Below are 115,343 nucleotides of genomic sequence, written 5' to 3'. Positions count from 1 at the left end.
GATGTCCACTACTGATTTGAAATGATAAATAATTCCAATCTGCTTCTAAAATACCTTCTTCCACTTCATCAGGTGACCATAAAAACCCTTGTCCAACTCTTCTTTGCAGATAAGGAATATCATTATCTCCTTCTACAGGAATCCATAAAACTCGTTTTAATTTGGCATAACACTGCGATGATTTCCATTGCTGTTGATGAATTGTAAGCAAAGGAATAGAGGTAATAAATGTCGATTCGGCGGGTCTTCCTGATTTATTTATAGGAAGTGTTTTTAGCTCTATACCTAAGTTCTGGAAATCAGGTAATGACTTATTCTGAGCATCAGTGCCTAAAGCAAGTTCAATTGCTTGACCAACCCATCCTTTTCGTTGGTTAGGATGAGATGGAATGAATAAACCCAGGTTCAGACCTAATTGTGCAAAACTTAGGCCTGCAAGACTGATACAACTCTCGAGCAGTTCAGCTTCAGTTTTCGGTGGTGGTCTGTTTTTTAATCGTGAAATCACCTTCTCCCTCTTTAAATTCAATTGCAAGTGGTTCAATAGGTGGCTTAATATTTGCTGCTTTAAACTGAGCCATAATAGCAAACAATACTTTAGACCGTACTTCAAAACGGGTATGTACTTGAACGTTAATAAAATATCGAGCCTCAAACTCAAGTAACGCTTCATCAATCTTCTTAAGGAAAACTTGAGCAGGTGGATCTGTAACGATTTCAGGAGTTGTAGCCAGGATATCCTGTATAAGTTGCTGAACCATAACAGCATCATCAGAGCGACTAACCTTTATAGGAATAACTGTTCTAACAATACCATCTTGATGTGTCCAGTTAGTAAATGGTTTATTAAAAGTTTCTGCATTGGGGATCAAAACTTCCATATTGTCCCAGGAAGAAACTCTCATAGAACGAATGCCAATATGAGCAACTCGTCCTTCATGCTCACCAATGGTCACTAAATCACCTTCACGCACGGGTCTTTCAACAAGTAGCGTCAAACCACCTACAATATTACTGGCAAAATCACGCAAACCAAATCCCATACCTACAGCAAGCCCTCCAATAATCATTGACATACCGCTAAAATCAAATCCAAGTATATGGAGAGAAACAAAACCACCTAAAAGAACAATCGCATATTGACTAAAAACTGAAAGACTATTACGAATCCCTACATCTTTAGCATTTTTAAATACCTAGCGATAACAAAATTCCCGTGTCCATTTAGAAGCCCAAACAAAAACTGCAAGCAGAATAAAAAATTCTATAGTACTTGTAACAGTAATATGGATTCCTGGGATATTTACAACAGTATATTGTGCGAACTTACCCAAACTGACCATTACTAATGAATCAGAATACCAACCAAACAATTGGAAAAGAACATGAAAACTTGCTAAAAGCAGCAGGACTCTTAAAATCTTATCTAATGGCTTTAAAAAGACCTCTATCCATAACCATCCATTTCGCAATGAAGAAATCATTAATTCAGAAAATAATTCCAGGGCATCAAACAATAAACCTCTGGCAAAAATATATCCTACAAGTACGAGTAATACATAAGCCTGATATTGGCTCATGCTCCATGCCAAACTAATAAATCCTAATAACCCAATTACGGCCGTCGTAAACAATGTTGTAGGAATTAGAATAACCAACAAGGAAATAGCGTTTTTGACGTATCCTTTTTGACTCTTTAGCATAGGACCTAGAAGATAAGGAATAACATCTTTACTTTTCCATGCCACCAAAGAAATTGTTAAAATAAAGAGCATAAATAAGCGATTAAATATATCTTGAAGAAGTATCGATAAAGGGAGTAAATGACCAACATTCATTAAGGCAGTAGTCCAGCCACCGAATAGTAATAGCCATTTTAAACGGTAATAAAGTTTGACGTCCTTACCCGATGAGTCAGAGATGCGCTCTAGCAATACCAAGCGTGCTATTAAAATTAAAATTCTAAAAATAAACCATACCACAATTAATTTAAAGAATAACTGATAATTGGAAAAAGAAATATGAGTTATGTAAAGCAATGCCCATAACATAGTCGCGATACATAAATAAGGTAAATTTCTTTGTACTAAAACGAGAACTCCATCATATAGGTAACCTGTTAATCGTGATCGCTCTTTGTCGCGTCGTAATATCTTTAATATACGACTTATCATAAAGAAAAAAATTGCAATAAAAGCAAATCCTCCCCATAAGATTACCATGGATAAAGGACTTAGCCATAAATAGCTGTCATAAACCTTTACGCTTAATGTCTTTATGTATTTATAGAACAAACTTGGAATAGCTGCTATTTTCTTGAGAATAATTGGCCAGCTACTGATATTGTAATCGGCAAGGGTTTGTCGGGAGGATATCAATTTTTTGAGCTGGGCTTGATAATCAGACAAACTTTTGACTAGAAGTTGTTTTTGTATACTCGCTTCTTTAAGTTGTTGTGCCAATGTTTTTTGTAAAGAGCTTATTTCTCTCTTTAAACTTGGTGCTACAACAAGTTTAGTTTCATTGGCTAAAAAATTTTCAATTTGCCGAATATTCTTTTCAACCTTAGCGTATTGACTTAATGCATCTTTATAAATATCCGTAATGAGCTGTAAATTTTTTGTATCTGGATTTTTAAGATAAATAATATCTGCTTTAACCACAGTTTTTTGTATATTTAAAGCGTTTAAATGGTTTTGAATTGCCGCAATATTTTGATTATTAATCAATAACATCGCTTCATGATCTGCTGCTGTAAGCTGTATTAATGACTTGGACTTTTTCAGCGGTTGTTGAGTCGTACCATTGCTTTCATAAAGTATATTTAAGCGTTTATTGAGCTGCTCTTTTAATGATTTAATCTGTACGAGTTTTTGTTCCAGTACAAAGTTTGAATGCCACAATTCCAAATGTTTTATTTCGTCATTGATAGCATCTTGGTATTCCTTGGCAAGCTTTAGATTTTCAATTACGAGTTCCGTCGTTTGTTTGTTAATAGTCAGCAAATTCTCCACTTTTTCTACTCGCTCAGGAATGGTTGTATTTTCCTTGACGATAGGCATCTGTTGAAGCAGCTTTAAACGTTGATTTAAAATGTTTTGTTCTTTACTTTGATGATCGAGAAAGTTTTCTAAACTGGCAATTTTAACACTTGTCATTGAAAGTATCGCTGACACTTGCTTCATTTTGGCACTAAACTCTTTCTCGCTTTTAAGCTGTATTGGCTGTTTTGCATCCTGAATGGCAGTCGTTAAATGTATTTTTTCTTGAGTTAAATATTCAGTAAATGTAGCCTGTTTTTTTACAGAAGCAGGAGCAGGAGCAGCTGTAGCAAAAGTAGAACAAAAAAATATAAAAAATAAAAGCGCCCAATATCTTCGATTTACAATCAATGTGCTTATTTTCTCTAAGAAGGAAGCATTCCTGCGAATGCACAGATCCTTTTCCAAATTGGCTTTAGTACCAAGTGGAAAGAAAATCCTTGACTTCGCAGGGGAAAACGATTTTTTTATAAGGTTAGCAAGATTTCTACCAAGCTTTAATATGTTATTTGGTCTGAGTAGTTGGAGCAAGTCTTATTCCCAATTCAGTTAATTGTGCGCTGCCCGTAGGCGATGGCGCACTCGTTAAAAGACATGATGCTGTTTGAGTTTTAGGAAAAGCAATCACATCTCTAATTGACGTTGAATCTGTAAGTAACATAGCTAAACGATCAATACCCAGGGCAATACCACCATGCGGAGGTGCCCCATATTGTAAGGCATCCAACAAGAAACCAAACTTTTCTTGGGCTTCTTGCGCATTAATTCCGAGCAACTCAAAAACTGCTTTTTGTAAATCTGATTGGTGAATACGTATAGACCCTCCACCAATTTCATAACCATTAATTACTATATCATAAGCCTTCGCCAATGTGTGTGTTGGATAAGCACGTAAATTCTCTGGTGACAGATCTTTTGGAGAAGTAAAAGGATGATGCATTGGATTTAATTTGTTGCTCTCATGGTCCATTTCAAACATTGGCCAATCAACAATCCATAATAACTCCCAGCCCTCTTTCAGTAGTTTTCTATCATGTCCCAATTTTATTCTTAAGGCACCCATCGATTCGTTAACGATATGATTTTTATCGGAGCCAAAGAAAATTACATCTCCCGATTGAGCCTTTGTACGTTGTAAAATTGCATGTACAGCTTCTGCAGAAAGAAACTTTAAAATAGGTGATTGTAAACCATCTATTCCTTCATCAAGATTATTTACCTTAATGTAGGCAAGACCTTTAGCACCATAAATACCTGCAAAACGACCGTAATCATCCAAATCTTTTCTGCTGAGATCACAACCACCAGGCAGGCACAAGGCGATCACTCGGGACTCTGAATCATTAGCGGCAGCAGAAAATACTTTAAAATCACATTCCTTAACTAAGTCTGCAACATCAATCAGCTCTAAAGGATTACGTAAATCAGGTTTATCACTACCAAATCGTCGCATTGCTTCAGCATAAGACATTCTATGTAACTTTTCAGGCAAATCCACATTAAGAATTTGCTTAAACACTACTTTTAACAAACCTTCAATAAGATTTAAAATATTTTCTTCATCAATAAAAGCCATTTCAATATCAAGTTGCGTAAACTCTGGCTGCCTGTCAGCACGTAAATCTTCATCACGAAAACAACGAACAATCTGATAATACTTGTCAAAACCCGAAATCATTAATAGTTGTTTAAACAGCTGCGGCGATTGAGGCAAGGCATAAAATGATCCAGGATGAACCCTAGAGGGTACCAAGTAATCACGAGCTCCCTCTGGAGTTGCCTTAGTAAGCATTGGTGTCTCAATATCAAGAAAGTTATGTTGATTGAGATAACTTCGAATACAGTGATTCAACTGATGTCTTACAACTAATTTATGCTTCATTGAAGGACGTCGTAAATCGATATAACGATACTTATAACGTAGGTCTTCATTTACGACTTGGAAATCGTCGGGTAAGAATGGCGGCGTAGGTGATTGATTAAGAATCTCCAATTTGGAACCGACCACTTCGACTTTGCCTGTAGCCATGGTTTCATTAATCATTCCATCAGGTCTTTTACGTACAATTCCAGTAATTCGAACAACAAACTCAGAGCGTAGTTTTTCTGCATCTGCAAAAGATATTTTATTTTCCGGTTCATATACTACTTGTAATAGACCTGAACTATCACGAATATCGAGAAATATTACACCACCATGATCGCGACGATGATGTACCCAACCACATACAGTAACCTCTTTGCCTAAACTTGACTCATCCACGCCCAAACAGTAGTGTGTACGCATATAAAAACCGCCTATTTAAATTTTACAGATTATTTGCTAATGCTGCCTCTGATGGTGGCGGCATTACTCCTAAAGAAATTATAAGTTTTAGTGCCTCATCAATACTCATATCTAACTCCATTACATCACTTCTAGGAAGCATAATAAGAAAACCTGATGTGGGGTTAGGAGTGGTCGGCATAAATAAAGATATCATGTCATCCTTTACTTTATTATTTATTACAGCATTTGCTGAACCTGTCTGAAAGGCGATACTCCATAACCCTTTACGGGGATACTCTATTAAAACCACTTTACGGAAGGCTTCACTGTTTGTGGATAATACTGTATTAATTACTTGTTTTACTGTTTTATAAATTGTGCGAACCAGAGGAATTCTGCTAAGAATAGACTCCCCCCACGCTACTAACCGTTGTCCTAAATAATTGGTAGCAATTATGCCAGTAGTGAGTAGAATGATAAGTGATAAGATAACTCCCAGACCTGGAATATAATGTCCAATGAGTTGTTCAGGCTGATATGCTTTAGGAATTAAAGCCAAGGTATTGTCGAGTAATTCAATAATAAAGCGTAGCACACCTATGGTTATAAGTATAGGTAACCATACTACCAAGCCAGTGAGTAAGTAGCTTCTTAATGACATTGTTTTCACTTGGTATCACCATCTTGTGTAGTTTTTGATGAGGAAGTATCTTTTGTTTTATCCGTTGAAGCGGAATCGTCATTTTTTGCTGTTTCCTGGGGTTTGCTGTTTTTATTTTTAAAATCAGTAGCATACCAACCGCTGCCCTTAAGTTGAAAGCCAGCCGCAGAAATAAGCTTAATTACAGTATTTTGATAACATACAGGGCACTGCTTTACAGGCTCGTCACTGATTTTTTGCATTAAATCAAAATGATGATTGCAACTTGTACATTGGTATTCATAAATTGGCATCGAAAACGACTCCATTGACTTCAGATAGTTTAATCTAACCTATTATTATAGCTAACTCATGAAAAATGAACAATATGTAAGCTCCGACAAAGATCGGCTCATGCCTCTGAGTTCAGATAATCAATTGCTTAAATTTTAATAAATATTTTTCGTCGGTATAAAAATGCAGCCACTAAAAAATTTAAGAAAAGGAAAAGTAATGAATAAAATAGTCCTATGTTTTGTGGACTAAAACCTCCAAATAAATACTCTGCAATTGCAACTCGCAAGACATCTTGTGATCCATTAGGTAAAGAGACAACAAACAAGGATTGAATTTTCAGTAAAATAACATGAAAAATAAAAATAAATAATGCATTCATACCCAAAATCTTGAATGGTAATGACCATTTTTTATAACCTAATACGTCAATAACAAAAAAACACATGCTAAAAACAATAAGTGAAAAACCACTACTCCATAAGACGAAGGTGCTTGTCCATAAATTTTTATTAATTGGAAAGTTATAACTCCATATCCATGCTATTAAGAGAGATAATATCCCTATTGAAATCATGATGATACTTTTCTTTTGCTTACTGAATGATGTCAGCAAAAAATGTCCGGATAAAAGTCCAAATAGTGTAGTGGCGCTCGCTGGGATAGTACTTAATAGGCCTTCAGGGTCAAATGTTTTCGATAATAAACGTGTAGGAGAAAGCAGCATCTGATCAACATAGCCAGGCCAGTTTCTTATCATGCTTAATTGATCAGCGCCAGGCACAGGGATTGGAATCTGAGTCAGAAAATACCAATAGCCTATAAGAATACCAAAAAAAATAATAATTTGTGTTTTAACTGATGTATGAAGATAGAGAAGTGCACAAATGAAATAACAGGCAGCGATACGCTGTAGAATGCCATAAATCCGTAAGGTTGATAACTCAAAATGAATTGGAAACATATTGAGAAAAATTCCAAAGAAAAATAAAAGAAGCGTGCGAGTAAAAATACTTCTATAAAGTAGAGCCTTGCTCTCCTCTTTTATATGTCTTTTCAGGCTAATAGCTGTAGTGATTCCTACTATAAATAAAAATGCAGGGAATACTAAATCGGCTAAAGTACATCCATCCCATTCAGCATGTGTCAGTATAGGGTAGGAAATTCGAGTCCCCTGACTGTTGACCAAAACCATTAATGCCATGGTCAATCCACGAAAAACATCTAAAGATAAGATACGGCTGGCTTCAGTTGAGTTACTGCTCATAGGGTCTTCTTTAAAAAACAAAGATCATATCAGGATACTAACTCGTCTTCAAACCACACACAGAGACATCCATATGATACACATAGTGCTTGATAATTTGTTCTGCTTGTTCGCAAGTTAATGGCTTACTAATTGCTCCCTCCATAAAGTAATGTTGACAATCATATTTTACAACATCAGCTTCAAAACCAGTTAAAGCAATTATAGGAACATGGTATTGAGTATTTTTTTCTTTTTGGCGCAACTGCTTTGCAACAACATAACCTGAAGAGTCTTCCAATCCAATATCCATCAAAACTAAATCATATTTTCCTGGATGAAATAATTTTATTGCGCTATCAGCTGAGTCTGCTATATCAACTTGGCAATGTAATGCAGTCAATAGAGCTTTCTCAACGTTTTGCGCGATGACATTATCCTCTACCATAAGCACTGTGGGTAAGTAACCGTCTTTTTTTAATAAATGCTCAGTCTTTTGATTATTTTCATCTAAAACATCAAAATGGGTTTCAAGTTTCTGATTTAAGATTACATCGTTTAAAATAACGATTAAACCAATTATTTCATTGTTGCGATTGTGCATAGGTATGCGAGATGCGAGGAAGTAAAAAGTCTTACCTGAGCTATCCTCAATCGGTTTTTCTGTTACGTTATGTTGCGGAGTGTCTGAAAAAATTACTGTCATATCATCTAACTTCAACTCTTCTATTCGCTTCTTATTCCAATGAGCAAGACGCTCCATTTGCTGATAAGGAGTGCCTTTTAAATCCTTGAGTGTATTTACCCCTAATAATTTGATGAAATTGTTATTACATCCTTTTAGATTGCATTCAGTATCCACCCAATAAACAATATTGGGAATTGAATTGATAATTTCCATGTAATATTGATGTATGGAATCAATATCTTCTTGAGTCCTATTTTTAGTATGAGAAGACATACAAATGCTCCCAGAATTTATATTTTGCATGTAAATTATAGTACAGATTAATTATTTTTAATTTTTAAGGTAATCTACAACGATTTACTCTACTAATAAAAAGAGAAAGTTTTTTGTGAATTTCATGTACAGTGAGAGCTCATCACATAACCAAGCGACGCATCTGAATGAAGCAATCTGGTTAGCTCTTACAATTAGTTTTTACTTAATGGCATAATTATTAAATTTAGTTTTTGTCTTCAATAGTTCCAGCTTGCAGTAGGCAATAATAGAATCATAAATATGATTACACTGATAGGTGACTTGGTTAAACTTGCATTTTGCTTAATTGATTTGTGATACTCTTTAATCCGCCACCTTTTCTGGCACACTTCATAATGACGTTCGGCACTACTTAGCATATCATTTGAAACAAGATAGATAATTCTTGTTGAACCGTTTTCGTTTTTTGAAAATCTTTTTCGGAGCCTACTGGGAAGTCTAAGCCTTTAAGCCAGACTGTGTGGGCTACATCCTCTTCAATCTCTAAATTTTTTATTTGTTGGTAGTCCGTTTTCGGCATCGTTTTCAGATAAAGCTAACGTACGGTTAGACTTGTTTCCAATGATAAACGATTTTTGAAAGCCTTTATGGATGTGAACCATATTGGCCTTCAAGCCAAACAAGTTGTCCGCTAGAACCTAACCGACTTTTTACATAGTGCCAAAGTGATTTTGAACCAAAATCCTCAAGACGAAGAAATCGTGTTACTTTGTCATAAGTATAAAGATCCATCAACCAAATCAGATACCCCTGTTGCTGTGACATATTTGCTTTGGAAAATCAAATAATCACTATAAAAATCAAGAATATTCATTGAATTCCCTCTCTAAAATTAAGGGAGGAATTCTAATGCTTTATATTCAAACTGCAATTTCATGTGTGTAACATGAATTATACATCAAAATTAATCCCTACTGTGCCCATGTTGTAATATTGATGATCTATTTTCACCAGCCAAGGAGCAGTAGCCGCATGTCCTGGGGCCATAGTGGAGCCAAAAGTATAATTAGTTTCAGAGAGGTATAAAAATCTATATTCAGCAAAAAGACTTGTATTAGGACTGAAATCAAAACGTAAACCAACTTTAGGTTGAACGGCAAGTGCTACGTCTTTATCGTTGGGATCCGCATTGTAATGGTTAAGTCCAGGTTCTGCAGGACTAAGCTGAACTGCACTAGCTTTAGAAATAGATACCAAAGCCGAGCCTATACCAACCCCCGCGTAGGGTTTAAAGTAACCAAATAGGGAATTGTTAGCATTCAAGATAGCATTCACAAGAAAGACACCTGTCTTTACGGGATAGTGAACAAGAAAATCATGTTCTTCGATTCTGGTCGTATCATTACTGAAATCGTGACCTTCTATATCAGCGCCTCCCATGTAGTAACCTTCTAGCTCTATAGCTGGTGTTACAGGTATATGCATCCCTATAGTATTAGGCCATGCAAACCCAATATGACCTCCTACCATTCCCATGGAGCTGCTATCCGATTTACCAAAGGCATTAATGGCTAGAGGACCGCCATCGGCTTCAAACAAAAAAGCTGTTCCAAATTGGCTGATATTAGTACTTGTTAACCCACCGGCACCGCCAAAAGCTCCTAGGTAGATTTTGCCAGCTGGTTCAACCGCAGCAGGACCCATCGCCCCACTGTAAGCGATTGTGGCTGACAATGCCAATAAACATCCGTGAAAAACTTTACTCAATAGTTTTCTGTTTAGTTTATCCATCTATATTCTCCTTGATGACTCTATCCACTCCATATGCCAATAAATTACCCTTTCGTTATGGAAAAGAGAGAGTAGCACATTAACCCTCTGATTTTCCACTGAAAAAATTAGAAATTAATATAAAACCATTGAAAAAAAAGTTAGAAATAATCGAAAAAATTTTGAAAAATTTCAAGATATGATGGAAAAGGAGTGATTTAATAAAGCTATCAATTTAAAGTTGCCTGAGAATAACAAAGCATTGCTCGAACTGAGGAAATCTTTTCAAGAAAAGATGTGTCTTCCACATATACAATATGATTCTGCAGCCGATTTATCTTGATACATATTTACACTAACTAATAACCCATTCAATTTGCTGTTTTAAATCAATCGAAATCTCTGACAATTCTTCAAGACCATAATCCATATAGGGATTTTCAATGGCACTATTATCTGCTTGATGCTGTATAATTTTTTTATCACGCTCTTGGTGTAACCATAAAATCTGTGGTTTAAATAAATGAATAATTCCTTCGACCCATCGGTCAAGCACTTGCCAATAAGGATCATCGTTCAAAGTCATTTTATAATGTTTTAGTAGACGGGCACTATTCTCTGCATTATACCAAATTTCAGAAGTTACCCAGCGATTGACAGTGAATAAACGTATGGGCTGCCCTATTTGATTCATTCCAATAGCTATTAAATGAGTCATAGGGTTATCAATATATTTATCCCAATCGGCTAAAGGCGCTGGTTTTATATATTTAGGTATATATTTATAACGTAAAAAACAATGGAAATGACCATGCTCCGTATTTTCATAATTTTCTCGATGGCAATGATAAAAATATTGAGCGCCTGTTTTATGATCAATGCGATCCCCGTGAGGATAGTGGCTCATTCGTTCAAAACGTCGTTTCTTTTTTAAAGTGTAATGAAGGATGCTTTTATCCTTCTTTGTCATCATTAATTGCTGTGACTCTAAAACTTGTTTGGCATAATTCAAATAAATCTTTTTATGCCAATTGCTCAGCTGGGGTAATGAAAATTCTAAATGCGTCATCATGTCTTTTACTTCATAAAGGAAAGCAAAAAAAGAAGAGGTAGTAAAAAACTACCTCTTTCTAGAATCAAAAGCTACAGATTAGCTGCCAGAGCAACCGCCACAGCCTTTGCAACCTTGACAACCTTGACAGCCTTTACAACCTTTACAACCTTTGCATCCATTGCAAGTACTTGTTGTAGTAGATGCATCATCTGCATAAGCAACAGATGCTACGGGAGCTGCCAATACAGTTAGTAAAGCAGCTACAGCTATTGTTGATTTTTTCATAATTTTACTTCCTTGATAGTTAATGATTTTTTAACCCATTTAGATATTAGCAAAGAAATTTAGGTTTTTCTTCTTTTTTAAAAAAAAGTTTGTTTTTTTATGCATTGTTTATATGACAAATAACATCATCAATAATCCTTAATGCAGGAGAATTATGACAGCTCTTTTTTTGAAACCAGTAGAAAAAACTTATCCAGCATTTTAGTGCTTAAAATCCATTTTAAAAAGAGCATGAAATAAGCTGGAAAAGTTACAGGATACTTAGCCTTAGGTCTTTGAGATTCGATTGCATGAATCAATCTATGAGTTACTGCATCCGTTTTTTGAGTAAAAATCGAGTCAGTTTTTTTCTGCTTAAACGTTTTTAGCATGCGTTCATACTGCTTGCTGAAATAGCTATTTCGTATATCGATGTTATTTAAAGAATTATCAACACAATTATCTCGAAAACGACTTTCTATAGGACCGGGCTCTATAGTGATAACATCGATACCTGATGATTTTAATTCAAGTCTTAGAGTATCACTTACACCTTCTACTGCATACTTTGATGCATTATAGGCACCCCGGAAAGGCATACTGATAACGCCCAAAATAGAGCTTACATTAATAATTCGTCCATATCCTTGCTTACGCATGACTGGAATTACTAGATTAGTGAGCTCAACCAACCCGAAAACATTCGTTTCAAATTGGGCACGTAATACATCCCGAGAGATATCTTCCAAAGCCCCCGCTTGACCATATCCTGCGTTATTAATTAAAACATCTAATCGCCCTTCTGTTTTAGCCAATACTTCAACAAACGATTTTTGAATAGAAAATGAATCCGAAACATCCAGTTGAACTGCCTCTATTCCCTTATCTAATAATTTTTGGACGTCCTCAACTTTCCTGCATGATCCAATGACTTTATGTCCTCTTTCCTTTAAAGAAAAAACAGCATCGAAGCCAATTCCACTGGAACATCCGGTAATTAAAATGACTTTTTCCTTCATAAATCTTATCCAAATTGCTCAGAAAAACTATTTATAATCTATAATTCTTAATGTAACAACATAATATGGGGTTGCATCATGGAAAAAATTAGCATCCGAAGCTATAAAATATTCTCAATTACCATCCTATCATCTGCACTATTGATAGGTTTTTTATACAGTAGTCTTGCTAAAGCCAATTCAGAATCATTACGGCCTCCGCCTCAGCAACTTGCCTATTTTATTGGATATCATTCAGGTAGCTATTATGGAGCTCCCCGCTACCACCATCGTCATTACAGAAATACTTATTGGACAGGCTGGAGATATATAGGTCGTGGTTGCCGTAGCAACTGTCTCATTGATCGTTGGAGTGGCCGTGCAATTAAGTGTAAAAGAATTTGCCGCTAATAAAAAAGTAACCAGAGTTCTTACATAGCCTGTAATTTTTCTTGGGTATAAGGCGAAGGTTATGCAAGAACTCTATTATATTCTGACTAAGAAAGCTTAATCAAAGATACAATTACCATTATAAACATAATATTAGGCAAAATAATCAACCAGACCTTTAAGTACTTTTTTATTTTTTACGGGTGTTATGCCTGTTTCGTCTTCTAACACAAGAGCTGCTTCATCCTGATGGCCACTACTTTGTTGGGGACTTTGGTGTGCACTGGAATCAGAGTCAATGTGTACTTCAGATAAATTTAAACCTTGTTCGGCCATCATTGCCTGTAATTTTGGCAGCGATTGATCAATGATATCTCGTATTTGATGTGTATGGGTGATTATATTTACTGAAGCCGAATCATTTTTTACCTTAATACAGATTTCTAACGGTCCTAAATCTTCAGGATTTATCTTAATTATTGCACTTTTAACTTCTTGCTGACCAAGCCAGATAATATGATCTGAAAATTGTTTTGACCATTCAGGTTTATCAATTTCTATTGCCATAACCAGCGGTATTACCGAAGCTTTAGGTGCTGTACCTATATTAGGCGTATGATTTTCCATGGGTATATTAATGTGCATCTCATGAGTTAATATATTATCCAATGTATTATCCACTGACAGCGGTTTTACACCATCAGTATTTTCACTTATAACAGTAGATAAAGGAAAAGTTGATGGATTATCTTTTTGATTCCCTATTTCAATAGGCAAAGGTTGTAATAAAAGAGTCGGACTTATCTCTTTCACTCCTTCTTTATTTTCTGAATAGCTGAGTTTAGCTACAAATAATTCTTTTGATTCTATACCTACTTTGGGGGATGTAGGACTTCTTTTATTATTTTTAGCGGTTTCGAAAGAATTTAACAATGTGTTTTTTATAGTTTGTTGTGAGCCAGAGTTGTGAACAAATGCAGCGTCTTGTAGCAAATTATTTTTATCTTTAATTTCAGACTCAGGTTGTTGTTCATCTCGAGTCAAAATATTTTCCAGAATATTTTGATCTTCATTAGCTTGTACTTGAGTTTCGTTCATTGGTGCTGTCTTAAATGCAGTTTTTCCTTCATTTTGTTCCACAGCAACATCTCTATTTACTGCGTCAATCGAATTGCATTCTTGCTTAGTATTTGTCTGATTCATTTTGATTTCGTGCTGATAATATTGAGAGTTAATCCAAGAGACAGCAACATTGCTTTCCATTTCATTTGTTGGTTGTTCTTCACTCTTTTTTTCTATGGCAGCCTCAGATTCTAAATCAATTATTAGATTAATAGAGTCTTCACTAGGTTGTTGATTTTCATCTATGAGTTGAGCTGAGCCCTGCTCTGCTTCTTGCAGATTAGTCTTCTTGGTCACGACATGAGTTAATAAAGAAATAAAAGCATTTGGATCCTTGAGCTCAACAGTTGGCAAAGCATTTTGTATCTCATTTTGTAATTTTTCTACAGAATCCGTCAAAATTTCGCCGTCTAGGGTATTAGAGAAAAGGTCAACAACTCCTAATGAATTCGATATTGCTTTACTCAAGTCGGTCATTCCAATTCTCCTTAATTTTACTTAATTAAAAAGCAATATCCATACCAATTGATAATTTTATGCTAAAACAATTAAGTTTTTGTTAATAAACTTTACTTGAGTGTAAAGCTACACAAGGAGTCTATTTTCCACCCTTATGAATAATGCTAACCTCTCTTCACGTAAATTTTAAGAGCAATTCCCATGCCTTTATTTCAAAAAAAATATACGCACAAATCAGCCTTAGATAAAATCAAAGAAGCTAAAAATTTATTGACTCACATAGAGCAAGAAAAGAAATTTGTGTTTTTTGCAATGCTGCAGATTCGTATCGATGAGTTTGAATTAGCACTTAAAGACGATATAAATCTCAGTGAAAAGCAACAATTGTTAGAACAATATAATCAATTTGCCAAAACAGTATATTTATGTTTATCACATCCTAGTCTTACAGGTTTTTATATAAGCATTTATCATAATCAAAAATATTATCCGGTAGGAATTAGCGAAGTAATCGAAGAGCCCTTTCGGTATAAAATATCACTTACTGCCGCTATTTTAGGATCAGCACTTATTTTGGGGTCTTTTGCCGCGTTTGCGTTTAATCCATTGATAGGTGCCATTTTGCTTCCAATTGGCATTGCGCTATTAGCCCCCGCTGTGGCTTCTTTGTTAACTCCAGATCCTTTTAATACAGTACCAAAAAAACTCGAAGAGAAAATGCTTTTTCAAACTGGCGCCAAGTTAATTGATCCTTCTTTATCTTTTGATGAAGCCCAAGGGTATGAAGGACAGCTCCAATCCAACTCAATCTAAAAAGTTATGACCTAATTTGATAAGAACTCATGGAATTTTCTTAAAATTGAGCTATCATTCAGTTTTTGATTTTCAGGAGCTCCTTATGAAAGTGGGTCGTGACAGCTTATCAACAAAATCTCAATTACAGGTGGATGGGAAAACTTATCATTATTTCAGTCTTAAAGAAGCCGAGCAAAAAAATTTTAAAGGAATCAGTCGCCTTCCTTACTCGCTTAAAGTTCTTCTTGAAAATTTACTACGTTTTGAAGATGACAATACGGTTACTACTAAAGACATTAAAGCAATTGCAGACTGGGTGCATAATAAAACATCACAACATGAAATTGCGTTTAGACCCGCACGCGTCCTGATGCAAGACTTCACTGGAGTTCCTGCTGTAGTTGATTTAGCAGCAATGCGTGCAGCGATTGTTAAGATGGGCGGTAATCCTGATAAAATTTCGCCGTTATCTCCAGTCGATCTGGTCATTGACCATTCAGTTATGGTTGATAAATTTGGCAGTAAAGATGCTTTAGCTGTAAATACAGAAATTGAAATGAAGCGGAACAATGAGCGCTATGAATTTTTACGCTGGGGACAAAAAGCATTTGATAATTTCCAGGTTGTTCCTCCTGGAACAGGTATTTGCCATCAAGTAAATCTTGAATACTTAGGAAAAACAGTATGGAGTAGTACTGATGATGGCAATTTATATGCATATCCCGATACTCTAGTAGGTACAGACTCTCATACAACCATGATTAATGGCTTAGGCGTATTAGGATGGGGCGTTGGTGGTATCGAAGCAGAAGCAGCTATGCTCGGACAACCTGTATCGATGTTGATTCCAGAGGTTATTGGATTCAAATTGCATGGAAAAATGAAGGAAGGTATTACTGCAACCGATCTGGTACTTACCGTAACACAGATGCTCAGAAAGAAAGGCGTAGTCGGCAAATTTGTTGAGTTTTACGGCCCTGGTTTGAGTGACTTACCCCTGGCTGATCGCGCCACAATTTCTAATATGGCTCCGGAATATGGTGCTACCTGCGGCTTTTTCCCAGTAGACAAAGAAACCATCCGCTATCTGGAGTTAACTGGACGTGACAAGCATACTATTGCATTGGTTGAAGCTTACGCTAAAGCGCAAGGCATGTGGTATGATAAAGACAGTAAAGACCCAGTATTTACTGATACTCTAGAACTTGATTTGAGTACCATTGTCCCCTCATTAGCAGGACCTAAAAGACCACAAGATAAAGTAACGTTAAATACGTTGCCCGTAGAATTTGATTCGTTCCTTAAAGAGTCTGGAAAAGATCAGGAAAAAAATACCTCTTTCCCAGTTAAAGATCACAATTTCCAAATGAAACACGGCCATGTAGTTATTGCCGCCATTACCAGTTGTACAAATACATCAAACCCAAGTGTACTTATGGCAGCAGGCTTGGTGGCTAAAAAAGCAATTGAAAAAGGACTGCAGCGTAAACCATGGGTTAAATCTTCTTTAGCCCCTGGCTCTAAAGTAGTAACAGATTATCTCAAACAAGCGGGATTACAGTCTTATTTAGACCAATTGGGTTTTAATTTAGTTGGCTATGGCTGCACTACCTGTATTGGTAACTCTGGTCCGTTGCCTGATACCATTTCTCACTGCGTCAGTGATAATGATCTTGTTGTTTCAGCCGTTTTATCAGGAAATCGTAATTTTGAAGGTCGTGTACATCCGCAAGTCAGAGCGAACTGGTTGGCGTCTCCTCCTTTAGTTGTTGCCTATTCTTTATGCGGTACCACCACCATTGATTTAAGCAAGGATCCTCTAGGAAAGGACGAGAAAGGTAATGATGTATACCTGAAAGACATTTGGCCTTCCAATGCTGAAATTGCTGCTGAAGTATCTAAAGTAACTGGAGGCATGTTCCGTAAAGAGTATTCTGAGGTTTTTCTTGGTGATAAGTACTGGCAAGCAATTAAAACAAGCAGTGGAAAAACCTATGAATGGGATGCTCATTCAACATACATTCAGCACCCACCATTTTTTGATAATTTACAAGCAAAACCTGACTCAATTAAACCAATCAAACACGCTTACATTTTGGCTTTATTTGGTGACTCAATTACCACAGATCATATCTCTCCGGCGGGCTCAATCAAGGCTAACTCTCCAGCGGGTTTGTATTTAAAATCTAAAGGAGTTGATGAAAAAGAATTTAACTCTTATGGTTCTCGCCGAGGTAATCATGAAGTGATGATGAGGGGAACTTTTGCTAATATTCGTATTCGTAATGAAATGACTCCCGGTCAAGAAGGTGGCATCACACGTTACATTCCTTCAGGGGAAGTAATGCCTATTTATGACGCAGCGATGCTTTATCAAAAAAATAATCATGATCTCGTAGTGATTGCAGGTAAAGAATATGGCACAGGTTCTTCAAGAGATTGGGCGGCAAAAGGAACAAACTTACTTGGCATCAAATCAGTACTTACTGAAAGTTTTGAGCGCATTCACCGGTCTAATTTAATCGGTATGGGTGTTTTACCTTTACAGTTCTGTGATGGCATGAGCCGTAAGACCTTGAATCTGAAGGGGGATGAACGTGTCAGTATTGAAATATCTGATTCCTTAAAACCCGGCGCAATGGTGCCAGTAACAATTGAGCGTGCTGATGGTAAAGTAGAGCAGATTAAAGCATTATGCCGTATCGATACTGCTGACGAATTAGAATATTATAGAAATGGCGGTATTCTACAATACGTTCTCAGAAACCTGTGTGCTTGATATGATAATGATACGCTCTCAGTTGGACATTTTGTCCAACTGCAGTGTCAGACTATTAAATCATACCTATAATCATCGTTTTGTTTGGGCCAAAAGCCCAATCTACTTTTTATTTAATTTCCATAAATGAAAATAGTACTCCGCACCCAAAGTTTTTGGCGGCTTTCTGATACCGCATTTGTTAAGGATTTATCATGAATCAACCAAAAAAGGTTCTAAGTGTATTTTCTTTAGTAATGATTAATGTCATTGCTGTTGATAGCTTACGTACCCTTCCTATTAGCGCCAAACTCGGCCTTACCTTAATTTCTTATTATATTGTAGCAGCGTTTGCTTTTTTTATTCCTGTATCTTTAGTGGCAGCTGAATTAGCAACAGCTTATCCCGAAACAGGGGGGATTTACGTGTGGGTTCGTGAGGCATTTGGTAAGCGTGCCGCTTTCATCACTATTTGGCTTCAGTGGATATATAATGTAGTTTGGTATCCTACAATACTTGCTTTTATCACAGCCACCCTATCGTATTTAATTACCCCGGAATTAGGAAATAATAAGTATTATTTGTTAGGTACAGTGCTCATTCTGTTTTGGGTGTTTACGCTACTTAATTGCTTCGGAATGAAAATATCAAGCATAGTCAGTACTATTGGAGCAACAATAGGTACAATATTTCCCATGCTTTTTATTATTGTCCTCGCCGCGCTTTGGATTATTCAGGGAAAGCCTATGATGGTTGGTTATTCCTCTACATGGTTACCTGATTTCAGCTCTTTAGGTAATTTGTCGCTTTTTGCAGTGGTATTATTTGGTCTACTCGGCATGGAAATGTCTGCAGTTCATGCCGAAGAGGTTAAAAACCCTAAACATGATTATCCCAAGGCCTTGTTTTATTCGACTATTTTAGTTATATCTACACTTTCTTTAGGCTCATTAGCTATTGTAGTTGTAGTACCTAATGAAAGTTTGAGTGTTGTCTCTGGACTTATTGATGCCTATGCTGTTTTTTTTAAATCATATAACATGCCCTGGATGACTTCAATCATCGCGCTTCTAATTATTCTTGGGGGATTAAGCGGTGTTTCTGCATGGATTATCGGCCCTACAAAAGGATTGATGGTTTCAGCCCGCGATGGCTCCTTACCTGAAAAATTTGCATATACCAATAAATTCGGAGCCCCAACAACCATTCTTTTTTCCCAAGCCATTATTTTTACTGTATTAAGTTCTGCCTTTATTTTATTCGATTCCATTAATGCAGCCTATTGGATGCTTAGTGATTTATGCGCTCAAATGGCCTTATTAGTTTATGTTTTTATGTTCGCTGCGGCCATTAAATTAAGATACAGTAAACCAGATCAACCACGGGGTTACACAGTTCCAGGTGGAAATATAGTGATGTGGTTCTTATGTGTAATTGGCATTGTCTGTTGTCTTAGCGCAATTATTATTGGTTTTGTACCTCCAACACAAATACCCATAGGGAATGTATTTATTTTTGAATCATTTTTAATTGGCGGATTAATTTTATTTGTATTAATTCCTTGGTTCCTTGCTAAAAAGCATTAAAGGATGAAACACTGATTCAAATTACATTACCTAATCACAATCTAGAAATATAGGCGTAGCAGAAATAAAGTTCCTGATTGATGTTACGCCTTTTACTCAATTAATCAGGTAAAGACATTAAGCTTGCATTTCCCCCTGCCGCAGTGGTATCCACAGTATAAGTTCGCTCGTGACACAGTCGAACCAGATAGTTAGGACCACCCGCCTTAGGACCTGTACCTGACAATCCCTCTCCACCAAAAGGTTGTAAACCAACAACAGCACCTATCATGTTACGGTTTACATAACAGTTACCCGCATGAATATTTTTCCTGATATATTCCACTGTTTCATTAATACGACTATGAATACCCAGAGTTAAGCCATAACCTGTCGCGTTAATTTGTTCAATAACTTTATCCAGATCTTTTCTTTTAAATTGAACCACATGCAATACCGGACCAAAGACCTCTTTTTCTAATGCACTAATATGATTAATTGCAATCGCAGTTGGAGGCATAAAATATCCAGATTCCAACGACTCCTCTAATGGGCATTGATAAATAATCTCAAAACGCTTTTTCAGATTATCCACATGATTTTTTAGTGTGGATAAAGCCCCCTTGTCAATTACAGGCCCTACATCAGTCACAAGCCAGCGCGGATCACCTACGACCAGTTCAGCCATAGCTCCTTTTAAAAGTGCAATGGCTCTTGGATAAACTTCTTCTTGGACAAATAATACACGTAATGCAGAGCATCTTTGACCAGCGCTACCGAAGGCTGAGTTAACCACATCTACTACAACCTGCTCCAATAAAGCTGAGGAATCAACGAGCATCGCATTTTGACCACCAGTTTCAGCAATCAAGGGGATAATTTCTCCGCCACGTGTTGCTAGTGTACGATTAATAAGATTCGCCGTATCAGTTGAACCAGTAAATAAAACCGCTTTGATTCTTTTGTCAGCAACTAATGCGGCCCCGATTGTTTCACCTGGACCAGGAAGTAATTGTATGGCCCCGACAGGAATTCCTGCCTGGTGCATTAATTTAACAGCATAAGCAGCAATAAGTGGAGTTTGTTCTGCGGGTTTTGCAATAACACAGTTACCCGTTACCAACGCAGCAACAACCTGTCCTGTAAAAATTGCCAAGGGAAAATTCCAAGGACTTATGCAAAGCACTGTGCCTCGTGGATGCAAACTCAGTTCATTTAACTCTCCAGTATAACCTGTTAAACGTAGCGGAGCAGCCAAAATTTGCTGTGCTTGCACGGCATAATAACGACAAAAATCAATTGCTTCACGCACTTCTGCAATGCAGTCATTCATGGTTTTACCCGCCTCAAGACAGGCTATGGTCATGAGTTCTACTTGATTTTCCTGTAATGAATCGGCAAAGCGATTAAGGCATGCGGCTCTTTCTTTAACGGACATGCCTGACCATATCGGGAACGTTTGCTCCGCTTGTACCAAAGCGTGTTCGACATCGTCCAGTGATGCATTTTGGACTGATCCCACAATATTTTCAGTTTGCTGTGGCGAATTAATCTGTTGCTTTTCACCTTTAAGTATTCGATTTCCTGCAATTATTGGTCCTGAAGCCCACTTCTGCAATTTGATTTTTCCCATTTTTTCTTGTAAAAATGCACGCTCAGTGCGATCAGTAAAATCAAACCCCTTAGAGTTTTTTCTATTTGGTTGAAAGATATCTTCGGGTAATGGAATATTTTGATTCATCTTATGTAATAAAGATTGGGCTTTTTCCACAGGATCTTCAACTAATGTACTAATTGGTGCATTATCATCAACGATACGGTTTACAAATGAAGAATTTGCTCCATTTTCCAACAAACGACGTACTAAATAAGGAAGTAGATCCTCATGACTACCCACCGGAGCATAGATACGGCAAGGAATCCCATGACGTGCTGCAGGAACTATCTGTTGATACAACTCATTGCCCATTCCATGCAAACATTGAAACTCAAAATCGCGATAATCGCCTGTAATATTTAAAATCATTGCTACAGAATAGGCATTATGAGTAGCAAATTGAGGATAAATTGCATCAGTCATAGTTAATATTTTTTTCGCGCAAGCCTGAAAAGAAACATCTGTAAAAACTTTTCGGGTAAATACAGGATATTCTTTAAAGCCCTGCATCTGTGTTTTTTTAATTTCACTATCCCAATAAGCACCTTTAATCAAGCGCACCATGATTCGACGTTGTTTTTTTCTTGCCAGGGCAGCGACCCAATCCAAAACATAAAAAGCTCTTTTTTGATAGGACTGAACTGCTAAACCAAAACCATTCCATCCATCCAAACTTGCATCATTAAAAACTCGCTCCATCACATCAAGTGATAACTCCAAGCGCTCGGATTCCTCAGCATCGACCGTTAAGGCAATTCCATAATCCTTTGCTAAACGTGCAAGGGCAAGGAGCTTAGGCGGTAACTCTTCCATAACTCGCTCATGCTGGTTTTCATTATAACGTGGGTGCAAGGCAGAGAGTTTTATAGATATACCCGCACGTTTGTATACATCTGAATTTTTATCAGATTGTTTTCCTATTGATTCAATTGCTTCTTTATATGCCTCAAAATATCGTGATGCATCGACCGAAGTTAATGCAGCTTCACCCAACATATCATAAGAAAAGCGATAACCTTGAGCTTCTTTCTTTTTGGCTCGGTTTAACGCTTCATCTATAGTTCTTCCTTTGACAAATTGCTTGCTCATAATTCGCATTGCTTTATCAACAGCTGTTCTTACCACAACTTCGCTGCTTCGATTAACGAGTTTCATTAAAGATTTAGCTAATGTTGTTTGAGCTTTTTCCGGAGTCAGTATTTTACCTGTGAGCATCAGCGCCCAAGTCGTTGCATTTACAAAAAATGAATCGCTTTGACCTATATGAGATTTCCAATCACCACCAGATAATTTATCTTTGATTAAATTGTCTATTGTTGCGCTGTCAGGAACACGTAGTAACGCTTCGGCCAAACACATAAGCGCAATCCCTTCATCACTGGATAATGCATATTCTGTCAAAAATGAATCGATACCTGTGTTTTTTTTTCGTTCAGCTCGCACGGATTCAACTAACTTTGTTGCGCTACTCTTGATGTCTGTTAATTGCTGTTGCCCTAATGCCGCTTTTTCACAAAGTTCTGATATCAACGATAACTCATCAACATGATAAGCATGGTTAATAGCAGCTCGTATGCCTTCAGGTAATTGTATGATCTGCTTTTCCAGCATAGCATTCTCCGAAATCAAATCTATAATATTCTTTTTCCCCTTTCTCTCTTGAACACAAAGGAGCACAAGTCAATGCTGGGTTTAAAAGAGTTTAAAAACTAACAGCCAAGTATAATTTAGCGTCATATAAAATGGAATGCGTCATCCATTATTTTGCTATAGCAACATGCCATAAATCATCCATAATTGTAGTGATTATACCTAATTTCAAGTAATTTTTGCTTTTTATTTAATTTATTTAATTTTTTTTTAATCTAGTTGAGTAGTTATTGATGCATAGAATAGATCCAAATATAAACAATCAGGTTGATGATTTAACTATATTTTTTCTAATATTCATACAAGCCTCTGAATTGAATAATATTTCCCCCTGTTGATCAAATAAACAACTTCTAATTTTACAATTACATGAATTGTCAATATAATAACCATTTTTTTGACGAACTATAACGGCGATTTACACGAAGAAAGGAGAGGTATGAATACTCTATTAACTCTAATCTCAACCGTAATTTTAACCAGTAATATAACTTCCAGTGCACCTTCTTTTGCAGCGAGAACGGAAGGGGATATCAGTACTAAATTACAACATCTGAGTAATAAGGCACCGCAGTTAAATAAGAATGTTTTAAGGCTCGCTTTAACTGCATATAACAATGCGAGTAAAAACGGGGCTGTTAAAAAGCCAGTCCTTACAGTAATTGACTATTCTTTACCATCAAACAAACAACGTATGTGGGTATTTGATCTTCGTAGAGAGCGTCTTCTCTATAATACCTATGTTGCCCATGGTAAGAATTCTGGTGTGAATAGAGCAAGTCATTTTTCTAACACTCCTTCCAGTAAACAATCAAGTTTGGGAACCTACATTACAAAAGATACCTATATAGGTCATAAAGGATATTCACTCAATTTGCAGGGTTTAGATAAAGGTTTTAATGACAATGCATTAAATCGACGCGTTGTAATACATGGCGCATGGTATGTAGAACCCAATTTTATCAAACAAGCTGGCCGTGCCGGTCTGTCTTGGGGTTGTCCTGCTATTGCTCAAACTTTGGCAAAACCTGTAATTAATACGATTAAAAATGGCTCTGTAATTTTTGCCTATTTTCCCGATAAAAAGTTTTTATCTAAATCAAATTATTTAGTAGCATAAAAAAGCCAGGGTTTAAACCCTGGCTTCGCAGTCATCCGCATAAGAACTTCCCGTTCTTATGATCATCCATGACAAATCATATCCGTATGATTACAATTCCGTTTGTTTGACTTATATCCATACAAGTCATTGTTAAAATGTAGCAATAGAAAATAAGAAGTGCAAGAATATTTCAGGGCTCTTTCCTAATTTACTTTAGAGTAAGCCTAAAAGCACATCATAAAATATTAATTAAAAACAATAAGTTAATTTAATCCAATGAAATTGACGTCAAAAAAACAGCTATTGTCTTTAACTGAATTGAGAAATATCTTACAAGAGATCGAGTAAAAAAATAGATAAGACCTCGCTTATATACAAAACCCAATCGATTAAGTGATTTTACCAGCGTGTTATCACAAGCAGACACACCTTGTTTTTTAAACCAATCCCGCAATAGGTTAATCTGCCAACCTGCTTCCTGATAACCATAATCCTGAGGTGATTTTCTGAGTAACTCCTCAAGTTGAGATTCAATAATAGGTGCCTTCCTAGCCGGTCGACCCGCTTGACTACGACTCTTAAGTCCTGTAATACCATACGTTATATAGCGCTTGAGCCATAATCTGATGGTATGTTCATTGCGACCAGAAATCTTAGCCGTTTCCGATACCGATTTTCCTTCTCCGCATAATAATACGTAATAGGCCCGTTCCCCTATATTGGATTTTTGACTGCGCCTTAATCGTATTAAATCTGCTTTTGCTTCTTCGTTGAGGTATATCCTTAGCATTTTTCAAAACTAATCTATAAAAATCGGAAGATTACACTAAAAAAAGGGTCACGATCATTAATACGAACCACCACTGTTTGCCCATTTTTACATTCTTAACTCGTAGTCGGGTATTAAATGGAAGCGTAGGATGTGCAGCCGTCATAGAATACATGTTGTATCGCTATCTTATGATGATGGAGGCGTTTACTATAAAACGAAGCTAGACCTCGTGCTATATCCTTTTGCAGATCTAAGAGGTGTATATACATTACCCTTAACTTTATAAGAAACTATTTCATGTCCTAGAGGCTTTGTTTCGTTCTTCCACCTTTAGTCCACTGACTACACTGTGAGGCTCTTTTTCGGATATCAAAAACATCCAGAGCCCGGGCAAAACCATCCTCATATTTTTTTAAAAACCAGTATCCTCACCCTTTATTTTGAATAAATCCCAATGTCCACCAAGTTTTTTTGCATGCAAAATAAAGCGTAAGTGTCCTTCTTTGTAGTAAGAGAAAATACAGTACTTTCAACCAAAGGATCATCCGAGTGTTGCTGAATATAACTGAAGCATACTTTAACTTTTTATTGATAGTAAATCGTCAATTATTTACACTGACAGTATAAAATTTTATTTGAATGAGAATTATAATAATGAAACAATGCCGCTCGATCATTAAGCAGATGACTGCCCTCTCAGAGCATATTATTCCGATTTGCGATCCTCTTAATACTCTAGGCATTCATACATTCACCGCATTAATCAATTATAATGATGGAAATCAAGTTAATCTTTCTAATAGACCCTCCTGGATTGATGATTATTACGCATTAGAACTTTATAATAGTAGTTCTTACGATAATGCCCCCGATTTATTCCACTCTGGCTATAATTTATGGTCAGCGAACTCAACCTTGCCTGTCTTTCAATATGGCTTACAGCGTTATGATAGTGGACAAGGATTAACTATTATCCATCGACAACCTGACAATACATCATTTTATTTCTTCTCAGGATCAGGCCAAAATACACAGTTGTATAATTTTATTATTAATAATCTTGTGTTTTTTGAACGATTCATACAGTATTTTTTAAAACAAGAAGAGAATATCCTCAAAAAAGCATACTCATTAAATTTGAAAAGACAGATTAATAAAAAGAAGCTAATTGATATAAAAACGGTGAAACATTCATTAGATGAATATCAAAAGCTATGCCATATAAAACATAATATTGAAAATAAATTCGATTTTATCTCTAGAACAGATTTATCCCCTGAAATATCCTTAAGTCCTCGTCAAAAACAAGTGATGTATTGGAGCATACACGGAAAGAGTGCTAAAGAAACAGCCAAAATATTAGGAATATCTCATAGAACCGTAGAGAGGCATTTTGAAATTTTAAGAAAAAAAACGGGTACTTCGAACAAACAGGAATTAACTTTTAAAACCGCTGTAGAAACCACAGAAGAAGATTGGTACATATAAAAAATGCTTTTATTTAATCCGCGGAGAACTTATAATGACCAAAATAATTAATTTTTAAATAAAATGGCTAAGCTTTCGCTTCTTCTTGATAAAATAGAAATAAATTTAAATCAGTTGAACTTGTTGATGCAAGCATTCAAAACTTCAAACCCTGATTCACAATATTTATTTGAGGTAATTGAAAGTCTCATCAGAGCCCATAAAAGACTTGTAGAACAAAAATTCCCAACTTTAAATATTAAATTAATAACTCGTGATATTGAGTTTTCTTTACGCCAATGCGATTTATTATATACATACCTTTCAGATAGAAATCAGCATTTTTTTTCAAATATGCGTTCTCGTGATCAAGCCATTACATGGCTCACTGCTCTAGAAAAAAAATACAATAAAATCTTTCAGGTATTAAAGGTGGATAAACCTAATTCATTACAACCCCAAAAATCAACTGCCTGGGTAACTCAAGGCGCACTAAGTGATGAAGATTTATACCCACTTTTTCAACAAACTTTATATAACGTTCGAAAAGAATCTTTAAAGGCAGAATGTTTACCTCCAAAAGTATTTATTAGTTACGCATGGCCTTTGCCAGAGCATACAAATGAATATTGGGTTAAAGAATATATCATCCAGTTAGCAAAAGATTTAAAATCTGCCGGTGTCATTGTTTATTTGGATGAAATGGATAGTAGGTATGGTTATTCTCTCCAAGATCACATTAATCATCTTAAAGAAAGTGATGCAGTTCTTCTCATTGGTACCCCCTCTTTAAAAACAAAATATGAAACTCCTGCAAATCTGCATATGATAAATGATGAATTTACCGAAATAATTCACCAATCCAAACGATTAAAAATTATTCCGCTGCTTTTGGAGGGAAGATATGAACTATCTTTTCCTAGAGCAATTACACGTAATCGCTCTATTGAAGATTGGACAAATGGTGATTATATTAATCACTTTATGGCACTTCTACAGCATCTTACTGGGTTACCGAATCATCTCTATGAACCGTTATGGAGGTCTGTGTTAAAAGCTTACATAAGAAACATGGAGGGTTGTTTGGCACTTCAAACACAGCCGACGGTTACTGATGATAGTTCAACGTCTAAACAGTCAGACAACTTAAATCGTTGGAGCTTATTTAATATCTTTGCTAGCACTTCAATAACGGAAGACCAAGCACCATATTTGAATTATACTGGTTAGAATTTTTATATGCCCTTCATAAAGAAGGGTACTCTCAAATTTGTTTAGGTAATATAACCTTAAAAACCACCTTTGTTGAGAGGTTCTTCTCTTCTATATCAATATCCAATCTAAAATTTACTGAACAGAGGGGTAAAACAAATTTACATACTGAAACTGGGTTTGGATGCTTGTTCCTCAATCAATTCATTGAAACCGGCTCTTATTAAATTTTCGAGAACTATTTTAGCAAGGCCAGTCGTTTTAGCAACATTAACAAAATCGTTAAATTCTTTATGATTTAATAAGAATTGTACAGCCCTTCTTTCTTGATCATTTTGGCAAGATCTATCATATTTATCAACTTCAATCACACCTTTATAAAGAAGATAATCATCCGTAGCCATGGTAAAACGTTTTACAATAGACCAAATGGCCTCGTATAACTCAGATTCTTTAGGTATCGATTTAAATAATAAATAAGCTTTTTTTCTGTATTCACTTTCTATTGGAGTACCTAGCGTAAAAATCATACTTTTAGCATTGAGAGCACTTATAGAATTCGAAGTTCTTTCATATGGTAGTTGAAAACTATTGTCAATGATTTCTAACTCTCCGTTTGCTTTAGTGTTAATGATTTTATTTTCCAGAGTCGATTCTTTTATAGACTTGATTGAAAATTGATTCGGTTTATACTTATTAATAAGATGACATATAATTTTACTGATTTCCCTTGTTAATTTTTCAGCTTCTAAAATATTAGAATCACTGTCTTCATATAAATGAATTTCATGCCTCTTATAATTAAGGTCGTGGTTATTTTTTAGATAATCCAGAATATGCATTATTTGCGTGTTTTTACCTTCAGTCATTAACACTTCAATTGAGGAATTATAGTTTTCGGGAGGTATCGTTGAAATCAATACCGGAATTTTTTCATTGGCACAAGTATAAACAGATAATCTATCATTTTTATAATCAATGGTATTTTGTAACGTCAATTTTTTGTTTAATATTTTTTCGATATAGGATTTCACATACTCTGGGTTATCATGGTAAGTAGCAACTACTGATACATTCTCTTTGTCGTGCAAAAAAAACTCACCAATACCGGTTTTAATATTGTTGTCTGAATTAAATAATTCTGGTCTTTGAAAAGTATGATGTTTAGTTATTGTCTGGTCGAAATCAAAAATTCTTATATACATTAATAATGCTCTCTCTATTTAAACTGAAATATTCATCAAACATCGTGCTATTTGTTAGGCTCAAAATAGAATGTTTTACCCAAGATTGATAAATTAACAATCTTGCTGCACCAATAATGTATTAACCCTATCTTAAAACCAATTCAGTAAAATTACCCAGTATGCTAAGGAGAATGTCAGTACAAGCGTTTATTATTTTAGAGTTATCAGATTTGTTTCTTGTAAAAAAATACTAATTGTCAAGTTTTCTATTCATTGATTTTATTGATAAAAGCGGTTTGGAGAGCGCTTAATTGATGTGGAATTAAGAAAGTAAATGAAAAAGTTTATACCTTAATCTATGGTTACCCCAAAAAAATTTACTAAATATCTTTAAATAACATCATTATGTTTGGTTATAAATGCTTGATTATGTTTCAAGATATGGTAGTTTATTCAGCATCTAGATCACGCTTTAGAGCAATATGATGGACAAACAACCGATAGCTGCAGCAAAAAAAGAAAAGTTACACGTTATAGATTGGCTTATTGAACATTTCCCAAATGCTTTTTTTAAAAAAGGAAATCAGATCAAGCCCCTAAAAATTGGGATATTTGATGATATTATCGATTTTTACGAACGACTGGACTCCCCTCCTTTCAGCAAAAAATCACTGCGAGAAGCGTTAAGCTATTACAGTGCATCACCAGCGTATCTAATTTGTCAAAAAGAAAATGCAGCACGAATCGATATCTACGGTAATGAAGTGGATACAGTAACTCAAGAACAAGCTAAATATGCTCATCAACGTTACTTAGAGCGTTATAATAAGAAAAAAATTTCGGAAAAAAATAGTGGCAGCCAGGGTGACGCATAGCGAAAGCCCGTGTCCTCGCGCCGAGCCCAATCGTAACACCATAGCAGTGGCATACGGCCTTTCGGGTTGAACTAACCTTACTGTAAAGCCATTAAATAATTAACTCTAACGTCAGATCCTAACGAAGCATTCCTCAAAAAAGGATTATAATCCATTCCTTGCAAATCAATTAAGTTGAGATCCCAAGGACGAGCCATGGCAAGCAGCTCACTGGGTTTAATAAACTTTTTATAGTCATGTGTTTGTTTGGGTAATAAATTCAGTACATACTCTGCAGCAATAATCGCAGTGGCATATGCTTTCATCGTTCGACTGATTGTTGATACAAATAAAAACCCTTGTGGTTTAAGTAATCGTCTGCAATGCTCAAAAACCAACTCAGGATTTTCTACATGCTCCAACATTTCCATACAGGTAATTACATCAAAACTTCTATCTTTATATGCTTCAATCGAAGTACATATATATTCAATCTTTAGATGATTAATATTTGCATGTTGCTGAGCTACAGAAATTGCTTCGGACTCTGCGTCTATTCCGGCAACTTTTGCCCCTGACCTTGCCATAGATTCACAAAGAATGCCGCCACCACAGCCAACATCCAAAACATCTAGATCAGCTAAGTCAACATGCTGCTTAATAAAATCTAGTCGCGTTTCATTAATATCATGAAGAGTTTTCAAAGGCCCTTCAGTGTCCCACCATAAATTAGCGTACTGTGCAAATTTATTAATTTCTTGAGGATTAATAGTTGATTCAATATTACTCATCTTGTAATAAATCCATAGGTTTAAAAAAATCGATAACGTGTTGATTTGAGATAAAGCTTACATTATAAGGATGTTCCGCAATAAGTCCTATAGGTAATTTATCTTGCGCAACAGTTTCTGCAATTTTACCTAATAAAATGAGCTGGATAGTAGGTTTTATTACAGTCAATTGTTCCAAAAGACTTTGCATAAAAGGTTTCCATTGACGTGCATGATAAGGAACTTCACCCTCGCTATAAACTAAAGAAGCATTGAGGAGTAAAATACCTTTATTCATCATCCCTTCAAATAATTGTCGTGCTGTTTGTACTAAAGTGCTTTTATCCACTAATGCAATATTGGCTTGTGACACATCAGAGTCCAAATCACCACGTGCAACGAGTAACATTTTAATCCAATTTCGTAAGGAAGTCGCTCTATTAACTTCCTTGCTTAATCCATTTGAACTCCATAAATTACCCACTGAGTTATCCCAGAAAGCATATCCATTTGCTGAGTCCTTGCGTGGATAAGGCGATTCACCTAATAGAATATATTGGGTTTTTGTTAATGGTAAACTAAAAGCTGCAAATAACCGCTCCTCTCCTGGCAACCAATATCTGTCATTCATTAACTGATATAAATAGTTTTGATCTATAGCATTTAGTGCTTTGATTAGAATTTCTTTCCAATCAGAATGACAATTATTTAAAAAAGAATGATACTCCATTTTTATGCTCGGTAAAGAAAACTCTAATGACACTTCCACTCTGCCCCCTTTTTTCTTATAATGCACTTAATTTACACAAATATATAGGAATTGATGAGCACTAGTGTAAATAACGAAGATAACTTGACCAGTGATGCAATACATAATCGTAACTGCTATGTTTATTTTCTTCAATTAAAACCTGTAATTCAATTTCTCACGAAACTCCCGCCGGAATTTGCCAGATTATATGCTGTAATGGGATTTTAAATAACTCCATAGGAACAAATTTTTTACTTGCTTATTGATGGTTTTGTGGTTAAAAATAGAATTTACAGGGAGATTCTTACACACAAGGAGCAGGTGTCATGTCTACTAATGAACAAGAACTTGATGTAATTATAAAGAATGAAGCAAATCCTCCTACTACAAATAGAGTGATTGTGGAAAAAGCTTTATCACAGATGAATTTTTCTGATGCAGCAAAACAATTATTATTAGATCCAAACTCATCCGAAACTGATCTTGATAGTTTGCAAAGCATTGCATTAACTCAAGAGCATTTGTCACAAGTCAAGAAAAGTTTAGGCGCCATAGTTGATAGTTTACAAGATAATCCAAGTCTCATCTCACGTGCTGCAGCTTTCTGGGGTGAGTTGCCTCTTTGGCAAAGAATCATAGGTGGTGTTGCCATATCAGGACCAACTCTCATCATAGGAGCTGCAGCTCATATTGGGTTTCTGGTAACGATTAGTGGCGTAAGCGTTTTAGCATATACTACAAGTGGTATTGTTCTGGATGATCATCATTACCATACCAAAAACATTGCTCAAAAATTAAAAGAAGGAATTTTTGGGGTTGCAGAAATCCTTGAGCTGACTATTGGAGCATTAGACTCGATTCGTAAAAAATTAGCTGCTGAAATAGATAAGTTTAAAGAAGAAAATGAAAAGCTCGCTAGAAATATTACACGGCTTAATGAGGAAGTTGAAACCTTGAGTGCCCAGGTAGAAGTTTATATTGAAACTGAAAAATTACTTCGAAAAAATAAAGAAAATCTTGAAAAAATTGCCTCATCATTTAAGCTTGATCTGGAAAAACAGAGTGTGCAATTTAACGCCAATCAAAAAGAACTTGAAAAAGTTCGAGAATTACATTCGAGAAGCTTATTGTTATTGTCCCAAAAAACCACTGAGTTAGCAGAAGTTAGAAAATCTATGGGAGCTGAAGTGGAGAAAGCGAAACACATCGCCAGCACTTTGGAAAGCACGGTAAAAGTTCTCACTAGCGCGTCTATAAGCGACTCCAATCAACGACACGCTTTTCATGAGAAATTAGATGCTTTTTTAATGGATAAAACAACCAGTTTTGACCAAGTAGCAGAGCGTATTAGTAAAGCAGAGTCTGACCTTTCGGATGTTAACTCTGAATTAAAAGCCAGTACAGAACGATTTAATAAACTATTAGAACTCCAGGAAAAACAGCTTCAACGTTTGCAAAGTCTTGATCGACGCGTTGATATCAGTGTCCATCCAGAGTTACATCCAACTAAAAGCGAGGATTCGGTAAAACAAGAAGGATTGCTTAGTAAATTCGGTATAATGGCCCTTCCTCAAATATGGCCATTAAATAATTCAACACCCAAACAAAGTACACCAATACCTTAATAATAGATTTTTTCATTCTCCGAGTTTAAACACTCGGAGGATAAGATTTGCTATCTTAGTATAAATTCCAATCTATTTTCTTCTTAGTACCACTTAGATTATGCATTGTGAAGTACCTTAATTTCAGCTATTCTGTATTTTTAGTTATAAGTCCATAGCCAGCCGTGATTAAACCATACAATAAACTGATAAATATAATAAAAAACAATCAGAAAACAATGGTGAAGCAACTTCACCAGTTGTGTGAGATTAATTCTGGAACAAACAATTTAGCAGGGTTAGCACAAATTACTAATCTATTGCAAACCGTCTATAAGCCGATAGCTGACACGATTCAGAGAAAAAAACTAAATCCTTTATCTGTTATTGATATGTCCGGTAATACAATAGTGCAAAACTGCGGAGATGCTCTATTCATTAGAAAACGACCTCACATAAAACGACGAGTTTTACTTTGCGGGCATATGGACACTGTTTATGCTGCAGATAATCCGTTTCAAAAATTAAAGTACGTTAATGATAATTGTATTAATGGACCTGGCGTTACTGACATGAAAGGCGGACTTATAGTGATGTTGCAAGCCTTATCTGTTTTTGAGGAAAGTGAATTTGCAGCTGAACTGGGTTGGGATGTTTTAATTAATGCCGATGAAGAAATTGGTTCACCTGCATCCAGCATACTTTTCGATGAATTGGCAGCTAATTATCAAGCAGCTTTGGTTTATGAGCCTGCAATGACACCAAGCGGTACTTTAGCTAAAAACCGCAGAGGAAGTGGCAAATTGACGCTTATTGCTACAGGAAAAGCAGCTCATGCAGGACGAGATTTTTCAGAGGGACGAAATGCAATTTCCTACTTGGCTGAAGCTGTATGTGCTGTACATGTCCTTAATGGGAAACGTGATGGAGTTACAATTAATGTGGGAAAAATTGCAGGCGGTGAAGCGCTCAACGTAGTTCCAGACAGAGCAGTAGCACAGCTTGATATCCGAATTAGTCTGCCTGAAGATGAATTTTGGGTGCGGAAAGAACTCGATAAAATCATTTGCCAATTAAGACGCCAGGACTACTCATTGAATGTCCATGGTATTTTTGGCAGGCCAGTAAAGCGTGTGTGTTTAGGCACAGAGCGTCTATTTCATCGTATTCAACATTTGGGACAAGAGCTTGGTTTATCAATAGATTGGAAAGATAGTGGCGGCTGCTGCGATGGAAATAATTTGGCCCAACATGGTTTACCAGTTATAGACACACTTGGAGTCAGGGGTGGTAATATTCATAGTGCCGAGGAATATATATTACTTGATAGTTTGTCTGAACGTGCATCACTCAGTACCCTACTTTTGCTTGACCTAGCCCAAGGCGGCCTAGAGGATCTAAAAAATGATGTTATTTCGTAGTGCTCGCAATACAGATTTAGATGCTATTCATCATTTGGCTGAAGAAAGTGGCGTAGGAATAACAACGCTTTCTAAAGATAAAAAAATATTAGCAAAACGTCTCCATTGGTCCACTGACTCATTTCATAAAAATGTGGAGAAAGCCAATAATGAATATTATTTATTTGTCTTAGAAAATCCCAAGAATAAAAAAATAATAGGTGTTTCAGGAATTGAGTCATGTACTGGGCATGAGACCCCTTTTTATTCTTACAAAATCTCCAAACGTACCCGAATTTGTCGTTCATTAAATATTCGTAGTGATTATGAGGTTTTAAGTCTTGTAAATGATAATCAGGGACGAAGTGAAATCTGTACTCTTTTTTTAGAGCCTAAGTATAGAAAACATAAAAATGGTTTATTACTTTCTAAAGCCCGTTTCCTTTTTATCGCCCAGCATCCTAAGCGCTTTGCGTCAACATTAATTGCTGAAATGCGCGGAATCTCAGATGAAAATGGTACATCACCTTTTTGGGAAAATGTAGGGAGTCATTTTTTTCATATGTCTTTCGCAGAAGCTGATCGACTGACCCTGGCAACTGACAAACAGTTTATAGCAGACCTAATGCCTCGTAACCCTATATACATTAAATTACTGTCCCCTCAAGCCCAAGCAGCAATTGGCCAACCTCATCCTTCTACACAAGCAGCCATGCACATTTTATTAAAAGAAGGATTTCGTTATAATAAGTATATTGATATTTTTGATGCTGGTCCTACACTTGAAGTCCCCCGATTAGAAATTAAAACCATAGAATTAAGTCACGTTGTAACGATTAAAAATATTAGCGATGAAGTAAGCAGTACTAATTACTTATTAGCTAATACTCAATTGGATTTTCGAGCAACTATTAATAGTGCTTTAGTTAATAAGGAAAAATGTACCTGTATTATCAGTAAAAATACAGCCAATCTTTTGCAAGTCACATGTGGAGATCAACTGCGTGTTGCTCCTTTACAACTTGATGAAGGAGAGTTGAATGACTAAGTCACCTGTAATTCATGGTAAAGGACAATATATTAATGGCGAATGGCTAAAAGGAAATGGGACTACTCTAGAATCCATAAATCCAGGTTATGGCACGTTACTTTGGCGGGGTACAAATGCCACAGAACAGGAAGTTTCTGCTGCATACCATGCAACGCGACAAGCATTTTTCTCTTGGTCCTCTCTTGATTTTGAGCAACGTGCAAATTATACCCAAAGATTTGCCCAGCAAATTGAAAAGAATCGTGACCAATTGGCGCATTTAATTGCTTTAGAAACAGGCAAACCTTTATGGGAAGCACATACGGAAGTCAATGCAGTTATAGGGAAAATTAATTTATCAATTAAAGCTTATCATGAAAGAACTTGGACTAAAATAACCCAGGCTACTGAAGCAAATACCTGTCTTCGCTTTAAACCTCAAGGTGTTATAGTCGTTCTTGGTGCATTTAATTTTCCGGCTCATTTAAGCAATGGACATATAGTTCCTGCTCTGCTGGCAGGAAACACAGTTCTTTATAAACCAAGTGAACATGCGCCTGCAGTGGCGGAATTGGTCATGCAGTGTTGGCATGAGAGTGGAATACCCTCTGGAGTAATTAATTGTTTGCAAGGCGATGCCACATGTGGGACGGCCTTACTGACACAAGACATTCAGGGTGTATATTTCACAGGAAGCTATGCGACTGGCTTGCGCATTCACCAACATTTTAGTAATAGACCTGAAGTAATTTTAGCTCTTGAAATGGGAGGAAATAATCCTTTAGTCATTGATGAAGTTACTGATCTTAACGCGGCGGTTTATCATACCCTACTGTCTACTTTGATTACTTCAGGTCAACGCTGTACGTGTGCACGACGTGTCATTATTCCTGATTCACAGCAGGGTGATGAATTCTTAAATCGTTTCATCCAAACATGTTCATCAATCAGGGTCGCCCCTTTTGATCAAAAACCAGAACCATTCATGGGACCAGTTATAAGCCATTTACAAGCCCATAAGCATATTCATAGTCAAAAAAAACTGGTTGAATTGGGCGGCGTTTCCTTATTATCCATGAACTCACTTGCTGATCATACAGGCTTGCTGTCACCAGGTGTTATAGAGATGACACACGTTGAAAATCCTCCTGATGAGGAAATTTTTGCACCTTTAGTACAAATATATCGTTACACTCACTTTGAGCAAGCAATCAATCTGGCCAACCAAACTCGCTATGGTTTGGTTGCTGGTTTACTAAGTAATAATGAGCAACATTATCGTCAATTTTATCAACATGTTCGTGCTGGATTAATTAACTGGAATAGACCTACTACAGGTGCAGCCAGTAACCTTCCTTTTGGTGGAGTCGGATTAAGTGGAAATCATAGGCCGAGCGCTTATTTCGCTGCGGATTATTGCGCCTATCCAGTAGCTAGTATGGAGAACCCTTTTTTAACGATACCTGAACAAATTTTGCCAGGTATTGTATTAAAGTAATTATTGAGGTTATGACTGAAGAATAAAATAGGGCGCCTCTCACTGGATGTGACTTATAACGCCCACACATATGAGGGCAAAATATATAAAATGAACGTTTATGAATTAAACATGGATGGCCTAATTGGCCCTACTCATAATTATGCAGGACTTGCACCTGGTAATATTGCATCTTCCTATAATGCGTTAGCAATTTCTAACCCCCAAGCGGCTGCCTTGCAAGGATTAGAAAAAATGAGCTTGCTTCATAAAATGGGGCTAAAACAGGGGTTACTTCCACCCCACCAACGCCCTAACCTTAAATTACTTCATCAACTAGGTTTTTGTGGCACACCTAAAGAGCAAATTAATAAAGCTTTTAAAACAGCTCCAGAACTTCTTGGTGCCTGCTATTCAGCATCCAGTATGTGGTCAGCCAATGCTGCTACAGTTTCCCCAAGCACTGATACTCAAGATCATAAAGTACACTTTACTGCCGCAAATCTTGTAAGTAATTTGCACCGACACCATGAAGCTGACTTTTCAAAAAGAATACTGGAATTTATATTCGCAAATCCAGCTTATTTTCATCATCACCCTATTTTGCCTCGGTCAATTATTACAGGAGATGAAGGCGCTGCAAATCATAATCGTTTCTGTCAAAGACATAACCAGCCTGGAGTTCATCTTTTTGTTTATGGAAAAAAAGCACTAGGAACAAATCAAACTAATTTTGGACCGATCAAGTATCCGGCGAGACAGACTCTAGAAGCATCTGAAGGAATAGTTCGTCAACATCGATTATCGGAAAATCAAGTTGTCTTTGCTTGCCAAAACCCACTTGCTATTGATCAAGGGGTTTTTCATAATGATGTGATATCTGTGGGTAATGAATCAGTTTTTTTAGTTCATGAACACGCCTTTCACCAACAAAGCACTGTTCTTAAAGAGTTAAGCGAAAAAGCCCCTTTTTCTTTAAATATTATTCAGATTTCACAAAAAGAGCTTAGTGTAGTTGATGCAGTTGAAACTTATCTTTTTAATTCACAAGTTATCAGTTTAACGAGTCAAAATTCTATGATCCTCGTTGCTCCTGTCGAGTGTCAAAATAACCCTCGTGTTCATACGTGTATTGAGCGAATACTTTCTGATGAATCAAATCTAATTAACTCGGTTTACTTCCTTGACCTGAAACAAAGTATGCGTAATGGCGGTGGTCCTGCATGCTTGAGATTACGTATCCCTTTAAATGACGAAGAATTGAGGGCTATGCATCAAGGCGTATTAATAGATGATGAACTGCTAAGTACTTTAGAAAAGTGGATATTAAAGCACTACCGCACTGAGCTCGCTGCAAAAGACTTGGCTGATCCTCAGTTAATTGAAGAAAGTTTTTCTGCTTTAGATGAGTTAACTCAAATTTTAAAGCTTGGATCAATTTATCCCTTCCAATTGGAGATGACACACTAAAATGTGGAAAACAAAGTTAGGAACATGCATCTATACTTCGCCCTCAGGTTACAAAGTATATCAAAATGCGTGTTATCGTTGGTTAACCTTGGGTAGTAAAGCACTACAGACTGTTATTAACCGTCATAAGCCCCATAAACCTGTTTTATACTATCTTCCTGCACTCACATTAATGGCCCGTCAATATCCAGGAACTATTTGTATGTTAGGATTAGGTGGTGCAGGAATTGCATTAATGCTAAATGATTCTCCTTTAGTTGCTGTAGACAATAGCGAAGAGGTCATTGAAATAGCCAAACGTTTTTTTATAATAGACCACTTAAAAAATTTAACAATTATCCATGAAAATGCAATGGATTATGTACAAAAATGTGAGACGAATTTCACTCATCTAATTGTTGATCTCTATAACGCGAATCATTTTCCACCGGAATGTGCTAATGCTCATTTTTTTATTTTATGCGATAGGATAGTAACTGAAGATGGATTTTTGGCTATCAATTTAGCCAATATAAAAGAGCAATATCCAATTTTTCAATTAGTAAAAAATCAATTTAACCATACCTTGGTTATTCCTATAAGAAACAGTGCGAACATAATTATTCTTGCCGCAAAAAGTAAAAGCAAAGAACTATTCATGAATAAAATAAAGGAAACAGGAGCATTTAAGCGAATTATTTGGGTTGATTCCTGGGGTTATGTAGGGGATTATAAACAAGGTATTTGGCAGCGGTTGACAACATATTTTAGCAAAAAATAAAGATATTAAATATCAACCAGCAAAAATAGATTGTGCGATCTTTTTCAAATCCTAAAATATTAGAGGGGGTGGTTAAGGTTTCCAAATCAAATATTGATTTTTGTAACACCCTTCTAATATGAGTTCTTTAGACGAAAAATAAAAGTGTTTTTAAAATCATCGACCTACCTTGAATTCTTCTGTCTGTGTTATGAATAACGTAAAAAATAAAAGTAAAATATTCTTCTATTTGTAGTACAACTTTTATTACCTACCAACAACCACCCAAACAGATTGAGTGTTATATCCACTGGCAACTCCACTCGTCCTAATTAAGCTCATTCTGATTAATATATAGTCTATACTGATCATATATAGCACGATATGAACATCAAATCGATTTCAGAAACTTGGATGTCTTGGTGTATTCGACAAGTTACAACTATCGATGGAGAATGACATGCCAAAAATTAAGGTAACGGAATTAGAAGATTTAGAAAGAGTCTTTAAAAACAAATTAGGGGAACTTAACACAGCTCCATTAAATAGTCATGCCGAAATGAACAAGTGCATTATTAAAAAGCTTGTTCATGATTTAGGTAACCTTGTTATCATTGCAAAAGCCAGTAGTCTTTCGGAGATGCCTATGCTAGATTCGGCCGCAGGAAATATGTATCAAAATGTAAAATCTCTCAGTGAGAAATTAGAACTTAATGATCCAGAAATACTAAAATTTTTAAATAATACAGAGTTCTCACAAATTCCCCCTCTCTCTTCGGAAGAGTTTGATGATGAAGTTGAGTTTTCAGATGATGAGGGGTTTTGTTTGAAAGCAAGGGCATTGTGCTTAAATAGTAAAAAAGAGGATCCGAAAAAGTCGGGTGAAAAGGATATTTTTGAGTGGGATGAAGGGGATAGCGAAGAGGAGAAAAATCCATTTAACCCCTGATGACTAGACTACAAAATAATTCCTGGATTCAAAGATGATACTTCTGCAGCGAATTCATTAAGAGCATTCATTTCTTTGGAAGATTTAAATAAACCATACGCTGTGAGACCACCAGCTACGATGCCTAATCCCGTACTTGTTGAAGCAACAGCAACTGCAGCGGCATGGGCACTTAGAAGTCCGGCAAAAAATGCACCTGGACCTGTCCACCAGCTACATGCAACCCCAATTGCAAAACCAATTAAGGCTGTTACAGTGAGTACAATTGCTGCTGCGCCAACCGAAAGTACTGCATTAAGAACATTAGGATGTTGCTCATCCAAAATAGTTTTACAATTCGTTGTAAAGTCCTCAATTGCATTAGCCTTTTGCAAAGGAGTAACGCTGAGATTATCAGCTTTCACTAATAAGATATCTGATAGCTTAGTCAACTCCTTCTCAATTAATTGCTTTTTTTCTTTTGGCAGTTCTTTTAAACTTTCCATAAGTCTAGCTTTCGCTTCGCTCCAAAGAGAATTTTGTTTGTCTTTGCAAAGTTTAGTAATTATTGAAAAAAGTTCATCAACATTATCTCCTTGTTTTGCTGAAGTAGTAATGAAGTGAACAAATAAATCTTTTGATTTAAGTATGTCCAGTTTACTCGGGTCTGCCTTAGGCAAATCCGATTTCGTTCCAACGCAAACAATAGGAGACTTTGGGACATATTGACGAAACTCTTGAATACTTTTAATAATTTCCTGCTCATTAATTTCTTCAGTCAGATCAATACAAAATACCCCTACTGCAGCTCCAAGATAAAATACCTGACTTAACGCCTGGTATCGTACAGCCCCTGCTGTATCCCATAAGGTTGCAATATTATCGGAATCAATTCCTCGAGTTAAAAAATCAGCACCTACAGTGGAAGATGATTTTTCGTCAAATTCAAAACCATTTTTTAGAGCGATTCGACGATTAAGCTGGGTTTTACCACTTCTATGTTTACCAAAAAAAACAACCTTGTATCGCATGGGAAACCTCAAAATTATTTGTATGGTGCTTAAATCTAATGAAAATCTTCAACAAATTCTCCTATTTGGCTTTATAAATAAGCTGGAAAACTTAATGACTATTTATTACTTTGAAGAATAAAAATTACAAAAGGATGATTTTTGCCCGAGGCTATTTTGCCTCAGACATTAATTTGACTTAAATTTCCATTAAATCTTTTTCTTTTTCGGCCAATAATGAATCTATTTCTTGGATATATTTATCAGTCAGCTTTTGAATGACTTCAGTTGCTCTACGCTCATCATCTTCAGAAATAGTTTTATCTTTAACCAAATCTTTTAATTGATTATTTGCATCCCTTCTAATATTACGAATGGAAACTTTTCCCTGCTCGCCTTCATTACGAACGACTTTGATTAACTCCTTTCTGCGTTCCTCAGTTAATGGAGGCATAGGAACACGAATAGCAGTGCCTGCTGTAGCAGGATTTAAACCCAAATCAGAATTCAAGATCGCTTTTTCTATGGCGGGTACTAGAGATTTCTCCCAAGGAGTCACTAAAATGGTTCGTGAATCACTGGCAGAAACATTCGCAACTTGATTTAAAGGGGTCATAGTTCCATAATAATCCACTTGCACATGATCCAGTAAGCCAACATTCGCTCTTCCGGTGCGAATTTTGGTTAAATCCGTCTGTAATGCTTCAATGGTCTTTTTCATTCGCTTTTCTGAATCTTGCTTAATCTCATTAATCATGATTAGCTCCGACTATAGTTCCTACGCGTTCTCCAGATACAATTCTTCTCAATGCATTAGGGGCTGTCATATCAAAAACTTGCAAAGGCATACCCTGATCTTGACAAAGACATATTGCAGTTGAGTCCATCACTTCCAAACCTTGAGTTAATACTTCAATATAAGTTAAATAATCATAACGTTTGGCATTAGGATTCTTAAAGGGATCTTCCGAATAAACACCATCTACTTTAGTTGCTTTTAAAACTACATCAGCGCCTATTTCAATAGCTCTTAAACAAGCGGCCGTATCGGTAGTGAAAAACGGATTCCCCGTTCCTGCTGCAAAAATTACAACCTGCCCCGCTCGCAAATGTGTGATTGCTTTACGTCGATGATAAGGATCAACTACACCAAGCATAGGAATAGCTGACATAATACGTGCAGGCATATCAATGCGTTCTAAAGCATCTCGTACCGCCAAAGCATTCATGACTGTAGCCAGCATCCCCATATGATCACCAGTTACACGACCCACTCCAGCTTGAGAAAGTGCTTTACCACGAAATAAATTACCACCACCTAAAACGAGCCCAACCTCAACGCCCATCTTGATTAATTCGGCGATATCCCTAGCTAATGTATCTAAGACCGAGGGATCAATACCAAATTGTGACTTTCCCATAAGGGCTTCGCCACTATATTTTAATAAAATACGTTTATATTTTAAAGGGTGACTTTCATTCATCATGTACGAACCTGAGCCATCACTTCTTCAACAAAGTTATCTTCTTTTTTCTCTATGCCTTCACCAACTTCATAACGAATAAAAGACAGAACTTCAGTGCTCTTTTCTTTTAAAAGCTGCCCTACTTTGATATCAGGATTTTTAACAAAGGGTTGGCCTAACAAGCTCACTTCATCAATAAATTTATTGATTCGACCTTCAATCATTTTATCGATAATTTCTTGCGGTTTGCCACTTTCTTTTGCCTGAGCAGTAAAAATTTCACGCTCATTTTCAATTGCTTCTGCAGATACTTGATCTTTGCTTACTACAATTGGTTTACTTGCTGCAATATGCATTGCGATGTCTTTAGCAAGCTCTTCATCACCAGTTTTAAGTGCAACCATAACACCAATTCGTGAACCATGTAAGTAACAACCAATTACTCCAGTATCACAATGCATGCGCTCTAGACGTCTTAGTTTAATGTTTTCACCAATTTTCGCTACTAATTCTTGACGTGCTTGTTCTACAGTGCTTCCAGAAGAAAGAGTAGTGACCGACAACGCCTCAATTGTAGTAGCCGAACTGTTTAGTGCAGTTTCTGCAACTGTATTAGCGAAGTTAGTAAAGTTCTCATCTCGAGCAACAAAATCTGTTTCACTATTAATTTCAAGCATCACCGCACTACGTCCATCGATAGAACGTGCAATGACGATTACGCCCTCAGCAGCAACACGATCTGCTTTTTTATCTGCTTTTGCCTGACCTGCTTTACGCATTTCAATGATTGCAGCCTCTATATCACCGTTGGTTGCTATTAGAAACTTTTTACATTCCATCATGCCAGCCCCGGTACGCTCACGTAACTGCATGACTAAACTTGCACTAATTGACATTTAATTTCTCCGTATAGCAAAAAGGGGGCAAATTTAGGTGTTCAGACACCTGGCCCCCTGTATTTTAAATTTTAATTATTTCCCTGATTTTTCTGCATCACCAGTTTGTTCAACTACTTCTACAAATTCGGCATCAGATGAACCTACTCCAACTGTGTTACTGCCTTTAGCATCTAAAATTGCATCAGCAACACAACGAACATAAATATCAACTGCTCTCATGGAGTCATCATTACCAGGAATAATGTAATCAATGTTTCTTGGACTATTGTTGGTATCGACAATACCAATAACAGGAATTCTTAATCGATGAGCTTCTTCAACAGCAATGTGCTCGAAGCCAACATCAACAACAAATAGAGCATCAGGTAAACCACCCATGTTTTCGATACCGCCTAAACCTCTTTCTAATTTCTCTAGTTCACGCGTCAGCATCAGTGCTTCTTTTTTAATCATACCATTGAACAGTCCCTTTTCTTGCATTTCTTTCAATTCTTTTAAGCGAAAAATGGACTGACGTACTGTTTTATAGTTGGTTAACATACCACCTAACCAACGATGATCAACATAAGGCATGCCACAACGTTTCGCATGTTCACGAATACTGTCTTGTGCTGCCCTTTTGGTACCTACAAATAGAATTTTTGCTTTGTTTGATGCCAATCTGCCAACATAGTTCATTACGTCATTTAGCATCACCATCGTTTTTTCAAGATTGATAATATGGATTTTGTTACGAGATCCAAAAATATACTCACCCATTTCAGGATTCCAAAACCGTGTTCTGTGTCCGAAATGAGCACCTGCTTCGAGTAACTCACGCATACTTATATTCATTATTTGTCTCCAGGGTTATTCCTCCACGCCTCCCATACGAAACCCCTTCAGGGACCCTATCGTATGTGTCGAAACGTGTGTGTATTTAAAGCGCGACCTTTATACCATATTAGAAGAATTTCATCAATCGAATTTAACACTAAATCATTTTTTTTATATTGTGCTAAGCTTTTCTTAAGTGCCCCAAATTATCTGTTCAGGAGCATACAAGAGCTAGTTTTTTATATGCAGTAATTTATTGGAACCAAAATAAAGAAAAAAAATGTATCAATATAATCCAAAGTTACATGTAAAAATCTGGTTAAGCAATAATCCAAATGTATTTATGAATTTGGAAAATCAAATTCGTCTTATTGAAATGCGGGAAAAAAATCCTAATGACACGATTCATTTGGTATATGACTCTAAATTACTTGCAAAGTACTCAGTAAATATGCTTCATGAATTTTGTAAAGAACATCAAATTATTTCCATTGATGCACACACAATAGATGCATTACTCCAATCAGATAATGAAAGAAAATTATATAAATTTTATAAAGAAGAAATTTGCAATTTAAAAATGGGTGGGAATTTGGCTGTTGCAAGTGATATTTTAAGATGGCTCTCACCCGTATTTAAAAAAGGTACTTATACAGACTTTGATTTTCCAATTGATACATCCACTCTTCCCCAATTCATTACGACTGAAATGCCTATATTACTTAATATTGGCAGTTTAAAAATGGGTAGAAAAGAATTCATATTGGCAAATAATGATTTCGTAGCGATTATAGATGCAATCGCTGCAAAAAAGGAAATCGAGCGGGTGCAAAGCGGTCTTATTTCCAGATTAACTCATTATGATACCGATTTTATTGAACGAACTGAAACTGAGTTAAATGAAGACAGCTTTATAAATCGTCATCTTTTAAAAGTTATGAAAAATCGTTCTGAATCACTTTATATAGCAAAATCCAAAAAAATTACTCCACCTGATACATCCGATTCCTCCTTAAAAATTAGAGCATATATTATTGATGTAATGACTGATAAAAACAAATTTTTAAATTTTAACAAAATCACTCCTCAAGAAACTCATGAAGAGGTAATAAAGAGATTGAGAAAAGGGCTTCAGGCACATCTAAACCTGGTAAAATATCTTTTTTTTAGCAAAGAATATTCTTTAATTAAACGTATTCTAGAAAAAAATGATGATAAATTTTTAACTTATTTAATGAAAAAAGAACGTGATCTTTATCTTAAATCAATTGTTATATGTACTACCGGTCCAATACAAATATCGAATGCATTATTCAATGGTTATGTGGTAGATACGGATAAATTTATTAGAGAAATACAGCCGCTCTCATTTAGTCATTATGGATTACAAAATGCTTTTCGCTCACAAAATTCTATTCCTTTACATGAGAATGTTTTGGGAATGCTGAAATTTCTTGGCGTTAATGAAGGTGAATTAAATGACTCTTCATGGTTGGATTCTGGAAAAAAATTGCAGGCTTCACGGACAAAACTACTTGCTGCACGTCAAAAGGAACTTGCAATGAGCTTACCTCTTTCTTTTTCAACAATAAAAAATGATGTGAAAAAATACATCCAAAAAATGACACCAACTTCTTGTCATACTTTTCTAAAAGAAGAAGAGCAGACAAAAATCGAAGATATTAAGCTCATATTAAGTTGTTTTAATCAAGAAAATGAATTTAATATTCTCCAGTTTAAAAAAATTTTAGCCAATATTCATCAGCATCAACAAGACGTATATGTGCAAAAATTGATTGAAGATCTGGAAAATCTCTGTCATGACGCAATTATCTTTAATCTTGCAAAAGATAAAAAAATAAAACTAAGTCTTCCTTCCTATCATTAACTCAATCCCATCACCCCATTTAGGCGACGCAAGAATCAGATCAATCGCTCAATATTGATCAATTTAATTGCATGGAAAAAATAAGTTGGGACCATAAATTTTGCAGCAATACAATGGAAAATTGTAACGGAGCACAACGGCTCCCGTTTTTTATCATATAATGCGAGTTGACCCTTTCAGCATTAAAGTTATTGCATAAATAGTTACCCAAGTTTAAATTATCTAAACTGAGATTGCATAGAATAATACTCCTGATTATTTTCTCTTTTTATACTCTTTTCAATGATACCATCTAATGTAACAGCTAATTTTAAATATTTGTCAGTGATTTTTTCCATTTCGACATAAGCTTTTTCTGCCGGTATTAAAAAATCATTATAGATGTCTTTGAGCGAGCTATTTTTCACGATTAACTGAGTAGACAGTTGACTAAATTTATCATTTGCCTCAGCAAGCAGTTTTTCAACTCTTATCATTTGAACATCAAGATTATAAGTCGTATTTATCTTTGCTACAGCAATTTCATGCTGCACGTTCTCCATCAAAGGATCGTACTGCTCAGCCGCTTGAGGATGATTTTTTTCTTTCAGCACCGCAATAGTAGCATTAATTTCTTTTAACATGCCTTCTAATTCCCTCATCATAGCTAGAGATGAGTTAACATTAGTAATTAATGGTGATTCCAATTGGTCTTTATCCGACTTATCAGGAAAAAAGCTTGAATGAAATTCTTCTTTGTTTATTACATGAGGCATTAACTCTTTTAATTTTGCAAGTAAACCTTGAGTCTGTTCTGCTTGATTAGATAAGCTATGTAAAACATGTGGCACGGTTTCCAAGTAATGTTTAATTGCTTTCTCTTTTTGAATTTGTCGCAGCTGCATCCTCTGATATTCTGATTGTGAAAACAGACCAGGTTTTTGTTCTTTTTTCTCAATAGATTTTTCTTGTACTTTTTCTTGTTTGTTTTCGTTTGGCCAGAGCCTCCATTGAAGCACTAAATAATCTAAATACTCATCAGTTAAAACTGGCTCATCGAATTCCATATCAAAATTCATCTGTAGCGCTAATAACTTATATAAACTTTCATATAGTTCATCTCTATCTTTTAAATTGTTTTCATCTAACTTCATTTCTTTAAGAGCGAAACGAAAATCATTCATAAGATTTATTAAATGATCTACTGCCTTAACATCACTCATATTAGTTCTATGAATTAAATCGCGACAAATCATTGTTTTCATTTCGACTGAAGCACTTGACGATTGAAGTAAAGACTCCAGTTCTTTAGTGTCCATGAGCTCGATTAAAGGATGATAAATTTTTGAAATCATTAAATATTTTTCTTTGATATCCGCTTGATACCATAATGTATCAGCTTGCATAGCTAAGTTTTTCAGTATCGTCTTTTTTTCTTCATGTGTTAGTTTCAACCCATCCAAAAGATTGCATTTAATTTCCAGAGGTATATTTTTTGCATTGAAAAACAAATTAGCCAATGGTATTGATTGAGAGTTTTTAATCTGATACGCAACTTCTTGACATAATTGCTCTAATTTGGCTGATTCGTTTAGAAACTCAAAGCAAACTTGCTTGAATTCGTTTTTATAAACCTCTTTCATTTTATCTAAAAAAACATCCCGAAAAATACTCGCTGCCTCTAAAACTTTAATGCATTCAACTGTATCCATATTTTTCTCTTTTTTAGCCAACAAATTCATTGTTGCTAACATTGGAGATACAATGTATGCCAAATGTGTACTTATATTACCGCGCGCAAAATAAAATTTATTAAATGAAAAAACCGCTTTAGCAAAAAACTGTTTTGCTTCATTATATTCCTTGTCGCTTACATTTTCTTGAGTAAGCAAATAGTTAGCTATTTCGAGATTTCCATATGCGGAAAGAAGGTTTTCATTCTCTTTATCAGCATTTTCTTCATAAATTTTATAAAACGGTACGAAATTGGAATGGATAAAAAAATGACCATTAAAAATAGTTTCAAATCCGCTTTGATTATATTTTGTTAAAAAGCTCTCTCGAAATTCCGGGGTATTATCCTCTTCTTCTTGATAAGGAGAATATATTTGTGGTGTAACTATTTTTTCAATCATCTTCCCAAAAAAACTTATATTTTCAATTTTAAATTTAGAATTTCTTTTGTTTGGACATTGGACTGATAACACATAGTGAGTTGATATATCGGCATCAGTACTTAAAACTTTTTCAATCCGTATGTTCTTAACATCATTAATAATTTCTTTTAACTCATCTAAATCTTTTTCATTTAATATATGATAAGCTTCCAAGCGGTTTACTAAGTTGGAGCGGCTAAATTCCCTATCAAAACTTATATCATATTTATACAAAGTAAGCTTATAGAAATCTCCAAGAAGCACTGCCTCAAATAAAAAATTTGCTCTTAAAATCAGCTCATCTTTACTATCAAATGCTCTGCTAACATCCTCTAATAATTTTTGCCGCTCTACTTTTTTTGCCCCTTCTCGTATGGTTGCTGGTTGAGTAGATGAGGGGACGTATCCAGAATTTGAATTGACGGTATTTTTTATAAAATCAATTTCGAAAAATTGATTAACTGGTGATGAGCTTGCTTCTTTCTTTTTTCTTTCTTCTCGTTTATTGTACATAGTTTATATCTTCTTTGTTATTAAAAATGGTTGAATTATAACATAACTGAATAAAAAAGACACTAATTGATAGCGTCACTGCGTATATTTATTCCTTAGCCTATACTAGATGTATTCATTAACGATGACATGTGACAAAAACAGGAAAGTTAGTTTAATATTATAAGGAATGGATAATGAATAAAAAATTCATCTTATTATCAACAATCGTATTGGGACTGCTCTTTGGCCAACTAAGCTTTGCTTGTATTGGAGATTTAAAACATTGTAACTCCCATCATCGATTTGATAGGTTAGCACAAGAGCTCAATCTCAATGCGGTTCAAAAAGCCAAACTTAAAGCCTATCGAGAAAAAGCCAGAGCTACTCTCAAAGAAAACCATGCTCAACTTAGATTACTGCGCAGTCGAATAAATTCTTTAGTGAAAGCAGAGAAAATTGATGAAGCAAAACTTGATGATTTAATAGAAAAAATAAATCGAATAAGAGGCTCTATGCTAAAAACGAGAATCATAAGGCAACATCAGATGTTCGCGCTTTTAAACGATAAGCAAAAAGCTAAGTTTCTTGAGTTAAAAGAAAAATGGTTTCTAGACCATAAATAATTTAGACTTCAATGTCTGATTTTAGTGATTTCTTTATTAGCGTGTAACATTGTAGTCTGGGGTACAAAACACCAGACTATAATTAGTTTTCATTAACACATTGAATACTCTTATTATTTACGTGTGGCAACTGCTTTAAAATTTATAGTTACCTCATCTTTTATTTCACTCGTACTCGACCAATCACCTTGTCCAATACCAAAATCCAAACGTTTTACTGTAGTTTTTCCTTCAACAACCAAATGATTTTTAGGTGACTCTACCGCGGTGAAACTGAGTGTTATGGGTACTGATTTATTTTTTATAGTTAGTGTTCCAGCAGCTTCATAATTTTTATCATCCTTTTTAGTAAATTTAGTTGACTTAAACTCAGCTTTTGGAAACTCCTTAGCATTAAACCAGTCTGGACCAAGTAATATTGAACTTATTTCTGCATATGAAGTCGTAAGTGAATTCATGTTCACTACTACATCAACAGAACTGTCTTGATAATGTTCAGGATCTGCAGCTATTGTGGCGGTAAATTCTTTAAAAGATCCCGTAACAGGTGCGTTATTTTGTGTTGCCGTAAAACTTAAACTGCTTTCACTTGGAACAAGTGTCCATTCAGGTAAGGAGGCAGCATTTACATAAATGCCATTTAAGAAAAATAGAAAGAAAAAATACTTTATTATTTTCATGGGAAAATTCTCCTTAATATATCGTCCTTATTAATAAAATGATGTTTTAGAGCAGCAGCTACATGCAAACAGATTGCTGCAATAAGAGCGTAACCTAACCATTTATGGATCCATTCAAATAAAACCCTATTACTTTCATCTGGAGCGATAAGATCAGGTAAGGTAAATAATCCAAAAAATGATGCAGGCAATCCTGCAGCTGATGTAATTAGCCAACCCGTAATTGGCATGGCAAACATAAATAAATAAAATGCCCAGTGCATACTGCGTGCAGCAATTTTTTCCAGCCAAGGCAAATTCAGCTCAGGATTTTCATTGGCTATTCGCCAAATGATCCTTAAAATAGCTAAAAAAAGAACCAGGAAACCATACTCTTTATGCCAGCCATAGTATTTTAGCCTTTGAGCATTCCAGGGTATAGAAACCATATACAAACCAAGAACCAATAATCCTATAATTAATAAAGCGATCACCCAATGAAATACTATAGTGACGATACCAAAATGAGTTGAGCTATTTTTGATTTGCATAAGACATCCTATTGTTTACCTTTTCCCTGCTCCTTATCTTGGTCTTGTTTTTTATTCTGCTCTAGATACGCTTCAGCTCCAATAGAAAGGTTTACTTTATCGCTTATAGAAGGTAAGAATGCATTGATTTCGAAATCAGAGCGATTTATAGATCCTGTAGCTGTAAATCCAACTGACATTTTATTACTAATCAAATTCATTCCCATCTTATTCAAGGTAACTTGCAACACCACTGGCTTACTTACTCCGCGTAGCGTTAAGATACCCTCAACTGTCGCTTTATTATCACCTTGCGAAGTTACCTTATTGCTAACAAAGGATGCTGTAGGGTAACGTTCGGCATCAAAAAACAAGTTACTTTTTAGATGCTTATCCAGTTCAGGAATACCTGTAATCATATCCTTAATATCAATTGTCACATTGACTTTACTTTGACTCGGATTGTCTTTATCAAGAACCAATTGTCCCGTTGCATACCATTTTCCATATTGTGTTGTAAAACCCAAATGGTCAGCACTCCATAATACATAAGTATGATTTTTATCCAAAGTATACGTTTCAGGTGCAGCATATATTGGAGCAGAAAAAGTAATTGCTATAAGCAATGACGAGAGCCAGCTTCCTAGAGTTTGCTTCATGATTCATTCCTTATTTTTAATATCAGTTTATATCAAATGAATTGTTCTTTAAAATACAATAGCGTTACTAAAACAACAAGAAAGATTAAAGGCCAATATTTAATGCTTTCTTAGTTCAAGAAAAAATCAATTGCTGAAAGATCACTTGCAAATGGCACTTTTGCTAAAAAAGGAGAAGTAAGTTTCTGGCTTAATGTAGTAATATTAGCTGATAATTCCTGCATGTTTGGATCAATACAATTGGCAATCCATCCAGCACACTGAATATTTTTTGCATGCAAAACAGTTTCTGTCAGCAAAGCATGATTAATACAACCTAATTTCATTCCAACCACTAGGATAACAGGTATCTTGGTAATCTGAAGAAAATCAATCCAAGTTTCATTGTCATTCAATGGAACCATTAATCCACCAGCGCCTTCAATAAACAATTTTTCTATGCCATCTAATTGTAAGTTGAGGCAATAATCTGCAATTTCGGTAATGGATAAGCAGGCCCCTTCCCTATCCGCAGCAATATGAGGTGATACAGGCAACTTAAATCGCCAAGGATTTATTACATCCAAACTAATATTATTTTTTTGCAAATTTTGCGCATCACTGCTAACTAGCTTATTTTCTATTTCCATGCATCCACTTGCTACAGGTTTAATTGCAACTGCCGATGAAAAGTAATTTATTAAGCATGATGTTATATACGTTTTACCACAATCAGTATCAGTACCCGTAACAAAAAAACGTTTCATCTGATAAATCCTCGTAATTCTTCAACAAATAAATCCACATGAGATAAAAAGGGCATGTGTGCAGCTCTTTTAAATAATACATAATTAAACTCAGGATAGGATAGTTGCATGGAATTCATCGTTTTAATCGGAACAACGGGATCAAGCCGGCCAAACATAAAACATGAAGGTTTATCAAACTGTTTTAATTTCTCTCGAAAATCCCAGGTTTCTAAAATTTTAAGACCTAATTCCAAGCCTTCTTGCGATGGGGGTTTATCAGGAAGATGGTAAAGCTTATCATTACTGATCAATCCATTAAGTTCCAAAAATTCTTTTAAAGTTGCATGTGGCTCCTCCGATAGATTTTTATAAAACCTTTTAAAAACATCCTGAGAAACACCTGGCCACAGATCAGAATTTAAAAATCGAGGCGATGAAGTTACATTAATAAGATAATCTACTCTGTGAGGTTCTTCTACTACCAAACGCATGGCATATAACCCACCCATAGACCAACCGACTAGCGCAAATTGATTAGGTAATTGAGCCATTAAAAGTTCTTTAAATGAGTACCAATCCATCATTGGACTGTGGCCGAATCCCGGCAAATCTACCAATATCAGCTGATAATCTATAGAAAGTTTAGGTATTAGCGGCAACCAGATCTGACTATCAAATCCCCATCCATGAAAGAAAACAAGAGGGAACCCTTTGCCATAACTATGGATGTTTATATTCATAAATTACACTTAACTTATCAAATAACTCACGAATTTGTTCGGGAGTATGATTATAATTCAAAATGACCCGCAACCCCGATGCTTTAATACTTACTGTAGGCTTTCTTATCGCGCAACAACTAAAACCGTATCTCTTTAACTCGCGAGCATAATATAAAGCCAAATGCGGACATCCTAATTGAAGTTGCTGAATTGGACTAATAGAGTCAGTCCAATTTAGCGGAGATTGTTTAATATAAGACCTAAATAAAGCAATCAATTGCGTTAATTTCAATCGCCGCTCTTCTGCATTAACCACAAAGTCCAAAGTATTCAATAAACCATAACTTAATGCCGGACTTACAGCAGTTGAATAAATAATAGAACGTCCTGCTTGTAATAATGCATAGATCCATTCTGCTTTTCCTGCAACAAGTGCACCTTGAGCTGCATAAGCTTTTCCTAATGGAATAATTCGTAATGGCACTTCATTTTGAGTTAATCCATGATAGGCCGTTGCTCCTTTCCCCTGGCTGCCTAAAACCCCAAAAGAATGAGCCTCGTCCACGATTAGCGCACTTTCATTCATATTACAAAGAGAAGAGAGTTCTGCCAATGGGGCCAATTGGCCACTCATACTAAAAATACCTTCGGTGATTAAAGCTGAGTTTTCAAAATTCGTGGTTAGTTTACGATTTAAATCATCTAAATTATTATGCAAATAACGTGTATAATTTACCTGTGACAAAGCCAGACCATCATAAATTGAAGCATGTATTTCTTTATCAATAAAACAGTGGACTTTCAATTTGCCAAATAACGCTGTAACTGCAAGATTTGCTGCGTAGCCTGAAGAAAATAAAATACAATCATCAACACTTAATAAATTGGCAAACGCTTCTTCAACATCACGATGATTGGAGTGATAACCACTCAGTAACATAGATGCTCCGCTTCCACTAGGGTACAAAGCATATCCACGCTGATACCCTTCAGAAATACGTTTATTCCGAGATAAAGATAAATAATCATTGCTGTCAAAATGAATTAAAGATGAATTTTCAACCGTCACGACTCTATTTCTTAATAAGCCCTCTTGTGACAGCTGACTCGTATAATCTCTAATTTTATTGCTTAGAGGCATTTAGGCCATCTCAGTTAAACCAAGTTTGTCAAAAAGAACCTTATCCTTAGTTCGCTGTGGATTCTCTTCCGTTAAAAGTTTATCACCTAACCATGCAGAGTTTGCTCCAGCATAGAAACATAAAGCTTGTAGTTCATCACTCATTCCGACTCTTCCAGCTGATAGTCGAATCATACTCTGTGGCATTAATATTCGTGCAGTTGCAATGGTTCTAACTAATTCAATCCCTTCAACTTCTGCTGCTTTTGCAAGAGGGGTTCCTTCAACTGGGATTAGACGATTAATAGGGACACTTTCTGGAGGGGACTCCATATTGCTCAAAGTATATAAAAACTCAATACGATCTTCCCTTGTTTCACCAAGGCCTAATATACCACCACAGCAGACGCTAATTCCCGCACTTCTTACATGTTCTATCGTGTCAAGACGATCGCTGAATTTGCGTGTTGTAACTACTTTTTCATAATAAGAAGGCGATGTGTCTATATTATGATTATAATAATCCAAACCAGCTTCTTTTAAAGAAACGGCTTGCTCTTGATTCAGCATCCCTAAAGTCATACAGGTTTCTAATCCTAATGACTTAACTCCTTGGATCATTTCTTTCAACTCATCCATGACCTTATCGGGTGGGCAACGCCACGCAGCTCCCATACAAAATCGCTGTGCCCCACCCTCTTTGGCTTCCTTCGCACGTTTTATGACATCTTCTACAGACATCAATTTTTCTTTTTCAACATGAGTCTTATAATGACCGCTTTGCGAACAATAACCACAATCTTCAGGACAAGCCCCCGTTTTAATACTTAGTAAAGAAGCGAATTGCAAAGAATTTGGTTGATGATTTGCTCTATGCACCGTAGAGGCTTGATGCAATAAGTCATTAAAAGGTTGTTCATAAATTGCTGTAATTTCAGAAACAGACCAATGTTTCTTAACTTGAGTCACAACAGTACCTCCTAATTTAAGGTGTTAAAAAGTAGCCTAATTGTTCTAAAGAAAATTAGATACATTTTATAAATCGACGTTTTATTTAATTAACGGACATGATAAAGTGCCCTTCCATCTTGTCAACCAAAATTTTTTAAATGGTCAACATACACCAATTAATCAGTCGGGATTTAAAACATTTTTGGCATCCCTGTACACAAATGAAAGACTTTGAAACATGCCCTCCCTTGATTATTGAAAAAGCTCAAGGAAGTTATCTTTATACCAATAAAGGTTCCTTAATTGATGCCATTTCCAGCTGGTGGTGTAAATCATTAGGCCATGGCCATCCTGCAGTTATTGCAGCGATAAAAGATCAGTTGGATTGCTTTGAACATGTCATTACAGCAAATACTACACACCCAGCTCTTGTTGAGTTAGCAGAAGAGTTAGCCAAAATTACTAAGAAACAACATGTTTTTTTTGCCAGCGATGGTTCCAGTGCTGTTGAAATCGCAATGAAATTAGCAATCCATGCTAATCAAATCAAGGGCTTTACAGAGAGAAACCAGTTTATTGCTCTTAAGAATGGATATCATGGAGAAACACTGGGTACAATGAGTATCAGCGATTTGGGCCTTTATAAAGCTCCATACAAATCATTTGGTTTAACCTGCCATTACATTGAAACTATTCCTTATATTTCCGGAAAAGAAGATTCTTTATGGCATAATTGTGACTCATATTGGTCCACTGTTGAAAAAGAATTAGAAGCAATTAGTGATAAAGTCTGTGCTATTATTGTTGAGCCCTTGCTTCAAGGAGCAGGAGGAATGTTGTGTTACAGTCCTGATTTTCTTAAAAGGCTATCATTTTGGGCTCAAAGTAAAAATATTTACCTTATTGCCGATGAAATAATGACAGGAATGGGTCGAACGGGTAAATGGTTGGCTTCAAATCATGCAGAAATTGAACCTGATCTTATTTGTTTATCCAAGGGATTAACCTCTGGCTCTATTCCTCTAAGTTGCGTGATGATCGACAACTCTATTTTTGATCTTTTTTATGCAGATTATGCAACAGGTAAATCTTTCTTACATTCACATACATATAGCGGCAACCCGCTGGCAGTTAGCGCTGCGTTAGCAACCATTCGTGTTATGCAGCAAGAAAAAATAATTGAACGAGCACAAAATCTAGGTGAATACATGCTTTCTGCTTTAACCGAAATTGCTCAACTTTCAGGTAAATTAAGTAATATTCGAGGAATTGGAGCTGTTGTAGCGGCGAATCTAGAGGATACAGGACAACACCGAATAGGTAATAAGGTTTATCAGCAGGCCTTAAACCATGGCGCTTTAATTAGACCTATAGGGAATACGCTTTATTGGCTTCCCCCATTAAATACGGATTATGAGGTAATTGGGAAATTAGCGGAAATAACACTACACTCTATAAAGAGAGCCTATGTAATGCCTTAAATCATGCGAAAAATATTTGGTAACATGACATTTTTTGTCTACAAACAATTCAAATTATTCTGGATATTTTTCACCATTTTTTTACTTATTATCCTTTCTTACATCAATTGGAATAATAATGTTAAAAACTCTTTAACTTCGGTGACTGAGGTAAGTCATAAACTCACGTATAACATTGATCGCTTTATTAATGATATTCTACAAAATTTGTACCTAATTCCTTCCTACCAGAAGGAAAACCTGACATGTGAAAATAATTTTCTTCCTTTTCTGCAATATATGGCTATTAATCATGCACAAATTTCTGGATTGGCCATTCGCGATAAAAAGCATCAGATTATATGCTCTACCCTGCCTCATAATCAGACTTTTCTCTTAAGTCAAAATGTACATCAGACAACTATAGGACCATTAAAAATACCTATGTTTCATCATCCAATTTTTGCAATCCAAAAAAAAATTGGTGATTATCAGGTAGAAATAATTCTTATGACATCAATACTTGAAAATATGCTGAATACCCCAGAAAGTAGTCAGCACATAATCACTTTATATGACGTCAATCAAAAAAAAGAAATTATCCGCATAGGAACAGTAAAAGGAGCCTCTTGGATAGATAAATTGTTTCTTGATTCCTCCTTCCCCTTTAAAAAAATATTTGCTACAACAAAATTAAACAGCCTTAATGGTGTTTTACTTACAGTTACAGAAGCTGATCAAACCATAATTAATACTTTTTGGCATAACCAAATCTTAGTTATTCTTGATGTGTTAGTACTTTCAGTTTTATTATATTTTTTAATTAGGAATATATTTAATAGGTATTATTCTTTGCATGGAGCAATGAAGCAAGCGATTAGAAGCGGACAATTTTACCCCGTTTATCAACCGTTATTTGATTCAAAAAGTAACGCTTATTCAGGTGCTGAGGTTCTCCTAAGATGGCAGGATAATCAAGATGAAATCATTATGCCTGCTCTTTTTATAGAAGAAGCGGAAAACACCGGCTTAATTGTTCCAATAACATTGCAAATTATTGAAACAGCATTTAAAGAAACTAAGACCATCTTTAGGACGAAACCTACCTTCCATTTATCATTTAATATTTGTGCGCTACATTTTACTGATGATAATTTTTTTCCCCAGTTATATAAACTCATGCGACACTATTCTATTTCACCCAAACAAATATTGTTAGAAATAACGGAACGCTATCTACTCGATATGAATAATGAAATCTATATAAACAGAATGCAAGAGCTCAGAGATGCGGGGTATTCATTGGCTATAGACGATTATGGAACGGGACATGCGAGTATCAGCTACTTACAATACTATCCTTTTAACTACCTTAAAATTGATAAAATATTCATTCATGCTATAGGGACTAAAGCCATCACAGAAACATTAAATGACGCAATCATCCATTTAGCAAAAAAAATTAATTTAACTATTATTGCAGAAGGTGTAGAAACGAAAGAGCAACTAAATTATTTGCTACAAAACGAAGTTCAATTTTTTCAAGGCTGGTATTTTTCAAAAGCCTTACATATTGAACAACTAATTGAACTGCTAAAGGGGAAAGGAAATGAATAAATACATAGGATATTGTTTTTTGCTTGTTCTAGGTATTTCGGCTTCAAGTTTTGCTCAGCCAACAAATATAGAAAATAATTATTGGCAATGTTCAACACGTGACGTAACTCATACAAAATGGACTGCACAAAGTGCGTATCAAAAAATAGCTTTAAATCTTTCTTTTGCTGAATGTAAAAAAAACAGTAAGGCTCCAGCCACCTGCAAAGTATCCAAAGCAAGTTGTATTAAATTCGTTAATGGTATAAATATTATGCCCATGTGGCGATGTACTGCTTTCGATAGAGAAGCATTAGCCTGGAGAAGTAATCTCTATCCAAATCGTGAAGATGCAGCATTGGCCGCCCTAGCATATTGTAAACACAAAAGCCCTGTTCCTTATACGTGCACCATTAATGTAGTAACATGCATTAATAAAAATGAGATTTAAAAGCATGGTTTATTGCGTTGGATTAACAGGTGATATCGCGAGTGGGAAAACTACAGTTGCTGAACTTTTTTCAGAACTGGGTGTTGAAGTAATTCATGCCGATAAAATATCAAGAGAAATCACCCAAAAAAATAAAGCCACATATAAAAAAATTGTAGCGCATTATGGTTTTAAAGTTCTTAAAGAAGATGGAGAGCTGAATCGTAACAAATTAAGAGAAATAATATTTTCGGACCATGAAGAGCGAAACTGGCTTGAACGCCTCTTACATCCACTTATCCGTAAAGAGATTAAAAAACGAGTTAATACAAGTATAACTCCTTATTGCATAGTAGAAATACCTTTGCTAATTACAAAACAAGCCTACCCTTATATCAATCAAATTTTGCTTGTCTGTGCGCCAAAGGAAATACAAATATCACGATTAATGCAGCGGGATCAATGCAGTAAAGAACAAGCCCAGGCTATTTTATCTATTCAACCTGATACTCATCTGCGTTTAGAAAATGCAGATGACGTAGTTGTTAATAATATGGAAATTGTTGAATTAGCCAGGAGAGTAAATGATTTACATTATAAATATCTTCAAGAATCAAAAAATTTATAATAGATTTTTTTTCTCATAACAGTCAAGCAGGGACCTTTGGCTTTTCTACAGTGAAATTAATAACCAGTCACAGCGTATCCATCATTTTATGGAGGACACCATCTTAAAACTGATACTTCTGTGCTACAAAGTTAGAAACAACCCTCAATACACGCATGACATAATTAGTATTATGAAAATAATAGCATCGTGTACTATATTTATGATTATGTAAATTAGAATCATGGCTAACAATGAGTCAAGTTCTTTTAAAAAATGCCAGCGTCATTTTTGAGGATTGTAGTGAACTTCACAAAAATTTTGATATTCTCATTCATGACAACTTAATTTCTAAAATCTCGCAGACGCCACTCCCCTCTCTTGAAGAAGGAATAATTATTGATGTTAAAGGAAAAACATTAATGCCTGGCTTAATTGATGCTCACGCTCATATTACTGGATTAAACTTAAGTCCTAAAAATATCTTTTATCCGGAGGTCGAGATATTTATTGCTGCAGCTAACTATCTAAAAAATAGTTTGTTTTATGGATTTACAACAATACGTGAGGCTGGAGGTGCCGATTTTCGAATAGCACAGTTAGTAGATAATCAAAATATGCCCGCACCTAGATTATTTTATTCAGGAAAAGCATTAACTCAAACAGGTGGTGGGGCTGATTTTAGAAAACCAAATGAACTTGTTGATCCTTGTGGACATATAAGTTCTTTTTCCGTTATGTCCGTTATTGCAGACGGTGTGGATGAGGTACGAAAGGCTGCTCGAGAAGAATTAAGGAAGGGAGCATCTCAACTGAAAGTATTCGTTTCCGGTGGGGTTGTTTTTCCTTCTCTAGCTTGTCCTACTCTTTATGAGTATTCAGAGGAGGAATTATCCGCTATCGTCGAGGAAGCATGCGCAAGAAAAACTTATGTAATGGCTCATGCATACAGTGATGAAGCAGTAAAAAAATGCATTAAAGCAGGAGTTCGTTCCATTGAACATGCTAATTTTATAAGCGAATCAACAGTGAAGTTAATGTCAGAGAATAATATATTTTATGATCCAACATTTATTTCATTACTTCAAAGAGTTGAAAGTGCTGAGCAGACCAATTTAACAAGCTCTATAGTTGCTAATCTAAAAAAAACCATTGAAGAAGGTAAAAAAGTTTACGCCTATGCTCTGAAACATAAAATTCCAATTGCTTTTGGTACCGATCTTTGGGGACCTGTGGCACAGAAAGAACAATTAAGAGAGTTTGAAATACGCTCCGAATTTGACTCCCCTGCCCATATTATTCATTCCGCTACTTCTGTAAATGCAGAATTATTAATGCAAAAAGGAAAACTTGGAACGATAACTGAAGGAGCTTATGCTGATCTAATAGTAGTGGATGGGAACCCTTTAATCAATTTAAGTCTTTTACTACATCCTAAAGATAATTTAAAATTAATTATGAAAAATGGTGTTATTTATAAAAATGAATTATAAGATTTTCCTAGCATATATCACCGTAAGAAGTATCAGCTTTATCCATATTTTCTTTCATGGAGTTATATCCGAAAAAGTATTAACTCTTGTGGCGTGAGTTATTTAATATAAATTTACATTCTCAGGGAGTGACGATGTCAGCTGAATTATTAAGTCGAGAGTTTATTACTATTACCGGAAAAATATCTTTTATTTTTGTTTTATGGATTCTTGTTATAACTTATGTTTTCGCCTCTGATGCTACTCAAGTAATTGCTGCCACCAAAACAGGGACCAATGCAGGAGCATATGTCATTAACCCTATGAATACACATGTTTTAACGGATGGAAAGTTACATCTTTATTTGTGTGGAACTGGTGATCCTGAAGTCACGATGCAGGAAATTCGTAAGCCTGCTTGTGTGGCGATGATTGCAGAACAAGAATTTATGCTGTTTGATGCAGGAGAAGGTACCATACAAACATTAGGAGCTATGGGTTTACCCTATACTCATTTAAGACATATCTTTATGACTCATTGGCATTCAGACCATTTTGGTGGCTTAGGACAGGTCATAAACGCTTCATGGGTAGCTGGCAATGCAAAAAATATTTTGCTATATGGTCCTTATGGAACAAAGCAAGTTTTAAATGCTCTCGAGAAAGCTTATAGACTCGACGTTATCTTTCGCGCAATAAATCGCCAAGGAATAGAAGATCCTACTTTAGCATTTGCAAAAACTAAAGAATTCAAAACCAATCCAGAAGGAAAACTCGTTTATCAGAAGAATAATCTTCAAATTCATGCGTTCCAAGTTCATCATGAGCCTGCATTCCCTGCTGTTGGTTATCGTATTCATTATAAGAATTGTAAGGTGGTTATAAGTGGAGATACGAGAGTAGTTAAATCCCTTAGACAAAATGCAACAAATGCTGATATTTTAATAAATGAGGCATTAAGTCATCACTTATATGAGCAAATTATTTCTAAAGCACAGGCGAGAGCTGATTATAGAACATTAGCTTTTGCCAAAGAAAATAAACGCTATCACTCTGACACTTTATTGCTTGCACAAATGGCAAATAAAGCCAATGTAAAGAAACTGGTGTTGACTCATTTGGTCCCAGCTATTCCCACCACAGATGAAGCTAAGGAATCTTTTATTCAAGGCATGAATCAATTTTATTCAGGCCCAATTACAGTAGCAGATGATCAAGATGAAATCATTTTAGATTCAGAAGATTCTAATTGTCATGTAGAGTACAAAAAGAGCGCCTTGCATTTTATGCCGGCACAAAAAATCAATTAATTTATTTATAATCCATTAGAAATATACTCTGAAAGTTCACACGAGCATTAATCACCCCGGGTAACCTAAGTTTGTTTCAAAATTTTTTTGTTACTACGCCTAGCAAGACTTATGAATGATTTGCACAGCTGAAAATTGAAGTATTTTATTTAAACTCGTGTCTCTCAGATTTATTACAGAGTAAATAATCATATACCATGTCTATTACTTCACGATTTGCTTCTGGGAAATGCTCAGGATTTAGTTCATACGGATAAACCCATTTCATAGCCAATTGTCCTTCTAGACATAAAGGTTCTCCGACATATTGACTGACAAGAAAAATAATTAATTTTACTGATTTATCAGGATATTGATGTTTTACTTCACCGAGCAAAGTATAATGACGAACTTCTATGCCAATTTCTTCTTTGATTTCGCGAATCAATGCAGATTCTGAAGGTTCATTTACTTCCAATTTACCGCCAGGAAATTCCCAACATCCTCCATGAGGAAGATAAAAAGGACGTTGGGTAATTAAAATGCGTTGTTGCTCATCGATAATAACTGCTACAGCTACGGAGATGTTCACGCCAAGCTTCCATGGCACGCTTTATACTTCTTACCTGAACCACATGGACAAGGATCATTTCGACCAATTTTTTTCTCTTGTCGTCTGTATGTTTGAGACGAGGAAGCCTCCTCATCATTTTCATCAGCATAATTGCCATGTTGCAAGCTCATCTTACTAACCTGTTCAGCACGTCGTTGCTCTTCAACCGCATTAACATCTTCTTCAGTTTGAATTTCTACTGAAGAAACTAAACGAACAACATCATACTTTAAACTATCAAGCATGGTGGTAAACAAAGTGAAAGCTTCTTTTTTATACTCTTGTTTTGGATCTTTTTGCGCATAACCACGCAAATGGATACCTTGGCGCAATTGATCCATTGCCGCCAAATGTTCACGCCATTGATTGTCCAAAGTTTGCAAAACCACTGATTTTTCAAACTGCGACATCGTCGTTCTACCCGTTTGTTTTACTTTTTCATCATATTTCCGTGCAGCAAGATCAAGAATTTTTCCTTTAATTTGTTCGGGCTGAATATGATGATCTTCTTCAATCCACTCGAGTACAGGAGCTTTGAGTTTGAATTCATCAGCCAAAATATCACTTAAAGATTTTGGATCCCATTGATCTTCCAAACTTTGGGGAGGGATATAAGTATTAACAAGATTCGATATCACTTCCTCTCGCATCATATTTAACATTTCCTCAGTATCCGTCATTTCCATGATCGAAGCGCGTTGAGTATAAATGACTTGTCTTTGATCATTAGCTACGTTGTCATAATCCAAAAGCTGCTTTCTCACATCAAAATGGTGTCCTTCAAGCTTTCGTTGAGCATTCTCAATTGCTTTGGTTACCAAACTATGCTCAATAGGCTCTCCAGGTTTCATTCCCAAACGACGCATCATTGATGCAACACGCTCAGAAGCAAATATACGCATTAAATTATCTTCAAGAGATAAGTAGAAGCGGCTGCTTCCCACATCACCCTGACGACCTGAGCGTCCTCGCAACTGATTATCAATTCGACGGGATTCATGACGTTCCGAACCTATAATTCTCAACCCCCCGGCTGTAATGACTTCGTCATGACGCTTTTGCCACAACTTTTTTACAGCTTCTATTTCCTCAACGCTTGCATTTTCACCTAATTGAGCCAAATCTGCAGATAAGCTTCCACCCAAAACAATATCAGTTCCTCGACCCGCCATATTTGTAGCAATAGTTACCGCACCAGGACGACCTGCCTCAGCAATAATTTGTGCTTCCTTTTCATGGAATTTAGCATTAAGCACTTGATGTTTAATATTTTCCTTTTTAAGGAATTGACTTAAAAACTCAGATGCTTCAATCGAAACAGTACCTACAAGAACAGGTTGCTTGCGAGAAGTACACTCACGAATATCTGCTATAACTGCTTGAAATTTATCTTGTTGAGTCAAATACACCAGATCAGCCTCATCTTTTCGTACCATGGGTTTATTTGTAGGAATTACTACAACATCAAGATTATAAATTTGTTGCAATTCATAAGCTTCTGTATCTGCAGTCCCAGTCATTCCTGATAATTTATTATACATTCGAAAGAAATTCTGGAATGTAATCGAAGCGAGGGTTTGGTTTTCATTTTGAATGGAAACACCTTCCTTAGCTTCAACAGCCTGATGCAATCCTTCAGACCATCTTCGACCAGGCATTGTCCGACCGGTGTGTTCATCGACTATAATAACTTGTCCATCCTTAACGATATAATCTACATCGCGATGAAACATTGCATGTGCTTTTAATGCTGCATTAACATGGTGCATTAGCATAATATTGCTGGCATGATATAAACTTTCACCATGATCCAGAAGTTTTGCTTTAACCAATAATTCTTCAATATGTTGATGACCGGCATCAGTAAGATGCGCCTGCTTTTGCTTTTCATCGATAGTAAAATCTCCTTCACCACCCTCTTCTTCTTGTTTCTTCAAATGGGGAATTAATGAATTAATTTTAATATAAAGCTCGGAGCTATCTTCTGCTGCACCGGAAATAATCAGAGGAGTACGTGCTTCATCAATGAGAATTGAATCCACTTCGTCCACGATGGCAAAGTTCAACTCTCTTTGCACCTTATCCTCAAGACTAAACGCCATATTATCGCGCAAATAGTCAAAACCATATTCATTGTTTGTTCCATAAACGATATCACAACGATAAGCCTCCTGTTTTGCAGTATGCGACATATCGGGGAAAATCACACCCACAGTCAATCCCAAAAATTCAAATATAGGGCTCATCCATTGGCTATCACGCTTAGCAAGATAATCATTCACAGTAACAACATGTACGCCACGTCCAGTAATTGCATTCAAATATGCGGGTAGCGTTGCTACCAATGTTTTACCTTCCCCTGTGCGCATTTCAGCAATATTACCTTCATGCAAAACCATTCCACCAATTAATTGCACATCGAAATGGCGCAAACCTAAAGTACGTACGGATACCTCTCTTACTGTAGCAAAAGCCTCTGCTAACATTTCATCAAGACTTTCTCCTTCTGCAAAACGTGCTTTGAAATGCTGGGTTTTTGCAGCTAACTCTGCATCAGTTAATGCTTGCATTTGAGACTCAAATGCATTAATTGCCACTACTGCCTTTTCCATACGCCGCAAAGTGCGTTCATTTCGGCTTCCAAACATTTTCTTAATCAACGTATTCAGCATGGCCTACATAATCCTCTGGAGATTTCAAATAACAAATTGGTTAATGTACTAAAATTTGGGGAAAAATACTATGAATACCTTTTAATTTAAGTGAACCTTCATGGTTTAACTTGGTGAAAAGAAGAGTTTCTAACACATCAGATAACTAAAATATTATTTTCCGCAATTTCCTTTCATATTATACAATATTTTTGTAGTGTAGTGATGTTGCATATAACAATATATCTTATAGTAAAATAGTATTACCTATAAATTGATAATTTATCTCTAAAGTTGATCCTGCAGACAAGGCAAAAATTACTGAATGCCCCAGTCCAATGTTGCAATTATACGCCAACCTGTATGAGTTCCAATTAAAAAACTCTAACAAATATAGCGTTATCGATGTCAATGAGTTAGCGCTAATTACTGAAAAGGTTTTTACTTGGTACAAAGATGCAGACAAGCAACAAAAAAAATTTTTTGCTAATTTACTGTTTGCATTACAAACAAAAAGCTTAGCCAAGCCATTTTTAAGTCAGCTTGGTGATATCAAGTCCAAATCAGCTACAGAACAACTACCAAATTTACAAGAATGTTTAAACATCTATGAAGCTTGATTTTGTTGTAACTGAAAATAGGCTGACGACAAAGCTTCCTACTGAAGTAAGTAGGTAGGTATGAAAGCCTTCTGCGTACTTGAATCAACGCAAATTTTCTATGATAAAGTTCAACAACTGTTACACGAAGATACCGAAGAGAGCATTACATTAAGTCAATAATCTCAATTTCTATGCATCGTAGCCTGGGCGAAGGAGTAGCCTTACTCGGGTTATGAGCTAAACCTTCACCTAGGTTACAATATGACAATAGCCTGAAATTTATAAAATCTCTGAGTATAATTCTATTTCCTGTAAATACTCACTGAGTTCCTGCAATAAAGAACTATTTTTAGTCTGCAAAATGAGCATCAACTTTTTTTTCCATTGACTTGCGCCAGGTAATCCAAAAGCCAAATTAAATATAGGTTTAATCAGTAAACTAAGGGAAACCCCTTTATTATATTCTTCAAATAAATAATTCAAATAAAGATTAAATACTTGGCCCCGAGTTTTCATTTGGATATCAGGATAAAGTGCTTGATGTATCACTGCGATTTGAAAAGGATTATCACATGCCAAACGACCAAGCATTACTCCTTCAATATAGCGCAGATGCTCTTTAATTTCTTTTATATTCAATATATTACCATTGATCACTACAGGAATATTAGGAATTTCCTCCTTAAGACGATAAACATATTCGTAGTTAATAGGTGGAATTGTTCGATTTTGTTTGGGATTTAAACCGCTTAGCCAAGCTTTACGCGCATGCACAATAATTTTTTGCGCTCCGGCCTCAAGCAACTGATGTACAAAATCACTAAAGAACTTATAACTGTCTTGATGATCTATGCCTATTCTGGTTTTTGCAGTAATTGGTATTTTCGTTGCTTGCCGCATAGCTTGGATACACGCGGCAACGTGTCTCGGTTCTCTCATTAAACATGCACCAAAACGCCCTGCCTGAACTTTATTACTAGGACAACCAAGATTAATATTTACCTCGTCATATCCTTCTTGTTCCGCACGTTGAGCACAATATGCTAATGCATCGGGCGCTGATCCTCCAAGTTGAAGCGCTATCGGATGTTCTTTTACATTAAATTGCAAAGAACGTAAAGGGTTGTTTTGGATCGCTCCAGGAGTTTGCATTTCTGTATATACGAGTGCATGGGGAGCCAAAATACGCATAAAAAATCGAAAATGGCTGTAAGTCCAATCAATCATGGGAGCAATAGACAAAGGTGAAAACAGGATATTTGACACTATTATTGTTTCAATTAAAAAAGAGACAATTATAACCCGAACTAAAAAATTGTGTACAAAAAATGTAGCCTGGCTACTCTATTCAAGATTTATTCTTGATTTACAGCATTCATTACTTGGATAAGTAACTGCAGTCGCGTTCGACCTTGATAAAAATTGATATCTAACTTATATGCTGCATGCACGTATTTAACTCTATAGTTTGGCCAAGAATTTAAATCAACATTAAAGGCGATTGCATCCACTTGTTGGTTACCTTGTGTTGTCATCAAAGTCATCTTTAGATGATTCTTTCCCACTATGCGTTGATCCAAAACCTCAAAAATATTATCAAAAACAGGTTCAACAAATTGTTGTCCCCATGGTCCTGCCTGTTGTATTAATTGAGCGATTTCAAGGCTAAACTCATCAGGTTGTAATGGGCCATCAGTAAGTAATTCTCCTTCACATTGAGAAAAATCAATATGCTTATTCACTTCAAAAACTAATGCTTCACGGAACGCTTCGAGAGCATTTGGATGAATACTCAGGCCCGCAGCCATAGCATGACCACCAAATTTACAGATAAGCCCCGGATAATCCTTATCTATTGCTGCGAGTACGTCTCGAATATTTAAATCCGGAATTGAACGAGCTGAACCCTTTAATTCATCCTCACTCACTTCAGCAAAAGCAATAACAGGTCGATGATAACGTTCTTTCATTCGCCCCGCCAAAATTCCAATGACTCCTTGGTGCCATGTTTTATCAAAAAGACATAAAGCAATAGGTAAATGATTACTAGTGTAATCAGCACTAAGCGCAAGTTTTTCCAATGCAAGCATTGCCTGCTCTTTCATTTCCGTTTCAATTTGCTTTCTTTCTTCGTTTAATTCATCTAATTGCTGACAGTAGTTTCTAGCTTGTTGCTGATCTGAAGTAATTAAACACTCTATTCCCAATGCCATATCGTCCAATCGCCCCGCAGCATTGAGTCTTGGCGCAATAGCAAATCCCAAATCTGCTTCTCTTAGTCGTGCACACTCACGCCCGGATACATCAATCAAAGCTTTAATACCCACGCGACAAAGACCTTGCCGTATTCTTGCTAAACCTTGGTTCACCATAATGCGGTTGTTCTGATCCAGACCTACAACATCAGCAACAGTTCCCAAAGCAACCAAATCCAAAAAACTTGCCATATTGGGCTCAGCAATATTCATCTCACAAAACCAATTTGTGTTTATCAAATGTCTGCGTAGGGCAAGCATGACATAAAAAATCACACCAACTCCAGCAATAGATTTACTGGGAAATTTACAGTCCGATTGGTTCGGATTCACAATAGCACAAGCATTAGGAAGCGTTTCGGCGGGTAAGTGATGATCGGTGATTAAAACATCGATATTTAATTGGTTGGCCCTTTCAACACCTTCGATACTAGCAATCCCGTTATCTACAGTAATGATTAGCCCTGGTTTCCATTTGCTGGCTACCTCAACAATTTGTGGTGTTAATCCATAACCAAACTCAAAACGATTAGGGACTAAATAGTCGATAAATTGAGCTCCCATAGCACGTAAAGCTGTTATGGCAAGTGCTGTTGATGTGGCACCATCTGCATCAAAATCGCCAATAACCAAAATCCTATGTTGTTCGCGTAAAGCTGTCTCTAAGCGTATACATGCTTTATCTATTCCTTTTAAGCTATCAAACGGTAATAAAGTTTGGAGTTGCTTATCCAATTGGGAAGGTTCAGTAATTCCTCTGTTTGCGAATATTCGCTTTAGTACATCAGGCATATTGGGTAAATTGAGCGTGTGTATTGGTTGAGGACGTTGTTTAATAAGCATGTATTAGTTTTCTCCACAAACGAGTATACCAGCTGTGGGCACTCGTAGAGTAAGCCAGGTTATTCCAATACCAATGAACAGACATTTTTTTTAATTCTTTTTGATGCTGTTCACTGAGCATAGAAAATTCAGTGAGCAATAAAATCTGATAATCTTTAAGCGTGATATCCGAGCTATATAATGTAACTTGAGTACTGCATATTTGTGCTAATGAATAAAAATGCTCATCAACACAAATATTGATCGGTATTTTATTCTTAAGTTTTGCATCACCCCAAACCCATAATCCATTAGCCAAGGATTGATTGGGTTTGGATGCAAAAAACATTTGGCTTTCGGTAATAAATTTTTGCCAATGCATTGTCTTATCGAGTTGAGTTAATTCAGGCATTAGTGATTGATGTAACAAACGGTAAGGAGGCTTTGCATTTACGAATAAATTTTTATGATTACTTAGCAACCATGTTTCCGCATCATGATAGTAAAGGACTGCACCCTCTTCTGCCAGATACTGTGAGAATAAATCAAACCATAATTTAGACTCATGTTGTTCAAGGTGCAGATCTGTTCCCAAAGCTACGATCATTGCGTCATTATGTGTTGCTTCCCAATGAACTGGAGTCAACACAAGCCATGCCCCTTCTAAATTGTGATACTCCTTTAGTAAATCAGCAACAGGCGGATTTTCGGGATTGTAACCAAGACTCAACAAAAAATTAAGCAATACAGTACCTTCTGAATTGAGTGACTTAGCTTTTTCGGGAATAGAGTGACACTCTGAGTCAATCACAACACGCATGTTTGTTCAGCCTTAATCAACCCATCTCTGCGAAATAATGATTTTAAATTTCTTAATGCCTGACGCATGCGATCTTTATTTTCAATTAAACCAAAACGAACATACCCATCACCTTGTTGGCCAAAACCTATTCCTGGCGATACAGCAATATGAGCTTCTTTTAATAAATATTTACTGAACTCAAGTGAGCCCATGTGTTGATAATGAGAAGGAATAGGTGCCCAAACAAACATGGTTGCTTTGGGCCGAGCAACCTCCCAACCAATCTCATTTAAACCATCACAAAGGATATTCCGTCTTTTTTCATAAAGTGTTCTAATTTCTTGTACACACTCATCTGGACCATCTAATGCAGCAATTGCTGCAACCTGGATTGGTGTGAATGTACCATAATCTAAATAAGATTTAATCCGAGTAAGCGCCAAGACTAACTCTTCATTTCCACAAGCAAAACCAACACGCCAACCTGGCATATTATAAGATTTAGACATCGAATAAGTTTCAATTGCTACATCTGTAGCTCCTGGCACTTGCAGTATTGAAGGAGCCTTATATCCATCAAATACAATATCAGCGTATGCTAAGTCATGAATAACCCAGATTTCATGTTTTTTTGCCAACTCAACAACCTGTTCAAAAAAAGAATAATCAACACAATGAGTAGTTGGATTTGCAGGAAAATTAATTACCAAAGCTTTCGGTTTAGGCCAGCTACGATTAATTGCATCTTCTATAGAAGCTAAAAATTGAGTTTCATTAATAAGAGGAATTTGTTTTACATTGGCACCAGCAATAATAAATCCATACGTATGAATAGGATAAGCTGGATCAGGAACTAAAATTGTATCCCCAGGCCCACTTATAGCTAATGCCAGATGTGCCAGCCCCTCTTTTGAACCTATGGTGGCTAATATTTGTGTTTCACTATTTAACTGTACATCATAGTTACGTTGATACCAGGAAGCCATAGCTCTTCTTAGTCTTGGGATTCCTTTGGACATAGAATATCGGTGAGTATCTGGTCTTTGAACTGCTTCAATCAGCTTATTGACAATATGTGGTGGAGTTGGTTGATCTGGATTTCCCATACCGAAATCAATAATATCTTCTCCACGTGCTCGCGCTTCGGTTTTTAATTGAGTTAAAGTGTTAAAAACATAAGGTGGCAAACGTTTTATACGCGGAAATTGACTCATAATATTGACCTCTGTAGTATACTTGTAACCACGTATCATTCATTGAAACATCCTAAACCATGAATATCAATTTAGAATCAGCAGAACCACATGTAGTGCAAGCTTATAGTGATAACAAAATTCAGATTAATTCCATTACTTATGAAAGCAGTTTAATTGTTTCTAAAACAGAAATCATTAGCGATCTGTCAATTAAAGACATTCATGAAATTGACGAACACTACATGAGCTTATTAACGCAATTTAAACCGGAAATTATCATCATTGGTCATGAACATACCGGAAAACTCCTGCCCCTGTCAATTATGAAGCAGCTTACAGAGCAACGAATAGGCATAGAGTGCATGTCTATAGGAGCAGCATGCCGAACTTACAATGTTTTATTGAACGAACATCGAGCTGTTGTTGCTGGATTTATTTTTAAAGATACAAGTCTTGGGTGAAACACAGTGAAACTCGCGCCCCGCCTCGTTGCACCCAGACTACATCCGTAATTAAACCTGTCTTCTTGCTTCGAGCACATTAGGAATTTGCTCTAATTTCGTCAGTAATCTGGAGAGACTGCTTAGTCCATCAACATCTACAGTTAAAGTAATATAAGCCATATTTTCCTGTTTATTGCTCTGGGTTTGCAACGCATACACGTGTGCTTTTTCATTAGCAAGTAATGAAGTTACGTCCTTTAGCAGCTCAGAGCGGTCAAAAGCCTTGATTAAAATATCTACCACATAATTCTCACGTGTTGCACTTCCCCAAGTGACTTGCAAGAACCGTTGTTTTTGTCTTTCGTTCGCATGAATAATATTAGGACAATCCTGTCGATGTACGGATACACCACGACCTATAGTAATATAGCCAATAACAGGATCACCAGGAACAGGTTGACAGCATCTTGCCATAAAAGTTAATAAATTACCCACTCCCTCAATACGTAAATCACTTCCAGTAATTTCTGGTTTTGCCTGAGGTCTGACAAATCGTTCAAGATTGAGTTCCGAGGTGGTTGGAGGAGTGAGTTTGCTAATAATCTGACCTATTTTAATATCGCCACGACCAAGATTTGCATAAAGATCATCCAGTTTTTTAAAATGTAATGCTGCTGCAGCTTCATTAAGTTTATCGGATTTTATCCCTAAAGATTTTAATTCTTTGTCTAATAGTTCGCGGCCATCCTGAATGTTCCGATCATAGTCTTGCATTTTAAACCAATGTAAAACCTTTGCCTTAGCGCGAGATGTTTTGAGATAATTTAAATGGGGGTTAATCCAGTCACGGGAAGGTTTACTTTCCTTTCCAGCCAAAATTTCCACTCTATCCCCAGTTTTTAGTTGATACGTTAGTGGTGCGATATGACCATTTATACGTGCGCCACGACATCGATGTCCTAGATCACTATGTACGTGATAAGCAAAATCCAAAGGAGTTACTCCATGGGGTAAATCGAGAACATCTCCATCCGGCGTGAAAACATAAACTCTGTCTTCAAGAAACTCAGTGGTAGTACTTTCAGGCACACCTTTATTACTTGCCATTTCACGATGCCAAGCCAATACATCCCGTAGCCATTCGATTTTACGCTCATGGCTTTGTTTCTGTTTAAAACCACCTTCCTTATATTTCCAATGGGCAGCAACCCCCATTTCAGCTAAATCATGCATATGAAAGGTTCTAATTTGCACTTCAAAAACTCTACCTTCCGGCCCTTTGACTGCGGTATGCAATGATTGATATCCATTAGGTTTGGGATTAATAATATAATCATCAAATTCAGCAGGAATTTGTTTCCACAGTGTATGCACCATACCTAAGACCTCATAGCATTGAGGCTGGGTATTAACAAGAACACGTACCGCAGTAGCATCATATATTTCATCGAGTGATACATTTTTGCGGGTCATTTTTTTATAGATGCTATGGATGTGCTTTGAACGTCCATAAACAGCAAAATGATCTATTCCACTTGCTTTAATCTGCTCATTCAACTGAGCAACAATCGCATTAACAAAATTATCTCGTTCTAACCGCTTTGCTTTCAAGCCTTTGGCTATCGCTTTATAGTCTTCGGGATGCATATGCCGAAAAGCCAAATCCTCCATTTCCCATTTAATTGCCCCTATCCCCAGTCTGTTAGCCAAAGGAGCATAAATTTCCATCGCCTCGGTGGCCAGTTGTTTGCGTAACTCTTCAGATAAATGCCCTGCAGTTCTTAAAACACATAGACGTTCGGCAAGTTTAATTAATACAACACGAACATCATCCACCATCGCCAACAACATTTTACGAAGATTATCAATTTGTTGCTTATTTTGTGGGTATTTATTTAATCCCTGAAAACTGTGCATCGCGCTCATGCGCTCTATGCCTTTGACTAATTTCGCAATATTGGGGCCTAATTGCTCCACAACGTCATCAATAGATAAATCAGCATAGTGTACGTTTTCAAAAATAATTGCCGCTGCTAGCGTTTCCTGATCAACTTCAAGATCTGCAAGCAAATCAGCCATAGACAAACCTTGTTGCAAACAAGATTGGCCAGTTTCGGTAGCATGTTCTTGTCCTGCAAGCTGACTTAAAGTGCACGCACTACGAATGAGTTCAAGATTATTTAAATAACCCTTTGCCCCTAGCTGATGGAGCCACAAATCAACATCAATGCTTCCATCTTCACACAATGGAATAGTATCTTTTACTCGCACCATGAGCTTTATCCTTTTTCAAACAACGCAATCGACTCAACATGGGCAGTGTGGGGAAACATATCCATTACTCCTGCCTTTATTAATGTATAGCCTTTTTGATTGACCAAAATGTCTGTATCACGAGCTAATGTTACGGGATTACATGATACATAAATAATACGATCTGGATTTAGTGAATCAATTTGTTTCACAATTTCCAGGGCACCCGAGCGAGGAGGGTCAATTAATACTTTGTTGCACGATTGCTGAACTAACTTTCTAACTTCATCCACATCATCCAAGTTCGCAGCATAAAAATCTACATTCTGAATATGATTCAGTTTCGCATTCATGTATGCTCTTTCAACCATCGTTTTACTGCCTTCCACCCCAAGTACTTTGGCACAAAATTTAGCCATTGGAAGCGAAAAATTACCCAGCCCACAAAATAAGTCTAGCACTATATCTGTACTTTTTAAGTCCATTAATTGTATGGCTTGTGATACCATAGAACGATTCAGTGCAGAATTAACTTGGGTAAAATCTGTTGGATGAAAAGAAAAACTAATTTGATAATCTGGTAATTTATAAGTGAGATACTCACTTGATTTGGGTGGATAAAAACAAAATACCGTATCAGGAGAACCTGGCTGCAAAAAAATTTTATATTGATATTTTTCAGCAAATTCTTTGATTTTTAATTCATCATCGAGATTTAAGGGAGTTAAATTTCTGAAAATAAGAGCAATCTCATCGTCTCCCGCTGCAACTTCAATTTGTGCAATACAATGTTTATCTTGCATTGAGTCAATCAGTTGTCTTAACGGAATGATATCAGCGTCAAGTTTTGCATTTAAAACCGGACATTGAGCAATCTCGGTAATGTAACGGGGATTACTGCGTTCTCTAAACCCAACCATAGCACTTTGTTTTTTTTCCACATAGCGTACGCTTAATCGAGCTTTATTTCTGTAATTCCAGTGCCCAGCAATTAAAGGTGACAACACGATTTGCGGTTTAGTATGGCCATATCGTGACAATAAATCCAGTAATTGATCTTGCTTAAAATAAATTTGTTCTTCTTCGCTTACATGTTGTAAAGAGCAGCCGCCACACATTGAATAATGAGGACATTTGGGCTCTACCCGCATAGAAGACGGCTCAAGAACTTTAAGCAAAAGACCTTCATCAAAATCTTTTTTTATCCTAGTATATTGGAATTCAATTTGTTCACCGGGCAAAGCACCTTGAACAAAAGTAGCCTTACCATGAATACGTGCAATCCCTTTACCATCATGGCTTAAATTATCAATTTGAGCAGTTTGCACCGTAAGATTTGGTTTTGATTTTGCTCTTCTCATGAAAATGCGCTCAACAAATAAAACATTTAGTTAACTTGAATTAGTGTAGCAATCGTTGTTAGGAAGATTGCATTGTTTAAAATATTAGAGGGTACCACAGGCGATTTATATTTGTCATGATAATTTGTCGCGACAATACCCACGATGAACAAATTAATTACACAGATTGCATGTATTTTTACTAGAACAGAAAATATTCAATAACAGGAATACCTATTACAGCCCTAAGAAGCCACCCCATTATTAATATAATAACAAATCTCTAATACAGATTTGTAACAATCTATTTTAATATGAAAATAGACCAACTAAGAGATGAATAAAATCGTTATTTTTAATATTTGTTTAAATATTTTTTGCTAGGTTATTAGCCAACCCCGACTACAAATAACAACTGTTATTTTGGTTAATTATATTGCAACTCTAAAATGAGCTTATTTATCAAGTAATTCATAGTCCTATGCACAATGTTATCCACAGATTTTGTGGATAACAGACATCATTGCATTATTAATGTAAAAATATTAATCTCGCTCTGTATAAGGAGTATATTAATTTTTTGACGTAAAAATAAAAATGAAGAGATAATTTATTAAAAAAAGTTATCCACAGAAAGAGTGGCTGGGGGATTTATAGAATTGGTCGTATATAATAACAAAGAAAAATTTAAAAAACAGTCTTGACAGAATATTTTTATAAAAATTTTTTTAAATTGATTTTTATTTTAAATAGGTAATTTCTTTTTTAATACAATTGCATCTTCAATATTGTTATCTTCTATGTAGTATGATGGCTTAATTTCTATTTGTTTAAAACTCATACTCTGATACAGATGTAAGGCAGCTTTATTACTGGGTCTTACTTCAAGAATCACATGATCAATATACTGTGACTCGGTTAATGAGGAAAGTACTCGCTGCAAGAATTGCCGCCCATAACCTTGTGATTGGAAAGGTTTAGCGATACAAAAATTTAAAATATGACAGCAATTATTACTGTGTCTGGAAATAATATAACCACAAATCATTGGGCTATTTTCTCTATTTACTTCAAATACTCGACAATCATATCCTACCCGCACACAATCCCTTAAAATGTCTCTATCCCAAGGGGCAATATGCACTTCTTTCTCAATTGCATAAACGATATCAATATCTGATTCAGCCATACGTCGAATATTAAAAGTCATCCTTGCTGCTCCCAAATAAATAAGTTAACCTGGCAACGAAGCAAATCCTGGGTCGAGAACTCTAACTTCCAAAGTTGGCTTCGTCATACCCAGGCTATATATTACATATCATTCAGTATTTTTTTTCTTTTTTGGCAAATAAAGATCAGTAATTGTTCCTTCAAATGCCTCTGCTGCTTGAGCAATAGTTTCAGAAAGTGTAGGGTGTGGATGTATTGTCAAGGCAATATCTTCAACATCACAATACATTTCAATAGCCAATGATGTTTCTGCGATTAAATCACCTGCATTAATTCCTACAATGCCCGCGCCCAATATTCGATTAGTATCTGGACAGAACAATAATTTAGTCATCCCCTCTTCCCGTCCCATGCTAAGTGCGCGGCCACTGGCGGCCCAGGGGAAAGTAGCTTTTTCATAACGAATATCTTTATCTTTAGCTTCTTTTTCAGTTATACCTGTCCAAGCAATCTCTGGATCAGTATAGGCAACACTAGCAATACATTTAGGATCAAAGTAATGCTTTTTACCAGCAATAACTTCCGCAGCAACTTTTCCCTCTGGAATTGCCTTGTGCGCAAGCATTGGCTGACCAACTACGTCACCAATAGCAAAAATATGTGATACATTTGTTCTTTGCTGATTATCTACTTTAATGAAACCACGATCATCAACTTTTATTCCAGCTTTTTCTGCATCAATTGCACCGCCATTGGGTTTTCTTCCGACGGAAACAAGAACTTGCTGAAAGCAAAGAGGTTTGTCTGTTGCATGTTCACCTTCCATAGAAACATAGATACCATCTTTTTTTGCTTCTACGGCGGTTACTTTAGTTTTTAAAAGGAATTTAACTCCTTTTTTCTGCATACGCTTTTGCAAAACATTTACCAAATCAAAATCAGCACCTGGAATCAGCTGATCCATAAATTCGACAACAGTTACATCAACGCCTAAAGATGAGTAAACTGTAGCCATTTCCAGACCAATAATTCCACCACCTAGAACCAATAAATTGCCTTTGATGTCAGTGAGTTCTAAAGCACCTGTTGAGCTAAAAATACGTTTATCTTCGGGGATAAAAGGTAAATTAATCGATTCAGAACCTACAGCAATAATTGCATTTTCAAATTCAACTTCCAGAGAACCATCTTTAGTAGCCACAGTCACTTGATGACTACCTGAAAACTTACCTATTCCTGTAACTACTTCAACTTTACGTTGCTTTGATAAAGCTTTCAAACCGCCCGTTAATTTGGAAACTACGGAGTTTTTCCATGCAACAATTTTTTTATTATCCAGCTTAGGTTTACCAAAACTAACACCTTGCTCGGACATTTCATGAGCTTCATCAACAACTTTAGCAATGTGCAATAATGCTTTAGAAGGAATGCAGCCTACATTTAAGCAGACACCTCCTAGTGAATCAAAACGCTCTACCAATACAACCTTTTTTCCCAGATCTGCCGCTCTAAATGCCGCTGTGTATCCACCAGGGCCACTTCCTAACACAACGACATCTGTCTTTATTTTATTAGCCATTACAAGCCTCTTTCATTTTAGATATTATAAAAAACTAGAGTAAAATTCGTCTTATATCACTTAAACACGCACAAATAAAACGAGTAAAACGTGCCGCCTCTGCACCATCTATAACGCGATGATCATAGGATAAAGACAAAGGCAACATAAGTCTTGGTTGAAATGTGCCCTTTTCATAAACAGGTTTTATTTCCGCACGAGATAATCCAAGGATGGCCACTTCAGGACTATTCACTATTGGCGTAAATGCAGTACCACCAATTCCGCCTAAGCTAGAAATTGTAAAACATCCTCCTGCCATATCTACCGGCATTAAGCCTTTATCTCGAGCCTTAGTACTTAATCGTGTCATTTCAGTTGCAATTTCAACAACACTTAACGTGTCAACATTTTTAATTACTGGAACTACCAAACCGTTAGGTGTTTCTACTGCAATACCTATATTGCAATATTTTTTATAAATAAGATTGGTACTCGTAGCATCTAAAGACGCATTAAATTGAGGAAACACTTTTAGCGCTTTACTCACTACGGCACAAACAAATGCAAGCAATGTGAGCTTATATCCCTTTTCTTTAGCATGCTCTGCTTCAGACTTTCTAAATGCTTCGACATCAGTAATATCTGCTTCATCAAACTGCGTTACATGGGGGATTGTTATCCATGAACGATGGACATTAACACCAGTAAGCTTTTTAATTTTATTAAGAGGCTTGGTTTCAATTTCACCAAACTGAGTAAAATCAATTGTTGGATTAGATGGAATACCGAAAGATCCCTGACTGGGTTGCTCACTTAAACGAGCTTTCACATAAGTTTGTACATCTTCTTTAGTAATACGATCTTTGCGACCCGTACCTTTAACTTCTGTCAAATTTACACCAAACTCTCGAGCCATGCGTCTTACAGCAGGACCTGCAGCAATAATTTTTGAAGACTCAGTATCAACAAAAACAGGTTTCGGTGAAATCTCTTCGCCTTTTTTTGTTGGCTCTTCTGAACTTGATATTTCAGGAGCACTTACTGGATCATGCTCTGCTGGAGTTGTTGCGCTTTTTTCAGCTTTTGACTCATTTTCTGCAGCAGCTAGAAGGATCAAATCTCCTTCAGATACCTTATCACCTACTTTAAGACTCAATTGAGTGATTTTACCTCCAATGGGAGAAGGAATCTCCATGCTGGCCTTGTCTGATTCCAAAGTAATAAGCGGTGTATCAATTTTGATTTGGTCGCCTACCTGAACCATAACTTCAATCACGTCAACTTGGGTTGCACCACCAATATCAGGAATTTTAACCTCTTTGATACTTTCTGATTTATTTTCTTGCGCAACTTTAGTCTTATTTTCCTCTTTATTTTCAGATTCTTTTTTAGCTGCTTGAGATTTATTTTCTTTTTCGGTGTCTGACTTATTTTCAACCGTGGCAAAAAGAATCACATCGCCTTCGGACACTTTATCTCCTACTTTAATATTCAGTTTTGTGACCTTCCCTGCAACTGGCGAAGGAATCTCCATACTGGCTTTATCTGACTCCAAAGTAATAAGTGGTGTATCGATTTCGATCTGGTCTCCTACCTGGACCATTATTTCAATCACATCAACCTGAGTCGCTCCACCAATATCAGGAATCTTAACTTCTATTTCGTTTGACATGTCTTTCCTCAAAAGATTACTCAGTATATTCAAGTTATGACTGTAATGGAAACACATTTAAATCTGTGTTGCTTACTCCACTACAATCACATCTGGAATTACTCAGCCTACTATATACTTTCTAATGATTAACTGGATTCAGTTTATCGGGATCAATGTTATATCGCTTTATTGCATCCACGACTTTGGACTTATCAATACTTCCTTCTGCAACTAAAGCATTTAATGCCGCCAAAACTATAAATTTAGCATCTACTTCAAAGAAATGGCGTAACCGTTCACGTGTGTCACTTCGTCCATAACCATCAGTACCCAAAGTTACAAAATGATTAGGTACGAAAGGTCTAATTTGATCTGCATATATTCGTAAATAATCTGTTGCAGCAACTACAGGGCCAGGTCTACCTTTTAATTGGGTAGCGACATAGCTTTTTTGTTCTTTTTCTTGAGGATGCATTGCATTATAACGTTCTACAGCCAACCCATCCCTTCTTAATTCATTAAAGCTTGTTACACTCCAAATGTCTGAAGTTACAGAATAATCATCTTTTAGCATTTGAGCTGCTTTGATTACTTCACGCAGTATGGTTCCACTTCCCATTAACTGGATATGCTGCTTGGATTTTTTCTTACTTTCTTGCAATAAATACATTCCTTTAATGATGCCGTCTTCAGCTCCTTCAGGCATATCCGGATGCATGTAGTTTTCATTCATTACGGTTATGTAATAAAAAACATTTTCCTGTTTTTCATACATACGGTACAAACCATTTTGAATGATCACAGCAAGTTCATATGCATAGGTAGGATCATAAGAAATGCAGTTTGGAATTGTTGAAGCATATAAATGGCTATGTCCATCTTGATGTTGTAATCCTTCGCCTGCAAGGGTTGTGCGCCCAGCAGTTCCACCTAACAGAAAACCTCTGGCCTGCATATCCCCTGCAGCCCATGCCAAATCGCCAATACGCTGAAATCCAAACATCGAATAGTAAATGTAAAATGGGATCATGGCCAATTTATTTGAACTGTATGAGGTCGCTGCTGCAATCCACGAACAAAAAGCCCCTGCTTCATTAATTCCCTCTTCAAGGATTTGCCCATCTTTAGCTTCGCGATAAAACATAATTTGTTCATGATCTACAGGTGTATAAAGCTGACCTACTGGAGAATATATACCAATTTGTCTAAATAAGCCTTCCATTCCAAACGTCCTGCACTCATCAGGAACAATTGGAACGATACGTGAACTGATCTCCTTATTTTTCAGTAACACTGAAAGAATACGTACAAAAGCCATTGTAGTTGAAATTTCACGATCGCCTAGTCCTTTAGTAACAGATGAGAAGTCAGCCAAGGCAGGAACCTTAAGAGGTTCTGTTTCTGTTGAACGTGCGGGTAAATAGCCACCCAACATTTCTCTTTGCTTTTTGATGTAGCTTATCTCAGGACTATCATCTGCCGGTTTATAAAACGGGATATCTGCAATTTGGTCGTCACTGATAGGGATACTGAATCGGTCTCTGAATGCCTTCAATTGCTCTACAGTCATTTTCTTTTGCTGGTGTGTAATATTTTGCCCTTCACCCGCAGCTCCCATTCCATAGCCTTTAATTGTTTTTGCTAAAATAACAGTTGGAGAACCCTTATGCTCTACGGCCTTAGCATAAGCTGCATACACTTTTTGAGGGTCATGACCGCCTCTATTTAATCTCCAGATCTCTTCATCTGTATAGTTTTCAACCATTGCCTTTAACTCTGGATATTGATTAAAAAAATGTTGCCTTACATAGGCACCATCATTGGCTTTGTAGGATTGATAGTCACCGTCAACACATTCTTCCATACGCTTTTGCAACCAGCCCTCTTTATCGCGTGCAAGCAATGGATCCCAACGACCACCCCAAATAACTTTTATTACATTCCAACCAGCACCACGGAATAAACCTTCAAGTTCTTGAATAATTTTGCCATTGCCACGAACCGGACCATCGAGTCTCTGTAAATTACAATTTACAACAAAAATAAGATTATCAAGCTTCTCACGCGCAGCAATGCTTAAGGCACCTACTGACTCAGGCTCATCCATTTCACCATCGCCAAGAAAAGCCCATACTTTTCTATCATCCGCTTTGATAAGGTGCCTATTTTCTAAGTACTTTAAAAATCGTGCTTGATAAATAGCTTGCAATGGCCCCAATCCCATAGATACTGTAGGAAATTGCCAAAACTCGCTCATTAGCCAAGGATGGGGATAAGAAGATAAACCATCCACCTCTACTTCTTGCCGGAATTTACTTAATTGCTCTTCAGTAAGTCGTCCCTCAAGAAAGGCGCGTGCATAAATACCAGGAGAAGAATGGCCTTGAATGTAGATCAAATCCCCGCCATATTCACCCTGTGAACCCTTAAAAAAGTAATTAAACCCGGTTTCATATAAAGTAGATGAAGAGGCGTAAGATGCAATATGACCACCAAGCTCAGGAGCATATTTTCCTGCCCGCAACACCATTGCCACTGCATTCCAGCGAATCAAGGCACTAATGCGCTTACCAAGACCTTCATCAGGTGGCATTTGCTTTTCTTCATGAGGTTTAATTGTGTTTCTATAAGGTGTATTAATTGAACTGGTTAAATTAACTCCTTCTGTATTTGCTTTATTAAGAAGCTGTTTTAAAAGAAAAGTGCCTCGCTCAGGACCATCATTGATTAATACAGCTTGCAGGGCATCCAGCCATTCACGCGTTTCTATAGGATCCAAATCTAAATAAGTTTCATTTGCCATGAAAGTGTTCCCCGAAATCTATTAAACACAGTAAGGTACGGCCTGTAATTTTTTTGGAATTACACCCGTGCAACCTTTCTTACAAATTGCGAAATCTGATAAGCAATCGCATGTTACTTTGCGGCATTGTAGTGGATCACGGTAAGAATTCAACTCACGCATCACCTTTTTACCCTCAACTCTTTTTTCATGCACATATTTTGCAAAGTTTTTTTCAGCAACCCTTTGTGACATATAAGAACAATTGGGGCAATTATTAATACAATTTTGTCTACAAAACTCAAAATGCCGTACACAAGTCATATTGCATTGTGCCAATGCCTGCGCTTTAAGTGCATTTTGCTGCACTCCCTGACAACCCCAAAGTCCTAATATTATAGTGCAAAAAATCAGACGCGAAAAAGAATTCATATAGGTCGTATCCGCAATAAATAGTTATGTAGATTAAATGCTTCAGTCTTTATACTAATCTAATCAAACTACAGCCAGGTAATTAATGTAAATAAAGCAATAAAAACCAACATAACAATAATTGCATGTTCAACCAAACTTTCTGCAAAAGGCATAGGAATTTCTTCCTCTTCATTTGTTCTAACCGCTAACAACCCGCATACACGCAACATGTCATTATTCATATCAGGTTTTGCAAGAAAGTAACTGGTAAACGAGGATAAGCCGCGTTGAAAATTTCCTACAAGTAAAAAAAGTAACACAGCTAGTCGAGCAGGTATCCATTCAAGTAAATCGGTTACTTCATTTGCTTGCTCACTAACATCATTAACATCATGGCATAAAGTGATTAATCGATAAACTAAGGCTCCAATGGGGCCAGCAATGATATACCAAAATACAAGAGAAAATAATTGTCTATTGACTAAAATAAAATAGTCTCCTACGAGCTCCTGATTAGTCCTAGTATCTGATTGTACTATTGGATAAAAGACATTTTGAGGGCCTAGGCAATAAAAGAAGATTATGATACTTAAAAGAAATCCTATCAAGCCAAATACTAGATGATGCAGCAATAGGTAAATTATCGCTACAAGGAGTACAATAGGAACTATTATTAAAGCCAAAAGCACCCAAGGATTAGTAAAAAAATTGTGTTTATTGGTGCCCATTTTTATCTTTTGGCAATAATCAAAAAACCAATAAAAGCGCTGGTAAGAAATAGAGTGAATCAAAAAACGTTCGCTCAATAAGCACAGCAATATAACTAATAATTTCATTATTTAATCCTTACGCATTTTATCAGAGAGTGCTATAGGGGTTGGGTATTTCAATACAACAAAATACGATGAAACAATAAATGTTAAAATAGTAGTTGCTTGAATTAAATTAGATGCTTTATCCGAAATAAGCTCGGTACTTAAAGCAATACTGGCAACAAGTAATGAAAACTCACTCGCTTGTCCCAAACGAATACCCACCTCTTTCGCAACATGCTTTTTTTCACCGGACTTACCAAGAAGCAAATAAAATAAAACCGGTTTAAATAGTAAAACTAAAAGAGATAAAATAAGCGCAGGAATAAGTACTTGCTGGGCTAATCCAAAATTAAAAGTCGCTCCGATTGAAAAGAAAAACATCACCAGAAAAAAATCTCTTAGGGGTTTTAGGCTCTCAGCAATAAAAAGAGAAATAGGACTTGCTGCCAGAGCTACCCCTGCTATAAAAGCACCGATATCTTCTGAAAGACCTATTTTTTGTGCAAGAACAGACATCCCCAAACACCAGCCAATTGATAATAAAAATACATATTCCTGAGTTCTATCAAAACGAGCCAGTAATCGGATCAAAACATATTTCTCAACAGCAAAAGCAAAAAGAATCAATGCAGGTAAATCAATACACACTAAAATGAGATCATCAATCGAGAAACCACCCGATTGCTGTGCTCCGTGAATTAAGATCAGCACGATGATTGCAATAACGTCTTGCATTAATAACACGCTAATCATTACTTCGCCAGTATGCTGGTGGTGCAAGATGGTTGTCGGTAATAATTTCAAGCCAATAATGGTGCTTGAAAACATCATTGCACAACCCACAATCCATGACTCAGCCACAGTTAAGCCAAAAAACCTGCTGATCCAATATGAGGTTACAGCAAAAAGAACAGAACTAACCAAAGCAATCCATGTTACCTTCTTTAACATATGGACAAGATTTTGAGGTTGTAAATGCAGTCCGAGTAAAAACAATAGGAAGACTATCCCAATTTCACCAATTTGCTTGACAATAGTCACATCAGATACAAGTCTTAATCCCCATGGTCCAAAAACGGCTCCAAGAAGAATATAAGCAACCAATAAAGATTGTTTGGTATAAAGAACCAATGTTGAAAGAAATGCAGCGCCTGCGAAGATTAAGAATATTGTATAAAATACAGAGCTTTCATGCATTGATTGAGTACCTCAATAATATATATAACCAACCTTGTTTTTGAAATTCTAACTCTGATAAAGTGCAATTAAAATAAAAAAATTGAATTCAAAACAGACATCTATTGCACTTCATAAGGCTACAGTTTTATTAGGCTCTGTTTACAATTTCACTTTCTTGACCAAAATAGCAAATTATATACAGACACTAACATATTAATTCTAATGTTTTGAAAATTTGACTCAATAATTTTATCCATTAATCCACGAATTAGCTATTAATAATTCCATAACAATCTAAATTAAAACGGAAAAAGATCCTTTCACTCCATTAAGTGCTAATTTACGCTTCAGACTATCAGCCATATTTTTTGAACCAAATGGCCCTACTCTCACAATGTAATGTTGCTTATAGTGCTCAATATACACTGGAGATGGAGTAATATGAGTTAATTTTTCTTTTAAACGTGTTGCCAGAGCTTCCGTTGTAAAAGCACCTGCTTGAAGATAATAATGTGTTTTTCCAGCAGGTCCCATTAACGCTTCAATTTCAACAGGAGCTGTCCCCTTTGGAAATACACCAAGTTTTAAAGCTGCAGCATAGGATAAATCGATAATCCTATTAGAATGAAATGGGCCACGATCGTTTACTTTAACGACTGCAACCTTTCCATTGTTCAAATTTTTAACTCTTACATAAGTAGGTAAAGGCAGTGTTTTATGAGCGGCAGACATCACATACATATTATAAGGCTCACCACTGGATGTTCTTTGTTTGTGAAACTTTGTTCCATACCAGGAAGCAATACCTCTTGCTTTATATCCTGTTGAGCTTTTCATCACTTTATATGATCGTCCATCAACAGAATATTCGGATATATTACCATATCGACTTAAAGGTTCTCTGGAAGGCACAGGCTCTTTGAAACTAATGTTTCTCAATTTAGTAGGTGCACCATCTTGAAGTTGAGCATATCGATTTGTTTTATTTTTATAACGATTATATATTGAATTATTCGTACTCTGTGTTTGTCGTGTAGACTTTTTTGTTCCCGATGTTGAAGAATCAAAAGACTGATTTGTAGGTTGGCAGCCTGTTAATAAAATTGTCACGGCAATAAGTATCTTTCGCATATTTTCCAGTTCGAATAATTATTTTCTGGCTAATATACAGAAATATCGCATAATTTCGAAGATTTATTTTAACTTGAAAAAAATTTCATTATTTTTCATCTGCTATTTTGTTGCCAACAAAAGGCTGTGATACTATATTCTCATTTTTGCAACTGGATTAGATAACAACATGACAAGAGCAACGTCTATTTTATTAACTACACTGTTTATTATTACCTTATTTGTGCAGTCAACCAATTCCATGGCAAATGAAGGTTCATTGCCTAATAAACCTATTGCAGATCTTGAAAGACCTTCTCCAACAGTGACAAATAAACCTTTAGTTACTCCAGCACCTCCAATTCTTAATGCGAAAGCGTACATATTGATTGATGTAAACAGTGGCAAAATCATTGCTGAAAAGAACAGTGAAGAACGCCTGCCTCCTGCCAGTTTAACAAAAATGATGACTTTATATGTGATATCGAACGCACTACATCATGAACAAATTCATCTTACGGATAATGTACGAGTAAGTCGTGAGGCATGGAAAATAGGTGGTTCACGCATGTTCATCAAAGAAGGCCAACAAGTTCCTGTAGAAGACTTACTTAAAGGGATTATTGTTGACTCAGGAAATGATGCCTGTGTTGCCATGGCAGAACATATTGGTGGAACTGAAAATTCATTTACTGATCTTATGAATCAGCAAGCTCAAAACCTTGGAATGAAAAACAGCCATTTTACTGATAGCACTGGTTTGCCCCACGCTAATTTATATACGACAGCAAAAGACTTAGCGATTCTTGGTAGAGCATTAATTATTGATTTCCCACAATACTATGATTGGTATAAACAAAAATGGTTTACCTACAATGGTATTCGTCAGCCTAATAGAAATCGCTTGCTGTGGCGTGATAATCAAGTAGATGGTATAAAAACTGGTCATACAAATGAAGCAGGATTTTGTCTAGTATCTTCTGCAAAACGTGACAACATGCGTTTACTTGCTGTAGTCCTCGGCGAGCCAAGTGATTCTTCCCGTGCAGATGATAGTGAAAAATTACTCAATTATGGTTTCAGATTTTTTGAAACCCACCAGCTTTACAAATCAGGAAGGTCAGTTTCAGAGCTTCCCCTTTATAAAGGACAAATTGATAAAGTAAGCGTAGGTTTAAATACAGATCAATACATCACCATCCCCACTGGCCAATATCAGCGTCTTAATATTTCCACTAAAGTTCCTTCCTTCCTTGAAGCACCAATTAAAAAAGGTGATAAAATAGGTGATTTAGTGATTCAATTTGATAATAATGTCGTATCAACTCAACCACTATATGCCTTGCAAGATGTTGAATCAGGTGGCTTTTATACACGAAGTAAAGACTCTATACGTTTAGCCTTTAAGCGCTGGTTTGGCTCCTAAGACTTAAATAGGATGGAAAGATGACAAAAACGACTTTAATCGAATTTCCCTGTTATTTTCCTATAAAAATAATAGGGAATAATTCGCCCGTCTTTCTAGAGGAAGTCAGACAAATTACCTCCACTCACTTTCCCCATATTAAGGAGGATGCACTGTCTCATAGAATGAGCAAGGACTCTAATTACTTGGCAATAACAGTCACTGTTTTTGCTGAAAATCAAGACATACTTGACGCATTTTATAGAGCCATTACACAGCATCCAGAAGTAAAAATGGTTCTATAATGAAAATACGACAGCTAGGTATTCAAAACTACAACGATGTTTGGCTGCTAATGAAAGAGTTTACACAAAAGCGTGAAACAACCACTCAAGATGAGCTTTGGCTTTTAGAACATTTTCCAGTCTATACTCAAGGACAGGCAGGAAAACCTGAACACATACTAAATCCTGCTTCCATACCCGTGGTACAATCTGATCGCGGAGGGCAAGTGACTTATCATGGGCCAGGCCAGCTTGTTGCATATGTTTTAATGGATATCAGAAGAAAAAATTTAGGGATAAGGTCCTTAGTTGGTAAATTGGAACAGATATTAATATCCATTCTTGCACAATATCAAATAGAAGGTTCTATTCGTTGTGGTGCACCTGGAGTATACGTAAATGAGCAAAAAATAGCTTCAATAGGCTTAAGAGTAAAAAACGGTTGTACTTATCACGGAGTTGCGCTTAATGTCGATATGGACTTAAAACCTTTTTCAGGAATAAATCCTTGCGGATTTGCAAAAATGGAAATGACTCAAATAAACCATTTTGTTCCTGACGTACGAATGGATTCAGTCAATCAACATTTTGTGCAATATTTTCTGCAACAATTTTTTCCCTGAAAAATATGAATTTGTTCGTAGAATATGTACAGCCGCTTACTAACTGGTTGCAACAAAACCCTCACTGGTCTTTATTCATTACATTTCTTATTTCCCTAACTGAATCCCTGGCGATTGTGGGAAGCATTGTACCTGGCAGTGTTACAATGACTGCTATAGGAATACTTGCTGGCTCAGGAATTATGCGTATTGATCTTACATTATTAGCAGCAATATTAGGTGCGGTTGCTGGTGATAGTCTAAGTTATCTTTTAGGCTATTATTATAGCGATCGATTGCTTGAAGTTTGGCCGTTTAGTAAATACCCTAGATGGATACAATATGGCAAAGATTTTTTTGAAACCCATGGTGGAAAAAGCGTATTAATTGGTCGTTTTGTTGGCCCATTACGCTCAATTATTCCAGTTATTGCTGGAATAATGCATATGCAACAATGGCGTTTTTTTGTAGCAAATGTTATATCTGCAATTGGTTGGTCTATTTTGTATATAATGCCTGGTGTGATAATAGGAGCAGCCAGTCATGAGCTATCCACAGAAAGCGCTACACGTTTATTTTTATTAATACTCATTTTGCTTGTAGGAATTTGGTTATTGAGTTTGTTTATAAAATGGACAATCAGGTTATTAAGCTCCATTTTAAAAATATATTTACATGATTTTTGGTTAAAACTAAAAAATAATTCACTGTTAATTTATGTGTATGATGCGTTTACACCACAAGCTGAAGCAAATCATTATCACACTGCGTCTACTGTACTCATAACAGTACTTTGCCTGCTTTTTTTTCTTATTCTTTTAGGATTAACAGTTACGACACAATGCCTTACTCTTATTAATCTTCCAACTCATTTGCTTTTACAAAGTTTTAATACCCCAATACTAAAAGTATTTTTTATCTACTGCACTCAATTAACATCTCCAATAACAATACTCACTCTTTTTATTATTTGTTGTTGTTGGTTTATTTATAATAAAAATAGGGTAGCCGTTATTCATTTATGCAGCTTGATTTTTTTTAGTAGCTTTATAGCTCTATCACTTACCTACCTTGTGTATAGCCCCAGGCCTCCCGGGCTTGTAGTTGTTATGCTAGGCTCTTCTTTTCCTGCAATTAACCTACTGATTGCCACTGCATTGTATGGATTTATTTTGTTTTATATAAATAAGAGTACTCATGCCTTATTTACAGGTGTGCTTAAATCTATTGTATTTACAATTCTGGGCTTTAGTGGTTTAGGATATCTCTATTTGGGGGATTACTGGCTCACAGATGTTTTTGCATCCTACTTTTTGGGCACCACAATTTGCTTAATCCATTGCTTGATTTATAGAAAATCAAATATTTTTATTAAGAAAAAAACACATTCATCATTAATAATTTTTCCGCTTTTTATCGGTATTTTTTTATCTTCATTAACATCCACATATTTTAATTTTAAAACGTTATCTTATAACCATACTCCCTATCATAAAAAATTTACTTTGAACGAAAAAACATGGTGGGAGCAAAAAAAAACCATTCTCCCAATTTATCAATATAGTAGAGTAGGGAAAAGAATCAGTTTTTTTAATCTTCAGTTTGCAGGTGACCTGGATGTACTACAAAAAAGCCTGGAAGAAAATGGATGGCAATCACATGAAGATTCATTTTTTACCAATTTGCTTATGCGAATGAATCACCAACCAAACAGTATTAAGCTCCCACTATTAACTCAATTATATGAAAACAAAGCGCCCATGCTAATTATGACCTATAAAGATCAACAAACAAAATTAACACTTGAGTTAAGAGTTTGGGAATCTAATTATAATTTATTAAAATCGAATCAACCATTATGGATAGGCAGCATTCACCCATCGAGTCGCGCAAACAAACAAAGAAGTAATCTTGGTTATTTTCCTAATTTAATTAATCCATTGAATTATATGTTTAAAACTAAGAACCCTTTTACAGTCAAACAAATAAAATTTCCTGACACTGAAATTAAGACAACAATATATCCTACTCAACCCTACTTAACACTTATTAAAGAAAAAAAAGAAGCTCATACAACTTTAAATATGAACAAAAAAAATATTGATGGTATTAATATTAGTTCTCATAAAAATTAAGCAATTATTATGTCTTTAATATATTTCATTCTGAACCGAAAGTTGTCTGATAATTAATCTTTTGGAAATATGTCTCTTGGTTATGATCCTATCAAGCTCTATTGAGGTTAATCATTATATCTATACAGATATAAAAATAACTGTTATAACTACATAGTTTTAAAGTAAACACCATCTTAATTTTGAGAGTTGACTCAAATGTACACACTGGGAAAATTAATCCAAAGTCTTTTTCCATTAATTGCTCTAGTACTCTTTATTATTGGAACTAAAAAAAACTCTATTTATTATATCATTTCATCGCTTTGGCTTAGCCTTATTGCTGCACTCATTCATTTTCAATTCTCAGGAAATCAAATTTTTGGAACCTATTTTGGCTATCTTAATGCAGGAATATATTCATTTAATTTACTTATTTTAGTCCTTTCCCTAATACATGTCATGTCACATTTGAGTATTAATGGTCCTGCCTTTAAATACACCAGCACATTTATTAATGCATTTTTAGTCGTAGGAACGTGTGTTGTTATTAGCAACCTTTGGATTAATGCTTTTTTTATAGAAAATAAGATGGAAGGGACACCTATAATGCAAGTAGCTCTCTTTGAAAAACCTGAGTATTGTGAGAACAAATATGTTTTTTATAAAATAGATAAAGACAGTTTAGTATCCTATCTTTGCCCCAATCATTATGGTGTATTACCGTCTGTAGGACATTTAGCAACAAGCCCAGATTTCATTGCTGCACAATTATCACTACCTTTAAAAAACAAATTCTATTGAAACAAAGAAATAAGAGTTAAACATATTAATCGTTCCTTAGTAAGGAATGATTAAGGACTACTCAGCTTATGAGTTTGGTTTAATTATTGCTCTTAGAGGTTAAATTGTTCTTTGAATTAATATTTGATAAGATTTCAACAATTCATCACTTTAATATTTATATGAAACAGTTACTTGCCTTTGTCATAATGATTTTAAGTTTCAATTGCTATGCTATGGCGCCCAAGCTCAATTGGGATTACGCTGTTGATCGAGCAATAAAACGCTATGGATTACGAGTTGAACCTCAACTTAAATCTTATTTCTCTAAATCAGGAGTAAGCTATCCTCCACGTGATGTTGCTTTGCTTGCTTTTAAATCAGAAAGAAAAGTTGAACTCTGGGCTAAAAATTCCAATCAAGTCTGGAAACATGTTCATGACTATCCTTTAACCGGATTTAGTGGTCGGTTAGGGCCTAAGTTGCGTGAAAATGACAAACAAATTCCTGAAGGTGTTTATAGACTGGTTAATTTTAATCCTTTTAGCAGCATGCATTTATCAATGATGATTAATTATCCCAACAATTTCGATAGACAAAAAGGTTATCAGGATGGGAGAAGAAATCTAGGTAATAATATTTTTATTCATGGGAAAAACTTATCTGTAGGCTGTTTAGCAGTAGGTGATCTTGCTATAGATCAGCTTTTTATTTTAGCACGTCGTGTTGGCCTAAGTCATATTCAGGTAATTATCGCACCCAATGATCTACGTAAGAGCAAGCCTTCTACCTCGAATTTTGCTCAACCTAGATGGCTTCCTGAATTGTATAACCACATTGCGGAATCACTGAAACCATTTGGTAAAAATAAATATGCGGCATAACAATCAGCATTGCATTCTGAGTTCAGCGCAACAGAACCCAGGCAGGCTACGAGCTATTTTTTAATATCAATTATTCTTTAGGCAAAGAAGCTAAAAACTCAGTTACCTCTTTAGGCGTTAATTCGTAATACTGCCCACGTGACAAATATCGTGGCATAGTTAATATGCCATAGCGAATACGAATCAATCGACTAACCTCCAAACCTTGTGATTCCCATAAGCGTCTTACTTCCCTATTACGTCCCTCATTTAAGGTTACATGATACCAAGAGTTCGCTCCCTCTCCGCCTCGAAACTCCAAACGAGTAAATTTAGCAATTCCATCTTCTAACTCAACACCCTTTTGAAGATTATTTAAAGCATCAGGACTAATTTGACCGTGAACTCTAACTGCATACTCTCTTTCTAACCCATATTTTGGATGCATTAATTGATTGGCTAAATCACCATTATTGGTAAAGATAAGCAAACCTGAAGTATTCAAATCCAGACGACCTACCTGAACCCAACGCCCCTGTCGTAAATGAGGCAGATGATCAAAAACTGTTTTCTCAAATTTAGGATCATGACGGCTCGAGATTTCACCTACAGGTTTATGATAAAGCAAAATACGTATATTTTGTCTTACCTTAAGTGGATTAGGAATTAGTTTTCCTTTTACCGTAATTTTATCTTCAGCACTTGCTGAATCACCTATTTTTACAGGTTTCCCATTAACTTGAACCCAACCATTTTCTATCCAACGCTCCATTTCACGTCGAGAACCAAGGCCAGCCTGGCTTAGTATTTTTTGTAACCTTTCGCTGCTCATTCGGTAATACACTCTTCATTAGGATTATGTAAAGTCAATGCTTCCGTAACCTCGGGTAAGGTAGGAAGTTCATTTAAATATTTTAAATTAAAATAATTCAAAAACTCTCGTGTAGTTGTATATACAGCGGGCTTACCCGCAACATCTTTATAACCAGAAATACGAATCCATTCTCTTTCCAATAACGTCTTTATTATTTGACTGCTAACTGCAACACCACGGATCTCTTCTATATCTGCTCGTGTAACGGGTTGCTTATAAGCAATAATAGTTAGAGTTTCAAGTAAAGCCCGAGAATATTTAGCTGGTTTTTCAATTTGCATGCGTGCAATCCATTTACTATATTCTTTCTTAGTCTGTATGATAAAGCCTGTTGCAACTTGCACGATCTCAAATGATCGAGATAAAAAATCCTCTTTTAAGTCATTAATAATAATTCCTAAATGTTCCTTAGTAGGTCTTTGCCATTCATCAAAAACCTCTAATAGTCTATCTAAAGAGATCGGTTCGTTAGAACTTAAGAATATTGCCTCAACTATGTTTTTTAGTTCTTTTTCGTCCATCTTATGCCGCCCGTAAATGTATTGGCGAAAATGTTTCATTTTGGGTTATTACAATGAGCGATTGTCTCGCTAGCTCTAAAATAGCCAACAGAGAAACAACCAACCCAGTTCGTCCTTCTTTAATAGAAAACAATTGGCTAAATTCCAAAACATTGTGCTCCTGGAGGAGTAACAAAATGTTACTCATGCGTTCACGCACAGACAGCGTTTCACGCGAGACCTGATGATGGCTTGTGTGCTCTTCTCGTTGCAATAATGATTTCATGGCTTCAACTAAATTCTCAAGAGTAACTTCAGGATGAACTATTATTCGCTCAAATTCAGATGGATTTACTTGAATAATAAAATGATCTCGTTCTTGCCGAGGAAGTGCATCAAGTAACTCCGCTGCAATTTTAATTTGCTCATAAGCTTGAAGTTTCCGTACTAGACTCATACGAGGGTCTTCTTCATCCTCTTCATTTGCAGCAGGAGACGGTAATAACAGTCGCGATTTAATTTCTGCGAGCATTGCGGCCATCAATAAATAATCAGCGGCTAATTCCAAGCGCCTACACTCCATCAATTGAATGTAGTGCAAATATTGCTTGGTAATGCTTACAATCGGAATATCTAATATATCAATATTCTGTTTGCGAATGAGATATAAAAGCAAATCGAGTGGGCCGCTAAAGGAGTCTAATAGTACCTCAAGTGCATCTGGGGGAATAAATAAATCATCCGGAAACTCTGTAAGTTCCTTCCCATCAACTACTGCTTTTACTTCCGATTTGTTTGATAATTCAATATCCACGTTAAAAACTCATTCTTATTAGGTTCCTCACAGATATACCTTCAAAGATCGAACACACATCTATAAACATAATAGGGATAAAATAAAGCGAAACCAGGACGATATAATGTTTTATCCAGGTTTTTTTAAAGATATCCATACGACATCAAGCATTAATAATCGAGTCCCATAACCTCTCGAACTGTACTCAAATTTTTACAAGCCACTTCTCGCGCTGATTCACTTCCTTCAGAAACAATTCGTTTTACAGAACTTAAATCAGACTCATATTCAGCAATTGATTCCTGGATGGGTTGTAACTCTTTGTTAATCGCATCGACAATCGGTCTTTTACATTCAATGCAACCAATCCCAGCAGTACGACATCCTTTTTGGACCCAATCTTTAACTTCGTTATCTGAGTAAGTTTTATGAAATTGCCAAACCGGACATTTTTCTGGCTCACCAGGATCAGTTCGTTTGATTCGAGCAGGATCAGTTGGCATCGTCAATATCTTTTTCTCAACCTGCTCAGGAGGCTCTCTGAGCATAATTGTATTATGATAGGACTTGGACATTTTTTGTCCATCAAGACCAGGCATTTTTGCTGTTTCTGTAAGTAGTGGATAAGGTTCGGGTAAAATAATTTTACCACTTCCCTCTAAATAACCTAATAGGCGCTCTTTATCACCAATGGATAAGTTAGGTTGATCTTCTAAAAGAGCTTGTGCTGTTTTAATCGCTTCGTGATTTCCATGCTCCTGAAACTGTCGACGTAATTCACTATAATATTTACTGTTCTTTTTTCCCATTTTTTTAATTGCTTCAGCTGCTAATTCTTCAAAATTAGGTTCCTTACCATAAATATGATTAAACCTGCGGGCAATTTCTCTAGTAAGCTCAATATGTGATACTTGATCTTCACCAACAGGAACATAATCAGCATGATAAATCAGTACATCAGCGCTTTGTAAAAGAGGATAGCCTAAAAAACCATATGTTGATAAATCTTTTTCTTTTAATTTTTCTTGCTGATCTTTGAAGCTAGGTACTCGCTCTAACCATCCCAAAGGAGTAATCATAGATAAAAGTAGATGCAGTTCGGCATGTTCAGGAACCCAGGATTGAATAAATATTCGTGATAAGCCGGGATTTACTCCACAAGCCAACCAATCCACGATCATATCCCATAGATGTTTCTCTATAAAACCAGGTTCATCATATTGTGTTGTTAAACCATGCCAATCAGCTGCAAAAAAAAAGCAATCATACTGATGTTGTAATTTAATCCAATTTTTTATTACGCCATGGTAGTGTCCAAGATGTAATCTACCACTGACTCTCATTCCAGAAACAACTCGTTTATTGGAACTAAATAATGCTGACATCAATATCCTCTTTTATAAAGATTAATTAATTATGGACAGTTTACTTTTCGCTTTCTTGATCTAAAATGAGCTGATTTTCGAGCTCCGAAGCACAGCATACACGAAAGTATGTGGGCATTGGAGCACAAAAAATCAGCTCATTTTAGCACCAAGATAGTAGAAAATGAAAACAGTCCTATCTAAAGGGTTCAGGATCACCTTTACCTTCTCTTACTATCACTGGATAATCACCAGTTAAATCAACTACTGTTGTAGGTTCTTGACCACAATGACCACCATCAATTACCAAATCGATTTGATCTCCCAAAATATCACGTATCGCTTCAGGTTCACTCAATGGAGCCTTAGCACCAGGAAGAATTAAAGTGGTGCTCATTAAAGGAGCCTCAAGACATTCCAACAATGCAAGTGTAATCACATTATCTGGAACACGTAATCCCAAGGTTTTTCTTTTTGGATGCAACATTAAACGAGGCACTTCATGCGTTGCATTAAGAATAAAAGTATAAGCACCAGGTGTGAATGCTTTCAATAATCGAAATATTGGATTAGATACTCTGGCATAAGTACCAAGCTGAGATAAATCACGACATACAAGAGTCATATTATGATTTTTGTTCAATTGCCGTAATCTTCTAATACGCTCAAGTGCTGCTTTATTACCTAATCCACAACCCAAAGCATAACCTGAGTCTGTAGGATAAACAATTAATCCACCTTCCTCAATAACATTTACCGCCTTCCTCAACAAACGAGCTTGCGGATTATCAGGATGTAATGCAAAAAACTGACTCATAAAGTCCCCTGTTAGATGTTCCATTCATGCCAAATAGGTGTACAGTTTACTGGTAGCTGTTTTTGACGTCCAAGATTCACGCGCGATGCAATATCACCATGATAATCTGAGCCAGAAGAAGCTAACAAATGGAATCTGAGGCATGTTGCGGCCATTTCATTCACTTCAGTTACTGTCATTTCACCTGAAACCACCTCTATTCCCACTCCCCCAGTCACTTTAAATTCGTTAATTAACTCATGCAATTTGGAACGCGTCAATCCGTATTTAAGTGGATGAGCTATAACTGCCTGACCATCTGCGGCAATAATACCTTCTACTGCTTCCTGAATGCTAATCCAAGGAGTAGGAACATAGGCAAATTTACCTCTGCCTAGAAACCGTTTAAATGCGGTGCCAAAATCATGAGCTTTACCTTCATTAACAAGAAGCTTTGCAAAATGAGGTCTTCCCACTCGCTCATGGCCCGCCAGTTCGCATGCTTTTAAATAAGCATCTGAAATACCGAGTGAAGCTAATGCAGTTCCAATCTGTTGAGCACGTAGTACCCTGCTTTGATTTTGTCGTTCAATCAGCTCAAGAAGGTCTGCAGTATGATTAATTTGGTAACCTAGAATGTGTAACTCATGCTTTTTCCATCGGACACTAAGCTCGATACCATTAATTATTTTTATTGATGTTAAAGAAGCCGCTTGCAGTAACTCTGGATAGCCTGCAACAGTATCATGATCTGTAAGCGACAGACACCTGATTTGTTGATTTTGTGCTCTTTGTATTAATTCTGTTGGACTTAAAGCTCCATCAGAAAAATTGCTATGGCAATGAAGATCGATCATGAATTACTGTTATAGCAAAAAAAAAATGATTGTAGCATAAATCTTGCAGATGATGAGCTTTCTGCACTATTCTTGTGTACCTATACATCATTGCACAGTTAAAAAGTATAATAAATACTATACTCATATATATTACTTATATTAAGGAAAACCAAAAAATAATGATTCATAATGTTCATCATGTTAAATTATGTCGAAAATCAATTGCTGCACGAAATAACAAACAAGCTGATTTTCTCGATGCAATTGATCGATCTGACATAACTTTTGCTGTTGGCCCTGCTGGAACGGGTAAAACTTATTTGGCTGTTTCTAAAGCCATACAATGTTTTGAAAAAGGTGAAGTCCAAAGATTGATTTTTGTAAGACCAGCGGTTGAGGCTGGAGAAAAATTAGGGTTTCTTCCTGGTGATTTAGTAGAAAAAGTTCTTCCTTATTTAAGACCTATTTATGATGCACTCTATGAAATGATTGGTTTTAAAGAAACACAAAAACTGATTCAAACAGATATTATCGAAGTTTTACCATTAGCGTTTATGCGCGGCAGAACTTTAAATGAGTCATTTATCATTCTTGATGAAGCACAAAACACAACTATTATGCAAATGAAAATGTTTTTAACTCGTATAGGTTTTGGCTCCAAAGCTGTAGTAACCGGGGATATGACCCAAGTTGATTTACCAAAAGGTATTGATTCCGGACTCGCCCATGCAGTAGGATTATTCAAAAAAATACCGGAAATTAGTATTCATACTTTCACAAGTCGTGAAGTAGTGCGGCATCCGTTAGTATCTAAAATTGTTGATTGTTATGATAATGCATCAACAGGAAAAAAATAAATGAGTTATTATATCGATATTCAAAACGCAACTAATGAGCCACTCTCTGTATGTGATGAAGAATTAACACGTTTGGCATCGCTGGCTTTAAGGGATTATCAAAAAGAAGCTGAGCTCACTATTCGTTTGGTTACGACAGAAGAGATGATCCACTTAAACTATACATACAGAAAGCAAAATAAAACAACCAATGTATTGGCATTTCCTAGTGATTTACCGCCTGAAATTCAATTGGAGTGTCCACTATTAGGTGATGTTATTATTTGTCCACAAGTCGTGTTAGAAGAAAGCAAACAGCTTAAAAAAACTTTGGAATCACATTGGGCATTGATTTTGATTCATGGAATCTTGCATTTATTGGGCTATGATCATATTAAGGAAGATGAAGCAGTCCTAATGCAATCTCTTGAAATTAAATTATTAGCTGAACTCGGATTTCCTAATCCTTATGACGCAGAGGGTAATGAACTTGAATAAAGAGGAAGACAGTAGTACGTGGTTCGCTCGGTTTAAACAGTTTTTGCAAGGAGAACCACAAAATCAAGAGGAACTTGTAAGTTTATTAAGAGACGCTCAAATTCGCTCTCTTATCAATGCTGAAACTTTAGCAATGATCGAAGGCGCTATTTCTTTCTCCAAAATGCGTGTCAGAGACATCATGTTGCCAAAAAATCAGATAGTTTGCATTAAACAAGATGATGAATTTGGCGATATTATTAAAACAGTGACCCAAACTGGTCATTCAAGATTCCCGGTGATTGCTGGAGACTCAGATGAAATCATTGGGATACTGCATGCAAAAGATTTATTACGCTATCAATCTATTAACATTGATGCCTTTGATTTGCTGGATATATGTCGTCAGGTTACTTTTGTTCCTGAAAGTAGACGCTTAGACAGCTTACTCAGCGAGTTTCGCAGCAACAAAAATCACATGGCTATTGTTGTAGACGAATATGGGGAAGTTTCAGGATTTGTAACTATTGAGGACATTATCGAACAGATAATTGGCGATATTGAAGATGAATTTGATATCGATGAAGATGCCTACATTAAGGTACATGAAGACGGGCATTATATTGTTAAAGCCCATATGCCTATTGATGAATTTAATGAACAACTCCAAGCAGGCTTTAGTGATGAATTTTATGATACAATAGGCGGAATTGTAATGAATAGTTTTGGTCGTTTACCTTCACGAGGGGAAACCATTACGATTGATTCTTTTGAGTTTAGGATTATTAATGCAGATGCCAGAAGAATCAAGCTGATGGAATGTATTGATAAACGCAAGGCATAATGAAGTATGAATGGTAATATCCTTATAATTGATGACGATATAGAGCTGACCGATTTATTAACCCAATATCTGGAGCCTGAAGATTTCCATGCTATTTGTGTTCATGACGGTGAAAGCGGGGTAAAAAAAGCCTTAAATCAAACTTTTGATGCAATTATTCTTGATGTCATGTTACCTAAACTAAACGGTTTTGAGGTATTAAAAGCTATTCGCGAACATTTGGAAACTCCCGTCCTCATGTTAACCGCCCGTGGAGATGATATAGATCGTATCGTAGGTCTGGAAATAGGCGCAGACGATTATTTACCCAAACCATGTAATCCACGTGAACTGGTAGCTCGTTTACGTGCAATTTTAAGACGTACTCAAAAAATCCCTACATCAAGACCCATTATCGAGCAACATAATATTGTAGTTGACTGTTCCAAGCGTCATGTAACTATGGGCGGAAATTATCTTGAACTCACAAATGCTGAGTTTAATATTTTAGAGATGCTTATTAAATCACCAGGACAAGCATTTTCAAAAGAAGAGCTTACAGAATATGCTCTTGGCAGAAAATACACTGCGTATGATTGTAGCATCGATGTGCATATCAGCAACTTAAGAAATAAATTAGGAGATAACCCTCAAGGTGAGCCTATAGTTAAGACCGTTCGTGGATTTGGATATATGTTTAATGCGTAGTTTGTATTGGAAAATTTTTATTTCCTTTTGGTTAGCCACAATACTTATTATTTTTACTACCGCCTGGGTAATCAGTCATATTGTACAAAAATCATCATTACCTGCCCAAGAACAATTATTTATGGATAGCTACGCGAATGCAGCGGTTGCAACTTATGAATCAGGAAGACAAACTGCATTATTAAAATGGCTAAATAAAATTGGTATTTCACGCCATATGTCAATTTATTTGTTAACCAGTACTGGTGAAATTATTGGAGCACAAGCTGCACCAGAAAATGTAAAAAAAGTTGCAGAAAATCTGCTCCAGGATCAGCTAAGTGAAGGTATTTTAAAATCAGAGAAACTCATTGTTAGTCATGAAATTTTATCAACTTCAGGAAAATTTTACCGGCTTGCTGCAGTGAGTGAAAAACCCATCTATCATTTTGTCGATGTTCCCTGGGCTGGCCTTGCCATTCGCCTCACCTTAGCAATATTTATTAGTGGCCTTATTTGTTATTTATTATCGCGATACTTAACTCAACCGTTACGATCTTTGGGAATGGCAGCTAAATCAATTGCTACTGGAAAGTTAAATACACGTGTTGGTCATTTAAGAGGACATCATAATGACGAAATAGATCAATTAAGTCATGAATTTGATCGTATGGCAGAGCAACTGGAAACGCTAGTCAGCTCAAAAGAAAGATTGTTACAAGATATTTCACATGAATTGCGTTCCCCTCTTGCTCGCTTGCAAATTGCTATTGAATTAGGACGCAATAAAACACTTCATTTAGCAGATACTGAATTTAATCGCATGGAACTTGAATGCTCCAGGTTAAATGCTTTAATTACTGAAGTGCTGGAATTTGCTCGTTTGGAAAAATCAACAACTGATCTTAACTTAAACGAAATTGATCTTTCTGCTCTTATATTCAATATCATTAAAGATGCCAATTATGAATTTGGAGAAGAGTTGCCTCGAGTCGAAGCAGGAATAATTGAACCGTGTTGCTTATTAATCGATGAACGTCTAATTCACAGAGCAATAGAAAATGTAGTTCGCAATGCGTTACACTACTCACCTGTCAACGAACATGTTGTTGTTTCATTAAAACATGATGAGACTAAAGAACATATATATATTGATATCCGTGATAAAGGTCCAGGTGTACCTGAAGGCCAGCTAGAAAAAATATTTAATCCATTTTATCGTGTAGACACATCAAGAACAAAAAAAACAGGTGGATATGGTTTAGGATTAGCCATCGCTTTTCGTGCAATTCAATTACATCATGGTGAAATCACAGCATTGAATAATCCTGGTGAAGGACTACTTGTACGAATTATTCTTCATTCAACACCCAAGATCAAAAATGAAGCATCTGAATCGAACTCAATTATGGATATACAAACCGCATAACATCTGATATGAACTGGAACTGTTTTTTTCTGTCTAATTAAGATACAATATGCCAGGTAATATAAGCATTAGGATTACTTTTATATGACCATAGCCAAGAAACTAGATAAAGCAAGCGGTATCTTTTTCTTCACTGGCTTTTTGCTTTCAAAGCTCCAGTATATTCCTTTTCCGCTCGCATCAGCTATTTTTAGATTCGTTTCACTGGGAATCTATTCGCTTGCTTATCTCTCTTGGCTTACAGCATCCCTTCTTCACCGAGATCATCCAGTGAACTACCGCAAATGGTACGGTTTTGCGCAAGTAAAAGAGCAATTCCTTTTGTCCTCATTTGTAGGGTTCACTGCAACAGTACTCAGTGTCGCAGCCGTTTTTATACCTGTTCTGTTTCCTCCAGCAGCTTGGCTTTTCCTTATTGGTAATGCAATATGGGCAATTGGAGAGTATCATAAATTTAAAAATCCACCGACAGATGATGCCAACTATTCTTCGACACGACAAAAAAATTATGTATCTTATGCGGTAACATCAACCTCTATAAGCCTGGTTGCAGCAATTGCAGCTACCCTTATATTTGTCTTTCCACCCATGGCAATACCGATTACTATTTTTTCTCTAATCATTTGTGCAGGACTTGGTGCATTAGCATTTGAATTTTGGCTAAATTGTACTTTTGGGAATCATAAACCAGATCAAATTCCAGAAAGTTACACAGAAATAGGTGATAGCTTAGGACTTTCAGTTACTCAAGAGCCTTCTAACTCACCAGAACCAGGCTGCTTCAACTGTTTATTTCCCAAGCCAATAAAAAAATCTTCTAACTTAATTAAATTGTCTTCTAATACTATTGAATTACTTGATATTGAAGAAAATCAAATAGAGCATAGTCTTCAAGGCAAGACTCTTTTATAATTGACTCCTGTCAGTTTTAATCGAGCTTTATTTATGGATCCGACAATTGCGAAAATGATTTCAAATGCACATAAGGCGCTTACCTATTCTTACTCGCCCTACTCAAAATTTAGCGTGGCCTGCTGTATTTGTACCGATAAAGATAATTTATATACAGGCGTCAATGTAGAAAACAGCTCTTATGGTTTGGCAGTTTGTGCGGAATCCTCTGCAATTTCAGCCATGGTTTCTGCAGGCGAGCAACGTATTAAAAGTATGGTTGTATTGGCAGGAACAAATTTATTATGTTCCCCTTGCGGAGCATGTAGGCAAAGAATTTATGAATTTTCAACGCCTGATACCCTGATCCATCTATGTGATAAAAATTCAATATTGCATAGCTTAAAGATTAGTGAACTCCTACCATTGGCTTTTAAATTTGATTGTAACTCTTAAATTAATAGGAATTTGTATGACAGATACTGTACCAAAGCAGAGCTATGCCCATTTAGCGGCAAATTATATTAAAAAATTATATCCTTCATTTAAACCTACCATAGGTGTGGTATTGGGATCAGGTTTAGGTAAATTCGCTGAGGAGTTACACGATTCGATTTGTATCAGTTACGAAGAACTACCTGGATTTCCCAGAATAACAGTACAAGGCCACGGTGGTAATTTAATTTTTGGATATTGGAATAATGTGGGTGTTGTATGTTTACAAGGTAGAGCTCATACATATGAAGGTCTTGAAAATTATGAAACAGTCAAAACATATATTCGTACATTAAAACTCTTAGGATGCAATTATTTCATTGCTACTAATGCCTCAGGCTCATTAAGAGAGGATGTTGGCCCAGGTGAATTAATGCTTATTTCCGATCATATTAATTTACAGCCCAGTAATCCTCTAATTGGTCCTAATGATGATGCGTTTGGTCCAAGATTCTATCCTTTAGACAATGCTTATGATAGAAAAATGCGTTTTGATTTATTATCCATTGCGGCAAAAAACTCAATCCGGCTTACAGAAGGAGTTTATATCTCTGTGCTCGGCCCGCACTATGAAACAGCCGCTGAAATCAGAGCATTTAAACTTTGGGGAGCAGATGCTGTAGGGATGTCCACAGTTCCAGAAGTATTGGTGGCAAATCATTGTGGTATGCATGTAGCCGTTATTGCTATGATTACTAACTATGCTACAGGCCTTTCGAAAACAGCCCACAGCCATGAATCTGTAATTGCGATGGCCGAAAGTGCTGCAGAAAAACTTAATTTCATTCTAAAACAATACATTGCGAGTTTAAAGTGAGTTTAGAGACCAATTTTAACGAGGTTATGGAAGCATTGCTCGACGGTTACTCTAAGAATACAATTACAGCCAAGCAACTGATCCACTCTATTGATCTTACCTTATTGAATGAATACGTGACTGTTGAATCACTAAATCAATTAAAATACAGTGCAAACCAAAACCAGGTGGCCGCACTATGTGTTTATATGCAACATTTAGGTCAATTCTCTTCGCAAAATACCATTAACTTAGCTACAGTGATTAATTTTCCCCAAGGAACTGAAGATCCGGCTGACTCAGTTGCTTCTATAGAAAAAGCAATTCAATTAGGTGTCGCTGAAATTGACTACGTCTTTCCTTATCGTATTTATCTACAGGGACAAAAACAAAAAGCTTTAAATCAATGTCAGATTATTGCCCAATTATGCAAGGAGCAAAAACTTGTTTTAAAAATTATTTTAGAAACGTGTTCTTTTCCTAATATCGAAACCGTTTACAACGCAAGCAAAGAATTAGTTGAATTAGGATGCGATTTTATTAAAACATCTACAGGTAAAATCCAAACAGGAGCATCTTTATCAGCAGCATTTGCAATTTTAAGCGCTATTCGAGATACAAGTACTTGTTGTGGAATCAAGATTTCAGGAGGCATTAGAAAACCGCAGCAGGCTTATAATTATGCAAAACTCGCAGAGTTAATGCTTGACAAGCAAATTAATAAGAGCTGGTTTCGAATTGGTACCAGCAGTTTATTGGAAGAGCTGTTAAAAATAAATTAATTCTCAGTTATACTGCGCGAGGCCATAAAATTAATGTTAACGTGATCCGGATAGTTCCCTATTTTGATGAAAGAAACTCTAAATGGGTATATTATTTCGATCATATTTCTAACAACTGGAGTTTAAGCCCCTATGAATCGAAAAAACTTATTTAAGTCCGTTTTAGTATTACTTTTTAGTTTTATTTTATCCAACTGTAACAAAGCATTACCTCCTGGAGAGTATGATTCAGCTGAGGTAGGCAAAGTTAAAAAAGTAATTCCAGGCACAGTTATTTCAAAACGGCCTGTAAATTTGCGTCGAAACACGAGCAATATTACTAAAAACACAAGTAATAGTTTTGAGGACCATGACTACAGTCAATCTCATGGCGTTGAGTATGTGATTAAATTAAATTCAGGCGGAATTATTTCTGTAGTTCAGGCGGAAGATCTCAAGCTAAAAACGAAGCAAAAAATTCTCGTAATTTATGGAAGAAACACACGTGTTGTTGCAGATAATGGTAGCGAGACCTATTAAAACCTGGACTCTATAGAGTGTGCTAACAATTCCCTTAGTACTTCTACATACCTCCTACTTACCGCGATCTGTTCGCGGTATTCGGTGAATCGTTGAAGCAGCAGAGAACTATGAAGATACTATGAGGTTCAAAAATATAACTTGCACCGATTAAGCCCCCCAACACTATAAGCAGCTCTTACTGCTGTCCCATGCTAATGGCTAACCACATTAATGCGCCATAATACACACTGACAATAAAAGCTTTAAAACAATCCTGAGGTACTCTTTTGCTAATCAATTTTTGTTGGTAAATCAAAACCATGCCTGCCGTAAACCAAAAAATATAAAACCATAAATTTATTTGATTCACCAATGCCCAGCATAGCCACAAACTATGAAATAAACCTTGTAATAAACCAATAATCATTCGATCGTAATGAGCAAAATAAATTGCAGTAGACTTCACGCCAATTCGTAAATCATCTGCTTTATCAGCCATGGCATACATCGTGTCATAAACAAGGATCCAGGAAAAATTGATTAAAAATAACAAAAAAAATTCACCATTTAAAGGAAGATCTAATGCAACATAAACCATAGGAATTCCCATAGAAAATGCTAAACCCAAGATCAATTGAGGAGCATCCAGAAAACGCTTACAAAAAGGATATAAGAAAGAAATAAATAATGCGACAAGTCCGAAATAAAAACAATTTCGGGGTAACTGAATCAATATAAATAATGCGGCGAAAAGCAAGATTATTAATAAAAGAAAGGCTTCAGGCAAACTGACTTCACCAGAAGTTAATGGTCTTAATTTAGTGCGCGCGACATGTTTATCGATATTTCGGTCTGCAATATCATTTATTACGCAGCCTGCGGCGCGCATAAATACAGTACCACATAAAAAAAGGATAAAAAGTCTAAGTGTTGGTACCCCTTTATTTGCTAACCATAAAGCCCATGCTGTTGGAAACCAAAGCAATAAAATTCCCGCAGGCTTATCAAAGCGCATTAACCGCCAATATGCATTCCATTTCATGAATTAATACTCTCAAGTTCAGGTAACATAATTTCAGCCAAATAAAATGGTTCTTTTTGCTGAAATAAAAATTCTGCAAGCCGAACCCAAAGCACGCCTCCAACAGAGTCCAAGTTTCTTTTTACCCAATGAAATTCCAAACAATGTTGATCAATTGGGTAATTGATTGACTGAACACGATACACCCTATCCTCGTTAAAGATTAAATTTTTTATCGATTCATTTTCCAAACGACCAAAAAAAGCGGGATCAAGATCATAACATTTTTTAGGAATAATACTTCGCGCGTACCAATAAGTAATATTGTGGCTTTTCATAATAATTTCACGTTGGAAAATCAAATTATCTTGAATTTGCAAAAAGTGTTTATCCCACCAATCCGTATTCATCCAACATTGGGAAATCAGCTCAACATGTGCATCATCCTTAATTTGCTGCAGTTTATCGGTTAATGAATCTTGATAATTAAGCCACTCTGAAAGTTGTTCAGAAACTTGTGCACTTATTGCAAAAATAGAATGGGTATTAATAGGCATGTGTTTCAGTTACTATTAGAAAATATATTTTAGCAAGATCTTACAAAATTAACACATCAGCGACAAGTTATTGCTAATTCTTATTCTACCAAGTCGATTTAATATGATAACAACCTGTTCATGGGTATCTTTATTGATTAAAATAAAACGTCCATTACTAATTGCCTGTCCTGGATGAGTTGAAAATACAATCTTATTAGTTAAGCTTACTCCTTCCCAATTCAAATCCCAACGAGGGTGACTCCATTGCCATTGATAAATCAACTCAATTTTATTTGTTTTTTTATTTAAAAAATTCAAAACCATACCCTTTGACCAACTGGATGAAATATCTAGAGGTGCAAGATATACGGAATTACCAAGGATAATAGCCTGCATCTTGGCATATTGTATTGCAGTTCGCAGTTCATCAATGAGTGCTTTCTGCTCATTTTTTCTCATAAAATAAGTATATGAGCCAATCCCAACTATTGATAAACTTAAAAGCAATGATATGGTTATCAATAATTCAAACAGCGTAAAGCCTTTTACCTTCATAAACAAAACTTATTCCCTATTTGCGAGTTACGAAATAAAGTATCATAGTTTTATGAAATTACTAGAGGCTCTTTATAATATGCCTTTATACATGCTACGCCCTGCGCTGGTAAATCATCTCGTGGATAAGATAGTATTTGTAAATAAGCTCTATTACATACTAAAAGAAAATGATTCCTCAGACTCTATATCATCGTAGTTATCCTCGCAAAAAACTCCATTAATAACTCTTTGCATAGGTTCACTTCCTCGGCTCAATGAACGAAGCAATCGAGGATGAATTTTAGAATCCTTACGCAATAAACCTAATATGCGTAAGCTTTGACTAAAAGATAAATCCCAACGAGCAAAATACTCTTCTTTGTATATGTTTTTATTGCTGCTATTAAGCAAATCCAGTAATTGAGCAAATGCCTCATATACCTTCTCACTGGGATTTTCTTTCAATTCTTTTAATAAACTAATTGCGATATGAAAAATTACATGTGTTTCATTGCGAATTTTTGCAAAATGATTCAAACACGTAAAAGGTGCTTTCAATGAAAAGGAATGACGAGCAAAATCAAAGATTTTTTTATCTGTACTGTCGTTGAGTAAATCTTGTGATAATTTTAAAAGCACAGGGTATACAGCAAGTAGAATCTTATGATTATCATTTCCAATGGATGTAGATGAAGTATTTGGCATTATTTCATTGCCAAAAAAAGTTAAAGGACTCTCATCTTGTTTAGGACTTTTTTGTGAGGCAGCATTTGTACTGAAATAAAGGCTCCGCAGGTCTTCAGCTTGTTGCATTAGCTCAGTTCGATTAGGTGCAGTAGATTCCGCAATAAGTCGATATACTATTTCAAACCAGTGCTTATCACCTCGATAACAACAGTAAGAGAGCAATTCACCCAAAGAACTAAAAGTCGTATACATAAATTCTTCATTTTCATATTCTTCAGAATCATTTTTTCGATAACGCATGTTCAAATAATTGTTTGTCTCCTCATAACCTGCATCGATCATTTGTTTTCTTGTTTCTTCTCCTACTGTGAATGATGAGCTTGATACATTATCGACATTGATCACTATAGATTGACATGCATATTTTCTCAATTTCAAGCGATCTTTCTCCCAGCCACTCGCCGGATCACTAACCCCAGTCAGCAATCTATAAATCCAATTTAATACAACATTTTCTCTATAAACCCTATCCATGACCCGATCTATGGCCTTTCGTTCAGGCCCATCATCAAACTTGACTGCTAATACTTTTAAGTTATTACCATATTCTGACTCGAGTAGGGTTGAATGATCATCAGAAAAAGGCTCAGTAGGAAAATTATTTAATATACCACCATCATTATGTTCCTCCCCATCAATAAGCGTTGATCTATAGACTATAGGGAAGCTTGCAGATGTTTTAACTGCCTCGCTTACTTCAAAATTTGGTGAGTGTAAAAAGGAAAAATATCGAGTTGTACCTTGACGTTTATTTGTCGCGGTAACCACTAACTCTTTTCCAATCCCACAACCAGGGCATTTTTGACGGATTGCTTCTAAAGTAGCAAAAGTAATTTTCCCTTCTGGATATGGGATTTGATATTCGGTAACAATTTGATTCAATTTATGGGTAATTGCGTAATCAAGCGCTGTCTTTAGTGAGTGTGCTTCAGAAAATCCGTTAATATTGATATCAAAATGAACTAAATGTTCATGCTTGAAATATTTGAATAATTCTTCAATTTCAGACGCAGAATAACCCAAGTAACACAATAAAGCCATAATGGCGCCTGCTGAGCTTCCTGCAAATTTATCAGGGTATATTTTGGCTTCATTTAACGCTTTCCAGACCCCAATATGCGCAAAAATTTTTGCACCACCGCCACAAAGCACTATATTTTCAATATTGGGTTTTCTTTCTCTAACCAGAATCTCATGTGATTTTAAAAATCGGAAAATCTCAATTTTCTTTGTTTCATATAGCGATACTACTTGTTTCTCTTTAATTGATTTACTTTTGACTTTTTCGTCATTTATCCAGGGGAAAAACCAACTCCAAATTCGAACATACCATGGTTTCAGTGACATAAAACGCTGCATTTTTCGATAATCATGCATTTTATCCAGTCGTTCTTGAGGATCAGATACTTCTATAGATTGTGGATGAGGACTTTTGCATACCGATTCAAATTTGATATTTTTTATGTTAAGCGCAATGAGCCTATCGACTAATTTATCAGTAATAAAAACTCGTTTGGTATTCCCTAAAGGCTCTTGCTGTGAATCATTAGGATCATTATATTTTGTCCCTATTCCTGGAACTAGAAATTGATTAAAACCAATTAATGTACCATGATTTCCATGACACATTTGAATACCAGTCAATTGATAATGGGATATATTTTTAAGTGATAAATCTAAATCAGTTATTCTCCAATGTTCTTGATATAGTCCCTGAAACCAGCTAACTATTCTCCCCCACCAGGTTAAGGCGACCTCGGAAGTAAAACCCCGATATTCATTTACCGTAACGCCACTTAAAAATACCTTGGTTTTATCCTTTTGATGTGGATCCAAAAACCATTGCTTAAACAACTCTCTTTTTTCATCACTTACACGGGTAAAATCAAACATTATTTGTTCGTTATCAAATAGATAGTTGCCAAAAGCAATTTTATTATCAGGTGGTAAACCATTAATTTGCAAGCGTCCTAAATAGGCCGTAATAATGATCTTTTTTAATAATTCCAGATTTTGAGGATATTGGTGTGCGTCAGATGCAAGCAACTGACTTATTACGTGTTGTGGTGTCATGACTTATCCTTAAGTTATGATAATCCATTAACATTCAGCAATAATTTAATCACTCCCAGTTGATGTATTGCTCAATTGATCTTGCTTTACTTAACTCGCTTACTTCCCTCCATTGCCACTTGTTCCAATTATACTATAACGATGCTCTTTATTTTATTATTTTTAACCATCACAAATATAATTAACACAAATTTATCAGAAATTAAATAGGGAAAATCAGCTCCGAATCGCTGCATTGACTTGACCTGTCTATATCCCAATGAATATTGCTATTTACAAACAAAGATAATTTTATACCCAGTATGAACTATATACTGCTAATCTATACTTAAATAAATCAATTATTGCTTTGTTGAGAATCCGAGATGAAAATTGCAGTAATCTTACCGAATGTGGAGCTTACGAACATTCCCTTTGGCCACTTACATCAGCTTGATCAAGTTGGCATTTCAAATATCATCATTTTGCTTAATGAAGATGAGCTTAAGAAGACACAAGCAACCAAGTTTGTGGTATTTGATGATACGGAGCCCCAAACGGTTATAGAGCATTATCAGTCTCAAAGCGACCGGTTAAAAATCGAGGTTATAAATACTGGGACAGCTACTACAGAGCAAGAAAAACTAGATTATTATCTAAAGCATGCAGAGGGACAATACAAACTCAATCTTTTTCTTTATAAGAAATCAATACCTTGGACAAGTAATGAATTAAGTGCTAAACCACCAGTAATAGAAACTACTGAATATTCATTTATTCCCTTTTTTAAAAACACTAATCGTAAAAGACTGCCTTTATTTCAGCCCCCTTGTTCTTCAGAACAAGCAATTAAACTTTTGCAACATGATTTAAACCCTTGCCTTTGCTATAAAATGGCTCAGTTCGATGTATTACATTATCAATGGCTGTTTAATATCTTCGTTGAATTAATCAGCCTTAAGATCAAATTGCATGAGGATAAAAATGCTAAGTTTTTATCCCAGCTGAATAAACTAATTAAAGATTTCAATAAAAATATAATTGATTTGGAAAAAGCAGAAATTGCCTTCGAGAAATCGCATAAAAAAGCACATTTCACTCTCGATGAACCCGATATAATCACACGATGGCAACATGATAAAAATGTGGAAAAGAGGATGAATCTCGATGAAAATCTTCCTAAATTAATAGCTAAACTAATCAATCTTTATGACAAACTAGTATCTCAGGAAAATCTTAATCTTTTAAATAAAACGGATGAGCCTGTTATTGAGGATGAGCTTGCACAAAAAGATTTTATTGAGCATATCGAAGGCAAGCCGTTTTAGCTAGCAAGTAATTGAGCCGATAGCGCCGTTGGCATTTTTTCATACACTCGCTCTAAATTAAATATTCTGTATACTACTTAAAATTTCATCTACAACGATTTCCGGGTTAGCCGCTTGAGTGATTGGGCGCCCTACTACCAGAAAATCACTGCCTTCTTCAATAGCTTGTTTGGGACTCATTACTCTTGACTGATCATCATTTGAATTACTCGCAAGTCTAATACCCGGAGTTACCGTGATAAATTGGTCATTACAAGAGCTTTTTATTATTTTCACTTCTTGAGCGGAACTGACTACACCGTCCAAACCTGATTCTTTAGTCAAAATCGCCAAATTTTTCACCTGATCAATTACCGGTGCCGTCACTCCTATAGCAGTTAGTTCATTTTGTTTAAAACTGGTTAAAACAGTTACTGCAATTAATATCGGTCTATTAACACCATAAGAATCAATTGCCTTCCTTGCAGCCTGCATCATACTCATTCCACCTGAGGCGTGAACATTCATCATCCAAACGCCTAGATCAGCTCCTGCTTTACACGCTTTTGCAACTGTATTAGGAATATCATGAAATTTTAAATCTAAAAATACATTAAATTGTCTTTTGATCAATTGCTTCACAAAACTGGTTCCAAGCAGCGTAAAAAGCTCACTGCCTACTTTTAGTCCACAACTTTTCGGATCCAGTTTTTCAACCAAATTTAAAGCATCGAGCTCATTATCGAAATCCAATGCAACAATTAATTTAGACGTCATTTATGCTATTGCCTCTTCTTTATGTACTTTTAGAGCACTTATTACTGCAGTAACAATTTTCATTTGTTCTGTTTCTTGCAAATAAGGATGCATGGGTAAGCTAATCACTCGGCTGCTTGCATACTCTGCATGTGGAAAATCACCCACCTCATACCCTAAATAGGCCATGGCTTTTTGCTGATGTAATGGTACTGGATAATGAACAGCTGTTGGAATTCCTGATTCTTGCATCGCTTTTTGAAACACATCGCGATTATTTACTTCAATAGTATATTGCGCATAAACACTAGTGTTATAACTATGAACAAACGGTGTTTTAACTAAAGGTGAAAGCATTTGGTCATAAGATTTAGCAACTCGTTGACGCATGATGATTTCATCTGGAAAAAGCTTCAACTTTTCAATTAAAACAGCGGCTTGAATTGTATCCATTCGTCCATTTATACCTATACGATTATGGCAATAACGTGCATTTTGACCATGGATTCTTATTTCAATAAGTTTTTGGGCTAACGCATCATCATTGGTAAAACAGGCTCCTGAATCTCCATAACCACCTAAAGGTTTGGATGGAAAGAAGCTGGTGCATCCAATCGTTGATAAAGCACAAGAATATTTACCTTTATAAGTTGCTCCGAAGCTTTGTGCTGCATCTTCAATTACCGGGATATCGTAGCGAGCTGCAATGGAATTAATTTCATCATGTTCAGCACATTGACCATATAATCCAACTGGCATTATTGCCTTGGTTTTACTGGTAATTGCAGCTTCCAACTTATTAGGATCCATATTATAAGTAAGGGGATCAATATCTACAAAAACAGGTTTGGCTTGACAAAGACTAATCACCTCTGTGGTAGCAAAAAAACTAAAAGGAGTGGTAATTACCTCATCTCCTGGCTGAATTTCCAAAGCCATTAATGCCATTAATAAGGCATCAGTTCCACTTGAATTAACAATGGCATGTTTCACCCCTATAAAATCAGCCAATTGCTTTTCAAACTGTGCAATTTCAGGCCCCATAATGTATTGACCATGATTCAAAACGTTTTTAATACTAGTTAAAATTTCATTTTCTATTATTGAATATTGTTTTTTTAAATCGATAAATTGCATCATAATCTCTTAAAAATTAGTTAATATCCTTCCAAACCATGGACAGGCTTCATTCTTCCCCAGTTTTTACAGCTGGGGCAATGCCAATGAAGATGTTTTCCGCCAAAACCACAATGAACACATCGATAGACTGGCTTATTGTCTAAAAATTTACTTGTTATATCATAAAGCATTTGTAACTTGTCACGTACTTTTCCGTGAGCAGACTCAAGATGCCAATAGATTAACTGATTTAAACCCCGAATTGATGGATGTTTGCTCAAATTATCTGCTACAAAATCTATAGCTGCATCCATATTTTTTTGTTGTCTCAAATACTCCGCTATTACAAAAATTACTGAAGCTCTGGGATTATCTTCTAAGGTCTCTTCAAGATACTTGACACACTCATCCATTGTATTTAATTCTTTATGACATATGACTAAAGGTTCAATAATTTCTGTCAAAAAATCAGCATCTTGTTGAGGTATACGTTTTAGTGAACGAATTGCTTGCTTGAAACGGCCTTCTTTCATTTCAAGGCTGGCATTCATTAAACTTGCTCGAACTGATTGATTGTCGACGGATATTGCCTGTTTAATACAATAAGCCGCCTTATCAATTGCATTTGTTTTTAATGCCTGATTGGCCATTTCACAATAATAATGCGCTGCTTGATTATGGAAACTTGTCCCTGTCGAAATCTCCAGCTTTTTAACTACATCTAAAGCTTTTTCCCATGCTTTTTCTTGTTGATAAATTGCTAATAAACCATGCAAACTACTTGTTTCTTTAGAGCCACCTAGTTCTACAACCTCTAAAAAAATTCGTTCTGCACGATCAAATAAACCAGCGCTCATATAATCCTGGCCTAGTGCCATTAAAGATTCTTTTCTTTGCAAAATGCTTAGCTGGGGTCTTGCGATTAAATTTTGATGTATACGTATGGCTCTATCTACCTCGCCACGACGTCTGAATAAACTTCCCAATGCAAGATGAGTTTCTACAGTATCGCTGTCAACTTCTAACAACTTAATAAAAATATCAACAGCCTTATCGGGTTGTTCATTTAGAAGATAATTTAGTCCAACAACATACTCTCTGGATAAACGATTGTAAAAAGTTGGATCTTCCTTGGGTTTACTACGATTTGCCATCCACCAACCAGACCAAGCAGCGGCAGGCAATAGTAATGGCCATAAATCAATCATTATTACCCTCCTCTGTGCACGTCAAGTTATAATAATAAAAAAACTAATGTTGATCTTGCAATGGAATTGATCGTAAGTTTTTAATTTCTTTTTCAGTTAATTTTAATTGGCTTTTAATTTTGTGGAGTTCCGCTTTTAAACGCCAGTATCGCCAAATAAAAAGTATAAAACCTATTAAAACACCGATGCCCAACATAATTGTCATAAGAACAGAGATAGGCATTGATATTACTTTAAAATAAAAATTAACGTCCACCGAAGTAGCATTTAAAGCAGCAAAACTAACGCCAATAATGATCAAAAGTATATAAATAACCAGCATTAATATGCGCATAAATTCTTCCTTTTTTGTTACCTGTAGCGCGAAGAAGCCCCAGGTTTTTCCAGAACACATAACAATAACCTAAGTTATACTTCGCGTCACTCAGGATATTAAAATATACAAACAAAAAAAAGCGTAGAAGAATCTACGCTTTCTTAACTAATTGACAATAAAGAAATTAATCACTCTCTTTACTTGCCATTTTTTCTTTCAGCAAATCACCCAAGGTTGTCGAAGCACCCTCGGTTCTAGAATATTTCTTAATCGCATCTGCTTCATCTTGAGCATCTTTTGCTTTTACTGAAAGAGTAATTGAACGATTCTTGCGATCAACGTTTATAATTTTTGCTTCAATCTCGTCACCTTCTTTGACAAGAGTAGTAGCATCATCAACACGCTCATCAGACAGCTCACTCGCACGGATAGTACCGGTAATGTCATCTGCCAATGTTACAGTAACTGTCTTAGGATCTACGGCCACAACAGTGCCTTTTACGATGGCGCCTTTAGTGTACTCATCAACAAAACTTGCGAAGTTATCTCCTTCAAGTTGTTTAATACCTAAAGAAATACGCTCACGCTCAGGATCTATAGCAAGAATAACTGCTTCCATCTCTTGACCTTTCTTGAACTGTTTTACAGCCTCTTCACCAGGAACAGTCCAGGAAATATCAGATAAATGAACTAAGCCATCAATATCTCCATCCAAGCCAATAAATATTCCAAAATCGGTAATTGAACGAATCTTACCGCTTACTTTTTGACCTTTAGTGTGGGTTGCAGCAAATTGTTGCCATGGGTTACCAACACATTGCTTCATACCCAAAGAAATACGGCGTCTTTCTTCATCAATTTCAAGAACCATAACATCAACCACGTCACCTAGAGATACTACTTTACTTGGATGTACGTTTTTATTGGTCCAATCCATTTCTGACATGTGGACTAATCCTTCCACTCCTTCTTCTATTTCAACAAAGCAGCCATAATCTGTAATGTTCGTTACTTTGCCTTGTAATTTTTTGCCTATAGGATAACGCTCTACGAGATCAACCCAAGGATCGTTACCTAATTGTTTCATACCTAAAGAAACACGATTTCTTTCGCTATCAAAGCTTAATACTTTTACTTTTACATCTTGGCCAACGGATAATACTTCACTTGGATGTTTTACACGTTTCCATGAAATATCAGTGATATGCAACAAGCCATCTATGCCACCCAAGTCAATAAACGCGCCATAATCGGTAAGATTTTTGACAATACCATGGAGTTCTTGGCCTTCATGCAGAGACTCGAGCAATGCTTGTCTGTCAGCGCTGCTTTCTTCTTCAACGACTGCTCGACGTGATACAACAATGTTATTGCGCTTTAAATCCATTTTAATTACTTTGAATTCAAGCTCTTTGCCTTCCAGATAAGAAGGATCTCTTACAGGTCTGACGTCTACCAATGAACCAGGTAAGAAGGCGCGTATAGTACCAATTTCAACAGTAAATCCACCTTTGACTTTCCCAGAAATAAGACCGGTAACTGTTTCATTGTTTTCATGTGATTTAGATAATTTACGCCAAGCTTCCTGACGTTTCGCTTTTTCTCTTGAAAGAAGCGTTTCACCGTAGCCATCCTCAACAGAATCTAAAGCTACTTCGACTGTATCGCCTAGACTAACTTCCAACGCACCATCTTTATCATAAAATTCTTCTTTAGGTACAATACCTTCGGATTTTAGACCGGCATTTAAAATGACATAATCACTATCGATACCGATAACTTTGGCATTAATAATGGCACCTGGATAAAATTGAGCGCCGGCAATACTTTGCTCAAACAATTCTTTGAAACTTTCAGACATGTTAATAAACTCTTTAGTAAAAAAATGAAAGAATGAGTTCCACTCATC

General features: G+C 36.0%; 101 protein-coding genes and 2 pseudogenes (1 of these 103 running past the window's edge). 42 read left to right on the top strand and 61 right to left on the bottom strand.

Translation table 11 applies throughout. The features are described 5' to 3' along the window. The 12 genes and pseudogenes from mutH to Ltuc_RS05530 all read right to left on the bottom strand — a co-directional run. Positions 1-508: the 5' portion of a DNA mismatch repair endonuclease MutH gene (gene mutH, locus Ltuc_RS05580; RefSeq protein WP_058520315.1), read on the bottom strand. The gene continues 173 nt to the left of window position 1, outside the view; only the first 508 of its 681 coding nucleotides appear in the window; its start codon is at positions 506-508; its stop codon lies beyond the left edge, outside the window. Then, positions 468-3,401: pseudogene (locus tag Ltuc_RS05575) on the bottom strand (mechanosensitive ion channel domain-containing protein). Before Ltuc_RS05575 ends, mutH begins: the two are co-directional and overlap by 41 nt. A 145-nt stretch (positions 3,402-3,546) precedes the next feature. Then, entirely contained in the window at positions 3,547-5,328 is a 1,782-nt protein-coding gene (aspS, locus tag Ltuc_RS05570) for an aspartate--tRNA ligase (protein WP_058520314.1), read from the bottom strand. Positions 5,329-5,350: 22 nt separating this feature from the next. After that, entirely contained in the window at positions 5,351-5,980 is a 630-nt protein-coding gene (locus Ltuc_RS05565) for a DUF502 domain-containing protein (protein WP_058520313.1), read from the bottom strand. Further along, complete coding sequence (locus tag Ltuc_RS05560; protein ID WP_058520312.1) at positions 5,977-6,264, bottom strand: FmdB family zinc ribbon protein; 288 nt, start codon at positions 6,262-6,264, stop codon at positions 5,977-5,979. Before Ltuc_RS05560 ends, Ltuc_RS05565 begins: the two co-directional genes overlap by 4 nt. A gap of 128 nt (positions 6,265-6,392) precedes the next feature. Next, positions 6,393-7,511: an acyltransferase family protein gene (locus Ltuc_RS05555; protein WP_058520311.1), complete on the bottom strand. Its 1,119-nt coding sequence runs from the start codon at positions 7,509-7,511 to the stop codon at positions 6,393-6,395. Between the two features lie 37 nt (positions 7,512-7,548). Further along, positions 7,549-8,451: a response regulator gene (locus tag Ltuc_RS05550; protein ID WP_058520310.1), complete on the bottom strand. Its 903-nt coding sequence runs from the start codon at positions 8,449-8,451 to the stop codon at positions 7,549-7,551. A gap of 201 nt (positions 8,452-8,652) precedes the next feature. Then, positions 8,653-9,307 (bottom strand): annotated as a pseudogene (locus Ltuc_RS15860) (hypothetical protein). A 77-nt stretch (positions 9,308-9,384) separates the two neighbouring features. Then, positions 9,385-10,224: a porin family protein gene (locus Ltuc_RS05545; protein ID WP_058520309.1), complete on the bottom strand. Its 840-nt coding sequence runs from the start codon at positions 10,222-10,224 to the stop codon at positions 9,385-9,387. A gap of 334 nt (positions 10,225-10,558) precedes the next feature. Continuing rightward, a complete protein-coding gene (locus Ltuc_RS05540) occupies positions 10,559-11,275 on the bottom strand; it encodes a DUF6969 family protein (protein ID WP_058520308.1) in 717 nt (238 codons plus the stop codon). Positions 11,276-11,353: 78 nt separating this feature from the next. Beyond that, the gene (locus tag Ltuc_RS05535) at positions 11,354-11,542 is read right to left on the bottom strand and encodes a hypothetical protein (protein WP_058520307.1); all 189 of its coding nucleotides are present in this window, start codon (positions 11,540-11,542) and stop codon (positions 11,354-11,356) included. Positions 11,543-11,694: 152 nt separating this feature from the next. Next, positions 11,695-12,540: an SDR family NAD(P)-dependent oxidoreductase gene (locus Ltuc_RS05530; RefSeq protein WP_058520306.1), complete on the bottom strand. Its 846-nt coding sequence runs from the start codon at positions 12,538-12,540 to the stop codon at positions 11,695-11,697. A 78-nt stretch (positions 12,541-12,618) separates the two neighbouring features. Here Ltuc_RS05530 and Ltuc_RS05525 point away from each other — a divergent pair, with 78 nt between their 5' ends. Then, positions 12,619-12,930: a hypothetical protein gene (locus tag Ltuc_RS05525; RefSeq protein ID WP_058520305.1), complete on the top strand. Its 312-nt coding sequence runs from the start codon at positions 12,619-12,621 to the stop codon at positions 12,928-12,930. Between the two features lie 132 nt (positions 12,931-13,062). On the opposite strand, the gene Ltuc_RS05520 is transcribed toward Ltuc_RS05525, so the two are convergent. Continuing rightward, positions 13,063-14,508, bottom strand: coding sequence for a flagellar hook-length control protein FliK (locus Ltuc_RS05520; protein ID WP_058520304.1), 1,446 nt, complete (start codon positions 14,506-14,508; stop codon positions 13,063-13,065). A 183-nt stretch (positions 14,509-14,691) separates the two neighbouring features. Here Ltuc_RS05520 and Ltuc_RS05515 point away from each other — a divergent pair, with 183 nt between their 5' ends. The 3 genes from Ltuc_RS05515 to Ltuc_RS05505 all read left to right on the top strand — a co-directional run bounded on the left by Ltuc_RS05515 (position 14,692) and on the right by Ltuc_RS05505 (position 19,629). Then, positions 14,692-15,303 (top strand): lpg1689 family Dot/Icm T4SS effector, encoded by a 612-nt coding sequence (locus tag Ltuc_RS05515; protein ID WP_058520303.1) that lies wholly within the window; start codon positions 14,692-14,694, stop codon positions 15,301-15,303. Positions 15,304-15,388: 85 nt separating this feature from the next. Further along, positions 15,389-18,064, top strand: a complete 2,676-nt coding sequence (gene acnA / locus Ltuc_RS05510) for an aconitate hydratase AcnA (protein WP_058520302.1) — start codon at positions 15,389-15,391, stop codon at positions 18,062-18,064. Positions 18,065-18,258: 194 nt separating this feature from the next. Further along, on the top strand, positions 18,259-19,629 hold the full coding sequence (locus Ltuc_RS05505) for an APC family permease (RefSeq protein ID WP_058520301.1): 1,371 nt from the start codon (positions 18,259-18,261) through the stop codon (positions 19,627-19,629). Between the two features lie 100 nt (positions 19,630-19,729). On the opposite strand, the gene putA is transcribed toward Ltuc_RS05505, so the two are convergent. After that, positions 19,730-22,876, bottom strand: coding sequence for a bifunctional proline dehydrogenase/L-glutamate gamma-semialdehyde dehydrogenase PutA (gene putA / locus Ltuc_RS05500; protein WP_058520300.1), 3,147 nt, complete (start codon positions 22,874-22,876; stop codon positions 19,730-19,732). A gap of 478 nt (positions 22,877-23,354) precedes the next feature. Here putA and Ltuc_RS05495 point away from each other — a divergent pair, with 478 nt between their 5' ends. Further along, a complete protein-coding gene (locus Ltuc_RS05495) occupies positions 23,355-24,035 on the top strand; it encodes a murein L,D-transpeptidase catalytic domain family protein (protein ID WP_058520299.1) in 681 nt (226 codons plus the stop codon). A gap of 250 nt (positions 24,036-24,285) precedes the next feature. Here Ltuc_RS05495 and Ltuc_RS05490 read toward each other — a convergent pair whose 3' ends face one another. Continuing rightward, a complete protein-coding gene (locus Ltuc_RS05490) occupies positions 24,286-24,807 on the bottom strand; it encodes a helix-turn-helix domain-containing protein (protein ID WP_058520298.1) in 522 nt (173 codons plus the stop codon). A gap of 636 nt (positions 24,808-25,443) precedes the next feature. Here Ltuc_RS05490 and Ltuc_RS05485 point away from each other — a divergent pair. Further along, positions 25,444-26,277: a helix-turn-helix transcriptional regulator gene (locus Ltuc_RS05485; protein WP_058520297.1), complete on the top strand. Its 834-nt coding sequence runs from the start codon at positions 25,444-25,446 to the stop codon at positions 26,275-26,277. Positions 26,278-26,340: 63 nt separating this feature from the next. Continuing rightward, positions 26,341-27,486 carry a toll/interleukin-1 receptor domain-containing protein gene (locus tag Ltuc_RS05480; RefSeq protein WP_058520296.1) on the top strand — a complete coding sequence of 382 codons (1,146 nt, stop codon included), beginning with the start codon at positions 26,341-26,343 and terminating at the stop codon, positions 27,484-27,486. Between the two features lie 143 nt (positions 27,487-27,629). On the opposite strand, the gene Ltuc_RS05475 is transcribed toward Ltuc_RS05480, so the two are convergent. Beyond that, positions 27,630-28,673 (bottom strand): hypothetical protein, encoded by a 1,044-nt coding sequence (locus Ltuc_RS05475; RefSeq protein ID WP_058520295.1) that lies wholly within the window; start codon positions 28,671-28,673, stop codon positions 27,630-27,632. Positions 28,674-29,140: 467 nt separating this feature from the next. Between Ltuc_RS05475 and Ltuc_RS05470 the strand changes: the two genes are divergently transcribed. Then, the gene (locus Ltuc_RS05470) at positions 29,141-29,530 is read left to right on the top strand and encodes a ProQ/FINO family protein (protein WP_058520294.1); all 390 of its coding nucleotides are present in this window, start codon (positions 29,141-29,143) and stop codon (positions 29,528-29,530) included. Between the two features lie 77 nt (positions 29,531-29,607). On the opposite strand, the gene ubiG is transcribed toward Ltuc_RS05470, so the two are convergent. Together ubiG and Ltuc_RS05460 are read right to left on the bottom strand one after the other, a co-directional pair. After that, entirely contained in the window at positions 29,608-30,300 is a 693-nt protein-coding gene (ubiG, locus tag Ltuc_RS05465) for a bifunctional 2-polyprenyl-6-hydroxyphenol methylase/3-demethylubiquinol 3-O-methyltransferase UbiG (RefSeq protein WP_058520293.1), read from the bottom strand. Beyond that, positions 30,293-31,009 (bottom strand): uracil-DNA glycosylase family protein, encoded by a 717-nt coding sequence (locus Ltuc_RS05460; protein WP_193786857.1) that lies wholly within the window; start codon positions 31,007-31,009, stop codon positions 30,293-30,295. The genes ubiG and Ltuc_RS05460 overlap by 8 nt, the downstream gene beginning before the upstream one ends. Before the next feature lie 347 nt (positions 31,010-31,356). On the opposite strand from Ltuc_RS05460, the gene Ltuc_RS05455 reads away from it, so the two are divergent. The 7 genes from Ltuc_RS05455 to Ltuc_RS05425 all read left to right on the top strand — a co-directional run bounded on the left by Ltuc_RS05455 (position 31,357) and on the right by Ltuc_RS05425 (position 39,699). Beyond that, positions 31,357-32,655: a LegC2/C7 family Dot/Icm T4SS effector gene (locus tag Ltuc_RS05455; protein WP_058520291.1), complete on the top strand. Its 1,299-nt coding sequence runs from the start codon at positions 31,357-31,359 to the stop codon at positions 32,653-32,655. 164 nt (positions 32,656-32,819) lie between these two features. Beyond that, positions 32,820-34,055, top strand: a complete 1,236-nt coding sequence (locus Ltuc_RS05450) for a hydrolase (RefSeq protein WP_083498044.1) — start codon at positions 32,820-32,822, stop codon at positions 34,053-34,055. Next, complete coding sequence (locus Ltuc_RS05445) at positions 34,039-35,082, top strand: arginine N-succinyltransferase (protein ID WP_058520289.1); 1,044 nt, start codon at positions 34,039-34,041, stop codon at positions 35,080-35,082. Before Ltuc_RS05450 ends, Ltuc_RS05445 begins: the two co-directional genes overlap by 17 nt. Beyond that, the gene (gene astD / locus Ltuc_RS05440) at positions 35,075-36,562 is read left to right on the top strand and encodes a succinylglutamate-semialdehyde dehydrogenase (RefSeq protein WP_058520288.1); all 1,488 of its coding nucleotides are present in this window, start codon (positions 35,075-35,077) and stop codon (positions 36,560-36,562) included. The genes Ltuc_RS05445 and astD overlap by 8 nt, the downstream gene beginning before the upstream one ends. Before the next feature lie 90 nt (positions 36,563-36,652). Further along, positions 36,653-38,011, top strand: coding sequence for an N-succinylarginine dihydrolase (gene astB, locus Ltuc_RS05435; protein ID WP_058520287.1), 1,359 nt, complete (start codon positions 36,653-36,655; stop codon positions 38,009-38,011). Position 38,012: 1 nt separating this feature from the next. Continuing rightward, complete coding sequence (locus tag Ltuc_RS05430; RefSeq protein WP_058520286.1) at positions 38,013-38,771, top strand: spermidine synthase; 759 nt, start codon at positions 38,013-38,015, stop codon at positions 38,769-38,771. A gap of 439 nt (positions 38,772-39,210) precedes the next feature. Further along, positions 39,211-39,699 carry a hypothetical protein gene (locus Ltuc_RS05425; RefSeq protein WP_058520285.1) on the top strand — a complete coding sequence of 163 codons (489 nt, stop codon included), beginning with the start codon at positions 39,211-39,213 and terminating at the stop codon, positions 39,697-39,699. A gap of 8 nt (positions 39,700-39,707) precedes the next feature. Here the strand turns inward: Ltuc_RS05425 and Ltuc_RS05420 are convergent, their stop codons facing one another. The 5 genes from Ltuc_RS05420 to rpsB form a co-directional block, all read right to left on the bottom strand. Further along, the gene (locus Ltuc_RS05420; protein WP_058520284.1) at positions 39,708-40,709 is read right to left on the bottom strand and encodes a Rab family GTPase; all 1,002 of its coding nucleotides are present in this window, start codon (positions 40,707-40,709) and stop codon (positions 39,708-39,710) included. 178 nt (positions 40,710-40,887) lie between these two features. Continuing rightward, a complete protein-coding gene (frr, locus tag Ltuc_RS05415) occupies positions 40,888-41,445 on the bottom strand; it encodes a ribosome recycling factor (protein WP_058520283.1) in 558 nt (185 codons plus the stop codon). Continuing rightward, entirely contained in the window at positions 41,438-42,175 is a 738-nt protein-coding gene (gene pyrH, locus Ltuc_RS05410) for a UMP kinase (protein WP_058520282.1), read from the bottom strand. Before pyrH ends, frr begins: the two co-directional genes overlap by 8 nt. Next, positions 42,172-43,050 (bottom strand): translation elongation factor Ts, encoded by an 879-nt coding sequence (tsf, locus tag Ltuc_RS05405; RefSeq protein WP_058520281.1) that lies wholly within the window; start codon positions 43,048-43,050, stop codon positions 42,172-42,174. Before tsf ends, pyrH begins: the two co-directional genes overlap by 4 nt. A 75-nt stretch (positions 43,051-43,125) precedes the next feature. Next, positions 43,126-43,890 carry a 30S ribosomal protein S2 gene (gene rpsB, locus Ltuc_RS05400; RefSeq protein WP_133138263.1) on the bottom strand — a complete coding sequence of 255 codons (765 nt, stop codon included), beginning with the start codon at positions 43,888-43,890 and terminating at the stop codon, positions 43,126-43,128. Between the two features lie 259 nt (positions 43,891-44,149). On the opposite strand from rpsB, the gene Ltuc_RS05395 reads away from it, so the two are divergent. Beyond that, positions 44,150-45,757 (top strand): glycosyltransferase family 88 protein, encoded by a 1,608-nt coding sequence (locus Ltuc_RS05395; protein WP_058520279.1) that lies wholly within the window; start codon positions 44,150-44,152, stop codon positions 45,755-45,757. A gap of 218 nt (positions 45,758-45,975) precedes the next feature. Here Ltuc_RS05395 and Ltuc_RS05390 read toward each other — a convergent pair whose 3' ends face one another. After that, complete coding sequence (locus Ltuc_RS05390; RefSeq protein WP_058520278.1) at positions 45,976-48,405, bottom strand: hypothetical protein; 2,430 nt, start codon at positions 48,403-48,405, stop codon at positions 45,976-45,978. A gap of 176 nt (positions 48,406-48,581) precedes the next feature. Here Ltuc_RS05390 and Ltuc_RS05385 point away from each other — a divergent pair, with 176 nt between their 5' ends. Further along, complete coding sequence (locus Ltuc_RS05385; protein WP_058520277.1) at positions 48,582-49,010, top strand: Spy/CpxP family protein refolding chaperone; 429 nt, start codon at positions 48,582-48,584, stop codon at positions 49,008-49,010. Positions 49,011-49,123: 113 nt separating this feature from the next. Here the strand turns inward: Ltuc_RS05385 and Ltuc_RS05380 are convergent, their stop codons facing one another. The 7 genes from Ltuc_RS05380 to bioB all read right to left on the bottom strand — a co-directional run bounded on the left by Ltuc_RS05380 (position 49,124) and on the right by bioB (position 54,397). Continuing rightward, the gene (locus Ltuc_RS05380) at positions 49,124-49,690 is read right to left on the bottom strand and encodes a YceI family protein (RefSeq protein ID WP_058520276.1); all 567 of its coding nucleotides are present in this window, start codon (positions 49,688-49,690) and stop codon (positions 49,124-49,126) included. After that, a complete protein-coding gene (locus tag Ltuc_RS05375) occupies positions 49,687-50,220 on the bottom strand; it encodes a cytochrome b (RefSeq protein ID WP_058520275.1) in 534 nt (177 codons plus the stop codon). Before Ltuc_RS05375 ends, Ltuc_RS05380 begins: the two co-directional genes overlap by 4 nt. Positions 50,221-50,228: 8 nt before the next feature. Further along, the gene (locus Ltuc_RS05370) at positions 50,229-50,858 is read right to left on the bottom strand and encodes a YceI family protein (RefSeq protein WP_058520274.1); all 630 of its coding nucleotides are present in this window, start codon (positions 50,856-50,858) and stop codon (positions 50,229-50,231) included. Between the two features lie 110 nt (positions 50,859-50,968). After that, entirely contained in the window at positions 50,969-51,604 is a 636-nt protein-coding gene (gene bioD / locus Ltuc_RS05365; protein ID WP_058520273.1) for a dethiobiotin synthase, read from the bottom strand. After that, on the bottom strand, positions 51,601-52,326 hold the full coding sequence (locus Ltuc_RS05360; protein ID WP_058520272.1) for an alpha/beta fold hydrolase: 726 nt from the start codon (positions 52,324-52,326) through the stop codon (positions 51,601-51,603). The genes bioD and Ltuc_RS05360 overlap by 4 nt, the downstream gene beginning before the upstream one ends. Continuing rightward, on the bottom strand, positions 52,307-53,449 hold the full coding sequence (locus tag Ltuc_RS05355; protein ID WP_058520271.1) for an aminotransferase class I/II-fold pyridoxal phosphate-dependent enzyme: 1,143 nt from the start codon (positions 53,447-53,449) through the stop codon (positions 52,307-52,309). Before Ltuc_RS05355 ends, Ltuc_RS05360 begins: the two co-directional genes overlap by 20 nt. Then, complete coding sequence (bioB, locus tag Ltuc_RS05350; protein WP_058520270.1) at positions 53,450-54,397, bottom strand: biotin synthase BioB; 948 nt, start codon at positions 54,395-54,397, stop codon at positions 53,450-53,452. It abuts the gene before it with no gap. 140 nt (positions 54,398-54,537) lie between these two features. Between bioB and bioA the strand changes: the two genes are divergently transcribed. The 6 genes from bioA (at position 54,538) to Ltuc_RS05320 (ending at position 61,254) form a co-directional block, all read left to right on the top strand. After that, positions 54,538-55,860, top strand: a complete 1,323-nt coding sequence (gene bioA / locus Ltuc_RS05345) for an adenosylmethionine--8-amino-7-oxononanoate transaminase (RefSeq protein WP_058520269.1) — start codon at positions 54,538-54,540, stop codon at positions 55,858-55,860. Between the two features lie 279 nt (positions 55,861-56,139). Continuing rightward, on the top strand, positions 56,140-57,456 hold the full coding sequence (locus Ltuc_RS05340; RefSeq protein ID WP_238584070.1) for an EAL domain-containing protein: 1,317 nt from the start codon (positions 56,140-56,142) through the stop codon (positions 57,454-57,456). Then, complete coding sequence (locus Ltuc_RS05335; protein ID WP_058520267.1) at positions 57,449-57,886, top strand: hypothetical protein; 438 nt, start codon at positions 57,449-57,451, stop codon at positions 57,884-57,886. Before Ltuc_RS05340 ends, Ltuc_RS05335 begins: the two co-directional genes overlap by 8 nt. Before the next feature lie 4 nt (positions 57,887-57,890). Further along, complete coding sequence (gene coaE / locus Ltuc_RS05330; RefSeq protein ID WP_058520266.1) at positions 57,891-58,493, top strand: dephospho-CoA kinase; 603 nt, start codon at positions 57,891-57,893, stop codon at positions 58,491-58,493. 233 nt (positions 58,494-58,726) lie between these two features. Then, entirely contained in the window at positions 58,727-59,965 is a 1,239-nt protein-coding gene (locus tag Ltuc_RS05325; RefSeq protein ID WP_058520265.1) for a metal-dependent hydrolase family protein, read from the top strand. A gap of 134 nt (positions 59,966-60,099) precedes the next feature. Further along, positions 60,100-61,254 carry an MBL fold metallo-hydrolase gene (locus Ltuc_RS05320; protein WP_058520264.1) on the top strand — a complete coding sequence of 385 codons (1,155 nt, stop codon included), beginning with the start codon at positions 60,100-60,102 and terminating at the stop codon, positions 61,252-61,254. A gap of 145 nt (positions 61,255-61,399) precedes the next feature. Here the strand turns inward: Ltuc_RS05320 and mutT are convergent, their stop codons facing one another. Together mutT and secA are read right to left on the bottom strand one after the other, a co-directional pair. Beyond that, positions 61,400-61,825, bottom strand: coding sequence for an 8-oxo-dGTP diphosphatase MutT (gene mutT, locus Ltuc_RS05315; RefSeq protein ID WP_058520263.1), 426 nt, complete (start codon positions 61,823-61,825; stop codon positions 61,400-61,402). Next, the gene (gene secA / locus Ltuc_RS05310; protein ID WP_058520262.1) at positions 61,822-64,518 is read right to left on the bottom strand and encodes a preprotein translocase subunit SecA; all 2,697 of its coding nucleotides are present in this window, start codon (positions 64,516-64,518) and stop codon (positions 61,822-61,824) included. Before secA ends, mutT begins: the two co-directional genes overlap by 4 nt. A gap of 317 nt (positions 64,519-64,835) precedes the next feature. On the opposite strand from secA, the gene Ltuc_RS05305 reads away from it, so the two are divergent. Continuing rightward, positions 64,836-65,117 (top strand): hypothetical protein, encoded by a 282-nt coding sequence (locus tag Ltuc_RS05305; protein ID WP_058520261.1) that lies wholly within the window; start codon positions 64,836-64,838, stop codon positions 65,115-65,117. A gap of 261 nt (positions 65,118-65,378) precedes the next feature. On the opposite strand, the gene dusA is transcribed toward Ltuc_RS05305, so the two are convergent. The 4 genes from dusA to alaC form a co-directional block, all read right to left on the bottom strand. After that, positions 65,379-66,365, bottom strand: a complete 987-nt coding sequence (gene dusA, locus Ltuc_RS05300; protein ID WP_083498043.1) for a tRNA dihydrouridine(20/20a) synthase DusA — start codon at positions 66,363-66,365, stop codon at positions 65,379-65,381. Between the two features lie 89 nt (positions 66,366-66,454). Beyond that, positions 66,455-68,197, bottom strand: a complete 1,743-nt coding sequence (recJ, locus tag Ltuc_RS05295) for a single-stranded-DNA-specific exonuclease RecJ (protein WP_058520260.1) — start codon at positions 68,195-68,197, stop codon at positions 66,455-66,457. After that, positions 68,187-68,996: a hypothetical protein gene (locus Ltuc_RS05290; protein WP_058520259.1), complete on the bottom strand. Its 810-nt coding sequence runs from the start codon at positions 68,994-68,996 to the stop codon at positions 68,187-68,189. Before Ltuc_RS05290 ends, recJ begins: the two co-directional genes overlap by 11 nt. Continuing rightward, positions 68,984-70,192, bottom strand: coding sequence for an alanine transaminase (gene alaC / locus Ltuc_RS05285; protein ID WP_058521616.1), 1,209 nt, complete (start codon positions 70,190-70,192; stop codon positions 68,984-68,986). Before alaC ends, Ltuc_RS05290 begins: the two co-directional genes overlap by 13 nt. 59 nt (positions 70,193-70,251) lie before the next feature. Between alaC and Ltuc_RS05280 the strand changes: the two genes are divergently transcribed. Then, on the top strand, positions 70,252-70,635 hold the full coding sequence (locus tag Ltuc_RS05280; RefSeq protein ID WP_058520258.1) for an Mth938-like domain-containing protein: 384 nt from the start codon (positions 70,252-70,254) through the stop codon (positions 70,633-70,635). Positions 70,636-70,686: 51 nt separating this feature from the next. Here Ltuc_RS05280 and relA read toward each other — a convergent pair whose 3' ends face one another. From relA to Ltuc_RS05230, 9 genes are all read right to left on the bottom strand, one after another. After that, entirely contained in the window at positions 70,687-72,891 is a 2,205-nt protein-coding gene (gene relA / locus Ltuc_RS05275) for a GTP diphosphokinase (protein WP_058520257.1), read from the bottom strand. A 5-nt stretch (positions 72,892-72,896) separates the two neighbouring features. Then, on the bottom strand, positions 72,897-74,231 hold the full coding sequence (gene rlmD, locus Ltuc_RS05270; protein ID WP_058520256.1) for a 23S rRNA (uracil(1939)-C(5))-methyltransferase RlmD: 1,335 nt from the start codon (positions 74,229-74,231) through the stop codon (positions 72,897-72,899). Positions 74,232-74,955: 724 nt separating this feature from the next. Then, positions 74,956-75,420: a ribosomal protein S18-alanine N-acetyltransferase gene (gene rimI, locus Ltuc_RS05265; protein WP_058520255.1), complete on the bottom strand. Its 465-nt coding sequence runs from the start codon at positions 75,418-75,420 to the stop codon at positions 74,956-74,958. A 108-nt stretch (positions 75,421-75,528) separates the two neighbouring features. Beyond that, positions 75,529-76,959, bottom strand: coding sequence for a dihydrolipoyl dehydrogenase (gene lpdA, locus Ltuc_RS05260; protein WP_058520254.1), 1,431 nt, complete (start codon positions 76,957-76,959; stop codon positions 75,529-75,531). Positions 76,960-76,993: 34 nt separating this feature from the next. Then, positions 76,994-78,613, bottom strand: a complete 1,620-nt coding sequence (gene aceF, locus Ltuc_RS05255) for a dihydrolipoyllysine-residue acetyltransferase (protein WP_058520253.1) — start codon at positions 78,611-78,613, stop codon at positions 76,994-76,996. A gap of 121 nt (positions 78,614-78,734) precedes the next feature. Then, positions 78,735-81,398 (bottom strand): pyruvate dehydrogenase (acetyl-transferring), homodimeric type, encoded by a 2,664-nt coding sequence (gene aceE / locus Ltuc_RS05250; protein ID WP_058520252.1) that lies wholly within the window; start codon positions 81,396-81,398, stop codon positions 78,735-78,737. Between the two features lie 479 nt (positions 81,399-81,877). Further along, positions 81,878-82,627: a regulatory signaling modulator protein AmpE gene (gene ampE, locus Ltuc_RS05240; protein WP_058520250.1), complete on the bottom strand. Its 750-nt coding sequence runs from the start codon at positions 82,625-82,627 to the stop codon at positions 81,878-81,880. Positions 82,628-82,630: 3 nt separating this feature from the next. After that, entirely contained in the window at positions 82,631-83,803 is a 1,173-nt protein-coding gene (locus Ltuc_RS05235) for a cation:proton antiporter (RefSeq protein WP_058520249.1), read from the bottom strand. A gap of 276 nt (positions 83,804-84,079) precedes the next feature. Beyond that, positions 84,080-84,916: a septal ring lytic transglycosylase RlpA family protein gene (locus Ltuc_RS05230; RefSeq protein WP_058520248.1), complete on the bottom strand. Its 837-nt coding sequence runs from the start codon at positions 84,914-84,916 to the stop codon at positions 84,080-84,082. Between the two features lie 169 nt (positions 84,917-85,085). On the opposite strand from Ltuc_RS05230, the gene Ltuc_RS05225 reads away from it, so the two are divergent. The 6 genes from Ltuc_RS05225 to Ltuc_RS05200 all read left to right on the top strand — a co-directional run bounded on the left by Ltuc_RS05225 (position 85,086) and on the right by Ltuc_RS05200 (position 90,967). Next, positions 85,086-86,321: a D-alanyl-D-alanine carboxypeptidase family protein gene (locus Ltuc_RS05225; protein WP_058520247.1), complete on the top strand. Its 1,236-nt coding sequence runs from the start codon at positions 85,086-85,088 to the stop codon at positions 86,319-86,321. Between the two features lie 20 nt (positions 86,322-86,341). Next, positions 86,342-86,605, top strand: a complete 264-nt coding sequence (locus Ltuc_RS05220) for an HP0495 family protein (RefSeq protein WP_058520246.1) — start codon at positions 86,342-86,344, stop codon at positions 86,603-86,605. Further along, positions 86,605-87,207, top strand: a complete 603-nt coding sequence (lipB, locus tag Ltuc_RS05215; protein WP_058520245.1) for a lipoyl(octanoyl) transferase LipB — start codon at positions 86,605-86,607, stop codon at positions 87,205-87,207. Before Ltuc_RS05220 ends, lipB begins: the two co-directional genes overlap by 1 nt. A gap of 5 nt (positions 87,208-87,212) precedes the next feature. Next, on the top strand, positions 87,213-89,321 hold the full coding sequence (locus tag Ltuc_RS05210; protein ID WP_058520244.1) for a bifunctional DedA family/phosphatase PAP2 family protein: 2,109 nt from the start codon (positions 87,213-87,215) through the stop codon (positions 89,319-89,321). 198 nt (positions 89,322-89,519) lie between these two features. Further along, positions 89,520-90,104 (top strand): type I secretion system protein LssZ, encoded by a 585-nt coding sequence (locus Ltuc_RS05205; protein WP_133138261.1) that lies wholly within the window; start codon positions 89,520-89,522, stop codon positions 90,102-90,104. Between the two features lie 161 nt (positions 90,105-90,265). Continuing rightward, the gene (locus Ltuc_RS05200) at positions 90,266-90,967 is read left to right on the top strand and encodes a L,D-transpeptidase family protein (protein WP_193786856.1); all 702 of its coding nucleotides are present in this window, start codon (positions 90,266-90,268) and stop codon (positions 90,965-90,967) included. Positions 90,968-91,037: 70 nt separating this feature from the next. On the opposite strand, the gene rluB is transcribed toward Ltuc_RS05200, so the two are convergent. The 6 genes from rluB to Ltuc_RS05170 all read right to left on the bottom strand — a co-directional run bounded on the left by rluB (position 91,038) and on the right by Ltuc_RS05170 (position 96,133). After that, the gene (gene rluB, locus Ltuc_RS05195; RefSeq protein ID WP_058520243.1) at positions 91,038-91,778 is read right to left on the bottom strand and encodes a 23S rRNA pseudouridine(2605) synthase RluB; all 741 of its coding nucleotides are present in this window, start codon (positions 91,776-91,778) and stop codon (positions 91,038-91,040) included. After that, on the bottom strand, positions 91,775-92,341 hold the full coding sequence (gene scpB / locus Ltuc_RS05190) for an SMC-Scp complex subunit ScpB (RefSeq protein WP_058520242.1): 567 nt from the start codon (positions 92,339-92,341) through the stop codon (positions 91,775-91,777). The genes rluB and scpB overlap by 4 nt, the downstream gene beginning before the upstream one ends. A 1-nt stretch (position 92,342) precedes the next feature. Further along, the gene (locus Ltuc_RS05185) at positions 92,343-93,134 is read right to left on the bottom strand and encodes a segregation and condensation protein A (protein WP_058520241.1); all 792 of its coding nucleotides are present in this window, start codon (positions 93,132-93,134) and stop codon (positions 92,343-92,345) included. Positions 93,135-93,286: 152 nt separating this feature from the next. Beyond that, complete coding sequence (locus Ltuc_RS05180) at positions 93,287-94,501, bottom strand: tryptophan--tRNA ligase (protein WP_058520240.1); 1,215 nt, start codon at positions 94,499-94,501, stop codon at positions 93,287-93,289. Between the two features lie 175 nt (positions 94,502-94,676). Next, positions 94,677-95,297 (bottom strand): L-threonylcarbamoyladenylate synthase, encoded by a 621-nt coding sequence (locus Ltuc_RS05175; protein ID WP_058520239.1) that lies wholly within the window; start codon positions 95,295-95,297, stop codon positions 94,677-94,679. Between the two features lie 11 nt (positions 95,298-95,308). Then, complete coding sequence (locus Ltuc_RS05170) at positions 95,309-96,133, bottom strand: PHP domain-containing protein (RefSeq protein ID WP_058520238.1); 825 nt, start codon at positions 96,131-96,133, stop codon at positions 95,309-95,311. 161 nt (positions 96,134-96,294) lie between these two features. Here Ltuc_RS05170 and Ltuc_RS05165 point away from each other — a divergent pair, with 161 nt between their 5' ends. From Ltuc_RS05165 to Ltuc_RS05120, 10 genes are all read left to right on the top strand, one after another. Beyond that, on the top strand, positions 96,295-96,972 hold the full coding sequence (locus Ltuc_RS05165) for a PhoH family protein (RefSeq protein WP_019232208.1): 678 nt from the start codon (positions 96,295-96,297) through the stop codon (positions 96,970-96,972). Beyond that, on the top strand, positions 96,973-97,449 hold the full coding sequence (gene ybeY / locus Ltuc_RS05160; RefSeq protein WP_058520237.1) for an rRNA maturation RNase YbeY: 477 nt from the start codon (positions 96,973-96,975) through the stop codon (positions 97,447-97,449). Continuing rightward, positions 97,436-98,272 (top strand): HlyC/CorC family transporter, encoded by an 837-nt coding sequence (locus Ltuc_RS05155; RefSeq protein WP_238584069.1) that lies wholly within the window; start codon positions 97,436-97,438, stop codon positions 98,270-98,272. The genes ybeY and Ltuc_RS05155 overlap by 14 nt, the downstream gene beginning before the upstream one ends. 6 nt (positions 98,273-98,278) lie before the next feature. Further along, positions 98,279-98,959 (top strand): two-component system response regulator CpxR, encoded by a 681-nt coding sequence (gene cpxR / locus Ltuc_RS05150; RefSeq protein ID WP_058520235.1) that lies wholly within the window; start codon positions 98,279-98,281, stop codon positions 98,957-98,959. Beyond that, positions 98,952-100,367, top strand: coding sequence for a two-component system sensor histidine kinase CpxA (gene cpxA, locus Ltuc_RS05145; RefSeq protein ID WP_058520234.1), 1,416 nt, complete (start codon positions 98,952-98,954; stop codon positions 100,365-100,367). Before cpxR ends, cpxA begins: the two co-directional genes overlap by 8 nt. Before the next feature lie 84 nt (positions 100,368-100,451). Beyond that, positions 100,452-101,279 (top strand): hypothetical protein, encoded by an 828-nt coding sequence (locus tag Ltuc_RS05140; protein ID WP_058520233.1) that lies wholly within the window; start codon positions 100,452-100,454, stop codon positions 101,277-101,279. A gap of 33 nt (positions 101,280-101,312) precedes the next feature. Then, positions 101,313-101,714 carry a cytidine deaminase gene (gene cdd, locus Ltuc_RS05135; protein WP_058521614.1) on the top strand — a complete coding sequence of 134 codons (402 nt, stop codon included), beginning with the start codon at positions 101,313-101,315 and terminating at the stop codon, positions 101,712-101,714. A 16-nt stretch (positions 101,715-101,730) separates the two neighbouring features. Continuing rightward, entirely contained in the window at positions 101,731-102,570 is an 840-nt protein-coding gene (locus tag Ltuc_RS05130; RefSeq protein ID WP_058520232.1) for a purine-nucleoside phosphorylase, read from the top strand. Further along, positions 102,567-103,331, top strand: coding sequence for a 2-deoxyribose-5-phosphate aldolase (gene deoC / locus Ltuc_RS05125; protein WP_058520231.1), 765 nt, complete (start codon positions 102,567-102,569; stop codon positions 103,329-103,331). The genes Ltuc_RS05130 and deoC overlap by 4 nt, the downstream gene beginning before the upstream one ends. 132 nt (positions 103,332-103,463) lie before the next feature. Continuing rightward, positions 103,464-103,850 carry a hypothetical protein gene (locus Ltuc_RS05120; RefSeq protein WP_058520230.1) on the top strand — a complete coding sequence of 129 codons (387 nt, stop codon included), beginning with the start codon at positions 103,464-103,466 and terminating at the stop codon, positions 103,848-103,850. Positions 103,851-104,028: 178 nt separating this feature from the next. On the opposite strand, the gene ubiA is transcribed toward Ltuc_RS05120, so the two are convergent. From ubiA to vpdC, 4 genes are all read right to left on the bottom strand, one after another. Next, on the bottom strand, positions 104,029-104,874 hold the full coding sequence (gene ubiA, locus Ltuc_RS05115) for a 4-hydroxybenzoate octaprenyltransferase (protein ID WP_083498042.1): 846 nt from the start codon (positions 104,872-104,874) through the stop codon (positions 104,029-104,031). Beyond that, the gene (locus Ltuc_RS05110) at positions 104,871-105,410 is read right to left on the bottom strand and encodes a chorismate--pyruvate lyase family protein (RefSeq protein ID WP_058520229.1); all 540 of its coding nucleotides are present in this window, start codon (positions 105,408-105,410) and stop codon (positions 104,871-104,873) included. The genes ubiA and Ltuc_RS05110 overlap by 4 nt, the downstream gene beginning before the upstream one ends. A 48-nt stretch (positions 105,411-105,458) precedes the next feature. Then, positions 105,459-105,947: a GspH/FimT family pseudopilin gene (locus Ltuc_RS05105; RefSeq protein WP_058520228.1), complete on the bottom strand. Its 489-nt coding sequence runs from the start codon at positions 105,945-105,947 to the stop codon at positions 105,459-105,461. A gap of 153 nt (positions 105,948-106,100) precedes the next feature. After that, complete coding sequence (gene vpdC / locus Ltuc_RS05100; RefSeq protein ID WP_058520227.1) at positions 106,101-108,749, bottom strand: Dot/Icm T4SS effector VpdC; 2,649 nt, start codon at positions 108,747-108,749, stop codon at positions 106,101-106,103. A 365-nt stretch (positions 108,750-109,114) separates the two neighbouring features. Between vpdC and Ltuc_RS05095 the strand changes: the two genes are divergently transcribed. Further along, positions 109,115-110,056 carry a hypothetical protein gene (locus Ltuc_RS05095; protein WP_058520226.1) on the top strand — a complete coding sequence of 314 codons (942 nt, stop codon included), beginning with the start codon at positions 109,115-109,117 and terminating at the stop codon, positions 110,054-110,056. Between the two features lie 57 nt (positions 110,057-110,113). Here the strand turns inward: Ltuc_RS05095 and pyrF are convergent, their stop codons facing one another. The 5 genes from pyrF to rpsA all read right to left on the bottom strand — a co-directional run bounded on the left by pyrF (position 110,114) and on the right by rpsA (position 115,295). Then, positions 110,114-110,812 (bottom strand): orotidine-5'-phosphate decarboxylase, encoded by a 699-nt coding sequence (gene pyrF / locus Ltuc_RS05090; protein WP_058520225.1) that lies wholly within the window; start codon positions 110,810-110,812, stop codon positions 110,114-110,116. Continuing rightward, positions 110,813-111,928: a DegT/DnrJ/EryC1/StrS family aminotransferase gene (locus Ltuc_RS05085; RefSeq protein WP_058520224.1), complete on the bottom strand. Its 1,116-nt coding sequence runs from the start codon at positions 111,926-111,928 to the stop codon at positions 110,813-110,815. A 20-nt stretch (positions 111,929-111,948) separates the two neighbouring features. Then, the gene (lapB, locus tag Ltuc_RS05080) at positions 111,949-113,118 is read right to left on the bottom strand and encodes a lipopolysaccharide assembly protein LapB (protein ID WP_058520223.1); all 1,170 of its coding nucleotides are present in this window, start codon (positions 113,116-113,118) and stop codon (positions 111,949-111,951) included. 43 nt (positions 113,119-113,161) lie between these two features. Further along, a complete protein-coding gene (locus Ltuc_RS05075) occupies positions 113,162-113,452 on the bottom strand; it encodes a lipopolysaccharide assembly protein LapA domain-containing protein (RefSeq protein ID WP_058520222.1) in 291 nt (96 codons plus the stop codon). Positions 113,453-113,618: 166 nt separating this feature from the next. Further along, positions 113,619-115,295 carry a 30S ribosomal protein S1 gene (gene rpsA, locus Ltuc_RS05070; RefSeq protein WP_058520221.1) on the bottom strand — a complete coding sequence of 559 codons (1,677 nt, stop codon included), beginning with the start codon at positions 115,293-115,295 and terminating at the stop codon, positions 113,619-113,621. Positions 115,296-115,343: the final 48 nt, after the last annotated feature.

It is taken from the genome of Legionella tucsonensis (assembly GCF_001468035.1).
Lineage (GTDB): Bacteria > Pseudomonadota > Gammaproteobacteria > Legionellales > Legionellaceae > Legionella > Legionella tucsonensis.
This window is presented reverse-complemented; position numbering and strand designations above follow the sequence as displayed.

Coding starts and splice junctions, on each gene's coding strand:
- aspS (WP_058520314.1), bottom strand. CDS start 5,328: ATGCGTACACACTACTGTTTGGGCGTGGATGAGTCAAGTTTAGGCAAA.
- Ltuc_RS05560 (WP_058520312.1), bottom strand. CDS start 6,264: ATGCCAATTTATGAATACCAATGTACAAGTTGCAATCATCATTTTGAT.
- Ltuc_RS05555 (WP_058520311.1), bottom strand. CDS start 7,511: ATGAGCAGTAACTCAACTGAAGCCAGCCGTATCTTATCTTTAGATGTT.
- Ltuc_RS05550 (WP_058520310.1), bottom strand. CDS start 8,451: ATGTCTTCTCATACTAAAAATAGGACTCAAGAAGATATTGATTCCATA.
- Ltuc_RS05545 (WP_058520309.1), bottom strand. CDS start 10,224: ATGGATAAACTAAACAGAAAACTATTGAGTAAAGTTTTTCACGGATGT.
- Ltuc_RS05540 (WP_058520308.1), bottom strand. CDS start 11,275: ATGATGACGCATTTAGAATTTTCATTACCCCAGCTGAGCAATTGGCAT.
- Ltuc_RS05535 (WP_058520307.1), bottom strand. CDS start 11,542: ATGAAAAAATCAACAATAGCTGTAGCTGCTTTACTAACTGTATTGGCA.
- Ltuc_RS05530 (WP_058520306.1), bottom strand. CDS start 12,540: ATGAAGGAAAAAGTCATTTTAATTACCGGATGTTCCAGTGGAATTGGC.
- Ltuc_RS05525 (WP_058520305.1), top strand. CDS start 12,619: ATGGAAAAAATTAGCATCCGAAGCTATAAAATATTCTCAATTACCATC.
- Ltuc_RS05520 (WP_058520304.1), bottom strand. CDS start 14,508: ATGACCGACTTGAGTAAAGCAATATCGAATTCATTAGGAGTTGTTGAC.
- Ltuc_RS05515 (WP_058520303.1), top strand. CDS start 14,692: ATGCCTTTATTTCAAAAAAAATATACGCACAAATCAGCCTTAGATAAA.
- acnA (WP_058520302.1), top strand. CDS start 15,389: ATGAAAGTGGGTCGTGACAGCTTATCAACAAAATCTCAATTACAGGTG.
- Ltuc_RS05505 (WP_058520301.1), top strand. CDS start 18,259: ATGAATCAACCAAAAAAGGTTCTAAGTGTATTTTCTTTAGTAATGATT.
- putA (WP_058520300.1), bottom strand. CDS start 22,876: ATGCTGGAAAAGCAGATCATACAATTACCTGAAGGCATACGAGCTGCT.
- Ltuc_RS05495 (WP_058520299.1), top strand. CDS start 23,355: ATGAATACTCTATTAACTCTAATCTCAACCGTAATTTTAACCAGTAAT.
- Ltuc_RS05490 (WP_058520298.1), bottom strand. CDS start 24,807: ATGCTAAGGATATACCTCAACGAAGAAGCAAAAGCAGATTTAATACGA.
- Ltuc_RS05485 (WP_058520297.1), top strand. CDS start 25,444: ATGAAACAATGCCGCTCGATCATTAAGCAGATGACTGCCCTCTCAGAG.
- Ltuc_RS05480 (WP_058520296.1), top strand. CDS start 26,341: ATGGCTAAGCTTTCGCTTCTTCTTGATAAAATAGAAATAAATTTAAAT.
- Ltuc_RS05475 (WP_058520295.1), bottom strand. CDS start 28,673: ATGTATATAAGAATTTTTGATTTCGACCAGACAATAACTAAACATCAT.
- Ltuc_RS05470 (WP_058520294.1), top strand. CDS start 29,141: ATGGACAAACAACCGATAGCTGCAGCAAAAAAAGAAAAGTTACACGTT.
- ubiG (WP_058520293.1), bottom strand. CDS start 30,300: ATGAGTAATATTGAATCAACTATTAATCCTCAAGAAATTAATAAATTT.
- Ltuc_RS05460 (WP_193786857.1), bottom strand. CDS start 31,009: ATGGAGTATCATTCTTTTTTAAATAATTGTCATTCTGATTGGAAAGAA.
- Ltuc_RS05455 (WP_058520291.1), top strand. CDS start 31,357: ATGTCTACTAATGAACAAGAACTTGATGTAATTATAAAGAATGAAGCA.
- Ltuc_RS05445 (WP_058520289.1), top strand. CDS start 34,039: ATGATGTTATTTCGTAGTGCTCGCAATACAGATTTAGATGCTATTCAT.
- astD (WP_058520288.1), top strand. CDS start 35,075: ATGACTAAGTCACCTGTAATTCATGGTAAAGGACAATATATTAATGGC.
- astB (WP_058520287.1), top strand. CDS start 36,653: ATGAACGTTTATGAATTAAACATGGATGGCCTAATTGGCCCTACTCAT.
- Ltuc_RS05430 (WP_058520286.1), top strand. CDS start 38,013: ATGTGGAAAACAAAGTTAGGAACATGCATCTATACTTCGCCCTCAGGT.
- Ltuc_RS05425 (WP_058520285.1), top strand. CDS start 39,211: ATGCCAAAAATTAAGGTAACGGAATTAGAAGATTTAGAAAGAGTCTTT.
- Ltuc_RS05420 (WP_058520284.1), bottom strand. CDS start 40,709: ATGCGATACAAGGTTGTTTTTTTTGGTAAACATAGAAGTGGTAAAACC.
- frr (WP_058520283.1), bottom strand. CDS start 41,445: ATGATTAATGAGATTAAGCAAGATTCAGAAAAGCGAATGAAAAAGACC.
- pyrH (WP_058520282.1), bottom strand. CDS start 42,175: ATGATGAATGAAAGTCACCCTTTAAAATATAAACGTATTTTATTAAAA.
- tsf (WP_058520281.1), bottom strand. CDS start 43,050: ATGTCAATTAGTGCAAGTTTAGTCATGCAGTTACGTGAGCGTACCGGG.
- Ltuc_RS05395 (WP_058520279.1), top strand. CDS start 44,150: ATGTATCAATATAATCCAAAGTTACATGTAAAAATCTGGTTAAGCAAT.
- Ltuc_RS05390 (WP_058520278.1), bottom strand. CDS start 48,405: ATGTACAATAAACGAGAAGAAAGAAAAAAGAAAGAAGCAAGCTCATCA.
- Ltuc_RS05385 (WP_058520277.1), top strand. CDS start 48,582: ATGAATAAAAAATTCATCTTATTATCAACAATCGTATTGGGACTGCTC.
- Ltuc_RS05380 (WP_058520276.1), bottom strand. CDS start 49,690: ATGAAAATAATAAAGTATTTTTTCTTTCTATTTTTCTTAAATGGCATT.
- Ltuc_RS05375 (WP_058520275.1), bottom strand. CDS start 50,220: ATGCAAATCAAAAATAGCTCAACTCATTTTGGTATCGTCACTATAGTA.
- Ltuc_RS05370 (WP_058520274.1), bottom strand. CDS start 50,858: ATGAAGCAAACTCTAGGAAGCTGGCTCTCGTCATTGCTTATAGCAATT.
- bioD (WP_058520273.1), bottom strand. CDS start 51,604: ATGAAACGTTTTTTTGTTACGGGTACTGATACTGATTGTGGTAAAACG.
- Ltuc_RS05360 (WP_058520272.1), bottom strand. CDS start 52,326: ATGAATATAAACATCCATAGTTATGGCAAAGGGTTCCCTCTTGTTTTC.
- Ltuc_RS05355 (WP_058520271.1), bottom strand. CDS start 53,449: ATGCCTCTAAGCAATAAAATTAGAGATTATACGAGTCAGCTGTCACAA.
- bioA (WP_058520269.1), top strand. CDS start 54,538: ATGGTCAACATACACCAATTAATCAGTCGGGATTTAAAACATTTTTGG.
- Ltuc_RS05340 (WP_238584070.1), top strand. CDS start 56,140: ATGGCTATTAATCATGCACAAATTTCTGGATTGGCCATTCGCGATAAA.
- Ltuc_RS05335 (WP_058520267.1), top strand. CDS start 57,449: ATGAATAAATACATAGGATATTGTTTTTTGCTTGTTCTAGGTATTTCG.
- coaE (WP_058520266.1), top strand. CDS start 57,891: ATGGTTTATTGCGTTGGATTAACAGGTGATATCGCGAGTGGGAAAACT.
- Ltuc_RS05325 (WP_058520265.1), top strand. CDS start 58,727: ATGAGTCAAGTTCTTTTAAAAAATGCCAGCGTCATTTTTGAGGATTGT.
- Ltuc_RS05320 (WP_058520264.1), top strand. CDS start 60,100: ATGTCAGCTGAATTATTAAGTCGAGAGTTTATTACTATTACCGGAAAA.
- secA (WP_058520262.1), bottom strand. CDS start 64,518: ATGCTGAATACGTTGATTAAGAAAATGTTTGGAAGCCGAAATGAACGC.
- Ltuc_RS05305 (WP_058520261.1), top strand. CDS start 64,836: ATGTTGCAATTATACGCCAACCTGTATGAGTTCCAATTAAAAAACTCT.
- recJ (WP_058520260.1), bottom strand. CDS start 68,197: ATGCTTATTAAACAACGTCCTCAACCAATACACACGCTCAATTTACCC.
- Ltuc_RS05290 (WP_058520259.1), bottom strand. CDS start 68,996: ATGCGTGTTGTGATTGACTCAGAGTGTCACTCTATTCCCGAAAAAGCT.
- alaC (WP_058521616.1), bottom strand. CDS start 70,192: ATGAGTCAATTTCCGCGTATAAAACGTTTGCCACCTTATGTTTTTAAC.
- Ltuc_RS05280 (WP_058520258.1), top strand. CDS start 70,252: ATGAATATCAATTTAGAATCAGCAGAACCACATGTAGTGCAAGCTTAT.
- relA (WP_058520257.1), bottom strand. CDS start 72,891: ATGGTGCGAGTAAAAGATACTATTCCATTGTGTGAAGATGGAAGCATT.
- rlmD (WP_058520256.1), bottom strand. CDS start 74,231: ATGAGAAGAGCAAAATCAAAACCAAATCTTACGGTGCAAACTGCTCAA.
- rimI (WP_058520255.1), bottom strand. CDS start 75,420: ATGACTTTTAATATTCGACGTATGGCTGAATCAGATATTGATATCGTT.
- lpdA (WP_058520254.1), bottom strand. CDS start 76,959: ATGGCTAATAAAATAAAGACAGATGTCGTTGTGTTAGGAAGTGGCCCT.
- aceF (WP_058520253.1), bottom strand. CDS start 78,613: ATGTCAAACGAAATAGAAGTTAAGATTCCTGATATTGGTGGAGCGACT.
- aceE (WP_058520252.1), bottom strand. CDS start 81,398: ATGGCAAATGAAACTTATTTAGATTTGGATCCTATAGAAACGCGTGAA.
- ampE (WP_058520250.1), bottom strand. CDS start 82,627: ATGAAATTATTAGTTATATTGCTGTGCTTATTGAGCGAACGTTTTTTG.
- Ltuc_RS05235 (WP_058520249.1), bottom strand. CDS start 83,803: ATGCATGAAAGCTCTGTATTTTATACAATATTCTTAATCTTCGCAGGC.
- Ltuc_RS05230 (WP_058520248.1), bottom strand. CDS start 84,916: ATGCGAAAGATACTTATTGCCGTGACAATTTTATTAACAGGCTGCCAA.
- Ltuc_RS05225 (WP_058520247.1), top strand. CDS start 85,086: ATGACAAGAGCAACGTCTATTTTATTAACTACACTGTTTATTATTACC.
- Ltuc_RS05220 (WP_058520246.1), top strand. CDS start 86,342: ATGACAAAAACGACTTTAATCGAATTTCCCTGTTATTTTCCTATAAAA.
- lipB (WP_058520245.1), top strand. CDS start 86,605: ATGAAAATACGACAGCTAGGTATTCAAAACTACAACGATGTTTGGCTG.
- Ltuc_RS05210 (WP_058520244.1), top strand. CDS start 87,213: ATGAATTTGTTCGTAGAATATGTACAGCCGCTTACTAACTGGTTGCAA.
- Ltuc_RS05205 (WP_133138261.1), top strand. CDS start 89,520: ATGTACACACTGGGAAAATTAATCCAAAGTCTTTTTCCATTAATTGCT.
- Ltuc_RS05200 (WP_193786856.1), top strand. CDS start 90,266: ATGAAACAGTTACTTGCCTTTGTCATAATGATTTTAAGTTTCAATTGC.
- rluB (WP_058520243.1), bottom strand. CDS start 91,778: ATGAGCAGCGAAAGGTTACAAAAAATACTAAGCCAGGCTGGCCTTGGT.
- scpB (WP_058520242.1), bottom strand. CDS start 92,341: ATGGACGAAAAAGAACTAAAAAACATAGTTGAGGCAATATTCTTAAGT.
- Ltuc_RS05180 (WP_058520240.1), bottom strand. CDS start 94,501: ATGTCAGCATTATTTAGTTCCAATAAACGAGTTGTTTCTGGAATGAGA.
- Ltuc_RS05175 (WP_058520239.1), bottom strand. CDS start 95,297: ATGAGTCAGTTTTTTGCATTACATCCTGATAATCCGCAAGCTCGTTTG.
- Ltuc_RS05170 (WP_058520238.1), bottom strand. CDS start 96,133: ATGATCGATCTTCATTGCCATAGCAATTTTTCTGATGGAGCTTTAAGT.
- Ltuc_RS05165 (WP_019232208.1), top strand. CDS start 96,295: ATGATTCATAATGTTCATCATGTTAAATTATGTCGAAAATCAATTGCT.
- ybeY (WP_058520237.1), top strand. CDS start 96,973: ATGAGTTATTATATCGATATTCAAAACGCAACTAATGAGCCACTCTCT.
- Ltuc_RS05155 (WP_238584069.1), top strand. CDS start 97,436: ATGAACTTGAATAAAGAGGAAGACAGTAGTACGTGGTTCGCTCGGTTT.
- cpxR (WP_058520235.1), top strand. CDS start 98,279: ATGAATGGTAATATCCTTATAATTGATGACGATATAGAGCTGACCGAT.
- cpxA (WP_058520234.1), top strand. CDS start 98,952: ATGCGTAGTTTGTATTGGAAAATTTTTATTTCCTTTTGGTTAGCCACA.
- Ltuc_RS05140 (WP_058520233.1), top strand. CDS start 100,452: ATGACCATAGCCAAGAAACTAGATAAAGCAAGCGGTATCTTTTTCTTC.
- cdd (WP_058521614.1), top strand. CDS start 101,313: ATGGATCCGACAATTGCGAAAATGATTTCAAATGCACATAAGGCGCTT.
- Ltuc_RS05130 (WP_058520232.1), top strand. CDS start 101,731: ATGACAGATACTGTACCAAAGCAGAGCTATGCCCATTTAGCGGCAAAT.
- Ltuc_RS05120 (WP_058520230.1), top strand. CDS start 103,464: ATGAATCGAAAAAACTTATTTAAGTCCGTTTTAGTATTACTTTTTAGT.
- ubiA (WP_083498042.1), bottom strand. CDS start 104,874: ATGAAATGGAATGCATATTGGCGGTTAATGCGCTTTGATAAGCCTGCG.
- Ltuc_RS05110 (WP_058520229.1), bottom strand. CDS start 105,410: ATGCCTATTAATACCCATTCTATTTTTGCAATAAGTGCACAAGTTTCT.
- Ltuc_RS05105 (WP_058520228.1), bottom strand. CDS start 105,947: ATGAAGGTAAAAGGCTTTACGCTGTTTGAATTATTGATAACCATATCA.
- vpdC (WP_058520227.1), bottom strand. CDS start 108,749: ATGACACCACAACACGTAATAAGTCAGTTGCTTGCATCTGACGCACAC.
- Ltuc_RS05095 (WP_058520226.1), top strand. CDS start 109,115: ATGAAAATTGCAGTAATCTTACCGAATGTGGAGCTTACGAACATTCCC.
- pyrF (WP_058520225.1), bottom strand. CDS start 110,812: ATGACGTCTAAATTAATTGTTGCATTGGATTTCGATAATGAGCTCGAT.
- Ltuc_RS05085 (WP_058520224.1), bottom strand. CDS start 111,928: ATGCAATTTATCGATTTAAAAAAACAATATTCAATAATAGAAAATGAA.
- lapB (WP_058520223.1), bottom strand. CDS start 113,118: ATGATTGATTTATGGCCATTACTATTGCCTGCCGCTGCTTGGTCTGGT.
- Ltuc_RS05075 (WP_058520222.1), bottom strand. CDS start 113,452: ATGCGCATATTAATGCTGGTTATTTATATACTTTTGATCATTATTGGC.
- rpsA (WP_058520221.1), bottom strand. CDS start 115,295: ATGTCTGAAAGTTTCAAAGAATTGTTTGAGCAAAGTATTGCCGGCGCT.